Genomic DNA, 112,293 nt, shown 5'->3' on the forward strand with positions numbered 1-112,293 from the left:
GGGCGTAGAGGTCGTCGGCGCGTGTGGCCGCGGCGAAGGCCGGGTCGCGCGAGACCGCGGCGAGCACCCGCGGCTCGACCTGGCCCAGGTCCGCCCGCACGAGGACGTGGCCCTCGTGGGCAGCCACCGCGGGGCGCAGCTCCGCCGGCAGGTTGTGCAGCCCCGCCTGCGCGGTCATCCGGCCGGCCGCCCCGTCGCACGCCGCCCACGCGCCGCGCAGCCGGTCGTCGGGCCCGACGTGCTCGCGCAGCCACCGCCAGCCGTAGGTCGTCGCGATCCGCTCGCGCTTGCGCCACTCCAGCAGGGCCGGGACGACCGGGTGGGCGCTCGCGTGCGCCTCGAGGACCCACTTGCGCGTGGAGGGGACGTCGATGCCGGCCCGAGCGAGCAGCGCCCTGACCTGGGCCGGGTTGCGCAGGTCGACGTGGCCGGTGCCGGGGACCGCGGCGAGCACCGGCGCGTCGCGGGCCGCGCGAGCCGCGAGCTCCTCGTCGAAGGTGCTCGGCTCGGGGCCGGCCGCGTCGGTGATGAGCCGGCGGATCGTCTCGCGGTCGATCGGCAGCCCGGTGCGGGCCAGCTCGACGCACAGCACCGCCGTCGCGGACTCGGCGTGCGCGGCGGCGACCGCACGAGGACCGCGGGCGGTCATCCCTTCGTGCTGGCGGGCGGCGACCTGCCGGGCCGCCTCCGCATAGGCGGCGCACCGCTGCGGCGTCGTCAGCCAGGCACCCGTCACGGCGTCGGCGCGCAGGTGCCCGTCGTCGCGCACCAGCTGCTCGGGGGGCACCTCGTCGGCCAGCAGGTCGAAGAGGTCACCCGTCGGGGCCGTCGGGGCGGTCGTCGGGTCGAGCCCGTGGGCGGCAGCCCAGGCCAGCTCGGGCCCAGCCGGCCAGCCGCCGTGCGCGAGTCGGTGCACCTCCGCGACGTCCCACGTCCGGTCGAGGGTCGCGCCGGCCGCGACGAGCGGTGCGACGGAGGCCGCGGACCAGGTCACCCAGCGCACGCCGGGGGAGAGGGCGGCGACGAGCGAAGGGAGGTCCCTCCCGAGCACCGCCGGCCCGTCCGGAGGCAGCACGGCGCCGACGCCGTCGACCCCGACGACGACGGCTCCCGGCTGCTGTCCACCCACGCTGCGTGAGGCTACCCGGGCCCTGCGACCACGCCCCGGAGCACGCACGTCGTGAGCACGCGGGGCGGGCGGGCTGCGTGGCAGGATGCCGACATGGGATTCATCTCCGACCGACTCGGCTTCGGCCGCAAGCAGCAGGTGCAGGACACCCGGACCGCGCTCGAGCAGGCGCGTGAGCCCGAGCGGCAGGGCGCCCTGGCGAGCTCCTCGATCAAGCTCGTCGAAAACCTCCTCGACACCGGCATCGACGGGCGCGGTCCCTTCGACTCGGCGGCCACGATGGCCGACAAGGCCCTGGCCAAGCACGGCGGCAACGCCGACAAGGCGGTCGACGAGATCATCGCCGACACCCTCAAGCTCGCCGGCGCCTCCGGCTTCGTCACCAACCTCGGCGGCTTCGCGACGATGGTCGTCGCGCTGCCGGCCAACGTCCTCGGCTTCTACGTCCTCGCCACCCGCATGGCGGCCTCCGTCGCGCGGGCCCGCGGCTACGACCTGAGCCAGCCCGAGATCCGCTCGGCGGTCCTGCTCAGCCTCGTCGGCGCCGACGCCCAGGATCTCCTCGCCAAGGCCGGCGTGGTCGCGCCCACCGGCCGGCTCGCCAGCATGGCCGCGCAGCGTCTCCCCGCCCCCGCGCTCATGGTCGTCAACAAGGCGGTCGGCTTCCGCATCCTCTCGTCCGCGGGCAAGGGCGTCTTCGCCCGCTTCGGCAAGGCGGTGCCCGTCGTCGGTGGCGCCGTGGGCGCCGGCATGGACCTGTGGCTGATGAAGCAGCTCGCCGACCACGTGCGCAAGGAGTTCCCGCCCGCCTCCTGATCGTCGCGACGCGCCGGTGTCACCCGTCAGGTGGCACCGGCGTCGTGGCGCTGGTAACTTCCGCCGGGCCCACGCCCGCTCAACGGAGAGTTGCCCATGTCCTTCGCCGAACTCGTGGAAGCCGCCAACGGCGTCGTCTGGTCGATCCCGCTCGTCGGGCTCTGCCTGCTCGCCGGCCTCTACTTCACGGTCCGCACCCGTCTCGTCCAGGTCCTCGGGATCCCGGACATGATCAAGCAGCTGCGCGAGGGGGAGTCCTCCGTCGACGGCACCTCCTCCTTCCAGTCCCTGATGATGTCGCTGGCCAACCGCGTCGGCATGGGCAACATCGGTGGTGTGGCCACGGCCATCGCCTTCGGTGGCCCCGGCGCCGTCTTCTGGATGTGGACCGTCGCCTTCCTCGGTGCGGCGACCTCCTTCATCGAGTGCACGCTCGGCCAGATCTACAAGGAAAAGGACCCGGACACCGGTGAGTACCGCGGTGGCCCGGCGTACTACTTCGAAAAGGCCTACGCCCACAAGGCGCGCACCCTCTCGCTCGCCTACGCGGTGACCTTCGCGATCTTCACCGTCTTCGCGATGAGCTTCTTCCTGCCGGGTGTCCAGGCCAACGGCATGTCCTCGGCCCTGAACTCCGCGTGGGGTGTCCCGACCTGGGCCACGGCCATCGGCGTCGTCATCGCGCTCGCCTTCATCGTCATCGGTGGCGTCAAGCGCATCGCGACCTTCGCCGCCTTCGTCGTGCCGCCGATGGCGATCCTCTACATCCTCGTCGCGCTCGTCGTCTTCTTCGTCAACGTCGACCAGATCGGGCACGTCTTCAGCGAGATCTTCTCCGGCGCCTTCGGTGCCCACGCGGTCTACGGTGCGATCATCGGCCAGGCCGTCAAGTGGGGTGTCCAGCGCGGCATCTACTCCAACGAGGCCGGTCAGGGCACGGGCCCGCACCACGCCGCGGCCGCCGAGGTCTCGCACCCGGCGAAGCAGGGCTTCGTCCAGGCCTTCGCCGTCTACATCGACACCCTCTTCGTCTGCACCGCGACGGCCTTCATCATCATCTCGACGGACATGTACTCCGTCTTCGAGGGCGAGACCTACCCGGGCCCGACCCTCTACGAGGGCTCGGTCGGCACCGACGTCGAGCCCGGGCCGGGCTTCGTCCAGGCCGGCCTCGACAGCTTCGTCCCCGGTGCCGGGTCGGGCTTCGTCGCCCTGGCTCTCGTCTTCTTCGCCTTCACGACGATGGTCGCCTACTACTACATGGCCGAGGTCAACCTCGCCTACCTCACCCGCAAGATCCGCAACGGCGTCGTGCGTCGCGGTCTCATCCGGGCCCTGCAGGCGCTGATCCTCGTCTCCGTGGCGTACGGCGCCACGACGACGGCCGGGTCCGCCTGGGGCCTGGGCGACATCGGCGTCGGCACGATGGCCTGGCTCAACATCCTGGGCATCCTCCTGCTGCAGATCCCGGCGCTCAAGGCGCTCAAGGACTACCGCGCGCAGAAGGAGCAAGGCCTGGACCCGCAGTTCGACCCGCGGGAGCTCGGGATCGAGGGCGCGGACTTCTGGGTCGAGCGGGCCGAGGGGCGCGTCGCGCAGGGCACCCCGGCCGGGGCCGAGCGCGACTGACGCGGCCCGGCGCCGCCATGGCGCTGCTCACCTGACGGAATCCCGGCCGGGCGCGCTACGTTGGATCCAGCGGAGCGTGCCCGGACCGGGGACGCCCGAGCAGAGGAGACCGCCATGGCCACCCACCGCGTCCGCAACGCCGCCCACCTTGCCTCCGCCGTCCGCAGCGCGACCCGTCCCGGCGGGCCGACCCTGTGGCAGCGACTGCGCGCCGTGCCGCGGATGATCCGCGCCGTGCGCTCGGGCCAGTACACCGGGCTGAGCTCGACCCGCCTGCTCATGATGCTCGCCGGTGTCGGCTACGTCGTCTCGCCCGTCGACATCGTGCCCGAGGGCCTGCTGCTCGCCTTCGGCCTCGTCGACGACGTGCTCGTCATCGGGTGGCTGGCGACGACCCTCGTGCGTGAGACCGAGGACTTCATCGCGTGGGAGCAGGGCGCCACCGCGGCCGCGGCCGGTGCGCACCACGGCGCCCCGCAGTGGGAGCAGCCGATCCCGTCGTACGTCGTCCCCGACTGATCCACAGGTCCGGAGGCGTCCGAGCGGCCCTCCACAGCCACGACTGGCCCCTGCCGGCGCGCGTCGGCAGGGGCCAGATTCGGTGCATGACACAGATCGTGAGACCCCGCGACGCCGCCGAGCTCGCCGTCCTGATGCCCTACCAGCTCGGGTTCCACCCCGGGCCCTCCGTTTGCCTGACGCTCATGCGCGAGCGGCGCCTCGGTCTGCTCCAGCGGCACGACCTCGTCGCCGAGCCGGACGTGGCTCGGCGTGTGGCCGCGGAGGCCGTCGCCATCGCGCTCCGGGAGGGGGCGAGCAGCGTGCTGCTCATGGCCTTCGAGGACGACGAAGGGCAGTCCCTTGCCCTGCGAGCGGCGATGACCGCGGCGGCTCTCGAGGCCGGGCTGCCGGTGCACCAGCACCTCGTCGTCCGCGACGGCCACTGCCACACCGTCGACGGCCCTGGGGCGGGCCGTGCCCTGCGGCTCCCGCGACCCGAGGACGTGCCGGCGGTCGCTCCCTTCGTCGAGGCGGGGGTCTGCCCGGTACCCAGTCGGGATCACCTCGTGCGGGGGGTCCTCGCGGAGCGGGACGAGACGAGGGCGGCCGCCGTGGCCGTGGCGGCCAGCCCGCTGGGCGTGCGTCCCCGGGTCCCGGAGATCGCCACGGCCTGGACCCGGCTGCTCGACCCCGACGCCGGGGCCCGGCCCGTGGGAGACCTGGCCGACCGCGACCTGCTGGTGATCGCGAGGTCACTGCAGCTCGTCCCCTGGCGCGATGCCCTCCTCGCCGTGCTCTGTCCCGGGACCATGCCCCTGAGGGGGGTCGACGAGCACTGGATCTCGCTCGCGCTCGAGGTCACGAGGTGGTGCCCGTGGGTCCTCGGGGACGACGAGCTCGTGCCGGAGGTGGGGGAGCACCACGACGGGGTGCTCGCCGTCCGCACCCGGCTGCTCGAGCTGGCGCGTCTCGTCCCGGCCGAGCTCACCCCACCCCTGCTGACCTGCGCGGCGCACCTCGCGTGGTGGACGGGCGACGGCACGGTCACGGGGGTGTGCCTCGAGCGGGCTCTGCAGGTCGACCCCGACTACCGGCTCGCGGGGCTCATGCTCGAGCTGCTCTCCCACGGGGTCCGGCCGTGGGAGACGCCCAGGGTCGCCTGACCGGAGCAGGCCCCGTCCGCGCTGCGGACCCGGCTCGATCCGGCCGCCCGGGTGAGGTTAGAGTTGGCGCCAGGTCATGAGTGTCAGCGTCAAGCCCCGGCTAGCTGGCCGGCAACCCTCCTCGCGACGGGGTGCCCCGGGTGATGACCCGGCCGCATCGGAGTGATGTGGCAAGGCGAGACCCGGGAGCCCTCTCATGAGCGTATCCACCACACGGCCCACCACCTCTGCCCTCTGGCGTGACGACCACCCGTCCGGCGACCGCCTCTTCCAGCCCATCGGTGACCTCGTCGTCGAGTCGGGCGAGGTGCTGCCCGACGTCGTCCTGGCCTACGAGACGTGGGGACGGCTCTCGCCCTCCCGCGACAACGCGGTGCTCGTCGAGCACGCGCTCACCGGTGACAGCCATGTGGTCGGTCCTGCGGGCGAAGGTCACCCGACACCGGGATGGTGGCCCGGGCTCGTCGGGCCCGGCGCCCTCCTCGACACCGACGACTTCTTCGTCATCGCGATCAACGTGCTCGGTGGGTGCCAGGGCAGCACCGGCCCCGCGTCCCCCGGACCAGACGGCCGTCCGTGGGGCAGTCGCTTCCCGCGGCTGACCATCCGCGACCAGGTGACGGCCGAGGCGCGCCTTGCCGACGCCCTCGACATCCCGAGCTGGCACACCGTCATCGGTGGCTCGATGGGCGGCATGCGCACGCTCGAGTGGGTCGCCTCCTACCCGGACCGGGTCGGTACCGCGGTGGCCCTCGCATCGACCGCCTACGCCACCGCCGAGCAGATCGGCTGGAGCCAGACGCAGATCCACGCCATCCGCAACGACCCGTGGTTCGCCGGCGGCGACTACTACGGGCACCCGCAGGGCCCGGAGGTCGGCCTGGGCATCGCGCGGCGGATCGCACACATCACCTACCGCAGCGAGATCGAGCTGCACGACCGCTTCGGTCGTGATGTCCAGGACGAGGCGCCGGGGGAGAGCGGCCGGCCGCGCTACGCGGTCGAGAGCTACCTCGACCACCACGGGGGCAAGCTGGCGGCGCGCTTCGACGCCAACTCGTACATCGTGCTGTCCGAGGCGATGAACTCCCACGACATCGGACGCGACCGGGGTGGCATGGCGGCGGCGCTGGCCCCCTTCGCCGGCCGGCTCGTCGTCGTCCCGGTGGACTCCGACCGGCTCTACCCGCCCCGGCTCTCGGACGAGATCGCGCGGGCCCGACCGGGCACGGAGCAGGCGATGATCCGCTCCGTCGTCGGCCACGACGGCTTCCTCACCGAGGTCGACCAGGTGGCCGCGCTCCTGGGCCAGGTCGTCGCAGGACGGCCCCTCGTCGACACGAGGAGCCGGAGTGAGACAGGTCACGGCGGTGCGGTGTAGCGTCTGGCCAAGACCCGTCCAGCAGCACTAGCCAGTCGAGGAGCAACGATGACCATCGTCGTGGGGTACGTGTCCACCAAGGAGGGCGAAGCCGCCCTGGAGCGAGCCTTCGAGGAGTGCCGTCTGCGCAAGGACAAGCTCGTCGTCATCCACTCCGACCGCGGTGGCGCCGGACTGAGCGGCGACAGCGCCCGCAAGAACGAAGAGGACCTCAAGCAGGTCCGCAGCCGCCTCGACGAGGCCGGTGTCGAGGGCGAGGTGCGGGGGCTCGTCCGCGGCAAGGAGCCGGCCGAGGACCTCATCGTCGTCGCCGAGGAGACCGGCGCCAGCCTGATCATCATCGGACTGCGCAAGCGTACGCCGGTCGGCAAGCTCATCCTCGGCTCCAACGCGCAGCGAGTGCTGCTCGACGCGCCCTGCGACGTGCTCGCCGTCAAGGCGCGCTGAGACACGGACACCGATCAGCGGGCACCCCGACGGGGTGCCCGCTGACGCGTTGACGCAGACCTCGTTTTATAATGGTGATGAGCCCAGCGCACAGCGACCGGGCGAGTCGGGTCGACGGGGTCACACGCCACCCCCCTTCGATGCCGGCGGAATCCCCCGTGACGAAAGGTTGTTGGTGACTGCTGTGTCCCCACGGTCGGACGAGGCGCAGGACTCCCTCCCCAAGGAGTTTTCGCACCCATCGCTCCAGGAACTGGTCCGTGTGGGCCACACGACCGGATCCATCACCAGCGACCAGCTCCAGGCCGCTTTCACCGACGCGAAGGTCAGCCCGAGCCGGGGCAGGGTCGTGCTGCGCGCGCTCGGTGACCAAGGAATCGAGGTTCAGGTGCCACCGTCCACCCCCGCCAAGAAGACTGCGGCGAAGAAGACCACCGCGAAGAAGGCCGCGACCAAGAAGGCCGCCGCCCCCGCGAAGAAGGCTGCCGCCACCAAGACCGCTGCTGCCACGAAGAAGGCTGCGGCGCCGGCGAAGAAGACCGCCGCCAAGAAGGCGACCGCCACCAAGGCTGCTGCCGCTGCTGCGGCCGAGCCGGTCAAGAAGGCTGCGCCGGCCAAGACGGCCGCCGCGAAGAAGGCCGCCGCCAAGAAGGCCGCGGCCAACCCGACGACGACGACCGCCGAAGAGCCGGAGCCCGGTGAGGACGACGTCCTCCACGAGGACCCCAAGGCGGCGAAGAAGCCCGAGCAGGAGCCGGACGAGAAGTCGGGCTTCACGATCAGCAACGACGACGAGGACGACGCGCCCGCGCAGCAGGTCGTGACGGCCGGCGCCACCGCCGACCCGGTCAAGGACTACCTCAAGCAGATCGGCAAGGTCGCGCTCCTCAACGCCGAGCAGGAGGTCGAGCTCGCCAAGCGCATCGAGGCCGGTCTCTTCGCCGAGGAAAAGCTCGCCTCGGGCGAGAAGATCGAGATGAAGTTCAAGCGTGAGCTGTGGTGGATCGCGCAGGACGGCAAGAACGCCAAGAACCACCTGCTCGAGGCCAACCTGCGCCTCGTCGTCTCGCTCGCCAAGCGCTACACCGGTCGCGGCATGCTCTTCCTCGACCTCATCCAGGAGGGCAACCTCGGTCTGATCCGTGCGGTCGAGAAGTTCGACTACACCAAGGGCTACAAGTTCTCGACCTACGCCACGTGGTGGATCCGCCAGGCGATCACCCGCGCCATGGCCGACCAGGCCCGCACCATCCGCATCCCGGTGCACATGGTCGAGGTCATCAACAAGCTCGCTCGTGTGCAGCGGCAGATGCTCCAGGACCTGGGCCGCGAGCCCACGCCGGAGGAGCTGGCCAAGGAGCTGGACATGACGCCCGAAAAGGTCGTCGAGGTCCAGAAGTACGGTCGCGAGCCGATTTCCCTGCACACCCCGCTCGGCGAGGACGGCGACTCCGAGTTCGGTGACCTCATCGAGGACTCCGAGGCGGTCGTGCCGGCGGACGCCGTGAGCTTCACGCTCCTGCAGGAGCAGCTGCACTCCGTGCTCGACACGCTCAGCGAGCGCGAGGCGGGCGTGGTCTCGATGCGCTTCGGCCTGACCGACGGCCAGCCGAAGACGCTCGACGAGATCGGCAAGGTGTACGGCGTGACGCGCGAGCGCATCCGTCAGATCGAGTCCAAGACGATGAGCAAGCTGCGTCACCCGAGCCGCTCGCAGGTCCTGCGCGACTACCTCGACTGAGATTCACAGTCAGTCGGTGGCTGAGGCCCGGTTTCATGGGCTTTTCGTGCCTGACGGGAGACACGCTAGCACCGCATAGCGCATGTAGTCGAGATATCGACCTAGAATGGCTGCATGAGCGTGTCCCCGTCGGTCACCGAGCTGCAGGCCCTGGCGCAGTCCTGGGCACTGTCGCTGCGCGCTGACCGCAAGAGCCCGCAGACCCTCAAGGCGTACGGCGACGGGGTGCGGTTCTACCTCGCGTGGTGCCTCGAACAGGACGCCGAGCCGCTGCAACGCGCCTCGATCCGCGCGTGGGTCACCGACCTGCTCGACTCCGGCGCGGCCGCCTCGACGGCACGCAGCCGACAACTGGCGGTGCGCCGGTTCACCGCGTGGCTCGAGGACGAAGGGGAGATCGACACCGACCCCTTCCTGGGAGTCAAGGCACCCAAACTCGACCAGACCGTCGTCGAGCCGCTGACCGAGGACGAGCTGCGCGCGCTGCTCAAGGCGTGCATCCCGGCGAAGGGGGCCACCCGTGCCGAGGCGATGCGCGACCGGCGCGACGAGGCAATCATCCGCCTGATGCTCGAGACCGGGGCGCGGGCCGGCGAAGTCGTCGCCATGTCGCTGGCCGACGTAGACCCGCAGACCTCGACCGCGATCATCCGGCGCGGCAAGGGCGGCAAGGGCCGCGTGATCCCGCTGAGCGCCAACGCGGTCATGGCGATCGACCGCTACCTGCGCCACCGACGAGAGCACCGCCTGGCCGAGTCCGAGCACCTGTGGCTGGGGGACCGGGGCAAGCAATTCCGCTACGACGGGCTGCACAAGTCCCTCAAGATGCGGGCCGAGCGGGCCGGGATCGACCGCTTCCACCCGCACATGCTGCGCCACACCGCCGCGCACCGCTGGCTCGCCGCCGGCGGGTCAGAGTCCGGTCTCATGGCTGTGGCCGGCTGGACGCGCCCGGACATGCTCATGCGCTACACGAAGGCGCAGGCGTCTGCCCGAGCAGCCGACGAAGCCAAGCGGCTGAACCTGGGGGAGTTGTGACGACGGTGTGCGCCCGCGTTGCGCACACCGTCGATGTCCCGTAGAGTGTGACACGTTGGGTGTTTCGCACACCCAAAATCTAGGGCCCCTTGAGGGTCCTTTTTCATGCCCAATTCTGGGCCGCACGACAACTTCACAGACTGATTCCCGCGAGGGGAGGTGGCCATGCCTCCCTAAGCACAGCTCCGTCATTTTCCACGGCATCACGTAGGCGACCAGATCGCTACCACAACCACACAGACCCACCAGAAGGCCCGCCACCGTGCGGGCCTTTTGCATGCCCGGATACGGAGTTATCACCATGGCTGAGACGAACGCAGAGCGCCGCCTGGCCGCGCAGATTGCTGCACATGAGTCCTGGGCGCAGACGCCCGACAGGTCGGCGAGAACGGCGGCTGCCCGCCGTGCACTCGATCAGAAGTTCCTGCGAGAGGCCGGGGGTGACCCCCAGCGCGCCGAGTCGCTGCGTAGGGCCCACTTCAAGCGGCTGGCGCTGAAGTCCGCGCAGTCCCGCCGTCGTGCGCGGGAGGCCGCCGAGGCTGCCCGCGCTGCCGAGGCTGAGCTCGAGGCCCTGGGCGGTGCCCATGCCTGAGCGGACAGAAGTGCGCCCCCCGGTCGGCGAAACCGAGGGGCAGAAGATCACACGGGCGACGCGCTCTCTCGACGTCAAGATTACCGCTGACCTGGCCGCCCGCGCACGCAGGCACGACCACGGTGTGCTCGTGCTGGCCGAGCGTCGGGACGGCATCGTCACCTCGCAGGTGTTCGCGGACCTGGCCGCTGCTGAGCGCAAGGTCTGGCGCACGCGTGAGCGCGGGCTGTCGGCGTCGCTGCAGCTCGTGCGACTGCTGCCCGTGGGTCACGTCGACCTCGAGAGCATCGGGGGTGAGCGTCGATGAGTGCTCACCAGCGTCTGGTCGACGCCCTGGCCGGAGCCGGGTGCAAGGTCAGCAACGGCGGCCGGGCATCGACCTGCCCCGCGCATGACGACCACGCCCCGAGCCTGTCCATCGGTCCACGAGATGACCGGGCCGGGGTCGTGGTCAACTGTCACGCCGGGTGCAGTGCTGAGGCCGTCACCGCTGCGGTAGGGCTGACCCCGGCCGACCTGTTCGACGCCCCGAGCAAGCCCAACGGCAAGCCCGTGCAGGTAGCCACCTACGCCTACGTGGACGAGCAGGGAACCGTGCTGTTCGAGAAGCTGCGGTTTGAGCCCAAGACGTTTCGCCAGAGGGCTGCTGACGGCTCGTGGAGCCTCTCCGGGGTACGTCGGGTGCTCTACCGCCTGCCCGAGGTTCTGGAGGCCGTGCAGGACGGCCGGACGGTATACGTCGCCGAGGGCGAGAAGGACGCCGACGCGCTGGCCGCTGCTCGGGTGACCGCGACGTGCTGGACCGAGGGGGCATGGCGGCCGGGCACCACGGCGAAGTGGCGACCCGAGTACACCGCCACACTGGCCGGAGCTCACGTGGTCATCGTCCGCGACCGGGACGAAGCGGGGCAGCACACGGCCGCGACCATCGCGCAGGCCCTCGAGCCGGTGGCCGCATCGGTGTCCGTGGTGGAGCCGACCAGCGGCAAGGACGCGAGCGACCATCTGGCGGCCGGCCGCACGGTGGCCGACCTCGAGCCCGTACATGCCTCCAACGAGCCCGTGGAGGCTGCCGGGGAGGCCGGAGACGAGCCAGGCGCGTCGTGGGCTGCCCTCGACCTGTCTGCGACGGTGGCCGGAGTCCTGGCGGGGACCATCGAGCGTCCTGCGCCGACCATCGGGCGACGTGCGGACGGGCAAGCCCTGTTCTACCGCGGGCGCGTCAACGGCGTAGCCGGAGCGTCCAACGCCGGCAAGTCATGGACCGGGTTCTACACGTGCGCGCAGGAGATCGCCGCGGGCGAGCACGTCGTGTACGTGGACCTCGAGGACGACGACCAGGGAGCGGTCACCCGGCTGCTCGACCTGGGTGTCGACCCCGAGGTCATCCCGACGCGGTTCCACTACGTGCGCCCCGCCGAGGCGTTCGGCCTGCTGAGCGCGGAGAGGTTCGGGCAGCTGCTGGACCAGGTGAGCCCGAGTGTGGTCGTCATCGACAGCACGGGCGAGTCACTGGCGCTCGAGGGTGCCAAGCCCAACGACGACGACGACGTGGCCCGGTGGTTCCGACGGATGCCGACGGCCATTGCCCGGCGCTGCGGTGCCGCTGTGGTCGTGCTCGACCATGTGACCAAGGCCGAGGACGGCGGGCTGTGGCCCATCGGGTCGCAGCGCAAGCGGGCCGCGATCACCGGGGCGCAGTACATGCAGGTCAACGTCAAGGCGTTCGACCGGACGACCACGGGCTACAGCAAGCTCGTGTGCGCGAAGGACCGGCACGGCAACTACCACCAGTCGCAGACCGTGGCGCTGCTCCACGTCGCCCCCGGAGCGGACGGGGTGCGCCTCGAGCTGCGAGCACCCGCCGAGACGGGCACGAGCGGTGTCGGCACATGGAAGCCGACCGCGATCATGGAGAACATCTCCCGCACGCTCGAGGACGCCGGAGAGGCCCTGTCCTTCCGTGGCATCGATGAGCGGGTCAGCGGCAAGGCCGACCACAAGCGGGCCGCGCTGCGAGCACTGGCCGAGGCCGGGCACATCGTCGTCACGGACGGGGCGCGCAACGCGAAGTTGCACAGCTTCGTCACGCGCTACACCCAGCGCGACGACCCCGGCAGCGACCTCTACGAAGAGCGGGACACACTCAACCCCCCGAATGCGTGCATTGACCGTGGTGAGTGTGTCCGTGTCTTAGGACGGGACACGGGACACACACACTCAGACCGTGTCCCGGACACGGTGGGGACACAGTCGGGACACGGTGGGGATGAGCCCCCTTCGCTGACCTGTGGACACCACGACTGCACCGAAGAGCCACGCCCCGGCAAGGTCATGTGCGCGCGGCACTTCACCCGAGAGCCGGTGACCCGATGAGCGCCGGCGACACCCTCGAGCAGATGACCGGGCAGCGCATCCCCGGAGGGTGCGACCAGTGCGACGCCTACCAGACCGTGGATGCCGACCAGGCACCCATCTACCGGGTGACCGTGCACCACGACGACTGGTGCCCCACCCGCACCGCGACGAGAGGAAGCACCCGATGAGCGCCCGTGAAGTCCGAGAGCAGATCGACAAGCTAATGACCGAGTACGGGGCGCGCCGGATCACCCACGGCTCCCGACGCACCTACGTAGTGCCCATCACAGGCCGCAGCCACCTGAAGGTCGAGACACACGTGCGCGGGTCGGTCACGACCGATCTAGCGATGGAGCGGTGGAACTGCCTCGACGCCCCGAGCGAGATCGCAGACCCGTGGCTTGAGGCCAATGTGTGGCCGTCGACGCGCCGATGGATCGAGCGGACCAAAGCCTGGTCGGCGTTCTTGCCCACGGGCGGCTCCTACTCGGGTAGTCGCGTCCTCACTGCCGAGGCCGTTGAAGTCCTGGCCGCCTGGCTGCCCAAGGAAGTCGAGTGGCAGCACATCGCCGCGAGCCGAGAGTGGGCCGCGTCATGACCGCGCGCGAGGCCCTCGACAGGGCACTGCTCGACCTCGCTGCCGACGGCCGTCGACCGCGCTGCGGTGAACCGGCAGACCACGACCTGTGGACGTCGGAGGACCGGGACGAGCGTCGACGTGCCGCACAGCTGTGTGCTCGGTGTCCGCTGCTCCACCCGTGCGCCGAAGCCGCCGAGGAGATGGAAGAGCGGTGGCACGTCTTCGGGGGCGTCGACCGCACCCGGACCCGACCCAACAACAGGAGGACCACATGAGCACTGACCCCGACGCCCACGCGCTCGTCGTCGACCTTGCCCAGCACGCCGGCGACCACGGGGCGTGTCTCGACCTGCTGGCCGATTACCGCGACGACCACGGGCTAGCCCAGGCGCTGCTCGTGTTCGAGCTGGCGCTGGCCCAGACCTTCGGCGCCCACATGAGCCGAACCGACAACACCGGGGCGCCCGTCCCGGTGACCATCGAAAGAGAGAAGGACTGACCATGTTCGACCGCACCCCCAACGAAGTGACCCGAGCCGCCCGGCAGGTCATCACCGACATGACCCGGATCGGGGCCACCCTCCCACCCGAGATCGCCGCAGCCGTCGAAGCCAAGGACCGTGAGCAGACCGGGCTGCGGACCCTCCTCGAGCACGGCACCGACGCCAAGCTGACCGATCTCGCCGCCGCGCGGGTCAAGGGCCAGAAGGTCAACCAGAGCGAGCTGACCGACGTGCTGCTCGGTGCCGCGCTGGCTGCCCGCCCGCAGGCACAGGACGGCATCACCAGGGCCGCTGACAGCGTGATCGGTCACGCGCTCAGGGACAACGCGGACGCTGTGGTCGACGCGCTGCGGCCGACGTTCGACCAGGCTGCCGCCGCCATCGGCGCCGCCCGCGACGTGCTCGGAGACGTCGACCTCGACGACCTCGAGGCCGTCACCGCGAAGGGAGGCAACGCCGCCCAGCACTGGCAGGACGCCAAGGCAGCTACCGAGCGCATCCACCAGGTGAAGACGGTCATTGAACGGCTGGCCGCTGCCGGTGGGTATCCCAAGACCGCAGACCCCCGCGAGAAGTGGCTGCCCCTGCTCGACGTGGACCTGCCCGGGTACAAGACCCTCACGCGGGACGCCAACGCGTGGGACGCCGCCCGGGCCGGCACGCTCTCCCTCGCCGGCCCCACCGAGTACCAGGCCCGCCTGGCTGCCCTGGACCAGGCGTGGGGGCGGGACCCGAAGAACCCCGCCACCCGTCTGGGCCCCGGGGTTGGGCAGCATCCCACCGACCGGGCGCCCGCCGACGTGATCGGGGGGGCCCTGTGAGCAGCGACGACATGACCCCCGAGGAGTTCGCCCGCCGGCTGTTCGCACCGAGCAAGACGACACAGCACCTGGCACAAGAGTTCCCGCCGTCGCGTGAAGGTGTCACCGACGAGGAAGCGCGCGCGTTCTTCGGGATGCCAACCGACGACGAGCAGGACTGACCGACACGAATGAAGCGCTGGCCGCGAGGCGAACCGCGACACCACGACCGAGAGGAATACAACGATGCCGTTCGCATCGACAGCCAAACGCGATCGAGCACGACGACGCATCGCGCAACAGGTCAAGGCTGGCGCTCCGTGCGCGCTGTGCGGTCGACCGATCGACCTCGAGCTCGCGTATCCACATCCTGACTCGTTCACCGTCGACCACATCACGCCAACCAGCCACGGCGGCACCGACCACTACGAGCAGCTACGTCCCGCGCACTTCCGGTGCAACCGAACGCGCTCCAACGGGCCCGACGGCACCGTGCGCCGCAACTCCGGCGCCCTCGAGGCGTGACCCGACCCGGGAGGACCACGGCGGCGAGAGAGACCCACCCACTATCCCCGACCCCGGCCTCTCTCGCCGCCCCTCGTCGGCATTGGCATCTATCTGGACCCCTGAGAACCCCAAGGAGACCCCATGACCACCAAACCCGCTGAGACGTCCGATCTGGACCGCCTGCAGGCCGCTCGTGACCGCCTCGAGGCCGTCCTGCACAACCCCGAGACCAGTCCGCGCGATCTGGCGACCGTCTCGCGTGAGTACCGCCTGCTGGTGGAGAAGATCGCGGCGATGGCCCCCGCTGCTACGTCGTCCAAGCTCGACGAGATCGCGGCCAAGCGCGCCAAGAGGAAGGGGGCGTGATGGCGACGACTGATCCGACGTTCTCCCGCGTGCCCGAGGGCGACGAGACGACCGGGCAGGAGTGCGTCGACCTGGCCCGCGCCTACGGCATCGGTCTGGACGCGTGGCAGGAGGACGTCGTGCGGGGCATCCTGCGTGAGTCTGGGGGCTCGTGGTCAGCGACCCAGGCGGGGCTCGTGGTGGCGAGGCAGTCCGGCAAGGGGCAAATCCTTGTCGCGCTGGAGCTGTACGGGCTGACCGTGCTGGGAGAGACGATCTTGCACACCGCCCACGCGGTGAAGACCTCCAGTGATGCGTTCCGGCGACTGTGGGCCGTCATCCAGCAGCACGACGATCTCGCGTCGAGGGTGCGCCGCCACAGCCAGATGATCGGCGCCGAGTACGTCGAGTGGGACTCCGGTGCTCGCATCGCTTTCACGACGCGCAGCGCGTCGGCTGGCCGTGGCCTGTCCGTGGATCGCCTCGTGGTGGACGAGGCCGAGGACTTGCCCGCAGCCGAGGTCGGTGCGCTGGCTCCCACGGTCTTCTCGAGGCACCACGCTCAGTCACTGTACTTCGGGACAGCACCCGGGGTGATGCACGACTCCGAGGCGTTCGAGGGCATGCGTCGTGCGGCCCATGACGGGCTGAACCCGCGCTTGGCGTGGTGGGAGTGGGCTGCCGAGTACGGGCACGATATCGACGACCGCGAAATGTGGGTGCGGGTCAACCCGGCCGTGGCGTCTGGCCGTGTCGCGCTCCAGGCCATCGAAGACGACCGTTCGGTGCTGCCCGTCGACCAGTTCCGCGCCGAACGGTTGAGCATGTGGATACCCAGGGGGCAGGCAGGGCAGGTGTTCGACGCGGGCACGTGGGCTGGGCTGCTGGACGAGGACAGCATGGCGGTGGAGTCCTTCGCCATCGGCATCGACGTCCCGCTCTCGCGTGAGGTGGCCACGGTAGCGGTGGCTGGACGGCGTGCTGACGGTCTGCTTCATGTGGAGTGGTACGAGACCCAGGACGGCACCGCGTGGCTCCCGGAGTGGGTCCGCCCGCGCATCGGCAAGGCGGTGCGGGCCGTGGTCGTCGACCAGCGCAACGCTGCCGCTGAACTGGACTGGCGAGCGGCGGGTGTCCGGCCCACGGTGGCGACCTCGAGGGACGTCCCGGCCGCTGCCGGCGGCTTGTTCGAGGCGGTCACGTCCGGCACGGTTCGCCACCGAGGGCAGACAGAGCTCACGCGGGCGGTTCTGGGTGCGCGGCAACGGCCGATGATGGGAGGCCACGTGTTCGGGTGGGATCGAAAGGCACCCGGCTCGAGCGTCCTGTTGGCCGCGTCGCTGGCGTTGTGGGGCGTCGAGGCTCAGACCGTCGAGCGGCCGCTGCGGGCACTGCCCGGGAAGGCTGGTGGCGGCATCGCGGTCCTCTAGCGTGACCACATGCAGCGGATCGACGCTGGCGAGAGGGTCCTGCGGGGGCCCGCCCCTGGGGCAGGTTGCCGTTAGTTACACCTATCTGTAACGTTACGGGTATGAGCATCTCCACCCCCGGCGTCCGGCCAGACATCCCCTTCCAGGTCATCACCCCCGCTGACGTTCGAGCGTCCATCGCTCGCGCTCGTCGCCACCTCGAGCAGGCCGCCGCAGAGATCGCCTGGCAACACGAGATGGAATCTCACCGCACCCTCGCGTATCGGTCATGGGGCGCGATGCGGGATGCCGAGTACGAGGGAGTCGCGTTCATGGTCCCGAGCAAGTCAAACCCCGGCTGGCAAGGCATTGACGTTGGCGAGCCCGAGGTGACGCGCTCGTGCCCACGGTGCGGCCGTGGCATGTTCGGGAGGGTGGATCGCCGGTATTGCTCATCGGCGTGCCGCCAGGGCGCATACAGGGACCGGAAAGGCTGACTGCGGACCCGCAAGCGGGGCAGAGTTCTGGCATCCCCCACCAGGGTTACCCCCGATCCAGCCACCCCATTCGGAAGGGGCCAGCACGCATGGCCCACCCTCGAAACGAGAGCGGGCTGTACTGGAATCGCGGGGCGTTGATCAAGCGCTGATCCGCGACCTGCCGCACCCCTGCAATACGGCCGATGGGACTTGGTGCAGGGCGGTCTCTGGTTTGCGTCTAGGACCGTGAGGGAGGACGACGGGGCCGGGTGGCCCTGGCAGGCACACGGGCCCGTGAGAGACCGTGTGCGAGCCGCGGTGACCCGACGGGGCGCTACCTCAGCGCGCGTCCTCGATGATCCGGGCAGCCTCGACGAGCGCGGCACCGAGGCCGCTGGCTTGGGCAGGCGTGAGACCCGCCTCGACGGGATCGGGCAGGTGCACGGTGACGTCCTCACCCGGCTCGAGGCACAGGCCGAGCACGACGTCGCCCACCGTGACCTCACCGACGTGTGTCCCCGGCTCGAGGGCTGGGTGGCTGCTGCACCACGTCGGGCAGGTGAGCGCCTCGATCTGGGTCACGAAGTTCGAAACCCGCACGCCGAGCAGGTCGCACGCGTCGTGGAGCTCGTCGACCGTGGGGTTATCCGAGACACTGACGTCATGGCCGGCACGTCGCAGGGACGCGCGCAGGTGGCCGGTGATGCGCTGAGTGAAGGCGACTGCCTGCGTGACGCGCTGCCCTGCCTCGAAGGCGGCAAGCGCGGTCTGACAGTCCACGCAGCCGTCGAAGTGGGCACGCGCAGTCTCGTCGGTCCACGGGCCCTCAGCGCCGCACCACATGCCGGCGAAGGAAGGCCACACGTCCTGGGCGCTCATCGGGTGGCCTCGAGGATGCAGGCGACCGTCACGACGACGAGCGAGCCGAACAGGCCGATGGTCTGGGCTGCCGCCGTGGCCGCGGGTAGGGTGAAGTCCACGTTCAGCACCTCCATGCTGTCCGTCTGGCCCTCGGTAGTTTCCGCTACGCGGGGGCCGCCCCGTTAGTCGGGGATATTTCGCACTACAGCGCTTGAAACCGAGTGGCGATCTGCCGCCAAACCCGCCGTGTCGCACAGTGCTGAGGTCGTCCCTAGTGCGCGACTACCTCGACTGATCGACGTCGACGCGCCCACGTGGCGCGTGACACCTCGAGCCCCGGCTCCGCACGAGTGCGACACTCCTGCGGAGCCGGGGCTGATGTGCGTCACCCCATCGCGTGGCGGGTGGGCCGGAGTCGGACGACGGGGGAGTCAGCGCCGGGAGAGTTGGGGGAAGGGGGAGTCAGCGCCGGGGGAGGCGGCGCAGGATCGCCCGGCCCAGGGACCGCCAGGCGTCGACCCCCTCCTGGGGCCACAGCAGCGAGCGTGCCCGGGGCAGACCCTGACGGGTCGAGCGCACCCGGTGCACGACGGCCCCGACCTGGGCGCTGATGTCCGGCAGGTCGGCGCCGGGCGCGCCGTAGCGGGCGCGCTCGAGCGTCGCGACGACCTCGTCGAGCTGTCCCTGCAGCGGCGCGTCCAGGTGCATGCGATGACCGATCCACGCGCCGGCCTGGCGCGGGGTGGAGCCGACGGGCGGCCGGATGCCGAGGTCGTCGAGCTGGGCGACGAGCTCATGCCACTCACGCTCGACCCGCTGGGCGTCGTCGGTCGCCGTGCGGCGGCGGCGTCGTCGGGCCAGGACCGCGGTCACCGGCATGATCGCCGCGAGGGCCAGCACGGCGACGAGGCCGACGAGCCACCACAGCCACCGAGGGGTGCCCGTGTCCGCACCGGCCTGGGGGTCGACGGCGGTGGCATCCTCCACCTCGGAGCTCGTCGTGGAGGTCGACGTCGACGAGTCGGAGGTGCTCGTCCCGGTCTCGTCGGTGTCCGTCGAGTCGGAGCTGGCGATGCTGTAGCCCGGGACGCTGGCCGCCCGCTGGCCCGGCGTCGGCTCGAAGCGCATCCAGCCGACGCCTTCGAAGTACAGCTCGGGCCAGGCGTGGGCGTCGCTGGCGCGGACCACGCGCGCGCGGCCGTCCGGGCTCGACCCGGGCAGGAAGCCGACGACCACCCGCGCGGGGATCCCGCGGGCCCGGGCCAGCAGGGTCATCGTCGCCGCGAACTGCTGGCAGTAGCCGACTCCGGTCTCGAGGAAGTGCACGATCGGGTCGCGACCCTCGGGCATCGCCGGCAGGTCGAGGCTGTAGCTGTAGGAGGCACTGCGCAGGTGCTCCTGGATCGCCTGTGCCGCCTCGAGGGGCGTGGCGTCGACCGGGGCGAGCGACTCGGCCAGCTCGGTGATCTCGACGGCCGACCCGGGGTCGAGGGAGACGTAGGCGTCCCGGTAGGCGGTGGTGTCGACGACCTCGGTCTGGCCGTCGTCGCGCAGCACCGAGCCGGCGAGGTCCTCCTCCTGGGGGTCGAGCTCGATGAAGGAGGCGGAGTAGGTCCCGGGGGTGCGCTGCACCCGAGCCGTCCCGTCAGCGCCGACCGACCAGGCGATGCCCCCGAGGTCGGCCGAACGGGTGAGCCACGGCAGCGGCAGCTGCGGCGCCGCGACGCCGTTGTCCTCGACGAGGATCGTCCGCGGCTCCCGGTCGACCGACTCGGGGACGGTGCGCAGCGGGTCCCTCGGGGTGAAGCCCTCGCGGGGCTCGAGAGCCCGCGAGCGCATCTGGCCGAAGCCGTCGGTGAAGTCCTCGACGACCGCGACGCGCAGCGGCTGCGGGGTCGGGTCGTCGGTCGTGTAGCGCATGACCGGGGTCTGGCTCGGCGACTCGAGACTGCGTCGCAGGTCGAGCTCGGTCGAGAGCCGGATGCCCGTGCCCGCTCCCGCTCCGTCTCCTCGGCCGAGACCGTCGAGCACGTAGCGGGTCGGCAGGTGCGGGACGAAGCCCGCGGCCACCATCGCCGCGACGACCGCCACGGCACCCACCCCGGCTGCCTGCCTGCGGTGTGAGCGGGCGGCGACCCCGTCACCGTCGCCATCGGCCATCAGGGGGATCGACGTGGTCCACCCACGCAGGTCGACGTCGGACTGGTGCGCGACCATCGCCAGCCACAGCGCGGCGGCGACGACGAACCACACCCAGTGGAGGGACCCGCCGGAGTTGGCCGCCGAGACGAGGAAGAGCGAGAGCAGGGGCAGCCCGGCCACAGCCGGGCTGGCGGCAGCCGTGCTCGCGAGGTCGACGGCGAGGGCGACGACGACGACGATGATGACGAGGCAGACGACGATGCCGGGGGTGGCCGGCGCCGGTGCAGCGTAGGTCGTGATCGTGTGGTGCGCCTGCTCGAGGTGCCCCACGAGCGCGGTCCACGTCTGCGGGGTCGGGACGACGACGAAGCGGGTGGTGTCGCCGAGCTGGGAGACGAGCACGTACAGCCCGGCGACGAGGGTCTGGCCGAGGACGATGACGCCCGAGCTCATGGTGAGGCTGCGCAGGAGCATGCCGGCGGCCGCGACGACGATGACGCCGAGCACCGCGGGCACGACCCAGGGCGGGGTGTCGAAGAGCCGCACGAGGGGCAGGGTGACGGCGGTGGTCGCCGCGGCGGAGAGCAGACCGGCGACGATCCGCGCCTCGCCCCTCACCGGATCGCTCCCATGCCGACCGTGGCGCGTGCCCACACCTCGGGCAGCGAGGCCCCCGGCGAGACGACGTGGGCCCGCCACCCGCCGAGGGCGAGCTGCTGGGCGGTGGCCCCGGCGGGCCCCCCTTCGTCCTGACCCTGGGCGAAGCCCCCGCGATCGATGACCAGGGCGATCCCGTGCCGGGAGCGGCCCGTGCACATCGCGGCGACGTCGTCGTCGAGGGCGCCCACGACGCCGACGACGAGGCCGCCACCGTGGTGGGCGAAGTCGTCGAGGGCCTCGACGATCCCGCTCGGAGAGGTCGTCTCGCGGGGCTGGACCGCGGCGAGCTCGTCGAGGGCGTGGTCGATGCCCTGCACGGGTAGCACCGTGCCGGAGGTGTCGGAGGCGAGGCACAGGTGCACCTCGAAGCGCTCTCGCAGGAGCAGGGTGGCGACGGACGCCACCGCGGTCACCGACCACTCGAATGAACCGCCGTCTCCCGTGCCGGCGTGCACGGCGGCCCGGTCGTCGAGGAGCACGAGCGCTCGCCGCCTCGTGGGCTGCTCGTCCTGGCGGACCATCGTCTCGCCGGTGCGCGCCGTCGAGCGCCAGTGGATGCGGCGCAGGTCGTCGCCCATGCGGTACTCGCGCACGGCGACGTCGTCCTCACCGTGCAGGGCGATCCTCGGGGAGGTCGTCGTCTCGCCACCGCTGCCCGCGGCGACACCGCGCACGGGGGAGAGGGGCACGACGCGGGGCAGCACGACGAGGGTCGCCTCGCCGGGGATCGTCACCCCCCGCGTCGCCAGGCCGAAGGGGTCGTCCACCCGCAGCGTGAGCGGTCCGATGCGGTGGTGGCCGCGCACGTGCGACCGCACGCGGTAGGTCAGCTGGCGGGACTCGCCGCCGTCGAGCCGCGGGACGAGCAGGTGTGGCCGGTCACCGAGCGCGTAGGCGAGCCCCTCCTCGCCGCGCAGCAGCGGGGTCGGCAGCCGGCCGTCGTTGCGCACCCGCACGGTCACGTCGGCGTGGGCGTCCGCCGTCACCCGGGTGGGGTGGACGACTCGGGTGATGTCGAGGTCGAGCTCGCGGCGCGCGAGGAGCACGGCGAGCCCCGGGAGGAGCACGAGCAGCAGCCCGATCTTCGTCAGGTCGTGCAGACCCAGGACGAGACCGGTGGCGACGACGAGAGCCCCCGCGCCGACGAAGAGGCGCCCCCGGAGCGTCACCTGCGTTTCCTCACCGGGAGGCGGGCACGCGCGTGCGGCGCACGAGCTCGGTGACGATGTCGAGGGGCTCGCGGCGGGCGAGCTGGGCCTCGCTGCTCAGGAGCAGACGGTGGGCCAGGACGACCGGCGCAATCGCCTGGATGTCGTCGGGCAGCACGTGGTCGCGGCCCTCGAGGGCGGCTCGGGAGCGGCCGGCGCGCAGCAGGTGGAGGGTGGCGCGCGGGGAGGCGCCGAGCCGGATGAGGGAGCTGGTGCGGGTCGCGGCGGCGATGTCGACGACGTACTGCCGCACGGCGCTCGAGGCGTGGACGGTGCGCACCGCGCGGATGAGCCGCGCGATGCCGTCGGCGTCGGTGACCGGCTGGAGCTGGTCGAGCGGTGAGCTCGCACCGTGGTGGTCGAGCATGGCGACCTCGGCCGCGCTCGTGGGGTAGCCCATCGACAGCCGGGCCATGAAGCGGTCGCGCTGGGCCTCGGGCAGGGGATAGGTGCCTTCCATCTCCACCGGGTTCTGCGTCGCCATGATGATGAAGGGCCGCGGCAGCTCGTAGGTCGTGCCGTCGACGGTCACCTGGGCCTCCTCCATGCACTCGAGGAGGGCGGACTGCGCCTTGGGCGAGGCGCGGTTGATCTCGTCGCCGATGACGACGTTGGCAAACACCGCGCCGGGGCGGAACTCGAAGTCGTGCTGGTCCTGGTTGTAGATGCTTACGCCGGTGATGTCGCTCGGCAGCAGGTCGGGGGTGAACTGCACCCGACGGACCGAGGCGTCGATGCTGCGCGCCAACGTCTTGGCGAGCATCGTCTTGCCGACGCCCGGGACGTCCTCGACGAGTAGGTGCCCCTCGGCGAGGAGCACGGTGACGGCGGTGCGCACGACGTCGGGCTTGCCCTCGATGACGGCGTTCATGGCGTCGGTGAGCGCGCCACCCACCCGCACCACGTGCTCGAGGTCCGCGCTGGGGACGGCCATCGTCGGGGTGCTCTCCCTGCTGAGGGTCACGTGGTCTCCGATCCGGACGAACGATGCCGCCCCACTTCGCTCCGCTGTGCACCCGACCCTACGTGGCCCGGCGCGCCTCGCCCCCGAATACCGGCGACCGAGCCACTGACGGCAGGACGCGGGTGCGCCGAGGCCCCCGCGGAGGAGTCGGCGACGGATATTTCGCCCCACTTTGCACCACCCTTGATTTATCAGGGAAAACTCAGCATCTGATCGGCGAAAACCTGCCTGAGTGGGTGTCTTTTGTCTCATGGGTGGAGTAAAGTGGGGCAACAAGGAAGAGCAGGGAGCCATGCGGGTCGAGACGAAGGGGAGGTGGCCGCGATGTTCCTCGGTACCCACACCCCGAAGCTCGACGACAAGGGCCGGCTCTTCCTCCCCGCCAAGTTCCGCGACAAGCTCGCCGGCGGCCTCGTCATGACCCGCGGGCAGGAGCGCTGCCTCTACGTCTTCCCCATGGACGAGTTCGCCAAGATCACGCAGAAGTTCCAGGAAGCCCCGACGTCGAGCAAGGCGGCCCGCGACTACATGCGCGTCTTCCTCTCCGGCGCGAGCGACGAGATCCCCGACAAGCAGGGCCGGGTCACCGTGCCGGCCGCGCTGCGCCAGTACGCCGGCCTCGACCGTGACTGCACGGTCATCGGGACCGGCTCGCGCGTCGAGGTCTGGGACACCGCCGCGTGGGAGGAGTACCTGGCGAGCACCGAGCAGGCCTTCGCCGACCAGTCCGAGGAGGTGATCCCCGGACTCATGTGACAGCTGCTGCCATCCGGCCTCCAGCCGTGACGGCGCCGACCCGACTTCCCCCGGGCCGGATCGTCCCGGATGGGGACCAGGTGGCAGCAGCGAGCACCAGCCGGAGATCACCACCCCGCACCGCACCACCACCCGACACCACCGACGAGCACGAAAGGAGCACCGTGGAGCACGACGCCGACCGTGACCTGACGACCGACGACCGCGACGCGGCCTCCCGCCACGTCCCCGTCATGCTCGACGAAGTCCTCGAGCTCCTCGCGCCCGCGCTCTCCACGCCGGGCGCGATCCACGTCGACGGGACCCTCGGCATGGGCGGCCACGCGCAGGCCGTGCTCGAGTCCGACCCGCAGGTCCGCCTCATCGGCATCGACCGCGACCCGCAGGCGCTGCGCCTCGCGGGGGAGCGGCTCGCTCCCTTCGGCGACCGGGTCACCCTCGTGCACGCGGTCAACGACGAGATCGGCGAGGTCCTCGACGACCTCGGCATCGACACGGTGACCTCCGCCTTCTTCGACCTCGGCGTCTCCTCGCTGCAGCTGGACGAGACCGAGCGCGGCTTCGCCTACGCGCACGACGCGCCCCTCGACATGCGGATGGACCCCACGACGGGCGTCACGGCCGCCGAGGTGCTCAACACCTACGACGCCCGGGACCTGGCCCGGGTGCTGTCGGAGTTCGGCGAGGAGCGCTTCGCCCGCAAGATCGCCGGCGCGATCGTCCGCGAGCGGGAGGTCTCTCCCTTCGACCGCTCGGGGCGGCTCGTCGAGCTGCTCCGCTCGACCATCCCCATGGCCTCGCAGCGCGGGGGTGGGCACCCGGCCAAGCGGACCTTCCAGGCCCTGCGCATCGAGGTCAACGAGGAGCTCGCCGGGTGGTCCCGGGCGCTCCCGGTGGCGCTGCGGCGGCTCGCTGTCGGTGGGCGCATCGCCGTCCTGTCCTTCCACTCGCTCGAGGACCGCATCACCAAGAAGGCGCTCGCCCGCGGCGCGACGTCGACCTCGCCGGCCGACCTGCCCGTCGAGCTGCCCGAGCACGCGGCCGAGCTGCGGCTGACCACCCGGGGTGCCCTCACCCCGAGCGAGCACGAGCTCGCCACCAACTCCCGATCCGCCTCGGTCCGACTGCGTGGGGCCGAACGCATCCGTCCACCGAGAGAAGGCGCGTAAGAGATGAGCCAGTCGACCGTCGCCACCACCGTCGCCCGCCGAACCCCGGCCCGTCGGGAGCGCGCCTCGCTGCAGGTCGTCACGCCCGCCGACCGGTCCGGGTCGCCGTGGTTTGCCGTCCTGTGCGTCGCCCTCCTGCTCGCCGGTCTTGCCGCCGTGCTCGGGCTCAACACCTCGATGGCCCAGGACTCCTTCAAGGTCTCCGCGCTCGAGGCCCGCTCGGCGAGCCTCGCGGACACCGAGGACTCCCTCGCCCAGTCGATCAACGCCAAGTCCGCGCCGCAGAACCTGGCGACCCGCGCGGACGAGCTCGGCATGGTGCCGGCCCAGTCAGCGGCCTTCATCGACGTCGACCAGGGCAAGGTGCTCGGCGTGGCGACGGTGGCCGAGAAGCCCGACGGATTTACGGTGGGAGCAGCGGCCACGAGCACCGCGGACGAGGCGGACAAGAGCTCGACGAGCACGAAGAAGACCGCCGACGAGAGCATGAAGAAGCAGAGCAGCACCAAGAGCAGCAGCTCGACCAAGGACTGAGAGGGGGAGCGCGGTGAGCCAGCGCCGACCCGAGGACCCCCGGAGCACGGGCCGGCCCACGCGCTCGGCCCGCCCCGGGCCGGCCGCGAAGAAGACGGCCGCCCCGAAGGGTGCGGCCAAGACATCGGCGGCCAAGACGTCGGCGGCGAAGAAGGCCTCCGCGAAGAAGACCTCGGCACCCCCACCCGCGAAGAAGGCGGCCGCGAAGAAGACCGCGCGCACGACCGCCTCGCGCACCGCGGCGTCCCGCCCGGCCACCCGACCGACGCGCGGACCACGCCCTTCGTCGACCCGGCCGGCCACGCGACCGGCGACGGCCACCCCAGCCGTCGGCAGCCCGCGCGCCCGCATGCGCGCCCTCATGGTCGTCTCGCTCATCGTGCTCAGCCTCTTCGCCGCGCAGCTGCTGCGCATCCAGGGCTTCGACTCCGACGCGGTCGCCGCCGACGCCCTGCGTCAGCGGACGCAGACCGAGGCGATCCCGGCGCACCGCGGCACGATCTACGACGTCAACAACACCGTCCTCGCGCAGAGCCAGGAGCGGCGCACCGTCATCGTCGACCAGACCGCGGTGCCCGAGTACAAGAAGACGGTCGACGGCGAGCGCACCACCGTCGGCGTCGAGGGCGCGGCCGAGGACCTGGCCGAGATCCTCGGCGACCCGGCCTCCGAGATCGAGCCCAAGCTCACCGGCGACCTGCGCTACCGGCCGCTGGCCAAGAACATCTCGCCGCTCACCTGGCGCAAGATCAACGCCCTGGGCATCCCCGGCATCTACTCCGAGCGCTCCTCGCAGCGCACCTACCCGCAGTCGACGACCGTCGCCTCGCTCGTCGGCTTCGTCCAGCCGCAGGACCAGAGCGCCGGCGGTGGCCTCGAGCTCCAGCTCGACGACGTGCTCAAGGGCACGCCCGGACAGGCCACGTACGAGATCGCGCAGGACGGCTCGCGCCTGCCCAATGCCTCCGACGACGTCACCTCCGGCACGGCCGGCAAGGACGTGCGCCTGACGATCGACAACGACATCCAGTGGTACGCGCAAAATGCCCTGGCCGACAAGGTCAAGGAGACCGACGCGCTCTCGGGCACGATCGTCGTCCAGCGGGTCACCGGTGAGCTCGTCGCCCTGGCGTCCTACCCGACCTTCGACCCCAACAACCTCGGGGACGGCAAGGGCGTCTACAGCAACCTGGCCTTCAGCGACGTCTTCGAGCCCGGCTCGACGTCGAAGATCATGACCGTCGCGGCGGGGCTCGAGGAGGACACGATCACCCCGGAGACGCCGATGATCCTCCCGGGGTCGGTCAACCGCGGCAACCGCACGCTCAACGACTCGCACCCCCACCCCGACGAGTACCGGACGGTCGCCGGGGCCCTGGCGCAGTCGAGCAACACCGGCACGATCCTCATCGGCGAGACGATGGAGCCCAAGACCCTCGAGGAGTACCTGCGCAAGTTCGGCTTCGGGTCGACGAGCGGGTCAGGATTCCCGGGGGAGTCGGCGGGTCTGCTGCCCAAGGCGGAGACGTGGAACGGCTCCCAGCGGGCGACGATCACCTACGGCCAGGGTGTGTCCACGACCGCGATCCAGGTGACCAACGTCTTCCAGGCCATCGCCAACGACGGCGTGCGGATCAGCCCGACCTTCGTCAAGGAGGTGAGTGACGGCCAGGGCGGGTGGGACCCCGCGCCGGCCGGCACGCGCACCCAGGCGGTCTCCAAGGCGACGGCCAACGAGGTCTCCCGGATGCTCGAAGGCGTCGTCTCCGAGGAGGGCACCGCGCCGCAGGCCCGCATCGAGGGCTACCGGGTCGCCGGCAAGACCGGCACCGCCGACCGGTACGACTCGCGCACGGGCGGGTACTCGGGCAAGACGGCGAGCTTCATCGGCTTCGCGCCGGCTGACGACCCGCAGCTCGTCGTCTCGGTGATCCTTCAGCGCCCGATCAAGGGCTACTACGGCGGCACCGTCGCCGCCCCGGTCTTCAAGGACGTCATGACCTACGCCCTCCAGCACGAAAAGGTCCCGCCGACACCGCAGGACGAGAAGGCGCCCAAGGTGCGCACCAAGCTGTCCAAGCGACCGGCCGACGACACCCCGGGTCTGCTGAAGGACCGGGGTACGCCCGGCGACGGGTAGGGTCGGCTGACGTGTCTTTTCCTCGCCCAGAGCGGGTCCGCCCGCTGACCCTGCACACCGTCGCCGACCTCCTCGGCGACGGTGCCCGGCTCACCCACGGTGACCCGGCCACCGAGGTCCCCGGCGTCTCGCTCGACACCAAGACCCTGCAGCCCGGCGACCTGTGGGCCGCCCTCCCCGGGGCCCGCGCCCACGGCGCCGACTTCGTCGACCAGGCCCTCGCGGCCGGTGCCGTCGCCGTCCTCACCGATGCCGACGGGGTCTCCCGCCTCCGGGCGAAGGGGGTCGAGCTGCCCCTCGTCGAGGTGGAGCGGCCCCGCACCGTGCTCGGCCGGGTCGCGGCCGCGGTCTACGACAGCGCCGCCCGACGGCCCAAGATGTTTGGCATCACCGGCACCAACGGCAAGACGACGACGGCCTACCTCATGGTCTCGGCGCTCGAGGCGCTCGGCCGCACGACGGGGCTCATCGGGACGATCGAGACCCGCATCGGCAGCGAGCGGATCAAGTCGGTGCGCACGACCCCGGAGACGACCGACCTGCACGCGCTGCTGGCGACCATGGGGGAGCGCGGCGTCGACGCCTGCGTCATGGAGGTCTCCAGCCACGCGCTCACGCTGCACCGCGTCGACGAGGTCGTCTACGACGTGGCCCTCTTCGCCAACCTCAGCCAGGACCACCTCGACTTCCACGGCACCATGGAGGAGTACTTCCGGGCCAAGGCCAGCCTCTTCACCCCCGAGCGCTCCCGCCGCGGCGTCGTCTGCATCGACGACGAGTGGGGCCAGCGCCTGTCCCGCGAGGCGAGCGTCCCCGTGACGACCGTGACCTCGCGCCTGGACGCCGAGGCCGACTGGGTCATCGGGGGAGACCCCCGGCAGCCGCTCGTGCGCCTCACCCGACGCGACGAGACCGTGCGGCTCGAGTCGGCCCTGCCCGGCGACTTCAACCGGGTCAACACCGCGATGGCCGCCGTCGCGCTCATCGAGTCGGGTGTGCCCGCCGACCAGGTCGCCGAGGCCGTGCTCACCCGCCCGGAGGTGCCCGGCCGGATGGAGATCGTCGCTCCGAGCACCCCCTCCGACGAGCTGCCCCTGGCGATCGTCGACTTCGCGCACACCCCGGATGCCGTCGGCGCGGCCCTGGCCGCGCTGCGCCCGCAGACCAACGGACTGCTCGTCGTCGTCCTCGGTGCCGGCGGTAGCCGGGACCCGGGCAAGCGCCCCGGCATGGGGGCGGCCGCGGCGGCGCACGCCGACGTCGTCGTCGTCACCGACGACAACCCGCGTGACGAGGACCCCGAGGTGATCCGTGCCGCCGTCGCCGACGGCGTGTGGCCCCGCTCGCGGGCTCGGCTCGAGATCGTCGCCGGGCGGGTGGACGCCATCGAGCGCGCCGTCGCCATCGCCCACGAGTCCGGCCCCGGCGCGACCGTGGCCGTCCTCGGCAAGGGCCACGAGCAAGGACAGGAAGTACGCGGCGAGGTCCGCGACCACGACGACCGGACGGTCCTGCGGGCCGCCCTCGACCGCCGGAGTGCCACCGGATGATCCCCATGACCTTGGGTGCCGTCGCCGACCTCACCGGCGGGCGCCTCCACGGATGCACCGCGGCCGAGGCCGACGCGCTGCTCGTCGACGGCCCCGTCGTCACCGACTCGCGCGAGGCCGGCCCCGGCAGCCTCTACGTCGCCCGCGTCGGCGAGAGCGCCGACGGGCACGACTTCGTGCCCGGTGCCGCCTCGGCCGGCGCCGTCGCCGGGCTGACGACCCGCGAGGTCGACGGGCTGCCCTGCGTCGTCGTGGACGACGAGCAGGCCGCCTTCGTCGCCCTGGCACGACACCTCGTCGACTCCCGACCCGACCTGACGGTCATCGGGATCACCGGCTCCTCCGGCAAGACGAGCACCAAGGACCTGCTCGGCGCCGTGCTGGCCACCGACGGCGAGACCGTCGCTCCGGTCGGCTCGTACAACTCCGAGGTCGGCGTGCCGCTCACGGTCTGCCGGATCACGCCCCGGACCGCGCACCTCGTCGTCGAGATGGGTGCCCGCGGCATCGGGCACGTCGAGTACCTCACGCGCATCGCCCCGCCCCGCATCGGCATCGTGCTCAACGTGGGGCACGCCCACGTCGGCGAGTTCGGCTCCGTCGACGCGATCGCGCAGGCGAAGGGGGAGCTGCCGGCCGCCCTGCCCGCCGACGGTGTCGCCGTGCTCAACGCCGACGACGAGCTCGTCGCCGCGATGGCCGACCGTACCTCGGCCCGGGTCGTGCTCGTCGGCGAGGCGGAGGGCGCGCACGTGCGCGCCACCGAGGTCACCGTCGACGAGACGGGACGCCCCTCCTTCACCGTCGTCGCCCCCTTCGGCACGGCCCGCGTCGATCTCGGCCTCGTCGGCCGCCACCACGTCGGCAACGCCCTGGCCGTCATCGCCGCTGCCCAGGCCGCCGGCATGACGCTCGAGCAGATCGTGCCGGCCTTGGCCGCGGCCCGTCCCGCCAGCCGCTGGCGGATGGAGGTCACCCGCCGCGACGACGGCGTCTTCGTCGTCAACGACGCCTACAACGCCAACCCCGACTCGATGTCCGCGGCCCTGCGCAGCGTCGCCGGCATGGCGACGACCGGGCGCCGCTGGGCCGTCCTCGGCGCGATGCTCGAGCTGGGGGAGACCTCCGACGAGCTGCACGCCGCCGTCGGGCGCGAGGCGGCCGACCTCGGCTTCGACGAGATCCTCGTCGTGGGCGCGTCCGCGTCGCCGATCGCCACCGGGGCGAAGGACAATGGCCCGCGGGACGACGTGCGGGTCCGGGTCGTGGACGACGCCGAAGCCGCCGAGGCCGTGCTCGCCGACGAGCTCGCCGCGCCGGACGTCGCCTTGTTCAAGTCGAGTCGGGACGCCGGGCTACGGTGGCTCGGAGACCGCATCATCCAGAGGGAGGCCCGCTCGTGAAGGCAGTGGTCATCGCGTCCGTCCTGTCCCTCGTCGTCGCCCTGCTGGGGACGCCGATGTTCATCCGCTACCTCGTCAAGCAGGGGTACGGGCAGTTCATCCGGGACGACGGCCCCACCTCGCACCACACGAAGCGCGGCACCCCGACGATGGGCGGCGCCGTCATCATCCTCGCGACGGTCATCGCCTATGCGCTCGCGCACGTCGTGACCTGGCACCCGCCGACCGTCAGCGGCCTGCTCGTGCTCTTCCTCATGGTCGGCCTCGGCGCCGTCGGTTTCGCCGACGACTACATCAAGATCAGCCGGCAGCGCAGCCTCGGGCTGCGGTCGGGGCAGAAGCTCATCGGTCAGACCGCCGTCGGCGTGATCTTCGCGATCCTCGCGCTGCAGTTCCCCAATGAGGCCCTGCGGCGACCGGCGTCGACGAGCATCTCCTTCGTCCGCGACACCGCGATCGACCTCGCCTTCGCCGGGCCGATCATCGGCACGATCCTCTTCATCCTGTGGGCCAACCTCATGATCGCCGGCACGTCCAACGGCGTGAACCTCACTGACGGTCTCGACGGGCTCGCCACGGGGTCCTCCGTCATGGTCTTCGGCGCCTACGTCGTCATCTCGATCTGGCAGTTCAACCAGAACTGCCAGATCAGCCCCGTGGCCAACTGCTACGACGTGCGTGACCCGCTCGACCTCGCGGTCGTCGCCGCCTCCGCGACCGGTGCCTGCTTCGGCTTCCTCTGGTGGAATGCCTCCCCGGCCAAGATCTTCATGGGCGACACCGGCTCGCTCGCGCTCGGCGGTGGTCTTGCCGGCCTGGCGATCCTCTCGCGCACGGAGCTGCTCATCGTCATCCTCGGCGGGCTCTTCGTGACGATCACCCTCTCGGTGATCATCCAGGTCGCCTCCTTCAAGTCGACCGGCAAACGGGTCTTCCGGATGGCGCCGCTGCAGCACCACTTCGAGCTGCTCGGGTGGCAGGAGGTGACGATCGTCATCCGCTTCTGGATCATCGCGGGGCTCTTCGTCGCCGGCGGCCTGGCGATCTTCTACGCCGAATGGGTCGTGGGGACGCCGTGACGCAGGCCCGCTCCCGCGACGAGCGGCTGGCGGGGCTGACCTCCCACGAGGCGGACTGGGCCGGCCTGCGGGTCGTCGTCACCGGCCTCGGGGTCTCCGGCTTCGCCGCTGCCGACGCCCTGATCCAGCACGGCGCCCACGTGCGCGTCGTCGACGCGCAGACCCCGGTGGAGGGCACCCCGATGGGCCAGCGTGCCCAGATCCTCGAGGTCCTCGACGCCGAGCTGCACCTCGGCGACGGAGCCGAGACCGCGCTGCCCGTGCCGGCCGACGAGATCGACCTCGTCGTCACCTCGCCCGGATGGCCGCCGCACCAGCCGCTGCTCGCCGCGGCCGCCGCCGCGGGCATCCCGATCTGGGGCGACGTCGAGCTCGCCTGGCGCATGCGGCCGCGCGAAGGGGGAGCCCCCTGGCTCCTCGTCACCGGCACCAACGGCAAGACGACGACCGTGCAGATGCTCACCTCCATGCTGCGGGCCGCCGGCCTGCGGGCAGCGAGCGCTGGCAATGTCGGCACGCCGGTGCTCGACCTCGTCCAGGACCCCCAGCCCTACGACGTCATCGCCGTCGAGCTCTCGAGCTTCCAGCTGCACTGGAGCCACTCCCTCCGCCCGCGTGCCGCGGCCTGCCTCAACATCGCACCGGACCACATCGACTGGCACGGCTCGCTCGAGGAGTACGCCGCCGCCAAGGGCAAGGTCTACGCCAACACCGAGATCGCCTGCGTCTACAACGAGCAGGACCCCGCGACCCGGCGCCTCGTCGAGGAGGCCGACGTCGTCGAGGGGTGCCGGGCGGTGAGCTTCACCCTCGGCAGCCCCGGGCCCTCGATGCTCGGGCTCGTCGAGGACGTGCTCGCCGACCGGGCCTTCGTCGAGGACCGCGCCACGACGGCGGCCGAGCTCGGCAGCCTCGCCGACCTGCAGGGCGAGGCCCCCAGCGTGGCCCCGCACCTCGTCGCCAACGCCCTCGCCGCCGCGGCGCTCGCCCGCGCCCACGGCGTCCCGCCCGTCGCCGTCCGGGACGGGCTGCGGGCCTGGCAGCCAGAGCCCCACCGCATCGCGCACGTCGCCACTGCCGGCGAGGTGCACTGGGTCGACGACTCCAAGGCGACCAACCCGCACGCCGCGCAGGCCAGCCTCACCGCCTACCCCAAGGTCGTCTGGGTCGCCGGGGGGCTGCTCAAGGGGGCCGACGTCGACGAGCTCGTCGCCGCCGCGGCCGACCGACTGCGGGGGGCCGTGCTCATCGGGCGCGACCGCGAGCAGATCGCCGCCGCCATCGCCCGACACGCGCCGGATGTCCCCGTCATCGACGTCGCCGCCACGGACACTGGAGCCATGGACCTCGTCGTCCGGCACGCGGGGGCACTCGCCCAGCCGGGAGACGTGGTGCTGCTCGCCCCGGCGGCGGCGTCCATGGACATGTTCGACAACTACGGAGCCCGCGGAGACGCCTTCGCCGACGCGGTGGATCGGTACCTGCAGGAGGGGTGAGTGTGAGCAGCAGCGCAGCAACCGGTCGCGGCACCGGCGCGCGATCGGCTCGCACCCGGCTCGAGCAGTGGGCGGCGCGCTTCGAGTCGCCGATGACGACCTACTACCTCCTGCTCGGGGTCGTCGGCCTGCTCGTCGGCATCGGCCTGGTCATGGTGCTCTCGGCCTCGATGATCGTCTCGCTGAGAGAAAACGACAGCTCCTTCACGATCTTCCTCAAGCAGTTCGTCTTCGCGGTCGCGGGCGGGCTGGCGCTGTGGTGGGCCTCACGGCGGAGCGTCGCCTTCTGGAAGCGCTTCGCCCTGCCCGCGGTCCTCGCCTCCATCGTCCTGCTCGGACTCGTCCTCACCCCCCTCGGCTTCGGCTTCCAGGGCAACCGCAACTGGATCGGGGTGGGCTCGCTGTCCATCCAGCCGAGCGAGATCGCCAAGATCGGCCTCGTGCTCGGTGGTGCGCTCGTCCTCGAGCGCAAGCAGGCGCTGCTCGGCTCGATCAAGCACGCGCTCATCCCCTTCGTCGTCCCCGGGGCGCTGGTCATCGTCGGGCTCGTCATGCTCGGCCACGACCTCGGCACCGCCATGGTCATCGTCGCGATCGTCGTCGGCATGCTCTTCGCCGCGGGAGTGCCGCTGCGCTGGTTCGGCGCCGGGCTCGGGGTGCTCGCCGTGCTCGGCTACGCCGCGCTGACCCTCGGCAACAGCCGCATGGAGCGGATCAACGTCTGGCTCAACCCCGAGCAGTGCGCCCCCGGCACCGAGCTCTTCTACGGCATCTGCCGCCAGTCGGTCCACGGCCGCTACGCCCTCGCCGACGGGGGCTGGCTCGGCGTCGGCCTCGGGGCCAGCCGCGAGAAGTGGGGCTGGCTCTCCGAGCCGTACAACGACTTCATCTTCGCGATCATCGGTGAGGAGCTCGGCCTGCTCGGCACGCTGGCGATCCTCCTGCTCTTCGCCAGCTTCGCCCTCGCCGGGCTGCGGCTGGTCACCCGCACCGACGACTACTTCGTGCGGCTGGCCACCGCGGGCATCTGCACCTGGGTGCTCATCCAGGCGATCATCAACATCGGCGCCGTCATCGGGATGCTCCCCGTCATCGGCGTGCCGCTGCCCTTCGTCTCCTCCGGCGGGTCCTCGCTCGTCACCTCGATGCTCGCCGTCGGCATCCTGCTGAGTTTCGCTCGTGCCGAGCCGGGCTGCTCTGAGATGATCGCGGCCAAGCCCTCCCGGGCGCGCGCCCTGCTCGCCCGGTTCCCCAGCAGGAGGACATCCACGCGATGACGCCCGACCGCCCCTCACGCATCCTGCTGGCGGGAGGTGGCACCGCGGGACACGTCTCGCCGCTGCTCGCCCTCGCCGACTGCCTCCGTCGCCGTGACCCCGGCGTCGAGATCCTGGCCCTCGGCACGAGCGAGGGCCTCGAGGCACGGCTGGTGCCCGAGCGCGGGTACGACTTCGCGACGATCCCCAAGGTGCCCCTGCCGCGCAAGCCCTCCGGTGACCTCGTCCGGCTGCCGGTCAACCTGCGGCGTGCGGTGGCGGCCGCTGGTCGGGCCATCGAGCAGGTCGACGCCCAGGTCGTCGTCGGCTTCGGTGGCTACGTCTCCACGCCGGCCTACCTCGCGGCGCGCAAGGGCGGGGTGCCGATCGTCATCCACGAGCAGAATGCGCGGGCAGGGATCGCCAACAAGGTGGGGGCCCGCTTCACCGACCACGTCGGCGTGACCTTCCCCGGGACCAAGCTCACCGGTGCCCGGGTCATCGGGATGCCGCTGCGCCCGGAGATCGTCGCCCTCGACCGCGAGGCCACCCGGGCCGAGGCACGCGCGGGGCTCGGCCTGCGCGACGACCTGCCGGTCCTGCTCGTCACCGGTGGCTCGCTCGGCGCCAAGCGGCTCAACGACGCCTTCGCCGCGAGCGTCGCGATGCTCCGCGATGCCGGTATCCAGGTCCTCCACGCGACCGGCGCCGGCAAGGACTTCGTCGCCCTCGGCGGCGACGAGTCGGTGCCCTACGTCGTCATGCCCTACGTGGACCGGATGGACCTGGCCTACGCGGCCGCCGACGCCGTCGTCTGCCGTTCGGGCGCCAACACCGTGTGCGAGCTGACGGCCGTCGGCCTGCCCGCCGTCTACGTGCCCCTGCCGATCGGCAACGGCGAGCAGCGGCTCAACGCCGCCGGCGTCGTCGCCGCCGGTGGTGGACTGCTCGTCGAGGACGCCGACGTCGACCCCGGCTGGGTCGCGCGGGAGGTCGTCCCACTGCTGCAGGACGCGGAGCGGATCCGCGAGATGTCCCGCGCCGCGGCGTCGGTCGGCCACCGGGATGCCGACGAGACCCTGGCCGACATGGTGACCACTGCGTGGGTCGACGGGGGCCGGCATGAGTGAGTCCGTGCTGCCGCCCGTGCCGCGCAACGAGCGTTTCGACGTCCTCGCCCCCCGTGTGCCCCTCGCCGACCTCGGCTCCGTGCACGTGCTCGCCGCCGGCGGCGCCGGGATGTCGGCCATCGTCCGGCTGCTCGTCGACGCCGGCGTGCCGGTCAGCGGGAGCGATGCCCACGACTCGCCGCTGCTGCGTCGTCTCGGTGAGCTCGGTGCCCGGGTCCACGTCGGCCACGACGTCGCCCACCTCGAGGGCGCCGACACCGTCGTCGTCTCGTCGGCGATCCGCGAGGACAACCCCGAGCTCGCCGCTGCGCGCAGCCGGGGCATGCGGGTGCTGCACCGCAGCCAGGCCCTCGCCTCCGTCATCGGGGAGCAGACCGGCGTGGCCGTCGCCGGGGCCAACGGCAAGACGACGACGAGCTCGATGCTCACGGTGGCCCTGCTCGAGAGCGGGCAGCGTCCTTCCTTCGCGCTCGGCGGGGAGCTGTCGACGCACGGGGTCAACGCGGCGCTGGGGGAGGGGACTCCCTTCGTCATCGAGGCCGACGAGTCCGACGGCTCCTTCCTCGCCTACCGGCCCGAGGTCGCCATCGTCACCAACGTCCAGCCCGACCACCTCGACTTCTACGGCAGCTTCGCCGCGGTCGAGGCGGCCTACCTCGAGTTCGCGCAGAGCATCGCCCCGGGCGGGCTGCTTGTCGCCTGCGCCGACGACGCCGGGTCCGTCCGGCTCGCCGAGCGGGCGGCAGCCGCCGGGGTGCGGGTGCTGCGCTACGGCTTCGCCGAGGAGGCCGAGGTGCGCCTCGTCGACCCCGTGCTCGACGGCACCCGGGCCGGCGTGACCCTCGTCGAGGGCGGGCAGCGGCGCGAGCTCGAGATCGCCGTGCCCGGCCGGCACAACCTACTCAACGTGGCCGCGGCCTACGCCGCCGCGGTCCACGGACTCGGTCTCGAGCCGCAGCCCGTGCTCGATGGGCTGGCGGCCTACGGCGGCACCCGCCGGCGCTTCGAGACGAAGGGGGAGGCCCGGGGCGTCAGCGTCGTCGACGACTACGCGCACAACCCCGGCAAGGTCGAGGCGGTCGTGCGCACCGCGAAGGAGATCGCGGGTGAGCACCGGCTCTTCGTCGTCTTCCAGCCGCACCTGTACTCGCGCACGCGCGACTTCGCGGAGGGCTTCGCGGCCGGTCTCGAGCCGGCGGACGAGGTGCTGCTGCTCGACGTCTACGGAGCGCGCGAGGACCCGGTGCCCGGAGTCAGCTCCCAGCTCATCGCGGCTCCCCTCGAGGCAGCAGGCCGCTCCGTCCGCGTCGTCGGGACCGATGAGGCCGTGGCGGCCGTCGCCGCGCAGGCGCGTGCCGGCGACCTCGTCCTGACGGTGGGGGCCGGCGACGTCACCCACCTCGGCCCGAGGCTGCTCGAGGCACTGCGTCGATGAGTCGGGGGAGCGGGACGCGGGAGGCGACCGAGGAGCGGTTTGCCGAGCGAGCGGCGCACGCGCGCACCCAGCGGGTCCGGCGGTGGCTGCTCGTCGTGGTCGCGGTGGTCGTCACCATCGCCCTGGCGTGGGCGGTCGGGTTTTCCTCGCTGCTCGACACCCGGGAGGTGAGCGTCACCGGGGCCGACCCTGCGGACGCGGCGAGCATCGAGCGGATCGCCGACGAGCAGGTGGGCCGACCGCTCGTGCGGGTCGACGGTGACGACCTCGCCCGACGGATCACCGACGAGGTCCCCGGGGCCGCGCACGTGACGGTCGAGAGGAGCTGGCCGCACACCCTCAACCTCAAGGTGACGTCGAGGGTCCCGGCGCTCGCCGTCGAGCGCGGGGAGCGGGACTTCGAGCTGCTGGACCTCGACGGGGTCGTCATCCGCCACGTCACCTCGGCCCCCGAGGACGTGCCCACCGTGACGGCCGAGGACAACGCCGAGGTGTCCGGCCACGGGGTCAAGGCGGCGCAGGGGATGCTCGCCGCGCTGCCCGCGGAGATGCGCTCCAAGGTCAAGGACGTCCGGGTCGACTCCGCGGACCAGATCAGCTTCCGCCTGGGCTCGACCCGGATCATCTGGGGCGACGGGTCGAAGCCGGAGGTCAAGGTCGAGGTCATCCGGATCCTCCAGGCCAAGAAGGCCAAGACCATCGACGTCTCGGCCCCCGACACGCCCGTCACGAGCGGGTAGTGTGGCGACACGCGGGTGCAGCGTTTGCCCATGCGGCTCGGGCCGCATAACGTCACCCGCACACCGAGCGTGACCAAACTGTAACCCTGAAGTTCACCTTGAGCTTTCGGGGTGAGGCACCACCGAGCAGCAGCAACAGGAGTCCCCGTGGCATCAGCCCAGAACTATCTGGCCGTTATCAAGGTCGTCGGCATCGGCGGCGGTGGCGTCAACGCCGTCAACCGGATGATCGAGGTCGGCCTCAAGGGTGTCGAGTTCATCGCGATCAACACCGACGCCCAGGCGCTCCTGATGTCAGACGCCGACGTCAAGCTCGACGTCGGTCGCGAGCTGACGCGCGGTCTCGGTGCCGGTGCCGACCCCGAGGTGGGCAAGAAGGCTGCGGAGGACCACGCGGAGGAGATCGAGGAGGTCCTCAAGGGGGCCGACATGGTCTTCGTCACCGCGGGCGAAGGGGGCGGCACCGGCACCGGTGGCGCGCCGGTCGTCGCGAAGATCGCCAAGAGCCTCGGTGCCCTGACCATCGGTGTCGTCACGCGCCCGTTCACCTTCGAGGGGCGTCGTCGCGCCAACCAGGCCGAGTCCGGCATCGGTGCGCTGCGCGACGAGGTCGACACCCTCATCGTCATCCCCAACGACCGGCTGCTGTCGATCAGCGACCGCGCGGTGAGCATGCTCGACGCCTTCCGCAGTGCCGACCAGGTGCTGCTCTCCGGTGTCCAGGGCATCACCGACCTCATCACCACGCCCGGCCTGATCAACCTCGACTTCGCCGACGTCAAGTCGGTCATGCAAGGGGCTGGCTCGGCCCTCATGGGCATCGGCTCGGCGAGAGGTGAGGACCGCGCCGTCCAGGCCGCCGAGCTCGCGATCTCCTCGCCGCTGCTCGAGGCCAGCGTCGACGGTGCCCACGGCGTGCTGCTGTCGATCCAGGGCGGCAGTGACCTGGGCCTCTTCGAGATCAACGAGGCAGCGCGCTTGGTGCAGGAGGCCGCTCACCCCGAGGCCAACATCATCTTCGGTGCGGTCATCGACGACGCGCTCGGCGACGAGGTGCGCGTGACCGTCATCGCCGCCGGCTTCGACGGGGGCGTCCCGCAGCAGCGGCCCGACGACCGGGCGCTCGGTCAGGTCCAGTCCGGTGGGCAGTCGCGTCAGGCACCCACCCAGCAGCGCCCGGCCCAGCAGGCCCCCGCGCAGCCGCAGCAGCAGGCGGTCCCGGCCCAGCAGCGCCCGGCCCAGGCCCAGCCGCAGCAGCAGGCCGCCCCGGCCCAGCAGGCCCCGGCCCAGCAGGCCCCCGCGCAGCCGCAGCAGCAGGCGGCCCCGGCCCAGCAGGCCCCCGCGCAGCCGCAGCAGCAGGCGGCCCCGGCCCAGCAGGCTCCGGCCCAGCCGAAGCAGGCCACCCCGCCGCGCCAGGTGACCTTCGACGACGGCGACGACCTGGACGTCCCGGACTTCCTCAAGTGACCTCGGGCCGCTGAGCGGCCCGGGCATCGCCCGCAGGGCCCCGACCACCACGGTCCGGGCCCTGCGTCGTCCCGGTGACATGTGCCGGAGCTCGGCGGCGAGAGGTAGGTTGCAGACGTGTTCGGCTGGAGAGATGACGACGCAGGACTGGTGCGGGCCTTCACGGACCGCCGCGACGGGGTGAGTGCGGCCCCCTTCGCCGGGCTCAACCTCGGGGCCCACGTCGGCGACGACCCGACCGCCGTCGCCCGCAACCGCGCCGCCCTCGAGGCCGCGCTCGGGCTGCCCACGGTGTGGGCCGACCAGGTCCACGGCAGCGAGGTCATCCACGTGACCCCCGACGTGCTCACGGCGCCCCGCACGGAGACCGGTGCCGTGGGTACCGGAGACGCCATGGTCACCGCCGAGCCGGGCATCGCCCTCGGCGTGCTCGTCGCCGACTGCACCCCGGTCCTCGTCCACGACACCGGCAGCTGCCTCGTCGGGGTGGCCCACGCGGGGCGACCCGGCATGGTGGCGGGGGTCGCGCTGCGGCTCGTCGAGGCGATGCGTGACCTCGGCGCTGTCGACCTGCGGGCCACGGTCGGGCCTTCCGTCTGCGGCCGCTGCTACGAGGTGCCCGACGAGATGCGCTCGGCCGCAGCCGCCGTCGCGCCCGTCTCCGCGGCCGTCACCTGGTCGGGCACGCCGGCCATCGACGTGGCGAGCGGGGTCGTCGACCAGCTGACCGGTGCGGGAGTGCCCGTCGAGTGGATCGCCGGGTGCGCCCGTGAGGAGGCCGACCTCTACTCCTACCGTCGCGACGGTAGGACCGGTCGCTTTGCCGGCGTCATCGGGAGGGCGGCATGACCGGGCCACGTCGGCAGGAGCTGGCCACCAACCTCGCGCAGGTCGAGGAGCGGATCGCGGCGGCCTGCGCCTCCAGCGGCCGCGAGCGAGACGACGTCCACCTCGTCGTCGTCACGAAGCACTTCCCCCGCAGCGACCTCGACCTGCTCGCCGACCTCGGCGTCACCGACATCGGGGAGAACCGCGAGCAGGAGGCCTCAGCCAAGCTCGACGACGGGGGAGTGCCCCCCGGGGTGCGGACCCACTTCATCGGTCAGCTGCAGTCGAAGAAGGCCAATGCCGTCACGCGGTGGGCCGACGTCGTCCAGTCCGTCGACCGGCTCAAGCTCGTCGGGGCGCTCGCCCGCGGCGCCGAGACCGCCGGCCGCGAGGTCACCGCCCTCATCCAGGTCAACCTCGACCCCGACGCCGATGCCCACCGGGGCGGAGCGGACCCGGCCGACGTGCCCGCCCTCGCCGACGCGATCGCGGGGTCCTCCCTTCGTCTCGGAGGGCTCATGGCCGTCGCTCCGCTCGGTGGTGACCCGGACGCGGCCTTCGCGCTGCTCGCCCGCACCCACGAGGCGCTCGTCGCCGACCACCCGTCGGCCGGGATGCTCTCGGCGGGGATGAGCGGCGACCTCGAGTCCGCAGTCCGGCACGGTGCGACACACCTGCGTGTCGGGACGGCAATCCTCGGAACTCGTGCGTCACACCGGTAACTTCGGTGACACCGACGAGGCCCCCGGTAAGACGTAAGGACTTGAGAGACATGACGGCACTGCGCAACGCGATGGTCTACCTCGGACTCGCCGAGGACGACAAGCGCTACGACGACTACGACGACCAGTACGTCGACGACTACGAGAGCGGCCACGAGGTCCTCGAGGAGGAGCGACCCGCAGAGGTCACGCCGCTGCGCCGCGTCCCCACCGCTCCTGCCGTGCACGAGGTGGAGGTCACCCAGATGAACCGCATCACGACGATCCACCCGAGCACGTACAACGACGCGCGCGCCATCGGCGAGAGCTTCCGCAGCAACACGCCGGTCATCATGAACCTCACCGACATGGACGACTCCGACGCCAAGCGTCTCGTCGACTTCGCCGCCGGCCTCGTCTTCGGCCTGCACGGCTCCATCGAGCGCGTCACCAACAAGGTCTTCCTGCTCTCGCCCGAGCACATCGAGGTCGACGCCGAGGGCGGCGAGGCGCAGCAGCCGCGCGCCCTCTTCAACCAGAGCTGACCCTCCCAGCGGGGCCACAGGCCCCGGACCTAGGCTGAATCCATGTCGATCGTCCGCGATGTGCTGCACCTCGTGCTGTACATCTACTTCCTCGTCCTCATCGGTCGTCTCGTCCTCGACTGGATCCAGGTCTTCGCCCGGCAGTGGCGCCCCAAGGGCGTCATCCTCGTCGTCGCCGAGGCGATCTACACCCTCACCGACCCGCCGCTCAACGCGATCCGCAGGGTGGTCAAACCGATCCGCTTCGGCGGGGTCGCGATCGATGTCGCCTTCCTGCTGCTCATCCTCGCGGTCTCGGTGCTGCTGAGCATCGTCTAGGCTGAGGGTGATGCCCGTGCGCGCTCTGCGTGGCACTGGCGTGCAATCTGTCCGAACGCATACGGAGGAACAATGGCGCTCACGCCCGAGGACGTCCTCAACAAGACCTTCACCCAGACCCAGTTCCGTCGTGGGTACGACGAGCGCGAGGTCGACGACTTCCTCGACGAGGTCGTGGCCGAGATGCGCCGCATGGTCAAGGACTCGGAGGACCTGCGGGCCCGTGCCGCCGACGGGTCCGGCGCCCCGGCTCCGGCCGCGGCCGCCGCTGGTGGATCCGGTCAGGCCGACGAGGCGCTGACCCGCGAGAACCGCGACCTGCGTGCCCGGCTCGACGACCTGCGCACCCGCTTCGAGAAGGAGACGGCTGCGCGCGCCGCGGCCGAGAAGCGCGCCGGCGAGCTCGAGCGCTCCGCCCGGGCCAGCGACGAGCAGGCCAAGGGCGACAACGCCAAGGTCGACAAGGCCCAGCTGGGTGCCGACGAGCGCATCGCGACCGTCAATGCCCGCGCCCAGGAGGCAGAGGAGCGCGCCCAGCAGCGCATCCAGGCCGCCAACGCGGCCGCCGAGAAGGCCGAGGCCGAGGCCAAGCAGCGTCAGGAGGCTGCCGCCGCGCAGCCCGCGGCCCCCGCCGCGGCCGCGACCGATGGTGGCGCCGGCCAGATGGCCGCTGCCGCCGGTGGTGGCGCCGGCGCGTCGGGCCTCATCGCCCTCGCCCAGCGCCTGCACGACGAGCACGTCGCCGAGGGCCAGAGCCAGCGCGACAAGCTCATCGCCGAGGCCCAGCGCAAGCACGACGAGCTCGTGTCGACGGGTCAGGGCAAGCACGACGAGTTCGTCAAGACCGGTCAGGGCAAGCGCGACCAGTTCATCGGCGAGGGCACGACGCAGCGCGACAAGCTCATCTCGGACGCCCAGACCAAGAGTGCGACGATGGTCAGCGAGGCCGAGGCGCAGCGCAAGAAGATCCTCGACGACCTCAACGCGCAGAAGACGAAGATCGAGACGCAGATCGCCGAGCTGACGACCTACGAGCGCGACTACCGTCGCAAGCTCAAGGACTTCATCAGCACGCAGCTCAAGGGCCTGGAGTCCACTCCGGCTCTCGCGCCGGAGACCACCTCCAGCAAGAGCTGAGCGGATCAGCACGACCCGCAGAGGCGGCGGTCTCCCCACTCGGGGAGGCCGCCGCCTCTAGCAGCTACGAGACGCCGGCAGATGGCCTCTCGGAGAACGACGCGCGCTGATCCCGCGATCTGCGCCAAAACGTCGTACCCTTCGTTGACTCTGGTCCGTGCAGGGGTACGGGCCAACCCGATCTGAGGACGGTCATGGCGACGAAGAAGACGGCCACGGGAGCAGCGGAGCGTGTGAAGAGCGCGGCCCGGGCCACGGTGAAGAGGGTCTCGTCGAAGAAGGAGCCCGAGGCGAAGGGGACCACCGCGAAGAAGTCCACGGCCGCGAGCGCGAACGGCAGCACGACGTCGAAGGGCGCCACGAAGAAGGCGACCACGAAGAAGACGAGCGCCCCGAAGAAGACGAGCGCCACGAAGGCCGCCGCGAAGAAGATAGCCGCGAAGAAGACGGCCGCCACGAGCAAGGCCGCTCCTCAGAAGGCGGCCACGACGAAGGCCGCGCCGAAGAAGGCGTCCACCTCGAAGAGCACGACGAAGAAGGCTGCGGCGCAGAAGACCGCAGCGAAGAAGGCTCCCACCAAGAAGACCGCGGCGCAGCTCGTCGTCCGGGAGGACGAGAGCCCGTGGACCGCCAAGGAGCTCAAGGAGGTGCGGGCCGAGCTCGACACCGAGATCCAGCGCCTCACGGCGGAGATCAGCTCCGCGGAGACCGACCTCAACGAGTTCCTCAAGGAGCCGATCGACGGGGCCGGCGACGACCAGGCGGATGCCGGGGCCAAGTCCTTCGAGCGCGAGCACGAGCTGAGCCTCGTCGCCGGGGCCCGCACGGGCCTGGAGCAGAACCTCCACGCACTCGCCCGACTCGAGGACGGGACCTACGGGATCTGCGAAAACTGCGGCAACCCGATCGGCAAGCTTCGACTCCAGGCCTATCCTCGTGCGACCCTGTGCATGACATGCAAGAGTCGACAGGAGCGGCGCTGAGCGCCCCACACACCCCAGACGACGACACCCCGGCGCCCGCCTCGCGCTCCGGGGTGCTTCGTTGGTACGTCCTCGCCGCCGTCGCGGTGCTCATCCTCGACCAGGCGAGCAAGGTCTGGGCGCTCGGGGCACTCACCGACGGGAGGTCCCTGCCGCTCATCGGTGACGTCCTCTCCCTTCGTCTGATCCGCAACTCCGGCGCCGCCTTCTCCATTGGTGACGGCACGACGTGGCTCATGACGCTCGTGGCGGTGGCCGTGACGGCCGCCATCCTGTGGGCGACCCCACGGATCGGCTCCTCCCGGTGGGCCCTGTCGCTCGGGCTCGTCCTCGGCGGCTCCCTCGGTAACCTCTACGACAGGTTCTTCCGCGAGCCGGGGCCGCTGCGCGGACACGTCATCGATTTCATCGACTACGGCGGGCTCTTCGTCGGCAACGTGGCCGACATCGCGATCGTCGCCGGAGCGGTGCTGCTCATCTGGCTGGTCTTCGCCAACATCGGCATCGACGGCACCCGCCCGCAGCACGCGGCCGGAGCGCACGAGGATGCTGCCGACGACCGCAACGACCAGGAGGAGACACCGTGACCGATGTGCGCAACGTCCTCGTCCCCGACGGTCTCGAGGGGGAGCGCATCGACGCCGCGGTGGCGCGCCTCTTCGGCCTCTCCCGCACCCGCGCGGCCGAGCTGGCCGCCGACGGCAAGGTCCTCGTCGAGGGGAGCGCCGTCGCCAAGTCCGCCCGCGTCAGCGCCGGTGAGCACATCGAGGTCACCCTGCCCTCCGTCGACGACAGCCCGACGCTCGCCGTCGTCGCCGAGCCGGTGCCCGGCATGCGGATCATCCACGACGACGAGGACATCGTCGTCGTCGACAAGCCCATCGGCGTCGCGGCGCACCCGAGCGTCGGCTGGTCCGGCCCGGACGTCCTGGGCGGTCTCGCCGCCGCCGGGTACCGCATCACGACGAGTGGCGCGAGCGAGCGACAGGGCATCGTCTCGCGGCTGGACGTCGGAACCTCCGGCCTCATGGTCGTGTGCAAGAGCGAGCACGCGTACTCGGTGCTCAAGCGGGCCTTCAAGGAACGCACGGTCGACAAGACCTACCACGCGCTCGTCCAGGGCCTGCCCGACCCGCACGTCGGCACCATCGACGCGCCGATCGGGCGCCACCCGAGTGGCGACTACAAGTTCGCCGTCATGGACTCCGGCAAGCACGCGATCACCCACTACGAGCTCCTCGAGGCCTTCCGCCACGCCTCCCTGCTCGAGATCAAGCTCGAGACCGGGCGCACCCACCAGATCCGCGTGCACATGGCCGCCCTGCGCCACCCGTGCGTCGGTGACCCGACCTACGGCGCCGACCCGACGTTGGGCGCCCGACTCGGTCTCGAGAGGCAGTGGCTGCACGCCATGGGTCTGGGGTTCGTCCACCCCGGCAGTGGCGACTACGTGCACTTCGAGAGCACCTACCCGGCCGACCTGCAGCACGCGCTCGACGTGATCGACGAGATGAGCTGACGCCCTCAGCGCCCCACGGAGAACAACTCTCCCGGCGTGCACTCCAGCGCGTCGCAGAGTGCGGTGAGGGTGGAGAAGCGGATCGCCCGGCCACGGTTGTTCTTTAGCGCCGAGAGATTGGCATGGGTGATGCCGATCCGCTTGCTCAGCTCGGTGATGGTCATCCCGCGCGTCGCGAGCAGGTCGTCGAGATGACAGACGATGCGGTGGTCCTCGGGCGGCATCAGATGAGTCCGTCCTGGTCGGCCTGCAGCTGGCTGCCCCGGCGCAGCACCAGCGCGAGGAAGGACAGCGTCATCATCCCGATGTAGAGGTACCACCAGCCCTCGTCGAGCAGCCGCGCGTCCCAGTCGTCCGGGGCGCTCTGCAGGGCCATGTTGGTCGCCGGGAGTCGCAGGAGGAAGGGCAGGAGCAGCAGGCTGACGGCCCCCCACGAGCTTGCCGTCGCCCACCGTGCGGTCCGGCGAGTGAAGACGTCACCCCGCACCATGCCCAGCACGCACGCGGAGAGGCAGATCAGCACGGAGGCGGCGGCGAGCCACTCCACGACATCGGCCACGCGAAAGACCGTGGTCACCCACCCGGGGACCTCGCTCACGGGGACGAGCACGGTGCGCTGCCCCTTGCCGTTGGAGGCCAGGAGCTCGAGCTCGTCGCTCCACCAGCGGTCGGCGAGTGAGTTGAAGACGTGGACGAGCAGCGCGACCCCGGCGATCGCGTAGGCAAAGATCGAGGCGCCCGCATCGCGGCGGGACTTGGTGGTGGATGTGCTGGCCATGGTTCCCCCTGCCATCTGTGCATCGCTTATCGATGCATCGATAAACAATGTAGCAGAGGTGGGCGAAGGGGGTGTGAACTCCCGCGTCAGTTGACCCGACGGTCGCGGCCCTCCCAGTAGGGAGCGCGCAGCTTGAACTTCTGCAGCTTGCCGGTGGCCGTGCGGGCCAGCTCGTCGCGGAACTCGATGGTCGTCGGCGCCTTGTAGCCGGCCGCCTTGGACTTGCACCACGCGATGAGGTCGGCCTCGGTCGCCTCCGACCCCTCCGCGACGACGACGAGGGCCTTGATCGTCTCGCCCCACTTGTCGTCAGGGATGCCGATGACCGCGACTTCGGTGACGTCCGGGTGGGAGAAGAGCACGTCCTCCACCTCGATCGACGAGACGTTTTCACCACCGGTGATGATGACGTCCTTCTTGCGGTCGCTGATCGTCACGTAGCCGTCGTCGCCGATCGTGCCGCCGTCACCGGTGTGGAACCAGCCGCCCGCGAAGGTGCGCTCCGTCTCCTCGGGCAGGTCGTGGTAGCCCTCCATGACGACGTTGGAGCGGGCCAGGAGCTCGCCGCTCTCCTCGTCGAGCTTCATCCGGCAGCCGATGGCAGGAGAACCCGCCCGCACGAGCTTGCCGGCACGCTCCTCGGGAGTCAGCTCGTCCCACTCGGCACGGGTCCGGTTGATCGTCAGCAGCGGAGAGGTCTCGGTCAGGCCGTAGATCTGGATGAACTCCCAGCCCAGCTCCGTCTCGACGCGGGCGATCGTCTGCGTGGGCGGGGGAGCGCCGGCGACGATGATGCGCACCCGGTCGCGGCCGGGGATCTCGCCCTCCCACTCCTGCGCCGCGGCGAGCACGGAGTTGACCACGGCAGGCGCGGCACACATGACGGTCACGCCGTGGCGCTCGACCCGGCGCAGGATCTCGGCACCGTCGATCTTGCGGATGACGACGTGCTGCGCCCCCACACCGGTCATGGCGAAGGGCATGCCCCACCCGTTGGCGTGGAACATCGGCAGGGTGTGCAGGTAGACGTCACGGTCGCTGATGCCGGCGTGCAGGCCGAAGGTCACCGCATTGGTCCAGATGTTGCGGTGGGTGATCCGCACCCCCTTGGGGCGCGCGGTCGTGCCGGAGGTGTAGTTGATCGTCGCCGTGGCCGCCTCGTCCGGCTCCCACTCCCGCGGCTGCGCGGTGGCCGGGTCGATCCCGCCGAAGAGGTGCTCGTCCTCGCCCAGGACGAAGGTGTGCTCGGCCTGCACCTCGTCGATCAGTGAGGTCAGCTCGGGGTCGATGTAGAGCACGCGCGCGCCGGAGTGCTCGACGATGAACTTCACCTCCTCGGGAGCGAGGCGGAAGTTGATCGGGACGAGGACCCGACCCGAGCCGGCGACGCCGAAGAAGCTCGTGAGCAGCCGCGCCGAGTTGTGCGAGACGACGGCGACGCGGTCGCCGACGTCGATGCCCAAGGAGTCGAGGTGGGCCGCCTGCGCGTTGGCGAGCTGCCGCATGCGGGCATAGGTCACGCCCTCGAGCGGGGGCGCCGGCTGGTCCGGCTCGTCGACGACTGCCAGGCGCTCGCCGTAGACGGCGGCCGCGCGGTCGATGAAGTCGTTGACGGACATGGGCACGAACATCCGGTGGAACCTCCATGCGGTGTGGACGACTCTGTCGAGGCGACGTTAACCCCTTCGTCCGCGGTGACCGCACGTCTCGGGCGGCGGCGCGCCGAGCGGTGCGCGGGAGGCGGCCGGCGGCGTGCCGGGGTGTCGGTGGGGCGATCTAGACTCGGGTCGATGTCCGAGCTGCCGCGTTCCGAGAACTTCGTCCACCTGCACAACCACACCGAGTACTCGATGCTCGACGGGGCCGCGCGGATCAAGGACATGTTTTCCACCGCCCAGGAGATGGGCATGCCGGCGATCGCGATGACCGACCACGGCTACCTCTTCGGCGCGCACGAGTTCTGGAAGACGGCGCAGTCCTACGACGTCAAGCCGATCATCGGGCTCGAGGCCTACGTGGCGCCGGGCACCCACCGCACGGACAAGAACCGCGTCAAGTGGGGCGACGAGCGCACGCGGCCGGGCGACGACGTCTCCGGTGGTGGCGCGTACACCCACATGACGCTGCTGGCGCGCAACAACACCGGCATGCACAACCTCTTCACCATGGGGTCGCGGGCCTCCCTGGACTCGGTCTTCGCCAAGTGGCCGCGGCTGGACCGCGAGCTGCTCTCCCAGTACGGCGAAGGGCTCGTCGCGACGACCGGCTGCCCGTCGGGGGAGATCCAGACGCGGCTGCGGCTGGGGCAGTACGACAAGGCGATCGAGGCGGCCTCGGAGTTCCGCGACATCTTCGGCCGCGAGCACTACTTCCTCGAGCTCATGGACCACGGCAACCAGATCGAGCGGCGCGTCCGCGACGACCTCATGCGCCTGGCCAAGGACCTGCAGCTGCCGCTCCTCGCGACCAACGACCTGCACTACGTCAAGCCTGAGGACGCGATCGCCCAGGACGCGCTCCTGTGCATCAACTCCGGCTCCAAGCTCCACGACCCCGACCGCTTCAAGTTCGACGGCGAGGGCTACTACCTCAAGTCGCCGGCCGAGATGCGCCACCTGTGGCGCGAGCTGCCCGAGGCGTGCGACAACACCCTGCTCGTCGCCGACATGTGCGAGGTCTCCTTCGTCGAGGGCGAAGGGCGGTACATGCCGCGCTTCGACTGCCCGCCGGGCGAGGACGAGGAGTCGTGGTTCGTCAAGGAGGTGCAGACGGGCCTGCACAAGCGCTTCCCTGACGGCATCCCCGAGTACGCGCAGCGGCAGGCTGACTACGAGATCGACGTCATCGTCGGCAAGGGCTACCCGGGCTACTTCCTCGTCGTCGCCGACTTCATCAACTGGGCCAAGGACAACGGGATCCGCGTCGGCCCCGGCCGAGGGTCCGGTGCCGGCTCCATGTGCGCCTACGCCATGGGCATCACCGACCTCGACCCGATCCCGCACGGCCTGATCTTCGAGCGCTTCCTCAACCCCGAGCGCAAGTCGATGCCCGACTTCGACGTCGACTTCGACGAGCGTCGGCGCTCCGAGGTCATCCGCTACGTCTCCGACAAGTACGGCGACGAGCGGGTCGCGATGATCGCGACCTACGGCACGATCAAGGCCAAGCAGGCCGTCAAGGACGCCGCCCGGGTCATGGGCCACCCCTTCAACGTCGGCGAGCAGCTGACCAAGGCGATGCCCGCCGACGTCATGGGCAAGGGCGTGCCGCTGGCGAAGATGTGGGACTCGGAGCACGACCGCTTCGGGGAGGGGCAGGAGTTCCGCCAGCTCGTCGAGTCCGAGAAGCACCTCGGTGAGGTCGTCGACCTCGCGAAGGGCCTCGAGGGCCTCAAGCGCCAGTGGGGCGTGCACGCCGCCGGCGTCATCATGAGCAGCGAGCCGCTCATCGATGTCATCCCGATCATGCGGCGGCTCCAGGATGGCCAGGTCCTGACGCAGTTCGACTACCCGACGTGCGAGACGCTCGGGCTGGTCAAGATGGACTTCCTCGGCCTGCGCAACCTGACGATCCTCGACGACGCCCTGATCAACATCAAGGACAACCGGGGCGAGGAGATCGACCTCGACGCCCTGAGCAAGGACATGACCGACAAGGCGACGTACCGCCTGCTGTCGCGGGGTGACACCCTCGGCGTGTTCCAGCTCGACGGCGGGGGCATGCGCACCCTGCTGCGCCTGATGCAGCCGGACAACTTCGAGGACATCTCCGCCGCCCTCGCGCTCTACCGACCCGGCCCGATGGGCGTCAACGCCCACACCAACTTCGCCCTGCGCAAGAACGGCCGCCAGGAGGTCGTGCCGCTCGACCCCCAGCTCAAGGGCAAGCTCCAGCCGCAGATGGAGGAGGCCCTCGGCCCGATCCTCGGCACGACCTACGGCCTGTGCATCTACCAGGAGCAGGTCATGGAGATCGCGCAGAAGCTCGCGGGGTACACCCTCGGCAACGCCGACCTGCTGCGGCGAGCCATGGGCAAGAAGAAGAAGGAGGTGCTCGACGCCGAGTACATCCCCTTCTCCGAGGGCATGAAGGCCAATGGCTACAACGAGGCCTCGATCGCCGCGCTGTGGGGCGTCCTCGTCCCCTTCTCCGACTACGCCTTCAACAAGGCGCACACCGCCGCCTACGGCCTCGTGTCCTACTGGACCGCCTACCTCAAGGCCAACTACCCGGCCGAGTACATGGCCGCACTGCTCACCTCCGTCGGCGACGACAAGGACAAGTCGGCGCTCTACCTCAACGAGTGCCGTCGCATGGGCATCAAGGTCCTGCCGCCGTCGGTCAACGAGTCCCAGGGACGCTTCTCGGCCGTCGGCTCCGACATCCGCTTCGGTCTCAACGCCATCCGCAACGTCGGGCGCAACGTCGTCGACGGGATCATCGCGGCCCGCGAGGAGAAGGGGGCCTTCACCTCCTTCGACGACTTCCTCGCCAAGTGCCCGGCCGTCGTCTGCAACAAGCGGACCGTCGAGTCGCTCATCATGGGCGGAGCCTTCGACGACCTGGTCCACCCGCGTCAGGGCCTGGTCATGGTCCACGAGGAGTACGTCGACGCCTTCGTCGGGGTCAAGCGGCAGGAGGCCGTCGGCCAGGACTCCCTGTGGGACATGTTCGGCGGTGACGACGAGGCCGAGGCCGGCCCCGCGGGCATCGAGGGCATGGGCTTGCGCCCCGTGCCCCAGGTGGAGTGGGACAAGCGGACCAAGCTGGCCAACGAGCGCGAGATGCTCGGTCTCTACGTCTCCGACCACCCCCTCTTCGGCGTCGAGCACGTGCTGCAGCGGGCCGCCGACACCTCGATCGCGGCGCTGACCCAGCCCGACTCCGGCATCAAGGAGGGCAGCCACGTGACCATCGCGGGGCTCGTCACCGGGCTGAGCGTCAAGCGGACCAAGAAGGGCGACCTCTGGGCCATCGCCACCGTCGAGGACCTCGAGGGCGCCATCGAGTGCCTCTTCTTCCCCAAGACCTACCTCACCGTCCAGACGATGCTCACCCAGGACATCGTCGCGGTGGTGCGCGGCCGGGTGAATGCCCGCGACGACTCCGTCTCGCTCTACGCCGAGGACCTGACGATCCCCGAGATCACCGACGGGCCGCGGGGTCCGGTCGTCCTCACCCTCGACTACGCGCGCGCGACCACCGGTCGGATCGAGGAGGTCAAGCAGGTGCTCGCCCAGCACCCCGGCAGCACCGACGTGCAGATCAAGCTCGTCCAGCCCGGCCGGTCGGTGACGATGTCGGTCGACGCCGCCTACCGCGTCGAGCCGACCGAGGCCCTCATCGGGGACCTCAAGGTGATCCTCGGCGCCCGGGCGGTGAGCGCATGAGCGAAAGAATGAGCGGCAGCACGACGCCGCCGGTCGCCGCGCAGAAGCCGTGGACCCGCACCCACCACGGCGAGGAGGTCGACGACCCCTACGAGTGGCTCCGAGACGGTGACGATCCGCAGGTGCTGTCGTACCTCGAGGCGGAAAACGCCTACGCGGAGGCGCTCACCTCCCACCTCGCGCCGCTGCGCCAGCAGCTCTTCGACGAGATCAAGGAGCGCACCCTCGAGACCGACCTCAGCGTCCCGGTGGCCTCCGGGGACTGGTGGTACTACTCGCGCACCGCCGAGGGCAGCCAGTACGCCATCCAGTGCCGGGCGCCTCTCGTCGACCGGGCCGCCGTGCCCGAGCTGGACCCGACCCGGCCGCTGCCGGGCGAAGAGGTCCTGCTCGACGGCAACGAGCTCGCTGCCGGGCACGAGTTCTTTTCCCTCGGGGGCTTCGAGGTCAGCGCCGACCACTCCCGCATGGCCTACGCCATCGACGTCACGGGCGACGAACGCTTCGACGTCGTCGTCATGGACATCGCCAGCCGCGAGGTCATCGACCGCGCCGTGGTCGGCGCCGGATACGGGCTGGCCTTCTCGCACGACGCCCGGTACCTCTTCCACGTCGCCGTCGACGAGGCCTGGCGCCCGCACGAGGTGTGGCGCCACGAGGTCGGCACCGACCGTGGTGACGACGTGCTCGTCCACCGCGAGGACGACGAGCGATTTTGGATGGGGCTGGGCACCAGCCGCGACGAGCGCTGGGTGGTGCTCGGCCTCGGCAGCAAGACGACCTCCGAGGTCCACCTCATCGACGCGCACGACCCCACGGGGCCGATGCGCTGCGTGGCCGCCCGTCGTGAGGGCGTCGAGTACGACGTCGAGCCGGCCGGCGACCACCTGCTCGTCATCCACAACGAGCGGCAGCCCGAGGGCGACCTCGCGTGGGCCCCGCTCGACGCGACGACCCACGAGCAGTGGCAGCCCCTGCTCGAGCGCGCCGACGGCGAGCGCTTCGTCGGCATCGACGCCTTCGACGACTTCGCCGTCCTCTCCCTCCGCGTGGACGGACTGCCGGCCCTGCGCGTCCTGCCCCGACAGGCGCGGTCCACTCCCTTCGCCGTGGGTGACTACGGTCCGGCGACGGACGTGACCTTCGACGACGAGCTCCACTCCGTGCACCTCGGCCCCGTCGCCGACCCGGACGCAGACCGCATCCGGGTGGTCCACGAGTCCTGGGTGTCGCCCCGGTCGGTGCTCGACGTCCACGTGGCCACGGGGGAGCGGGTCGTCCTCAAGCGGCAGCAGGTGCTCGGTGGCGTCGACCTCGACGACTACGAGCAGCAGCGCGTCTGGGCCGTCGCGCCGGACGGCACGCACGTGCCGGTCTCCCTCGTGAGGCGACGCGGTGTCGTGGCCGACGGCAGCAACCCCGGTCTGCTCTACGGGTACGGCAGCTACGAGATGAGCTTCGACCCGTACTTCTCCATCGCCCGGCTCTCCCTGCTCGACCGCGGCGTCGTGTGGGCCGTGGCCCACGTCCGGGGCGGTGGCGAGCTGGGGCGCCAGTGGTACGACGACGGCAAGATGCTGCTCAAGCGCAACACCTTCACCGACTTCGTCGCTGCTGCCGAGTACCTCCACGACAGCGGGTGGGTGGCCCGCGACCGCCTCGCCATCGAAGGGGGCTCCGCCGGCGGCCTACTCGTCGGCGCGGCGACCAATCTCGCCCCGGACCGCTTCGCCGCGGTGCTGGCGGCGGTGCCCTTCGTCGACGCGCTGACGACGATCCTGCGGCCCGATCTCCCGCTCACCGTCGGCGAGTGGGAGGAGTGGGGCAACCCGCTCGAGGACCCCGAGGTCTACCGGTACATGCGCGGGTACAGCCCGTACGAAAACATCGCGCCGGTCGAGTACCCCCCGATCCTCGCGACGACATCGCTGCACGACACCCGGGTCTACTTCACGGAGCCCGCCAAGTGGGTGGCTCGCCTGCGTGAGGTGACGCGTCACGACGACGAGCGTCCGATCCTGCTGCGCACCGAGATGAGCGCCGGGCACGGTGGGCGCTCCGGCCGCTACGACGCGTGGGAGCAGACGGCCTGGGAGTGGGCCTGGGTCCTCGACCAGATCGGGGCGACCGAGCGGCGCTGACCGCCGGGCGGTCCGTCACTCGAGGTCGAGGGTGATGAACTTCGGCCGGTAGAGGGTCGGGTCGCGCTGCAGCTCGCCGAAGTCGAAGGTGTTGACGTTGTACGAGATGAGCAGCTCGCCGTCTCGCGAGATCTCCGGGTGCCCGTGCGCGTTGTACGTGAAGTGCTGGCCGACGCCGGACTCAGGGGTCTCGTAGATCGTCTGCGGGTCCTGCCACGGACCCTCGGGCGCACACGCCGTCCAGGCCTGGATCTTCGGGCTGAAGGGGGCCGAGGTGTCCGACGAGATCATCAGGTACCCGTCGCGGTAGCGCGTCACGCTCAGCTCGTTGGCCACGCCGTCGGTGAGGCGGGCGCTCTGGGTGACGTCGCTGCTCCACCCGTCTTGCGTCCGGTACTCCCAGCGGGACCGGTCCGTGAGGTTGCCGGCCGGGACCCGCGCCAGATGCAGGTGCTTGGTGGCCTCCAGGTCCTCGACCCCGTAGACGTAGGTGTGGGTTGGCGTCGACATGACGCCGGCGCCCCACGCGACGCGGTCCGAGGCGTCGCCCGGGTCGATGATCTCGGTGACCTTGAGATCGGGCAGGGACACGCGCGCCATCGCATTGCGCTCCCACGCAAAGCCCTGCCCCCCGGCCTGCCCGCTCACCTGGCGCGTCAGCGAGAGGAAGACGACGAGCTCGTCGCCCTGCACGACGGCATCCTGGACCCAGTAGTAGCTGTCGTCGCTCGGGTCGGGGAAGAAGGACTCCGGACCGGCGGAGGTGCGGGTGCTCAGCCGGCCGGACTCGCTCTCCGCCACGAGCGCGTTGTGGACCATCGCCATGCCCGGCGCCGGTCGGCCCGACGACGACACCTCACCGATGAAGGAGTCGCTGAAGAGCCACAGGGTCCGGTCGTCGGGCAGCCGCACGGAGTACGTCGAGTCACCGCCGATCCACCCGGGGCCGGTGAGGTCGAAGCGCGCATCCTCCGTCGGGGCGGGCGTCGCCCAGGCGAACCGCGCCGACGTGGCTTCGCAGGACCCGTCACGCTCGTCGGTGCAGCCGGCCAGCAGGCCACCACCGAGCACGAGCACGGCGACGAGCGCAGTCCAGCGTGTTCGGCGCATCAGGCTCCTCGGGGTGGTCGGCTCACAACGTACTGCAGCCTGCTGGGCAGGCAGACCACCTGGCGAGGGTTCCGCGCCTCGGCCGCTGGCGGTCCCGCGGCAGCACGCCAGGCGTCACAGCCAGCCGAGGTCCTGGGCGCGCCGGGCCGCCTCGACCCGGTTGCTCGTGCCGGTCTTGCCGATCGCGGAGGACAGGTGGTTGCGCACGGTGCCGGGGGAGAGGTGCACCCGGGCAGCGATGGCGGGGGCGGACAGCCCGTCGAGCGCCACGGCAAGGACTTCGCGCTCGCGCTCGCTCAGCGGGTTGGGGCCGCCGATGACGACCTCGGTGGCGAGGGAGGGGTCGACGACCCGGCCGCCGCGTGCGACCGTGCGCACGGCCTCCGCCAGCTCGTCCGAGGGAGTGTCCTTGACGACGAAACCGCTCGCCCCGGCGTCCAGGGCCCGGCGCAGGTATCCGGGGCGACCAAACGTCGTGACGATGAGCACCTTGGTCCCGGGGACCTCCTCGCGCAGGAGACCGGCGGCAGCGATCCCGTCCAGCCCGGGCATCTCGACGTCGAGCACGGCGACGTCCGGCCGGGTGCGTCGGGCGGCCTCGACCACCTCGTCCCCGGACCCGACCTCGGCGACGACCTCGAGGTCCTCCTCGAGCCCGAGCAGCGCAGCCATGGCTCCGCGGACGAGGGCCTGGTCGTCGGCCAGCAGCAGGGTGATCACGGCAGCTCCACTCTCACTCTCGTGCCCGGGCCGTGCGGGCCCGGGATGCCTTCGGTGACGTCGAGGGTCCCCCCGACGCGGGCGAGCCGCTCGCGCAGCCCGGTCAGTCCGTTGCCCTCGCGGCGCCCTCGTAGACCGCGCCCGTCGTCGACGACCTCGAGCCAGGTCGGCCCCCACGCGATGTCGGCGCGCCGGGCCCCGCTGTGGCGGATGACATTGGTCGTGGTCTCCCGCAGGGCCCACGCCACCGTGATGCGGTGGGCCGGGTCGACGACGTCCACGTCGGCCGGGACGGAGGCCTCGATCCCCGCGTCGCGCAGGGCCTCGACGGCGGTGTCGCGCTCGTCCGCCAGACGGGTCACCCGCAGACCGGCGACGGTCGCGCGGATCTCGGCGAGGGACTGCCGGGTCAGGGAGCGGATAGCTGCGATCTCGGCCTTGGCGCGCTCGGGGTCACGGTCGACGAGTCGCTCGGCCAGGTCCGCTTTGAGCGAGACGACGGTCAGCGAGTGGCCGAGGACGTCGTGGACGTCGCGGGCCACCCGGTCGCGCTCGGCAGCGACCGCCAGGGTCCGCTGCACCTCCTCCCTGCGCTCGTCGCCCTCCATCATCCGCCGCAGGAGCAGCCCGAACCCGCCGATGAGCAGCGGGATGAGGAGGAGGGGCCACAGCTCGCGCAGGTCGTTGGTGAAGAGCAGGACGAGGATCGTCCCCAGCCCGACGGCGAGCACCCCGGGCGCCGCCCATCGCCGCGGCCAGCCGAAGGCGGCGAGGCTCGCGAGGAAGGCGCTCATCCCGACGACCTCGAGCCCGATGATCAGGGACAGCAGGCCCATGCACGCCACCATCGCGGCGAAGCCCCCGAAGGCCCACCAGCGCCGGACCCGGGTCCAGCAGCCGTGCACGCCCATCTGGGAGTGGATGAAGGCCGTGATGTAGACCGCGGCGAAGAGGACGAGCAGGCCCCAGCCGACCACCCGCAGGAGCGGGCGGTCGGCGGTCACCTGCGCGACCTCGTTGGCCGGGAAGCCCAGGAAGACCAGCCACACGGCCGCCAGCAGCCACCCGTGGCGGGCCCACGGGTCGACCACCTCGGCGGACAGGTCGTCCGCGAGGTGGCCGGCGTCGGAGGTGTCGGTCACTGCCGGTCCCGACCTCGGCGCACGAGGTAGACCGTCAGGAGAGCGAGGATCAGCGTCCACACACCCACGTTAACCAGCGGCACCCAGAGGGCCTCGTGGGACAGGTTGCCGTCCATGTCGACCGAGTACCCCTCGGTCAGCGGGTACCGGGCCAACGAGACGATGCCGTAGAGCGGGGTGAACTTCGCGATGGTCAGCATGACCCCCGACAGCGGGATGAAGATGTTGCCGAGGAAGGCGAAGATCACCAGCGACCCGCTCGCCGCACCGACGGCCGACTCCGACGTGAAGGCGAGCCCGAAGACCAGCCCGTAGAGCGCGAAGAGGCAAGCGCCGAAGAGCGTGATGCCGGCGGTCGCCAACCAGACCCAGGCATCTCCCTCCGCGCCGGTGGCGGAGCCGATGGCGTAGATCAGGCCGATCGGGATGCACGCGACGACCATGGCGACGAGCGCCTTGGCCCCGACGTACGACGCATCGCGAAGGGGGGTCAGCCCCAGCTGTCGTCCCCAGCCCTGCATGCGCTCGACCGCCGAGGAGCCGCCGACGGAGACCGTCGCGGTGACGGCGCCGTAGACCGCCATCGAGATCATGACGTACAGCGCCACGTTGCCGCGCCCGATGTCCTCCTGGGCGAAGGTCTGGGCCGCGCCGAAGACGACGTACATGAAGGCCGGCAGGACCGCGATGAAGAACAGTCCGACGTAGTCGCGCGCCAGGCGCTTGAGCTCCAGGCTGATGATCGTGGGGTTCATCGGGTCTCCTCGGTGTCGTCCTGGGTGTCGGTGGTCTCGTCGAAGGCATCACGCGTGATCGCGAGGAAGGCCGCGTCGAGCGAGGCGGTCGTGACCTCGAGGTTGCTGCCCCCGAGATCCGTCAGCAGCAGTCGAGCCAGCGCGTCGGAGTCCTCGCCGACCGCCGTGATGCGGGCTCCCGATGTGGTGACCGAGCTGACCCCCGGCAGCCCGCGCAAGCGATCGACGGTGGCGTCGACGTCACCCCTGCGGACGTCGGCACTCACCGTACGACCGCTCGCGCGGGCCCGGATCTCCTCGGTGGTGCCGTCGGCGACCACCCGTCCGCCGGCCATCATCACGATGCGGTCGGCGAAGTTGTCGGCCTCCTCGAGGTAGTGCGTGGCGAAGAGGACCGTGCGCCCGTGCCCGGCGTCCTCGTGCATGGTGCGCCAGAAGTCCCGTCGGGCACCGACGTCCATCCCTGCCGTGGGCTCGTCGAGGATCAGCAGGTCGGGGTCGGGCAGCAGGGCCAGGGCAAAGCGCAGCCGCTGCTGCTCGCCGCCGGACAGCTTCGAGACCCGTCGGTTCGCCTTGTCCGCCAGCCCAGCTCGCTCGAGGACCTCCTCGATCGGCTCGTGCCGGGCGAAGGTCGAGGCAACGTAGCGCACCGTCTCGCGGGCGGTGAGGTCGCGCAGCAGGCCGCCGGTCTGCAGCACGGCCGAGACCCTCCCTTCGTGCACGGCGCGGCGCGGGGAGGATCCGAAGGAGGTGATCCGCCCGGTCGTCGGCTCGGTCAGCCCGAGTACCATATCGAGGGTCGTCGTCTTGCCGGCCCCGTTGGGCCCCAGCACGGCGACGACCTCACCGGGCGAGACCGTCAGGTCGACACCGGCCACGGCGCGCACGGTCTCGCCGCGGGAGCGGAAGCTCTTGGTCACGCCCTCGAGGAGGATGCCGTCGGCCGCGGGGCGGGTCGCGGCCGGTGGGCTCGTCGTCTGCTGCGTCGTCGTCATGGGGGCAAGCCTCGCGGCGAAGGGGGTATCCCAGCCATGCCCCGATGTCACGACTGCGCAATGACAGGTGTCATGGTGCAGACACCTCTCAGGCTGACGGAGCATCATGGGGGGCAGGGCCCGGTTGCCCGACCGGGCGTACCGACACGAGGAGGCCTTCGATGGGCGCAGCAGTGGAGATCAGCACCGGGACGATCGCTCCGGAGCACCTCGCGGGCAAGCACGTGATGCTCGGGACGCGTGACCTGGGCGTCTTCGACGGGTCGAGCGGCACGCTCCACTTCGAGATCCCGTCGGGCAAGCACGTGCTCTTCCTCAAGGACGGACTGACGACGTCGGGGGCAGTCGCCTTCCGGGTCCAGGCAGGGCACTGCGCACAGATCGTGGTCAAGGACAGCGAGGCGGGCATCTTCAGCGCCTTCTTCGGCGGGTGGTTCGCGCTCGAGCGGTCCGGCGACCACCTCGAGGCGCAGCAACACCTCGAGGACGGCGTCCCCGGGGCGGAGGAGATCTCGCCGGACGAGGTGCCTGTCAGCGCTTGACCGCATGGCCCGGTTGAGCTGCCCGTCCTGCCCTGCCCTCCTCCGGCCGGCGGGTGCCGCCGCGTCGAGGGGCCGGGTCGTGCGGCACGATGTCGCCCATGAGTGACGAGGACCTGACGTCGGCGACCGGCGAGGTGGAGCTGCGCGCGGCCCGAGTGGGCATGGTCTTCGTGCTCCTGGTGTGCGCCGGCTTCGCGGTCATCGGCCTGTGCCTGCTCGCCGGTGACGGGCTCGTCCAGATGTTGGGTATCGCGCTCCTCGTCTTCTTCGGTGCGGTCGGCATCCCCACGGCGCTGTGGCGGCTCATCCGCCCCTCGGTCGAGGTGCGCGTCGACCCGACGCTCGGGGTGTGGATCCGTGAGCTCGGCGGGTGGACCCCGTGGTCGGACATCGTCTCGGTCGGTCGCGGGCAGGTCGAGTCCAGACCGGTCGTCGAGCTGCACCTGACCGAAGGGAGCACGGTGCGTGTCCCGCCCACGGTGGCCCGTCGTCCGCAGGAGGTCTTCGCGATCCTGTCGCGCGAGCACTCCCGGGCTCGCGCGCGCTGAGCACGGAGGGCGGCCTCGCCTACGATCGCCTCATGCATGTCACCGGCCTGTGGATCCACCCCGTCAAGTCCCTCGGCGGCCAGGCGATCGACTCCGCACGCGTGGAGCCGTGGGGGCTCGAGGGCGACCGTCGCTGGGGTCTGGTCGACCCGAGCGGCGAAAAGGTCACCGCCCGCGACCTGCACGCCCTCCTGCGGCTGCACGCGGAGCAGGTCGACGACGAGACGATCCGCATCCACGACGGGGGCGAGAGCATCCTCGTCGACATCCCCCTCGGTCTCCCGCCGATCCCGGTGAGCCATGCGCGGCAGGGGTTCGCCCCGCCGGCCGACCAGGACGTCAGCGAGTGGATCAGCGAGCGGGTGGGGCGCCCCCTTCGCCTCGTGTGGCAGGAGGAGCCGACTCAGCGACGGATGTCCGGTGCGCACGGTGGCCTGGTTGGAGACACGCTGTCCCTCGCCGACGCGGGCCCCGTGCTCCTCACGTCGGAGGCCTCGCTGGCCCAGCTGCAGGAATGGGTCGACGCTCGCGCTGCAGAGGACGACCCGGGCGCAGGTGCGGCCTTGCCGCTGAGCATGGTCCGCTTCCGGCCGAATGTCGTCATCGACGGCGGTGAGCCCTTCGACGAGGACGGGTGGGGGACGCTGCGGATCGGGGAGGTCAGGTTTCGCACGGCCGAGGTCTGCGACCGTTGCGTCATGACGACGATCGACCCCGAGACGATCGTCGCCGGCAAGGAGCCCATCCGGACTCTGGCACGCCACCGGACATGGGATGGCAAGACGTGGTTCGGCACCCGGTTGGTGCCCCTGGACGAAGGGCGCATCGCTCTCGGCGACGAGGTCCTCCCCGGCGACTGAGGTCTCCTACGTCCGCCGGTGGAAGGACAGGGCGACCGTCCGCTGGTCTCGCCGGGTGATCGAGTGCGACCACATCCCGCTGTCGATCATGTGGTGGTGGCGCCCGCAGAGCGGGACGGCGTTGTCGAGATCGGTGAGGCCGCCGGCTTCCCACGGTCTGAGGTGGTGGGTCTCGGTCCAGGCGAAGGGCCGATCGCACCCTTCGGCAGCGCACTCGTCGTAGCGTCCGGCGAGCGCCATCCGCTGGTTGTCGCTGAAGAGGCGCCGCTGTCGCCCGAGGTCGAGGGGGACGGAGTCGCCGTCGAGGACAGCGGGGAGGATGCCCGCGCCGCAGGCGAGGCGGCGGGCGGTCCCGGCGCTCACGACGTCATGGACGTCCGTGCCGGCGGCCCGGGTGCCGAGGTCGCCGAGCAGGTCGCTCAGGCGGGTCGTCACGAGCATCGTCGCCGAGACCTTGGTGTGCAGGTGGTCGGTCGGGATGCGGGTCAGTAGGTCGGCCAGCGCCAGCCCGCGGCGGTGCGCCCAGTCGAGGTGGCGATCGGCATGGCTCGTCACGAGTGACCGGTCGCCGTCGGTGGGGGCCGAGCCAGCGGCGGTTGCGTCCTCGGACCGGCGTCGAGGCGCGGTCATGGCGTCGATGACCTTCTTGAGCATCATCCCCGAGACCCAGGGGACGGTGAACTGCCCGGTCATCGTCCCGTCGCGGTTGTCCTTGATCCAGAAGGATGCCTTGTCCCGCGCAGCCTCCTCCTCGTCGGCGACGAGGTCGTCCTCGTGCTGGTCGACGGTCTCGACCCGCGACTCGAAGACCTCGATGATGCGTCGCGCTGCCCGGCGCACCTGGCTGGGGGAGCGGTTGGTGCAGAGCTCGAGCAGGGCCAGCTCGCACTGTCGCCGCTGCTCGTCGGTCGTCGCGTCGGGGAGGGTGTCGAGCGTCCGCATGATGACCTTGGCGTGGGCCGCGCTGATGCGGCCCTCGTCGAGTGCCGCGCCGGTCGCGGTGAGGTGAGGTGTCCGTCGCCCTCCGTCTCCGTCGCTCGCGCCACCGGCCCCACCGGCCGCGTCACCGCCCGGGTCATGGTCACCGCCCGCGCCGGCCGAGGTGCCCTCGTCGCGGGACTCGCCGTCCCCCTTCGGCCGCCCACCCAGAGCATCGGCCAGGGCCGCATGACCCGCAGCGTCCGCACGGTCGGTCCGGGTGGTGCGGGCGAACCAGCTGGGGGTGTCGAGCTGCCCGGACCCTTCGTGCGCTCGCCGCTGCGAGGCCTGTGCCGTCAGCCGCAGTTGCACGGCCTCGACGCGGCGCTTGAGCCGCTCGACCTCGGCGATCTGGGCGCGCAGCTCGGCCGGGCCGAGAGCGTTGTCGGTGAGGCGGTCCATCATCGAGTCCACCTCGCGGTGGGCTGCCCGCAGGAGCGAGTCGAGGCTCGGGGTCAAGTCGATGGGGTGCCGCGCAGCGGCCAGGTCGATGAGGCTCAATGACCGCCCCATCGCCTCTTCGACCGCCCCTGTCAGCTCCATGCGGAGACACTAGTCGAACACATGTTCGAGAGCAAGACCCTGTGGGGATTCCTTCTTCAGCGACCTCCGGCGCCCCAAGCCACCGCTGGCTCAGGCCATCTGCGGCACGACGACGAGGGCCAGCCACATGCCGATGCAGCAGCCGAGGGTCGTCAGGCCGAGCCCGATCATCTGCGCCGTGCGCACCCCGGGAGTCCGACCGAAGCGGACCGCGGAGTAGGCGACCATCGTCACGAAGCTCCCGATGAGCAGGCCCGCGATGACCGCGACGAAGGCGGCCGCTGCGGCGGCGAACGGCGCCGCCGGACGGGTCGAGATGTCGGCGTCGGCGGCCTGGAAGGTCGTCACGAGCACGACGAGCGGGTACATGCCGCAGAGGACGAGGAGCGCGACCGACGGCACGACGTGGATCCACCCGCGGTCGGCGTGGACGGGTGCGGTGGGTGCGGATCGAAGGGGGAGCGCGGCCATGTCTGCGACGCTACGAGGCGCACCTCGCCCGGGTCACTGGGTAACGGTGCTCATTCCCGGGGCGACACCGGCACAGTGGGAGGCTGATGGCATGACCACCGAGGACGACGCGCTGGACCGCCTGCTCGCTGCGGGTGCCCGTATCGACGCCCCGAGCACGCCCTACGGGCCCGGGCCCGACCACGTCCACGAGACATACGGCCCGGCCGCGGCACGCACCCTCGTCGTCGCGCACGGCGGCTACTTCCGGCCGTCGGTCGACCGGACCCACGCGAGACCGATGGCGCGCGCGCTCGCAGATCTCGGGTGGCGGGTCGTCCTCGCCGAGTACCGCCGCGTGCCGGGCGATCCCGACGCGACGCTCGAGGACCTGCAGCGCCTCGACGAGCACCTGCGGCGGACCGGCCACGACGTCGCCGCATGGGTGGGCCACAGCGCCGGAGGCGCCCTCGTGATGTGGCGCGCACTGCACCCCGACCTGCCGCCGGTGCGTGTGCTCGCGTTGGCCCCGGTCGCGGACTTCGACACTGCCGTCACCGATCGCCTCGGTGGCGACGCCGTCCGCGACTGGGTGAGGGCCACCCCGGACCGGGCGCCTGACGTCTACGCCCGGCTCGACCCGAGCCGCCTGCGCTCGGCCGACCCTGATGCGGCGGGCCGCGTCGCGGTGCTGCACGGCGACGAGGACGCGAGCGTCCCCCTTCGTCAGAGCGACGGATGGGCACGCACGGTGCTCACCGGAGCCCACCACTTCGACGTCGTCGACCCGGCGTCGCCGCACTGGCCGGCCGTCGTGGCCGCGTTGCCCGGCTGACCCTCAGCGGGTGAGTGCCGCCTCGATCCGCAGCAGCGCCTCGGCCACCTCGCCGTACGACGTGCTGAGGGGCGAGAGCCCGAGCCGGATCCCGTCGGGCTCGCGGAAGTCGGGGACGACGTCGTCGTCCCACAGCGCCCGGTAGACCTCGCGGAAGTCCTCGTGCGCGATGGTCACGTGGCCCCCTCGCGTGGCGTCTTCGCGGGGAGAGACGAGCCGCACCCCCAGCCGGGCCAGTCGCTCGTCGACGGCCGCGATGACGAAGCGACCGAGGCCAGCAGCCTTGTCCCGCACCGCTCCCAGACCCACCGACTCGATGAGGTCGACGGTGTCCTCGATGCCGACCATGCCGAGCACCGGGGGAGTGCCGGAGATGAAGCCGCGCATCCCCGCGCCCGCCTCGTAGCCGGGCCCCATGACGAAGGGAGCGGCGTGCCCCATCCAGCCCTGGATGGGCTGCCGCAGCCGGTCCTGGTGGCGCGCAGCCACGTAGCCGAAGGCGGGCGCACCCGGCCCGCCACCGAGGAACTTGTAGGTGCACCCGACCGCGAGGTCGACGCCGTGCGCGTCGAGGTCGCTGGCGACGACGCCGACGGAGTGGCACAGGTCCCACAGCACGAGGGCGCCAGCCTCGTGCGCGAGCCGGGTGATCTCGGGCAGGTCGGCGATCCATGCCGACTTGTACGCGACGTGGGAGAGCAGGACGACACCGGTGCGGTCGGTCAGGACGGCGGCGAGGAGGTCGGGGGTGACCCCCTTCGCCGGGTCCGGCTCGAGCCACACGAGCTCGGCACCGGTCTCGGCCGCGATGCCCTCGGCGACGTAGCGGTCGGTGGGGAAGTTTTCGGTGTCGAGGACGATCTCGGGGCGCTGCGGGCCGGCGGCGGCGACCGCCGCTCGCAGCAGCTTGTAGAGCATGACGGTCGTCGAGTCGCCGACGACGGTCTGGCCTGGGGCGGCGCCGAGGCAGACCTCACCGATGCGGTCACCGAGGCGCAGCGGCAGCTGCATCCACTGCTCGTCCCACGAGCGGATCAGGCGGTCGGCCCAGTCGTGCTCGACGAGCCGGGTGATCCGCTCGGCGGTGGCCCGCAGCGGCCGTCCGAGGGAGTTGCCGTCGAGGTAGGCCACGAGGCCCGCCGACGGCAGGTAGAGGTCACGTGTGTGACGAAGGGGGTCACTCGCGTCGAGCTCGGCGGCACGGGTCCGCAGGTCGGTGGTCATGCGCCGATCTCCGTCCGCACGGCGAAGAGCTCGGGGAAGAAGGTGAGGTCGAGCGCTCGCTGGAGGAATCCGACGCCGGAGCTGCCGCCGGTGCCGGTCTTCATGCCGATGGTGCGCTGCACCGTCTTGAGGTGGCGGAAGCGCCACAGCTGGAAGTTGTCCTCGAGGTCGACGAGCTCTTCGCAGGCCTCGTAGACGTCCCAGTGCTGCTCGGCGTCGCGGTAGATGTCGGTGAGGACGGCGACGAGCTCCGTGTCGAGCTCGTGCGCGGTCGTGACGTCGCGCTCGAGGACCCGGGTGGGGATCGGGTAGCCGCGGCGGGACAGGTAGCGGAGGAACTCGTCGTAGAGGCTCGGCGCCTCGAGCAGCTCGCTGAGCACCGCGTGGGCCTCGGGGTCGGCGGCGTGGACGGGCAGCATGCCGGCGTGCTTGTTGCCGAGGGCGAACTCGACGGCGCGGTACTGCCAGGACTGGAAGCCCGAGGCGTGGCCGAGGTAGGGGCGAAACTCCTGGTACTCCGTCGGGGTCAGCGTCGCGAGCACGGACCACTGGTCGGTCAGGGTGCGCTGGATGTGCTTGACGCGGGCGATGCGCTTGAGGGCGATGCGCATCTCGTCGGCCGCGAGCAGCTCCATGGCCGAGCGGGTCTCGTGGAGCACGAGCTTGAGCCAGAGCTCGGAGGTCTGGTGCTGGACGATGAAGAGCATCTCGTCGTGGTGCTCGCTCATGGGGTGCTGCGCGTCGAGGAGCGTGTCGAGGGCCAGGTAGGACCCGTAGGACATCTCCTCACGGAAATCGCGGTGAACGCCTGCCTCGATGTCTCGTGTGTTGCCGGTCACCGCCTCAGACTAGGCGCTGCGGCCCGCGGTCAGGTCAGGCCTGCTCGACGTCGGGGAGGCGTCGGGACGAGATGACCCCGAGCACGCCGAGGGCGGCGAGGAAGAGCAGCGTCCCGATGATGCTCCAGCCGGCGATCGCGGAGCTGACGGCACCGACGACGAGGAGCACCAGGCCCATCGCCGAGTTGGAGACGGCGACGTAGGTGGTGCGCTGGTCGCCCTCGGCCATGTCGACGACATAGGTCTTGCGCCCGACACGCACGCCGGTGTGGAGCAGTGTCACGAGGAAGTAGGCGGTGACGAAGACGGCGTAGGTGAGCAGGCTGCCGCCGTCGAGGTCGAGCGTGGTGTCGAGGAGGACGAGCGTGACGAGCACCAGCGAGGCGAGGGCGGCGCCGAAGGTCATGAGCCGCTTGCTCGAGCGGTCGGCCATGCGCCCGAAGGTGCGACCGCCGAGCAGCGAGGCCAGCCCCGACGCGATGATGAAGCCGCCGAGGCCGGTGAGCGCCGGCGCGCCGGCCTGCACGGCGAGGGTGACGATGAAGGGCGGGCTGAGCGAGGAGACGAGCAGGAAGCTGCGGACGGTGACGAAGTTGCGGAAGGTCGCGTCCTCCCGCAGCAGCGTGATCGTCTCGGCGAACCAGCTCTGCCCGTCGTCTGCCCCGTCGCTGTCCGGTCCCTGAGGAGGCGCGCCAGCGCCGTCTCGAAGGGTCACCGGCTCCCGCACGCTCGCCCATACACCGGCGACGAGCACCCAGAGCACGGCGCCGGCCCCGAGGATCGCGGCGAGCGTCTGCGCGTCGAGGTCCTCGCCGAGGGCGCGGACGGCGAGGCCGAGCGTGATGGCCACGAGCCCGGATGCGGTCGTGGCGAGGCCGTTGATCTGGCCGCGCTCTCCCTTCGGCACGACCCTGGCCTGCACGTCCTTCGAGGCGATCGACGTCAGGCACCGGCCGAGGGAAAAGACGGTGAGCGCGACGAGGATCGTGAGTCCGGCGGCCAGCCCGCTGCCGAGCGCGGCGGTCGCGGCCATGACGGCGACGGCCGCGGCCTGGACGAGTGCGCCGGTAACGGTGACGAGCTTGCGACTGCGGACCCGCACGACGAAGGGGGTGAGCAGCGCCTGGGGGAGCATCGACCCCGACTCGCGGATGGGGACGAGTGCACCGGTGAGCGCGGCGGGCACGCCGATGGCGTGGAAGAGCCACGGGAGGACCGTCGAGGCGCTGACCGCTTGGTCGCCCGAGGACTGGAGCGCGTTGGCTCCGACGAGACGAAGGGAGTTGCCCGGCACGTCCCGCCGCACGTCGTCGGGGAGCTCGGCCTCCGCGTCGAGGTCACGTGTGATGAGCAGTGCGTGGAGGCGTTGGGTCGTCGTCACCGCGTCAATGTAGACCGAGGTGCCGACGGTGGGGCTGGCGGTGGATGGTGGGTGGCTCCGCCCTGTGGACAACTCGAGGTGCGAACCTCGGCATTTTCTCTAGTGTGGATCGTCGAGAGGGCCCGGGTGACGGGCCCGGGGAAGGATCCACGTGCGCGCTGTCCGACGTCCTGCTGTCCTGCTGAGTGCCCTGGCATTGGCCGTGGGTGGGCTGTCCGGTTGCGGGGATGACGAGCCCGATGGCTCCGACACGATGACCATCGAGCCGCGGGACCCGTCGAGCTCGACGGGTTCGTCGGGGGCGTCGAGTGCGAGCTCGTCGTCGAGCTCTGGGAGCAGTTCGTCGTCGACCAGTGCGAAGGGTGATGCCCCCGAGATCCCGGCGGAGGCGAAGAAGCACACGGATGAGGGTGCGGTCGCGTTTGCTGAGTACTACTGGACCACAGTGGGAGAGGCGTGGAAGACATCCGACTCGCGCGTCCTGACCGAGATCACCGATAAGGAGTGCGGCGCGTGCCTAGAGCTGATTGACGATGTCGACGCCAACAAGGCGAAGGGCATCAAGGCCGATCGGAACCCAACGTCGGTAACTGGGTCGACGCTTGCAGAGTCCGCGGAAGGAAAAGCGGACGAAGCTGTTCGCGTCGAAATCACGGATCGTGAGCATGAGTATCTCGAGGACGGAAAGTCCATCGGCACGGTCAAGAAGGTCTCGTATCGCAGCATCGTCTACGTCGACTGGAAGGACGGGGCATGGACTGTCGTAGACAGCTACGTGATCGTCTGACGCTGGCCCTCTTGATTCTTCTTGCGGCATGTACCGCCCCCACTGCAGGGGCTGAACCGACCAACCCTGAATCAGAACCTCCGCAGCCCGTCTTGGGTAACGGATCGATTCAGTCACACGTCAAGGGCGGCTACGCGATCAAGGGCGAACAGGTAGAGCAGCGCCAAGCAGCCCGTAGGCAAGGAAAGAGCGCGCTCGGCGTGAGGAAGGAGCCCGCTCACAGCGTCAAGTGGGAGACCAAGTCCGTCAACTGCTCCGGGGGCAGCACGGCCGCGGGCTGTTCCGAGACCATCATCGACTGCCGGATGCAAGGTGGCGGCACACCGCGTCTGGTGTGGCAGCGGCCGGTCGGTACCGACGAGTGGTTCGGTCCTCAGCAGACCTGCCTGCCGGGGGCACCCCCTCCACCCGACATCAACGACCCGACCATCCCGCGCACTCCACCACCTCCGCCCACGCCGACGATCACGCAGATCCGTGAGGCCTTCCTCGAGTTGCCCTTCGCCAAGCCGAAGACCTCGATGCAGCCCGTCGGCAACAAGACCCTCGTCGGGCTGCCGACCTACTACCGCGCCACCTGGCCGAGCACGGGCGGCCTCAAACCCGGCGACGTGAGCAAGCCGGTCAAGCTCCTCTCGTGGTCGATCGAGTTCGAGATCGCGTCCAAGGACTACCGCTACGACTACGGCGACGGCAGCACGTCCTCGTGGACGAGCAGCGCGGGCGGGCGGTACCCCGACGGCGACATCACGCACACCTACGACAGCACCGGGACGCGCGAGGTCAAGGTGGACGCCCGCCTCGTCGGGCAGTACCGCGTCAACGGCGGCGCCTGGCAGGACCTGGGCGCGGTCGCGGACCTCCAGGACGAACCCGTCACCGAGTTGGAGGTCGTCGGGACCCGGACCCGTCTCGTCAGCTGAAGCCGACGCTGATCCCGCACCATCGAAGGGAGCGACGCTCACCTAGCCGGCAGGATCGTCCCCACGCACTCACCGAAGTCGATGACCGACCCGTCAGCGCCCGGCGCGCGCCCCCGCAGCACGACCGTCTGACCGTCCTCGAGGAAGCGCTGCTCGCGCCCGTCGGCGAGCACGAGCGGCTCCTTGCCACCCCACGACAGCTCCATGAAGGAGCCGCGCTGGTCCCTCCCTTCGCCTGAGACCGTGCCGGAGCCGAAGAAGTCACCGGGCCGCAGGGAGGCGCCGCCCACGCTCATGTGCGCGACCATCTGCGGCGCGGTCCAGTACATCGTCCGGTAGGGCGGGTGCGAGACGACCTCGCCGTCGAGCTCGACCTCCATCGTGATGTCGAGGGCCCAGGGCTCGCCCCCTTCGTCGAGGTAGTCGGCGAGGGCGTGCTCTCGCTCGGGCGGAGCCACCCGCGCGGCGGCCAACGCCTCCCACGGCACGACCCAGAGCGAGATCGACGAGGCGAAGGACTTGCCGAGGTAGGGCCCGAGCGGCACGTACTCGAAGGCTTGGATGTCGCGGGCCGACCAGTCGTTGAAGAGCACCGCACCGAAGAGGTGCTCCGCAGCGGCCTGGGCCACCGACACCTCACCCTCGGGAGCGGACCCACCCACGACGAAGCCCACCTCGGCCTCGATGTCGAGGCGGCGCGACGGGCCGAAGCTCGGGGTCCCGCCCTCCTCCGGCCGCAGCCCCTTGGGCCGCGGCACGTCGGTCCCCGACGGCACGACGGTCCCGGCGCGGCCGTGGTAGCCGACGGGCAGGTGCTTCCAGTTGGGCAGCAGCGGCGCCTGGTCCGGACGAAACATGCGCCCGATGTTGGTCGCGTGCTGCTCCGATGCGTAGTAGTCGACGTAGTCGGCGACGGTGAAGGGCATGTGCATCGTCACCTCGTCGACGGGCGTCGCCGCAGCCGCGACGACGCCGTCGAGTCCGTCGGTCGTCACGACCTCCTGCAGCCACGTCCGCAGTGGCTGCCACACGGTGTGACCGGCCGCGAGCAGGGCGTCGAGATTGCTCCCGGACGCCGCGTCACCCACCTCGACGGGCAGTGCGGGACCGCCGGCAGTGGCCACGGCCGGCACGAGGTCGCGCAGCGAGATCGCCGCGTCGCCGAGGCGCACGCCCAGTCGCGGGTCACCACCGGCGGGGGAGAAGGAGCCGTAGGGCAGGTTGTCGGGCCCGAAGCCCTCGGTCGACAGTCGTTGTGCCGCAGTCGTCATGGAGTCGTGCGTCTCGTCAGGTCGCGGGAAGAGATCAAGTCGGTGCAGGCTGTCGGCAGGTTCGCCGACGCTGCAGGTGCCGAAGCTGGTGAAGGAGGCGCGCCACGCCCCGTCCGAGGCGGCCGCGGCCGCGCCGAGCCGCGCCGGGTCGGTCTCGGCGAGCCAGCCGGCGACGACCTCCCGGCCCTCGCCGGCGCGCGCAGCCTGCGTGGCGAGCGCGATGTTGAGGAAGCCGTGGTGGGTGAAGCCCGTCTCGGCGTTGGTGTGGCGCACCGCTTCGTGCAGCCCGGCCGTGAGCTTGAAGGGCAGCCCGGCGGCCACCGCAGCGACGAGGACGTCGCCGAGCTCCTGCGGGGTGGGGAAGAGGTGCGCCTCGATGCCACCCGTCCGGTACTTCAGCCGAAGGGGGGTCCCCGCCAGCAGGTCGAGGGCGCCCTGCGTGACCTGGGCTGCCGTCAGCTCCACGTAGACCGGCAGGGCGGTCACCGCCGCGACCTCGCGGATCTGGGCCTCCCACACCGACCGGTCGTCGGGGGCCGTCTTGAGCTCCACGGCCACGACCTGCAGCTCGGGTGCCACCCCCTTCGCCATCTCGAGGGCCTCGCCGAGCCGGCCCGCGGGCGTGACGACGGAGACCTCGACCGGACCACCGGAGAGGTCGAGGCCGGCCGCGACCCCGCGTGCCTCCGGCAGGTCCGCCAGCGACAGCACGGCCGGGCCCACGGCGCCCTCGAGGAGCGTCGAGCGGCGCGCGACGTGGTCGGTCACGGCCTGCGCGACGGGCGCCAGCCCGGGCGGGAAGGTCGCCGCGTCGTCGAAGAACTCGACGAACTGCTCGGGCACGGCGCTCATGCGTCACCCAGCCAGCGGCCGCCGGTCCACGACCGCGCGTAGACACCGTCGTCGACGGCCAGGCCCCCTTCGCCGAGGTCGAGCGGACGGAAAGTGTCGACCATGACGGCCGTCTCGTCGAAGTACTCCGCACCGAGCGAGGCCTCGACGGCGCCGGGCTGCGGGCCGTGCGCGTGCCCACCGGGGTGGACCGAGATCGACCCCTTGCCGATGCCCGAGCCCTTGCGCGCCTCGTAGTCACCGTCGACGTAGAACATGATCTCGTCGCTGTCGACGTTGGAGTGGTAGTACGGCACCGGCACGGCGAGCTCGTGGTAGTCGACCTTGCGCGGCACGAAGTTGCAGATGACGAAGTTGTGACCCTCGAAGACCTGGTGGACCGGCGGCGGCTGGTGCACCTTGCCCGTGATCGGCATGTAGTCGCGGATGTTGAAGACGTAGGGGTAGAGGCAGCCGTCCCAGCCCACGACGTCGAAGGGGTGTTCGGGCACCGTGTGGATCGTGCCGGTGATGCCGCTCGGGCCGCGCCCGCGGTGCTTGATGTGCACGTCGACGTCCTGCTCGTCGACGAGCAGCGGCTGTGTCGGCCCGCGCAGGTCGCGCTCGCAGTAGGGCGCGTGCTCGAGCAGCTGGCCGTAGCGGGAGAGGTAGCGCTTCGGCGGGGCGATGTGGCTGCTCGCCTCGATCGCGTAGAGACGCGCGGCCTCGCCCTCGCGCAGCACCCACCGGTGGATCGTCGCGCGGGGGATGATCGCGTAGTCGCCCTCGGCGACCTCGAGCGCGCCGAACTGCGTCTCGAGCAGCGCGGATCCGCGCTCGACGTAGACGCACTCGTCACCGATGGCGTTCTTGTACAGCGGGGACGTGAGCCCGACGTGGGCGTAGGAGATGCGCACGTCACCGTTGCCGAGGACGAGCCGACGACCGGTCACCGCGTCCGTCCCGGCAGCCTGCTCGTCGGTGAAGAGGTCGTGGAGCCTGAGGTGCCGGGGGAGCAACGGCTCGTTGGGCGTGAGCGTCTGGTCGGGCAGCTCCCACGGTCGCGCCCCGACGATGCTCGACGGGATGTGCCGGTGGTAGAGCAGCGAGCTGTCGGAGCTGAAGCCCTCTTCGCCCATGAGCTCCTCGGAGAGGATGCGCCCGTCGGCGTCCTTGAAGAGGGTGTGCCGCTTGCCCGGCACGGGTCCGACCTGGCGGTAGTGGGCCATGGGCTGTCCTTCACGTCGTTGTGCGGAGAGCGGATCAGGATGTGCGCTCAGCGCACATCCTAGCGCGCGTGGGTACCGCGTGACCATGGCCCGATCGGGGCCTCAGAGGTGGGTGACGGCCTCGCGGGCGTGCTGGACGAAGGGGAGCAGGGTCGCCACGTCGAGGTCGCCGGGACGGCCCAGGCGGATGACGCCGATGGCGCCCTCCACGTCGTCGGCGATGCTGCCGGTGCCGATGGCCAGGCCGAGCGCGCCGGGCTGGATCTGTCCGTCCGACAGGGCGTGGCCGTCGGCGCGAGCGGTCTGCACGGCCTCGGGGTCGTCGGGTTGCGGGGGTCGCTGGGCCAGGATCGCGATGCCGTCCGCACCCGAGCTCAAGGGGTGGCGGGTCCCGATCTGGTAGCTGATGCCGATGGCCCCGCGGACGCTCGGCTCGGCCACGGCGATGGCGACCGACTCGTCGCCGTCGGCGATGGAGACGAAGGCGGTGCACCCGCTGTGGTCGGCGAGCTCCTGCACGATCGGCTGGGCGGCGAGGCGGTACTGGCTCATGAACCGGCCCGCGTAGGCGAGGGCGCCGCTGCCGAGGCGGTAGCGGCCGTCGGCCCCCTTCGTCACGAGGTGACGCTGCTCAAGGGTCGCGAGGATGCGGTAGGCGCCAGCGCGGTGCACCCCGAGCTCGTCGGCGAGCACGGCCGGGGAGATGCCGTCCGTGCGCCGGGCGACGACGTCCATCGCCTCGAGGCCGCGGTCGAGCGTCTGCAAGGTGCTCATGATGTCGGGCAGTGTACGCAGGGGCCGCCGGCGCGCGCCCTCAGAGCAGACCGGCCACCTGCGCCGCGGCGGGCCCCACCGCGTGACCGAGCCGGGTGGCCGCCTCGACGTCGTCCTGGTGGCTGCCGCCCACGCAGACGGTCACCCCGTGGTGGTCGGCCAGGGCCTTGGCGAGCGTGCTGGCCGTGCGAGCGTCCGGGCGCCGCGGCACGCCGATGACCACGCACCGCGCGGTGTGGGCCGTCACAGCCGCGGTCCAAGCGTCGGTCGGCAGGTCGGCTCCCAGGTAGACGACGTCGACGCCCAGCCGACGCAGGGCCACGGCGAAGGCGAAGACGCCCAGCTCGTGGTACGCCCCGGCGGGCAGGCCGACAATCACCCGTGGCCCGCCGACCCTGCTGGCGGCGGCGTCGAAGGCGGCAGCGAGCCGCCGCAGCACCGCGTGCGCGACGAGGTGCTCCCCGGCGACCGTGACCCGGCTGTCGGCCCACGCCTCCCCGAGCTCGACGAGCGCGGGCATCAGCCAGTCGTCGACGACCGCCTCGAAGGAGCCTGTCGCGAAGCGCTCGTCGAGGACCGCGACGACCCCGGCCGGGTCCATCGCGGCGGCCGCCTCGATGAGTCGTCGGGTCGCGTCGGCGCCGGACGAAGGCGGTGTGCTGAGGTGCGACGGAGGAGCCTCGAAGTGGGCCTCACCCGCCGGTGTGGTCGCGGCGGCCGGTGGGGGTGTCGGGTCAGGCCGACCAGGTGCTGCCTCCGTACCGCTGTGGCGTCGGCCCGCCTCTGCCGCAGCATGGCTCGCCGTCCAACCGTCGGCGACGAGCTCGGCCATCGTGCGCAACCGCGCCAGCGTCTCTTCGTCGTAGAGGCGGTAACCGGCGTCGGTGCGCTGCGGCTCGACGACGTCGTAGCGGCGCTCCCAGGCCCGCAGGGTGGCGGCGGAGACGCCGGTCAGCTCGGCGGCGCGTTTGATCGTGTACATCGACGGCGGTCCTCTGGCTCCTTCACAGCCGCGGTAGCACCCGGGCGAGCGCCTGCTCGGCTTCGTCACCCAGGCGCGTCAGCGGGCGGTGCAGCAGCGGCGTGGCCAGCCGGGCGAGTCCCTTGAAGCGGAAGTCGGCCTCGTAGACGAGCACGCTACCCCTCCCGCCGACACCCGGTCGGATCGACATCCGGTCGTGCACGACGACGCTCGAGTTCTCCCCGCGCATGACGACGAGCCGGTCCGGCTGCAGGTCGACGGTGACGTAGGTCAGCTCTGTCTCGCGTCCGCGGAAGACCGACCGGTTGCGGTAGCGGCTGCCGACGCCACCGTCACCCTCCACGAGGGTCGTCTCGAGCGTGCCGGGATCCCACTCCTCGCTCGTGGTGAAGTCGCTGAGGTAGGCGAAGACGGCACTCGGGGGAGTGTCGGGGGCAGTGATCGTGCGGGTGATCTTCACGGCGAACCATCCTTGGACAAAGGTTTGACATGTGGGCTGCCGCCAGCCTACCTTTTGGACAAAGGTTGAACAATCCTTGTGGCCCCTCGGCGACGAACCCGAGAGGTCCCCCCCCCCTTCGTCCCCGGTTGGAGCGCACGACGTGACCGAGCCCCGAGATCGAGCCTCTCGACCCACCGCAGCCATCATCGGCGGCGGGGTCTCCGGCCTGACCGCCGCCCACGTCCTCTCCCGGTCCTACGACGTCACCCTCTTCGAGGCCGACGAGCGCCTCGGCGGACACGCCCACACGCACACCGTGGACACCGCCGCCGGCCAGGTCCGGGTCGACTCGGGCTTCATCGTCCACAACGAGCGCACCTACCCCCACCTGCTGCGGCTCTTCCGAGAGCTCGGCATCGCGACTCGGCCGACCGAGATGAGCATGTCGATCACCTGCGACGGGTGCGGCCTGTCGTGGGCCGGGGGACGCGGCCCAGCAGCGGTGCTCGCGCAGCCACGACGGGCGGCCGACCCCCGCTTCGTGCGGATGCTCTGGGAGATCCCGCGCTTCCACCGGGCCGCACGAGCCCTCCTGCACGGACCAGCGGAAGGGAGGTCCCCGCACGACCCGACGTGGGGCGAGTTCCTCGAGGAGGGCGGCTTCTCGTCGTACTTCGTGGCGCACTTCGCGCTCCCGCTCGTCTCCTGCGTCTGGTCGTCCGGGGACGATGACTCGCTCGACTACCCCGCCCGGCACCTCTTCGCCTTCCTCGAGCACCACGGCATGCTCAGCGTCTCCGGCTCGCCCACGTGGCGCACCGTCGTCGGCGGATCCGCCACCTATGTCGACGCTCTCGCCGCGCGACTGGGCGAGGTGCGCACCAGTGCTCCGGTCACCTCCGTGACGCGACACGACGACGGCGTCGACGTGCGCACCGCCGCCGGGGTCACGTCCTTTGACCGGGCGGTCGTCGCGACCCACGCGGACCAGGCGCTCGCGCTGCTCGCCGATGCGACACCGCAGGAAGAGGAGGACCTCGCCGCCATCCGGTACTCCCGCAACGCGACCGTGCTGCACCGCGATGCCAGCCTGCTCCCGACGGCACCGCGGGCCCGGGCCTCGTGGAACTACCGCAGCGCCACGTGCGGCGGCGCAGACCGCCCCCGGGTCACCTACTGGATGAACCGGCTGCAGGGCTTCGACGAGACCGGTGACCAGCTGCTCGTGTCGCTCAACTCCGCTGACGACTTCGCCGAAGGGAGTGTCGTCGCCCGGATGGACTACGCCCACCCGGTCTTCACCCGCGAAGCGGTTGCTGCCGCGGCCCGGCTGCGCACCGCCGGCGGCGACCGGCTCGCCTTCGCCGGCGCGCACCTGGGCTGGGGATTCCACGAGGACGGGTGCCGGTCGGGGGTCGAGGCCGCGCAGCGTCTGGGGGTGTCGTGGTGACGACCGCGCCCACGCTCACCACGCTGCCGACCCTGCCGAGCCTCGTCGTCGGGACGGTGAGCCACCGACGACGGACCCCGATGGAGCACGCCTTCACCCACCGCCACTACCAGTGGCTCGTCGACGTCGACGACCTGCCGCGGCACCGGTGGCCGCTCTCGCTCCTCACCCGCATCACCGCCGATGGCCACCTCGACGACGGCCGGCTCGGCGGGGGCATCCGCGGCGACCTCGAGCGCTTCCTCGCCCGCCGCGGCACGACCCTCGCGGCGGACGACCGGATCGTCATGCTCACCCACGCCCGTGTCCTCGGACACGTCTTCGACCCGCTCACCGTCTACTGGTGCCTCGCGCCCGACGGCGGGCTGCGCGCCACGGTCCTCGAGGTGCACAACACCTACGGCGAGCGGCACGCCTACCTGCTCGAGCCCGACGACCGAGGGCGTACGCGCACCGACAAGCAGTTCTACGTCTCGCCCTTCAACGACACCCGCGGCACCTACGATGTGCGCATGCACCTCGACTCCGACCAGGTCGCGGTCACCGTCGCCCTCGACCGCGACGGCGAGCGGGTGCTCACGGCGACGACCACCGGGGCGATCCAGCAGGCGTCTCGAGCTGCGGTGGTGCGCACCGCCCTTCGCCACCTGCCCATGACCTGGCGGGTCACCGCCCTGATCCGACTCCACGGCGTCTGGCTGTGGGCCAGGCGCCTGCCCATCCAGCCCCGCAGCCCCCACCACCAGGAGGACCTGAGATGACTGCCCCCGCCCTCGACCGACCGCTGTGCCTGCGGCGGCCCTCCCTCCGAACGTGGTGTGTGCGCGCGCACCTGGCCCGCCCGATCCTCACCACCGTGCTCGGCCGGGTCCCGGTGCGGGTCACCCTGCCGGACGGAAGCGCTCTCGGCGGTGCGGCGGACGACCCGACCGCGCCGACCCTGCGGATGCTGCGCCCCACCGCGCTCTACGAGCGGATGGCGCACCACCCCAAGATCGGTCTGGGCGAGGGCTACATGGCCGGCGACTGGGACGCCGCGCCGGGCACCGACCTCGCCGACGCGCTCGTGCCCTTCGCCGAGCGGCTGCCGACCCTGGTGCCGCCGGTGCTGGCTCGGATGCGCCGGGTCGTCGACCGGCGCATCCCGGCCGCCACCCGCAACACGCTGACGGGGTCGCGCGCCAACATCGAGGCGCACTACGACCTGAGCAACGAGCTCTTCGCCGCCCTCCTCGACGAGACGCTCAGCTACAGCTCGGCCATCTTCGACGAACGCCGACCGGTGGCCGAGCAGACCCTTGCCGACGCGCAGCGCGCCAAGATCGAGGCGGTGCTCGACGCCGCAGACGTGCGGGCCGGCGCCCGGGTCCTCGAGATCGGGACCGGGTGGGGGTCACTCGCGATCGCCGCCGCCCGGCGGGGGGCCCACGTCACGACGATCACGCTGTCGGGCGAGCAGGCCGAGCTTGCCCGCGAGCGCATCGCGGCTGCCGGGCTCGCCGACCGGGTCGAGGTCCGGCTGCAGGACTACCGCGAGGTGACCGGGCAGTTCGACGCGATCGTCAGCGTCGAGATGATCGAGGCGGTCGGCGAGGAGTACTGGCCGACCTACTTCCGCGCGATCGACGACCTGCTCGCCCCCGGAGGGGTGGCCGCGATCCAGTCAATCCTCATGCCGCACGAGCGCTACCTCGCGACCCGGCGGTCCTTCGGCTGGATCCAGAAGCACATCTTCCCCGGCGGTCTGATCCCCTCGACCCGGGCGATCGAGGAGACGACCGAGCGGCACACCTCGCTGCGGGTGACGAGCGCGCGCCACTTCGGTCAGGACTACGCGGTGACGCTGCGCCGGTGGCGCGAGCGCTTCCTGGAGCAGTGGCCGACGATCTCCGCGGCGGGCTTCGACGAGACCTTCCGGCGCACGTGGGAGTTCTACCTCGCCTACTGCGAGGCCGGCTTCGCCGCCGGCTACCTCGACGTGGCACAGATCCGCCTCGAGCGCGAGGTGCTGTTGTGAGCAGCCTGGTGGGGCAGCGGGTCTGGCTCGTCGGGGCGTCGAGCGGCATCGGCGCGGCTCTCGCCGAGGAGCTGCACGAGCGCGGCGCGATCGTCGCCGTGAGCGCGCGCCGGGCGGATCGGCTCGACGAGCTGTCCCGCGGGCGCTTCGCCACGGTGCCGGTGGACGTGACCGACCACGCCGCGGTGCTCGAGGGGGCACGGCAGGTGGGCGAGACCATCGGGCCCATCGACACCGTCGTGTGGTGTGCCGGCTACTGGCACACCTTCGACGCGACCGACTGGCAGGCCGAGGAGTTCGCCCGGCACGTCGAGGTCAACCTCCTCGGGCTCGGGCACGTCGTCGACGCGACCGTGCCAGAGATGGTCGCCCGCGGCCGTGGTCACCTCGTGGGCGTCGCCTCGGTCGCCGGATACCGCGGCCTCTCCGGGGCCGAGGCCTACGCCGCGACGAAGTCGGCCCAGATCACCCTCTTGGAGTCCATGCGAGCGTCCTTGTCCGCGAAGAGAGTTCGCGTCACGACCGTCTGCCCCGGCTTCGTCCGGACGGAGATGACGGAGAGCAACTCCTTCCCCATGCCCTTCATCATCGACGCCGACGAGGCGGCGCGCGAGATCGCCGACGGCCTCGAGTCGGGCCGACCCGAGATCGTCTTCCCGTGGCCCATGGCGGTGACGATGAAGCTCGCCCGCCTCCTGCCCGTCCGGGCTTGGACGGTGCTGTCGTCGCGCCTGGCGGGCCGAGCATGACGAGCGTGCTGTGGTTTCGCCGGGACCTGCGCCTCACCGACCACCCGGCGCTCCTCGCCGCCCACGACGAAGGGGAGGTCCTGCCCCTCGTCGTGCTCGAGCCGGGCCAGGTGGCCGACGAGCGCCCGCCGGCGCGGCGGCTGCGGCGCTCGCTCGCCGCACTGCACGGGGCGACCGGGGGTGCGCTCGTGGTCCGGGTCGGCGACCCCGTCCACCTCGTGCCACGAGTCGCCGAGGCGGTGGGTGCGGAGCGGGTCCACATCACCCGGGACACGACCCCGCAGGGGCGCGAACGTGACGCCGCAGCCGCCGACGAGCTCAGCGCTTCGGATCGCGAGCTGGTGACGACCGGCAGCCCCTACGCCATCGGGCCGGGCCTGGTCCGCACGAGTGAGGACACGCCCTACAAGGTCTTCACCCCCTTCGCCCGGGCCTGGCGGGACCACGGCTGGCCTGAGCCCGCGGGGCGGCCCGACGTCGAGTGGAGGCGCGAGGCCGACCTGCTCGAGGGTCTCGGCGACGACGCACTCCCGGCGGTGCTGGCCGCGGCCGACGAGGAGGCGGTCGACGGACGGGCCGGGGAGGAGGCCGCCCTGGAGCGGTGGCGTACCTTCCTCGACGACGACCTCGCCGACTACGGCACCGCACGGGACCGACCCGACCTCGACGCGACGAGCCGGATGTCGGTGCACCTCGCCCACGGCGAGATCCACCCGCGCACGATGCTCGCTGACCTCGCCGCCCACCCGGACGGCGGCTCCGAAGGCGCGCAGCGCTTCGTCACCGAGCTCGCCTGGCGCGAGTTCTACGCCGACGTCCTCTGGCACCGACCGGACTCGGCCTGGCGCGACCTGCGGGGTGCGCTCGCCGACCTGCCCTACGACGAGGGCCCGGAGACCGACCGGCTCGTCACGGCGTGGCGCGAAGGGCGCACCGGGTACCCCTTCGTCGACGCCGGGATGCGCCAGCTCGCGGCGCAGGGGTGGATGCACAACCGGGTGCGGATGGTCGCCGCGAGCTTCCTCACCAAGGACCTGCACGTGTGGTGGCCGGTCGGGGCCCGCCACTTCCTCGACCACCTGCTCGACGGCGACCTCGCCTCCAACAGCCACGGCTGGCAGTGGGTCGCCGGCACCGGGACGGACGCGGCGCCGTACTTCCGCGTCTTCAACCCCGTGCGGCAGGGGGAGCGCTTCGACCCCGACGGTGCCTACGTGCGCCGCTGGGTGCCGGAGCTCGCGCACCTGCCCGGCGCGACGGCGCACTCCCCGTGGGACCACGACGAGGGCCATGCGCACGGCTACCCGCAGCGCGTCGTCGACCACGCGGAGGAGCGACGTGAGGCGCTGGACCGGTACGAGCGGACTCGGGCATGATCCACCCCGTGGTGGAGCTGCGGGCATTCATCTCAGCAGCGGTTGTCGCGCCGGTGCCGCGTGATCACCGGGAGCCCGACGCGCTGGTGCGCCGACGCCGGGTGGTCAGCGCGCTGACCCTGATCGTCGGGGCGGTCGTCCTCGCGGTCACCCTGCGCATCCCGCCGGGTGACGAGTCCTTCTACGTCGGCGGGCTGGCGCTCGCCGCGGTGTGGGCGGTCGGGGGCCTGGCGGCCGGGAGGTTGCACCTCGGGTGGGCGCACACGCGCGATTCCGGACTGGCACGACCGGTGGTGCAGCCCGTGGCACTGGCGCTGCTCTCCGTCGGGGTCTTCGTCGCCGGCGCCGTCGTCGTCGGCCCGGTGCCGTGGCTGGCCGACCGGGTCTACGCGGTGCTCGACCACGCCCGCTACGGCTCGCTGCCGATTGTCTGGCTCATCACCGTCGTGACGGGGGTCGGCGAGGAGCTCTTCTTCCGCGGGGCCCTCTTCGCCGCGGTCGGTAGTCGGCACGCGCTCGCCGTGACGACCCTCATCTACACACTCGTCACCGCCGCCACCGGTAACGTCATGCTCACCTTCGCCGCCCTACTGCTGGGGTTGCTCACCGGGGCCCAGCGTCGGGTCACCGGAGGAGTGCTCGCCCCGGTCATCACCCACGTCATCTGGTCCAGCTCGATGCTCGTGCTCCTTCCACCCGCCCTCGACCTCCTGAGGTGAGCCACCCATGACCGAAAACTCCACGCCCTCCGCCGCGGCGGAAGAGCCCGGCACCGCACTCGTCACCGGCGCAACCGGCTACATCGGCGGGCTGCTCGTGCCTCGGCTGCTCGACGACGGCTGGACGGTGCGGGTCCTCACGCGATCGAGCGAGCGGCTGCGCGGCCGCGACTGGATCGACCGCGTCGAGGTCGTCGAAGGCGACGCGACATCAGGCGACGACCTGCGCCGGGCCCTCGCGGGCACCGACGTCGCCTACTACCTGCTGCACTCGATGGACGGGCACGGTGACCTCGCCCGGCGGGACCGCCAGCTCGCGGAGGGCTTCGTCGCGGCGGCGAGCGAGGCCGGGGTGGGGCGCATCGTCTACCTCGGCGGGCTGCATCCCGAGGGCGCGGACCTGTCGGTGCACCTCGCCTCGCGCGTCGAGGTCGGTCAGGTGTTGCTCGACGGGCCCGTGCCTGCCGCGGTGCTCCAGGCAGCGGTCGTCCTCGGTGACGGGTCGGTGTCCTTCGACATGCTGCGGTACCTCACCGAGCGGCTGCCCGTCATGGTGGCACCGCGATGGTTGCGCAATCGCATCCAGCCGATCGCGGTCGACGACGCGCTGCACTACCTCGTGGGTGCGGCGAGTCTGCCGGCCGAGGTCAACCGGACCTTCGACATCGCCGGGCCCGAGGTGCTCACCTACGAGCAGATGATCCAGCGCTTCGCCGCGGTCACCGGACTGCGTCGTCGACTGGTCCTCCGTGTGCCCGTCCTCACACCGTGGCTCGCCAGCCACTGGGTCGGCCTCATCACCCCGGTCGATGCCGGCGTGGCCAAGCCGCTCGTCGGCAGCCTCGTGCACGAGGTGGTCCGCCGCGAGGAGGACCTCGACGACCTCGTGGGGGTGCCCGAAGGGGGTCTGCTCGGCTTCGACGACGCCGTCCGCCGGGCGATGAGCTGAGCGTGACGCGACAGGGGGGCCTCGCGCGTCAGCTCGTCAGTCGGGTGCGGGTGCCGACGACCTCGAGGGTGTCGACGGGCTCGTCCTGGAGGTCGGCGGTGGTGGCGATGTCCTGCCAAGCGCCGCCGTTGACGCGGTACTGGCCGGTGAGGCGGGCGTCGACCTTGACGTCCATGTCACCGGTGTCCGTGTAGGTGTGGGTGACGTCGCCGTCCGGGTAGGTGCCGCCGGCGCTGCTCGTCCACCGGGATGTCGTGTCGTCGCCGAAGTCGTAGCGGTAGTCGCGCGCTGAGATCTTGAACTCGACGGTCCACGACAGCAGCCTGACCGGCTTGCTGACCTCGCCCGGCTCGAGTCCTGCGTCGTCGGGCCACGAGGCCTCGTAGTACGTCGGCAGGTTGATGAGGGTGCGCATGCCCTTGGGCTGGACCGAGACGCTGGGTTGGCTGAAGGGCAGCTCCTTGAAGGCGGTCTGGATCTGGGCGAAGGTTGGTACGGGCGGCGGCTCCACGGCGACGGTCACCGGCGGCTCGCTGGGGGCTCCCGGGATGGTCACGGAGTCGGGGACGCCGCACGAGACGCGCACCGCGTCCCAGGGTCCGTTGTTGACCCGGACGTAGGTGACGGTGGGTGGGTCGAAGTAGTTGGGGTCGCCGGACTGCGTGATGCACCCGGTCCGCGCGCCGTCGCAGTTGGCGGTGCCGGGCGTGCAGGGGCCGTACTTGACCTCGATCTTGTCTATCTGCGCTGCTCCTCGGACGTGGGTCTTGGCGATGTTGGCTGACAGGGGTGTGCCTTGGGGGCGGATGGGAGTTCCGCCTGCGTCGGCGCCCTTGGCGGTGCCAGGGGATATCCCGTGTCGAGATGCCGAGTAGGACGCGCCGAGGTCCGTGATCTTGCCGCCCGGCTTGGTAGCCCAGACCGGCGATGCGAGACCCACCCCGCTGGTCATGAACAGCAGGGCGAGCGCCCAGCGAGCAGCGGCGGTCACGTGACGACCCAGTCGAGCATCTGCCAGCGACCGTCCCGCCACACCACGTGCTCAGTAAGCGTGTACTCAGTCGCATCGACAGTGGCGTTGGCCTGACCGTTTGAGTCCAGACGTTCGTGTGCCTTGACCTTGACGGCCATGGAGACCTTGTACCCCTCGTCAGGTCGCTTCTTCGCTTCGACGTTGCTCATCGAGTACGGGTTGATGCTTCGGCGCCAACCCTTGCCCTCGTCCTCCTTGATGCCGGCCACGACGTCGGAGCAAACGAGGCACTCACTGGCGTCCATGAGTTCAAGCGTTGCCGGGTCACCCGTGTGCCCCGCATCTCCGAGCGCCTTGTAGTAGTACTCCCCGAAGGCTGCCGCGCCCTCCTTCGTCTCCTCCCGAGCGGCCTCGGGCAGGTCAGCAGGCAGGTCATCACTGCTCGTCCCACCGCTCGAGCTCGACCCGCTGCTCGAGGACCCGGACCCCGACGAGCTCGACCCCGACGCCCGGGAGCTCGAGCTCTGCGAGGTCGGCTCCTTCGTCTCGAAGGGCTCGGTCGGCTCCTCGTCACCGCATGCGGCGAGCCCGCTGACCATGACCAGAGCGACTGCGCAGGCGGCGGTGCCTCGGTGAAAACGCACGGGGATTCCCCTTCGTCGACGGCGGGGCGCGCCGTCGCGGGCCCCCTGAAACTGTCATCAACGGTAGCCATTTGTCGGCCTTTCGCATCTCGACGATCCACAGGCACACCCCGTCGCGGTGCTTGCGTCATCCGGCCACATTCGGTCTGCTGGAGGTGGGCCGCGACAGGGGGTTGCGGCCGAAGGGGAAGTAGTCATGCGACGCAACATCACCTGGTGGGCCGTCCCGGTGGCCGCCCTGGCCCTGACCGCCTGCGGGTCCGACACGCCGACCCGGACTACCGAGACGAGCACCGCGAGCTCACGGACGACGACCTCGTCGACGACCACGACCGCTGAGCCGAGCTCGTCCAGCAGCACCTCGGCGAACGCGACCACGTCGACGGCATCGGCGATGTCGTCGTCGACGACGAGCCCGCCACCGACCTCCTCGAGCACCGGAGGCGCTGCCACGACGATCTCCACGGTCTGGGTCGACGACTCGTGGACCGTGGAGCAGCTCACGGACGACCTGTGCGCCCAGGGCGGCCTCACCGAGTCGACATTTTCGAAGCAGGACGAGATCTTCACCTGCGGCCCGACCGCGGCGAGCGCCAAGGCCTGCACCTTCGCCGACGGGGGCAAGACGACGTGCATCACCGACCCCTTGGGGCGCAAGGCGATCCGCTTCACCTCGCCGACCGTCGACAACTGGGACGGGCAGATGCACCCGCGCGGCCAGGAGGTCATCCCGATGTACGTCGTCCTCGACGACGACACGACGTGCGCGGTCGCCAGCCACGACCACGGTCAGCACTGGCAGGGGAGGTTCAGCTGGTACCCGTGCAGCGACGGCTCCGAGCTGCTGGCGGACGAAATGATCGAGGACACCTTCGACAGCGATGCCGCCGCGTGGACCGTCGATCGCTCCGTCGACCAGGGCAAGCCGACGTCGACGCGGGTCAAGACCGCGGTCTACGCGGGCACGCGCTGACGGGTCAGCTGACGGTCCAGGCCTTCATCTCCCAGCCGTCCGACCATTCGAGCTGAGCGGTCACGGTCTGGCTCTCCGCGTCGACGGACTCCACGGTCTTGCCGGAGGAGTCGACCCGCTCGTGCGCCTTGACCTTCACGTCGAGCGTGACCTCCACGCTCGCCCTCGGGTCGCCCGTGGCCTTGACCTCGGTGATGGTGTAGGGGTTGGTGCTGAGGGTCTGCCCCTTGCTGTGATCGGCATCGATCTGGGCCACGGCGTCGTCGCAGGCCGTGCAGTCGCTCGCGCCCAGGGACTCCAGCGTCGTCGTGTCTCCGGACTCGCCCGCCCGGCCGAGGACGTCGACGTAGTGATGTGCGAAGCTCTCGGCGCCCGAGCGCGTCTTGTGCCCGGCGACCGGGGGCAGCATGTTGCCCGTGTCGATCACGATGGCGTCCGACGTGCTCGACCCGCTCGCGGAGGGCGAGCTCGATGTGCTGCCGGACTCGCTGGATACGGCCGTGGACGTCGGGTCCGAGCCGCCTGCGGTGCTCGTGTCCTCGCCGCACGCAGTAAGCGCGACGGCCACGGTCATGGCAGCCGCGCTGGCGGCAGCCCCCCGATGAAAACGCACGTGTCATCCCCTTCGTCGACGGACAGGGCACGTCCACTGCCCTGCACAACTGCCGTCAACGGTACCGATCGGTCAGGGTCCTCCCATGTCGGGGGTGTGACGACCGATCGCCCCGCCGGTCGGCCGGCGGAGTGTGGCGCGCGGCGGGTCAGCGGGGCGGCTGCTCGACGTGGGTCGGGCCCGTCATCAGGGTCCGCTCCACCCAGGCCATCGCAAAGGGGAGCCCCGCGATGGACAGCAGTCCGGTCGCCGAGAGGGCGACCCAGGTGAGATCCATACCTCCACGGTGGCACCACCCGGCCCGCGGGGCGTGCCGAACCGCCAGCCCGCGCCAGTCGAGACCGGATCTTGACCCTCCTGCCCGGGTGCGTGCTCCTTGCGATGATGGCGCCATGTCTCTGCAGCCCGGCCACCATGAGGGCCGTCGAGTCCTGCCCGGAGGGGTGAGCCCGGCCTCCTTCGTCGTCATGACCGGGGTCGGGGTGTTCTTCGCGATCCTGCCCGTCGTCGTCAAGGCTCCGTGGTGGCAGGGGATCCTGGCCGCCCTGCTCGTGGTCGGCCTCTTCACCGTCGTCACGGCCCGGGAGACTCAGCGGACCGTGGAGATCACGCCCACTGAGGTGCGCGAGCGAGGCCTGGTGGGCACCCGGGTCATCCCGCGCTCGGCCATCGCCGAAGTCGTCGTCGTGCGCGAGCTGCAGCTGAGCGGCGTCGGTGGCCTCATCGGCCTGCTGGGCGACGACGGCCGCTGCCTGCGCCGGTGGCAGACCAGCCTGTGGCCGCCGGAGACGATCGACGCCCTCGTCATGGCCGGCCGCAGCCACAACGTCGTCGCCGGGCAGAGCGTGGAGGACGTGCGCCGGCGGTGGCCGCGACTGCTGCGGTGGCAGTGGGTGCACCGACCGCTCGCCATCACGCTCGCCGTCGTGGTCGGCGTGGCCGTCATGGCAGCCGTCCTGGTGGTGATCACCCGGCTTACCACCTGAGCCGGACCCGACCGTGGGGCACCGTCAGGTGATCAGCAGGGCAGGGGCGACCGGCGAGCCGCCGGTACGTCGCGGGTCGAGCTGAGCCATCTCCTCCTGCGGGGTGCGTCGCGTCCACCTGCCCCGGGTGTCGCTCGACGCCCGAGGCGGCTAGGCGATGCGGTAGAGCGTCGCCGGGCGGCCTCGCTGGGCGGCCGACCGGACGACCTCGCCGCCTCGGGTCACGGGCGTGAGCTGGGGCTTCATCCGACGGGCGAAGTTGTCCTTGTGCAGCTCTTCGCCGATGACGGCCTCGTGCACCTTGCGCAGCTGGTGGAGCGTGAAGGGCTGCGGGAGGAAGCCGTCGGGGTCCGGCGGGGGGCTGTCGTTGCGGTAGCGGAACTCGTAGCGCTCGCGCAGCGATTCGACTGCGGCAGAGACGATCTCGTCGTGGTCCCAGAGCATGTCCCGGCCGGTCGCGGCGGCCACCTCGTCGACGGGGAGGAGCTCTCCCTTCGCTCCCGTCAGCTCGAGCTCGGGCATGGAGACGGAGTAGGCGACCGAGATCGCCCACGTGCGGTCGTCGCGGTCGGGTGCGTCGAAGAGGCGCAGCAGGCGTGGGGGAGTGACCTCGGTCGGGCGCACGCCGACCTTGTGCTCGAAGACCTCGCGCACGGTCTCGTCGATGGTGTGCCGCTCGCGGAGGAATCGGCCGGGCAGCACCCGGCCGTCCGGGTCGGTGCGCTCCTGGACCAGGACCCGCAGGGCCGCGTCGTCGGTGCCCGGGTCGGTGACCGTGAGGATCGCGAGGTCCACGGTGACGCCGGGGCGGGGGTAGCTGTCGAGGGTGCGGCGAGCCATGTCTTGCACTTTAGCGCGGTTGAGGTGTTATAGTTAGCGCATTCAAGGGGTTAAATGAATGGGAGGGGATGTGATGACCATGACCGAGCAGGAGATGGCGGCGGGCGTCGAGGAGATCCACGCCGCGTGGAAGGCCTTCGAGCGCAAGCTGCTGACGCTCGTCGAGGCGATGGCGCACCCGCAGGACCGGCTGGTCCTCGAGGTGGGGGAGCAGGTGGAGGTCCCGATGGTGGCCTTCCGCATGCAGAGCGGCGCGCTCTGCGCGACCGTCGGTGACGACGAGTACACCGAAAACCACGCGATCGGGCGGGAGCCGCTCGTCCACCGGGCGATCATGGTGCTGCGCAACATCGTCGGCGTCCCGCACCCGCAGCTGCTGACGCACCGGGCGGAGGGTCCGGTCGCCCAGCTCGCGCCGGTCCTCGGGCTGGCCTGGACGGGGGGCCTGCGCACCGCTCCCGACGTGTACGTCGAGACCGACCGGGAGGCGCTGGTCGACATCGTCGAGGACGCTCTCAATGGCGTCTACGACGTCGGCCGCGACGAGGACGACGACCTCTATCTCGAGCACCTCGGCCAGCGGGTCTGGGTGCAGGTGCTGCCGGATGCGCCGGCCACCGTGATCAGCACCCGCGTGGCCCACGGGGCGCGCTCGCGCCGGCAGGCCGCGGTCGAGGTCGGGATCCTCAACCGCTCCAACCCGTGGATCTGGTGGCAGGTCATCGGTCGTGACATCGTCCAGACGGCGACAGTCGAGACCATGCCCTTCGCCCCGCACCACCTGATGACGACCATGGCGGTCTTCCTCGACGCCATGACGACCCGAGACGACCTGGCGCTGCGCGTCGGGGGAGAGGTGGCCTGATGCGGCTCACCAGTGCACAGATGGACCGCGCCTGCGGTGCCCCTCTCGGCTCCGCGGTGGGCGATGCCCTTGGCGCCGGCTACGAGTTCGGTTGCGCCGCAGTCGGACCCGACGGTCCCGCCATGATCGGCGGCGGCCTCGGCAACTTCGCCCCGGGCGAGTGGACCGACGACACGGCCATGACCTGGCCGGTCCTGGCAGCCGCAGCGAAGGGGGTGGACCTCGCCTCCCCGGAGGCGCTGGACGAGGTCGCCCAGGGTTTCCTCGACTGGTACGCCTCCGGCCCGGCCGACATCGGTACCCAGACCCGCCAGGTCCTCTCCTCGCTCCGCCACACCTCGCTCCGCCACACCTTGCTCCGCCACACCTCGCCCCGTCACGCATCGCCCCGTCACACCTCGCTCCCTGAGGAGCTTGCTCTGCAAGCGTCTCGAAGGGAGTCCCTTCGAGACGGCGCTGGCGCGCCTCCTCAGGGACCGGATGAGCCCCTCGCCACCCGCATGACCCAGGCCGCCGCGGACCTCCACGCTCGGACTGGCCGCACGGGCGGCAACGGCTCGCTCATGCGCACGTCGCCGGTCGCGCTGGCGCACCTCGACGACCCGCAGCGGCTCACGGCTGCGGCGGAGGCGGTCTCGGCGCTGACGCACACGGACGAGCGGGCCGGGCAGGCGTGCGCCCTGTGGTCGCACGCGATCCGGCACGCGGTGCTCGAGGGGGCGCTCGACGTGCGGGTCGGGCTGCCGTACCTGTCGGAAGGGGCGCAGGCCTTCTGGACCGAGCGCATCGAGGAGGCCGAGGCACAGGAGCCGGCGACCTTCACGCCCAACGGCTATGTCGTCACGGCGTTCCAGGCTGCGTGGTCGGCGATCCACCACACGCCGGTGCCCGACGAGATGCCCTGCCGGCACCTGCAGGACTCGCTCGACACCGCGATCCGGATCGGCAACGACACCGACACGGTCGCGGCGATCGCCGGTGGCCTGCTCGGCGCCCGGTGGGGTGCCTCGGCCGTGCCCGCTGCGTGGCGTCGGATCGTCCACGGCTACCCGGGCCGCACGGCCGAGGACCTCGTCAAGGCGGCCACCCTGGCCGTGCGGGGTGGCCGCCCCAATGCCTACGGCTGGCCCGGGGTGGAGCGCATCGACTACCACCAGGCCCGCCGCTCGGTCCTCGTGCGGCACCCCTTCGACGACGGGGTGTGGCTCGGCAACGTGCTGGCCCTCGACGAGCTGCCCGAGGAGATCACCGCGGTGGTGAGCCTCTGCCTCACCGGCTCGCGGCAGGTGCCGGCGGGCGTGGTGCACGTGCCCTTCCGCCTCATCGACGAGCCAGGGGCCGAGGCGAACCCCAACCTCGACGTCGTCCTCGCCGATGCGGCCCGGACGGTCGCCTCCCTTCGGGCCGAAGGCCACCGGGTGCTCGTCCACTGCGTCGCGGCCCAGTCCCGCACGCCCACCGTGGGCATCGCCCACGCGCTGGAGCTCGGGGTCGACCTCGAGACGGCGACGCGGGAGGTCGCCGCCGCCCTGCCCGAGGCGTCGCCCAATCGGGGATTCCGGGCGGCACTGGGCCGCTACGCGCAGGGGCTCAGTGGGCGACGGTGAACCGCTGCCGGCGGTGCTTGCCCTGCTCGATCTCGTCGACGAAGGCGAGGGCGAAGTCCGTGCCGGAGATCTCCGAGTTGCCCTCGGCGTCGGTGACGAGCTCGTCGCCGCCGAGCCGGTAGCTGCCAGTCGTCTCGCCGGGGGCGAAGGAGCCGAAGAGCGCGGCGGGGGAGACGTAGAACCAGTCGAGCTCCTGCGGGCCGGCGCGCAGGGCGTCGAGCACCTTGGCGTGGGAGAGGGCCTCGGGCTTCCAGTCGTCGTGGAAGTCCGGGGTGTCGACGAGGCGGGGACCGCCCTTCGTCACGTGGAGTGAGCCGGCACCGCCGACGAAGGAGAGGCGGGCACCGTGCTCGATGGCGGCAGCGGTGAGCCGGGCGACGTGGTCGACGAGCGGGGAGCCGCCGACGTCGGCGCCGTGCGTGGCGACGACGAGGTCGTCGGCGTCGGTGGCGGCCTGCGCGAGGACGGCGTCGTCGGTCAGGGAGCCGGTGCGGTACTCGACGCCTTCGGCCTGCTCGGCCGGGGCGGTGCGGCTGTAGGAGATGACCTGGTGGCCGCGGGAGGCGGCTTCGCGGGCGATGTTGCCGCCGGCGTAGCCGGTGCCGCCGAAGATGACGATGGTGCTCATGGTGTTCCTATCGGTTGGGGTTGGTCAGGCGGGGAGGGGCTCGACGGGGCCGTCGCTGTTGCGGCGCCACCCGAGCTCGGGGGCGACGTGCTGGGCGAAGGAGTCGAGGATGTGCAGGTTGTAGTCGACGCCGAGCTGGCTCGGGATGGTGAGCATGACGGTGTCGGCGGCCGCGATGGCCGCGTCGGCATTGAGCTGCTCGACGAGCTGGTCGGGCTCGGCGGCGTAGGTCTTGCCGAAGGTCGAGCGGAAGCCGTCGATCATGCCGACCTGGTCGCTGCTGCCCTGGCCCTGCAGGCCGAAGAAGTGCCGGTCGAGGTCGCTGACGATCGGGAAGATGCTGCGGGAGACCGACACCCGCGGCGCCCAGTCGTGGCCGGCCTCGCGCCATGCGGCCTGGTAGAGCGCGATCTGCTCGGCCTGCAGATCGGCGAAGGAGGCTCCGGTCGCCTCGGTGAGCAGCGTCGAGCTCATGAGGTTGAGCCTCTGGCGGGCGGCCCACTCGGCGGTCTCGCGGCTGCCGGCCCCCCACCAGATGCGGCGGTCGAGGCCGGGGGAGTGCGGCTCGACCCGCAGCCGGCCGGCGGGGCCCTGCGTCGGGTCGGCGTCGACGACCTGGTCGCCGCGGATCGCGGACATGAAGGTCTCGAAGTGCTCGCGGGCGAGGTCGGCGCCGCGCGGATCGCGAGCACCGGTGTGGCCGAAGGCTTCCCACCCGCGCAGGGCGGGCTCCGGTGACCCCCGACTCACGCCGAGCGCGACCCGGCCTCCGGAGATCAGGTCGAGGGCGGCGGCCTCCTCGGCCAGCTGCAGTGGGGTCTCGTAGCGCATGTCGATGACGCCGGTGCCGACCTCGATGCGCCGGGTGCGGGCGGCGATGGCCGAGAGGACCGGCATGGGCGCCGCGCCCTGCCGCGCGAAGTGGTGGACACGGAAGTAGGCGCCGTTGACGCCGATCTCGTCGGCACCGACTCCGATCTCGACGGCGTCGCGCAGGGCCTGACCGGCGTCGGGGTCACCCGGCCCCCTGCCGTGCCCGTAGTGCCCGAAGCTCAAGAATCCGAAGGCATGCATGACCGGTGTAACTAGTTGTCTCGGCAACTAATTCCCGGGGTGGCCGGGGAGTATCCGCGGAGGCGAGTGGCGTGGACTCGGCACCCTGCAGGCACCCCGCGTGGCTCGGGTCCGGAGGCCGCCACCAGATCTCGACCTTCGTGGAGCGGTGCGACGGCGGCTTGCGAGGATGGCGCCATGACCCTCCACGACCGCCTCGACCTGGCCCACGGCCCCGCCTGGGCCAACCGGCTCGCCCTCGCCCCTCTCACCAACACCCAGAGCCACGCGGACGGCACGCTGTCGCAGGACGAGTACCGCTGGCTCGTCGCCCGGGCCGAAGGAGGATTCGGCCTGACGATGACCTGCGCGACCTACGTGGCGCCCGCGGGGCAGGCCTGGGCGGGTCAGCTCGGGATCAGCGACGAGAGGCACCTGGAGGGCCTGACCCGCCTGGCCGACGGCATCCGGGCCGCCGGCAGCGTCTCCTCGGTGCAGCTGCACCACGGCGGTCGACGCTCCGACCCGGCCGTCACCGGTGTGCCGAACGTCGCTCCGTGGGACGACCCGGACAAGGGCATCCGTGCCCTGTCGACCGGGGAGGTGCAGCAGGCGGTCGAGGACTTCGTCCTCGGGGTGCAGCGAGCCGAGCGCGCCGGCTTCGACGGCGTCGAGGTCCATGGTGCCCACGGCTACCTCATCTGCCAGTTCCTCGACGGACGCCACAACCATCGCACCGACGGCTACGGCGGGTCGCTCGAGGACCGCTCGCGGATGCTCTTCGAGGTCCTCCGCGGGATCCGCGAGCGCACGCGCCCCGACTTCCAGGTCGGGCTGCGGCTCACCCCACAGGGCAACGGCATCGTCCTCGACGAAGGTGTCGCCGTCGCCCAGCAGGTCCTCGACTCCGGGCTCGTCGACTACCTCGACATGTCGCTGTGGGACGCCTTCCTGACCGTCGACGACGAGGGTGACCTGCTCATCGACGCCTTCACCGGCCTCGAGCGCGGCGAGACCCGGCTCGGCGTGGCGGGCAAGATCCGCTCCGCGCAGCAGGCGCGCTGGTGCCTGTCGAAGGGGGCCGACTTCGTCGACATCGGCCGGGCGGCGATCGTGCACCACGACTTCCCGAAGCGCTCCGCCGACGACGACGCCTTCACCATGGCGGCGCTGCCGGTGACCCGCGAGCACCTGCACCGCGAGCGGGTCAGCGAGACCTTCGTGGAGTACCTCGATGCGGGGTGGCCGGACTTCGTGGCCGGCTGAGCGGCGACCGCCCCATGGTGGCGTGGTACGGGCGGCACCAGGGTGCGCGAGAGGGCCGACGTCGACAGGTTGCACCACACCGCACCCGCGGCGAGACTCGGGGTCGACACCCCCGCCAACCCGTAGGAGCTGGGTATGAGTGAGAACACCACGGTCATCAACGCTTCGATCGACGACGTCTGGTCGGTGCTGAGTGACGGCTGGCTCTACCCGCTGTGGGTCGTCGGCGCCTCGCGCATGCGCGACGTCGACCCGGACTGGCCCGCTGTCGGCAGCCGCATCCACCACTCGGTGGGCGCGTGGCCCGCATTGATCCACGACCACACACGCGTGCTGGCCCAGCAGCCGCACGAGTCCATCACCCTGCGTGCTCGCGCCTGGCCGATGGGTGAGGCCAAGGTGCACATCACAGTGACCCCGGTCGACGACCGGACCGAGGTGACGATGGTCGAGGACGTGGTCTCCGGGCCGGGTCTCCTCGTGCCCGGGATCGCGCGACAGCCCGGCCTGAAGTGGCGCAACTCCGAGACCCTGCGCCGGCTGCGCCTGCTCGTGGAGGGGCGCGCCGGCAGGACGCAGACGCGCTGACGAGAGTCCTCGCCCGCGGTGTGCCCGTCGAGGGGAGCCGAGCGACCTTCGTGTCGCGCCGGCCCCCTGGGGCTCAGCCGGCGTCGACGGGCTCGACGGGCCCTCGCGGAGAGCGCCTGAGCGGCGGTGCGCCTACCGCGCCACGCTCTGCGGGTCGCCCCTGAGGAAGAGGTCGGGCGTCAGCGGAAGTTCGCGCACCCGGATACCGGTGGCGTGATAGGTCGCGTTGGCCACCGCTGCCGAGGCACCCACGATGCCGATCTCGCCGACGCCGCGCGAGCCCATCGGGTTGATGTGCTCGTCGGTCTCGTCCAGCCACACCGCCTCGATGTCGGCGACGTCCGCGTGCGCGGCGACGTGATAGCCGGCGAGGTCGTGGTTGACGACGTGAGCCCAGCGTTCGTCGAGCACGCTGTGCTCGTGCAGGGCCATCGACAGGCCCATGACCATCGCGCCGGTCAGCTGGGAGCGCGCGGTGCGCGGGTTGATGACCCGCCCGACGGAAAAGACGCCGAGCATGCGCGGCACCCGCACCTCGCCGGTGTCGGCGTGCACCCGCACCTCGGCGAACTGCGCCCCGAAGGAGTGCGGCGCGAAGCGCTCGGTGAGATCGCTCTCCGGCTGCTCCGCCTGCGTCGTCGCCCCCGCGGCGGGCGTGCGCCCGTGCTCCTCGCGGAAGGCACGCGCCGCGGTGACGACGGTCGTGCCCCAGGAGGAGATACCTGTCGAGCCACCCGCGAGGCTGCCCGTCGGCAGGTCGCTGTCGCCGATCCGCAGATCGACGTCTTCGACCGGGCACTCGAGCGCGTCGGCGGCGATCTGCGCGAGGGCGGTCCACGTCCCGGTGCCGATGTCCGTCGCCCCGATCTCCACGCGGTATCGATCGCCGTCGTACGTCACGCGGGCCACGTTGCCCGACATCATCAGTGCCGGGTAGGTCGACGCGGCGACGCCCGTCCCGACGAACCAGTCGCCCTCCAGTCGTCCCGGTCGCGGGTCGCGGTCGGCCCAGCCGAACCGCCGCGCTCCCTCGCGCAGGCACCCGACGAGGTCGCGGTGGGTGAAGGGCAGGCCGGTGTCCGGGTCGATCGCGGTATCGTTGCGCACGCGCAGCTCGATCGGGTCGAGCTCGCAGGCGATCGCCAGCTCATCCATCGCGACCTCGAGAGCGTGCATGCCCGGGCACTCACCGGGTGCGCGCATCCAGAAGGGGACCGGCACGTCGAGCGTCGCGAGCCGGTGGGTCGTGCGGCGGTGCGGCGCTGCATACATCGTGCGCGTGGGTGCGGCCGTCTGCTCGGCGAACTCGTACAGTCGCGCGCTCTGCTCGACGACGTCGTGGGAGATCGCCGACAGCCGCCCCTGCCGGTCGCTGCCGAGGCGCACCCGGGAGATCGTCGGGGTCCGGTAGCCCGCGAGGGTGAACATCTGCTGGCGGGTCACGCAGAAGGAGACCGACAGGCCGGGCAGCCGCATGGCGGCCATCGCGGCGAGCACCTCGTGGGAGTGCGGCTTGCCCTTGGAGCCGAAGCCACCACCGACGAAGGGGGCGAGCACCCGCAGCTGCTCCGGCTCGAGTCCGAGCAGGGGGGCGAGGGCGGATTGCGCGGTGTGGGCGCCCTGGATGGAGTCCCACAGCGTGAGGTGCTCCTCCTGCCACAGGGCCACCGTCGTGTGCGGCTCCATGGGGTTGTTGTGCTCCATCGGCGTCGTGTACGTCTGCTCGAGCCGTACCTCGGCCGCCTCGAAGGCAGCGTCCACGTCACCGCTCGCGGTGTCCGTCTCGTGGCCGGCGTTGACCTCGTCGGGTGCGTAGAGGTCGTCGCGCTCGGCCGACAGGGTGGCGTCGACGGGTTGCTCCTCGTAGGAGACCTTCACGAGGGAGGCGGCCTCGCGGGCCGTCTCGCTGGTGCGCGCCACGACGGCACCGATGAGCTGACCGCGGAAGGCGACCTCGTCACTCTGCAGGATGAGCATCTCGGTGTCGTCGGAGCTCGCGAGCCGCGGGGCGTTGAGGTGCGTCAGGGTGAGGAGCACCCCGTCCAGCGCCTCGGCGGCGCTGGTGTCGATGTCGGCGATGCGGCCGCGGGCGATGGTGGCCTGCACCGGGTGCAGGTGCACCCGCTCGGCCTGCTCGTGGTCGGCGGCGTAGGGCGCGGTGCCGGTGACCTTGGCGACGGCGTCGTGGCGGGCCCGGTCGGTGCCCATCGCGCGGGGCGTGATCATGTCGGTCATCGGACCTCCTCGGTGAGGTCGCGCAGGACCGAGACCATGGTCCGGCGCAGCATCGGGATCTTGAACCCGTTGTCGGGCAGCGGGCTCGCGTCGGTGAGCTCCGCCTCGGCCGCCTCGGCGAAGGCCGCCGCGTCTGGAGCCCGGCCGCGCAGCACCTCCTCAGCGGCGCGGGCTCGCCACGGCTTGTGGGCGATGCCGCCGCAGGCGATGCGCAGGTCGGCGATCCTCCCTTCGTCCACGTGGACGGCCGCGGCGACCGAGACGAGGGCGAAGGCGTAGGAGGCCCTGTCGCGCACCTTGCGGTACTCCGAGCGCCGGGCGAAGGGGGTGGCCGGCACGTCGACGCCGGTGATGAGCTCACCGTCGGCGAGGACCGTGTCCCGCTCAGGGTGTTCGCCGGGCAGGCGGTGGAAGTCGTCGAGAGGGATCTCGCGAGGCCCGTCCGGTCCTTCGACGCGCACGATGGCGTCGAGCGCGAGCATTGCGACGGCCATGTCGGAGGGGTGGACGGCGACGCAGGCGTCGGAGGCGCCGACGACGGCGTGGTCACGGGTGTAGCCACCGATCGCGGAGCAGCCGGTGCCCGGCTCCCGCTTGTTGCACGGCGTCGTCACGTCCTGGAAGTACGGGCAGCGGGTGCGCTGGAGCAGGTTGCCGCCCGTGGTGGCGAGGTTGCGCAGCTGTCCCGAGGCCCCGGCGAGCAGGGCACGAGAGAGGACGGGGTATCGCTCACGGACGCGGGGGTCGGCCGCGAGGTCGCTGTTGCGCACCGTGGCGCCGATGCGCAGGCCACCGTCGGGGAGGTCCTCGATGCCGTCGAGCGGCAGCCGGCTGACGTCGACGAGCAGTTGCGGTGACTCCAGTCCCAGGCGCATGTGGTCGACGAGGTTGGTCCCGCCGGCGAGATAGCGCGCCTGCGGGCCGGACGTCGCGAGGGCGATCGCGCCCGCGACGTCCTCGGAGCGGCGGTAGTCGAAGGGCTTCACGACGAGACCTCCCGGATGGCCGAGCGGATGCCGCCATAGGCCCCGCAGCGGCAGAGGTTGCCGCTCATGCGCTCGCGGATCTCGTCGTCGTCCGCGGAGGCGGTGCTCGTGAGGTCCTCGGTGACATAGCTGGGGCTGCCCTGCTCGAGCTCCTCGAGCATCCCGACCGCGGAGCACACCTGGCCGGGTGTGCAGAAGCCGCACTGGAAGGCGTCGTTGTCGACGAAGGCCTGCTGCACCGGATGGAGCCCGTCCTGGGCGAGGCCGGCGGCAGTGACCACCTCCGCGCCGTCCTGGGCGACGGCGAAGGTCAGGCAGGACGTCGCCCGGCGACCGTCGAGCAAGACGGTGCAGGCGCCGCACTGGCCGTGGTCGCAGCCCTTCTTGGGCGAGGTGACGCCGAGATGCTCACGCAGCGCGTCGAGCAGGCTCGTGCGGGTGTCGAGCGTGAGCGAGCGACGTTCGCCGTCGACCACGAGGGTGATGTCGGTCTCCATGGCAGTCCTTGGCGTCGGGGTTGGGGCGATACCTCATCGTACGGCTGGAGGGCACATCCTGCGTCCTGGAAAGGGCGGTAGCACCGCCGCCGTCGTCACCCTGCGGCGTAGCCGAAGAGCCCTACGGCGGCCGCGCGCATATCCTCTCGTCGTGTCCTCAGCTCCGTTGCCCAGGCCGTCGAGGTGGCGTCGGCTGCTCGCTTGGTCCATCGACCAGCTCCTGCTCGTCGTCGTGTACGTCGGTCTTGTCGGGGCGATCGCGTCCAGCGTCGAGGTGAGCGATGGGCAGGCCGTCTTCGTGCTGCTCGGGTTGGCCTTCGCCGTCCCGCTCCTCTACGGCGCGGCGTGCCGAAGGGGGCGCACCCTGGGATGTCTCGTGGCGGGCACCGCCTTCGTGCACGTCGGTAGCCAGCGGCGGGCCACATGGGGTGGGACGGTGCGTACGGTGCTCCTGCGGTGGTGGTTGCCGCTGCTCGGGATCTTCGTCGTGCTGTCGCTCTTGTCGCTGGACTCCGGGGGCGGCGACGTCTGGGAGTCGGCCCACGAGTCGCGCCGCGTGCGTTGACCCCACGTTCGCCTGAGGGGCGGCGTGGTCGTCAGGCGGACCTGTCGGTCGACGCCGTTGCTGCCTGCCCGCTCCGCACGACGTCCACCAGACGAGCGACCGCGGTCAGCAGGGCCAGGGCAGCGAGCACGACGAGCGGGGCGGACGGGCCGATGGGGTCCTCATAGGTGTTGAGCACGAAGGGCAGGGCGAACCCGGAGTAGGAGACGACGTAGAAGAGCCCCGTCACCAGACCGCGGGCGTCGCGCGGCGCGAGCCGCTCGACGTCCTGCAGTCCCTGCCCGAGGCACAGCCCGTAGGCGCAGCCGAGGATGACTGCCGTGAGCGCGAAGGTCACCGGGCTCATCCGGCCGCCCGCGGCGGCGCCGATGGCGAACCCGAGCGCTGCGAGCCCTGCGCCGATGACGCCCAGCGCACGCCAGTGCCCCCAGCGACGCGTGCCGATCTGGGTCAGCAGTCCGGTGCCGAGCGCCAGGATGCACGCCACCGCGATGAGCAGCGGGCCGCTGAAGCGGTCACCGATCCGCCCGGTGAAGACCATGACGGCGGAGATGACGCATGCAAAGACCCACAGCCCCATCGGCAGCGCCGCGATGAGGGCTGGGCCGATGCGTCGTCCAACGACGAAGGGAGCGCCCCGCACCTCGTCGTCGTACACCGCGACGTCCTCGGTCTCGGTGCCCGTCCGCAGCACGATGAGCACGAAGCAGCCGGCGGTGAGCAGGACGGGGATCGCGTAGGCCGCGACGATCCCGGCGCGACCCGGTAGTGCGCTGGTCAGGAGTGCGGTGACCACGGGACCGATCGCGAATCCACCGGTGAGGACGACGCCGGCGCGGGCGGCCCCCTTCGCCGCGTCCTGGTCGGCAGCCCACGCGGTGCCGGCACTCGCGACCATGCCCACGCCGAGGCCGACGACGAGCCGGCCGATGACGACGCCGACGAGCGTCGGCCAGATGAGCATGACGAGGTTGCCGGCGCACGCCAGGGCGAGCCCGGCCAGCACGACCGGGCGGCGACCGACGCGGTCGGAGACGCCACCCCCGAGCAGCAGGCTGGGCAGCAGACCGAGGGCGTAGAGGCCGAAGGCCGCGTCGAGACCGGGCCGGGGGATGTGCGCGAAGTCCTCGAGGACGGGCACCAGTGCAGCGAAGTGGTTGGTCGCCCACCCCGCCGACAGCAGGGCGGCCAGGGTGATGAGACCGGTGCGACGGTGCGCGGAGGTCGTGAGGTCTGCCGGCGGGTCCGCGGGGCGGGTGTCGGTCATCGGGTCCTCCTGGAGGGGCGCTTCGGCGACGCCCGCGGGGAGCCTAGCCCGCACGTCCCGGGGAGGGTCCGCCGGCTACCGCGGCCGACAGGCGACGTCGAGCCGGTGCCCGCCGGCGAACGTGCGCGCCAGCTCGTCCGGCACGAGCAGCCGCGCGCCGTGAGTGCCAGGTGAGCCGGCGGTCACCGTGGTCAGCACGTCCTGCAATGTCGCGTCGCCGGCGAGCTCGGCCTGCCGGTGCAGGTCGAGCAGATCGCCCGGGTGGGCGTCGACTCGCTGGGCGTCGACGAGCAGACCAGCGGGGTCGCGGGGCTCGAGCAGGGGGCCGACGATGGTCCAGCGGTCCGCGTCGGGCGCGCGGCGCGCGGCCTCCTCGCGAGAGATGACAGCTGGCCGGGTCGCCGGCTGCATGTCCCACCAGGCGTCGCACCGGCTGCAGTGACGGATCTGCACCCCCTCGGCGGTCGCGACCTGCCGAACGCTCGTGTGCCGTACGCCGCGGGTGCACGCGTCGACGCAGACTTCGCACGCGCCCTCGTACCAGGAGATCCGTCCCCTCTCTCCCCGCACGTCGCTAGCCCGCCATCTCCCACACGGAGGACATCTGCCAAGCGGGGTCGGCCCCCTCGATCGCCGGCGGGTTGACGAAGCCCGCGGTGCTCTCGTCGAAGGTGACGTCGACGCTGCCCGTCGCGCCGTAGCGGTGCTTCGCGACGTGGACGGTCGCGTCGAGCGGGTCGAACTCGAGCTCGGGGCGCTCGATGAGCAGCACGTTGTCGACCACGTCGATGACCTCGTCGTAGTCCCGCAGGTCGCTCAGCTGCGGGGTCCTGCGCTGGTCGCCGGCGCGCGGGTTGTGCAGGCTCGAGACGAGGACGAGGGCGAAGTGCTCGCGACGTGCCCAGTCGGCCATGTAGGTCACGTCGTGGCGCACGGTCTCACCGAGCATGGCGATGCCGTCGGCGACCACGAGCTCCACGTCGTCCTCGTGGGTGACCATGCCCACGGAGTCGGGGAGCGTGCCGGCCGGTGGGCAGTCGGCGTAGATCGACAGCGGCGCGTCGGCGAGACGCTGCTGGCGCTCGCTCAGGCGCTCGCGGCGCCGGTCGGACAGGTCGCCGGAGCGCAGGTGGCGCAGCGGGATGCGCGTCTCTGCGGCGATTATGCGCAGCGCGACCTCGATCTCGGGGGCGTCGGGGGCGAGGATCACGGTCTGCTTGCCGTGGTGCAGCGCCGCTGAGCGGGCCAGCCCGGTGGCGAAGCGAGAGGCCCCCTCGCCCGAGCGTGACGCGACGATCGTCGTCTGCCCGGGGTGCAGACCTCCGGCGAGGAGTTGGTCGAGCTTGACGAGGCTCGTGGGGACCTTGCGGCTGCCGAGCGGCCAGGTCGAGCCGATCAGGCGGGCGATCGTCAGGCCGAGGGTGTCATCTCCGAGGGCGTCCGCTCCTGTGTCCATCCCACAGAGGCTAGGTCCAGCCACCGACACGCCGGAAGGGCTATGCCAGCCCAGCTCTCCCGTACAGCACCGCGGGCCGCCCGCGCCCGACGACCGCCCGCACGACCTCGCCCCCTTCTGTGACAGGGGCCAGTTGGTCCTTCATCCGGCGAGCGAAGTTGTCCTTGTGCAGCGCTTCGCCGACGACCGCCTGCAGTGTGAAAGGCTCGGTGAGGAAGCCGTCCGCGTCAGGCAGCGGGTCCTCGTAGCGGTGGCGGAACTCGTGCCGCTCGCGCAGGGAGATGACGGCTTCGCGGACGGTCTTGCTGTGGTCCGCTTGTGGACGATCGGTGTCGTGCCCATCGGAGTCACCGCATCCCAGTGAGGCTCAACCGTGACGTTGGCGTCGGTCTGGATGATCGCGATGTCGTGCGTGAGGTGCTCGATCCTGCCGTGCACGACGAAGAGGTCGCTTGGATGCCGCCAGTGCTGTTGGCGAGCCCGCTCGTGCTTGTTGAGCAGCTGTTTCGCCTTGGCCGCCTCCGTCCTTGCCAGAACCGCACTGGGTCTGACGGAGGCTCTGGTCATTTGATTTCAACCAGCGCCTGGTCCACCCGCTGGGTCGCGTAGGGCTTCCCTTCGAACTCGGCCGGCGGCAGGTCGACGAGGAAGCCGCTCGTGGTTGTGTCAGTGCACCCAGCCGCGGGTCGCGAGCTCCACATCGTCGACGGTGCGCTAAGGGCCGGGCGTGCGGGTTCGCGGATGAGCTCGGCCTTGTAGTAGCCGTTCACGGTCTCGGCCAGGGCGTTGTCGCAGCTCTTACCGACGGTCCCGATCGAAGGGACGGCGCCGATCTCGGCAGACGTTCGCCGTCGCGCAGACTCGTGAACTGGCCCTTCGATCCTCCCTGCGTGTGGTGGCATCGGTGGGGGCGGAGGTTGCGCGATCTCCGCCGTTGGCGTGGGCGAGTACGGACAAAAACTGATGAGCTGTCTGGCCATCGAACCAAGTGGGCAGCAGAGACGGCCGAGTGGGGGCGCCGCCCGAATGAATTATCGAGGCGCCGATGCCCTAGATGCTGATCTGCATAATCGAACCGTCTATCCCTACCGCGCTGCTCGAATCTGCTTCTGAAACACCAGGTGGGGAATGTCCACTCGTGGGGTGAGTTTCTTTGAGCTCATCCTGCGCATCGAGAAGGGCGTCGAGAGACCCCGATTCCATCGCGGCGTCGATTCTAGAATCGACGCCGAGAAACACCTGGATAGACGGCCCCTCTGTGGTCGGGAACGAGTGTGCAACCCCCCGGAAAAGTCCATGTTCGTTCTCGAGGGTCACGCGGTTTCGGGGAAATGCGCTGGCCACCTCCAGGAGATCGAGTGGGAGGAGTTCTCTTGCCGCCGCAAGATTGCCAGAAAAGATGGCTAGCCTGCCGGTCCCCGCTCTGATTCCACGCGCCATCGTCGATGCTCCAATTGCGACAGCCTCCTCGTTGCGCAAGAACGAAGAGCGAGGCGTTGTCCGTGCGATTTCCCAGTCTTCATTCTCGATGGTGATGTGCGTGTCGTCAGAAGGGGGATCCACGGCACGGTAGCGTATCGCGTTTCCGTTGCTGACGGTAGCGACCACGATTCCCTGCGGGGTTGTCCCGTTGAGCGATAGGGACGAGAGCTGCGTCACCCCTCTGGCGAGTTGACCGATTGTTGTGCTGGTCTCGGCCGATCCTTTGCATTCGAGGCTCAGGACGCGAAACGTGTGCGAACCTGTGTTCCTGTCGGTCAGGAGGTAGTCGGGCTGTCGCCCATCGGTGACGATGGTGGGCCCATTCTGGCGGTTGAACCAGTGGAGAGGGTCTCCGAGAGTCAAGTCCAGATCTATCACATGAGGGGGCGGACCCCCGGCGATGGTGTTGTGCCACGCTAGGGCGACCTGTATGCCGAATCCGACTCCAAGTTCCTCGGACAGAACCCGACGTTGGTTGGCGCGCACGCGAGCGGCCTGTTGGCTGAGTGCGAGTGATCCTCCGGTGGGCTGGAAGGCGCCGATGTAGCGTAAGCAGGCCCAGTGTTGGTACCAGTCGAAAATCTGTGCATTCGGCGCAATCGCAGTGGCCTTCGCCAGATTCAGTAGAGCTTGCATTGGGGAGGCTTGGATGGAGCCATCCACGCCCGTTGCAACAGTTGCGCGCTTCACGGCAAGAGTGCTCCCGGGTGGCATCTGCGCGTGCGGGTGGGCATTCACTCTGGCAGCCAGATTGGTATTGCTGATCCCGTCTATGCGGTAATGTCCGTTCAGGATTGCCAAGCATTGTCGAATTGACTGCGGCACGACGCGTGCTCCCTGGAGGTTGTTTGACGGGCGTTCCCTTTCGAGCGGTTCACCTAGGGTTATCGGACATCCTTGTTTCGCCACCGGCGGAGGGTGGAGGTTTGCTCGTCTGGGTCGAGGGGAGGGGTTGGCTCGACAAGCGGCATCAATTCCTGCTCTTGCGGCACGTGAAGCTTACCTTTTTCGGGGAAGTAGGCGTCCAGTCGGAGCAGCCGTACTTGAGCTCGTTCCGCCGTCGCGCCGAGCGAGAAGCCGGCCTTCCTCAGCAGGGTTGCAATGTCTGAGTCCACTCGGAAGGCGGACTGGCTTTCGATGTTGATCGCAACGTGTCGAGCGCCGTTGAGCAGAACTGCGCGTCGTGCCGCCTCAAACCCAGCCTCGTGAGGGTAGACGCTGTCGCCCGGATCCATCGGAGCTCCACCGGTGCCGAGTTGTTCGAAGGCGATCTCTTCCCGGGTCGACTTAGAGAACTCCGTTGATGCTGAGCCTTGTGGCAGCTTGCCCTTCAGCGCCAAGCGGGACAGGTCCCCGCGGAAGCTTCGGGTGACCACAGTGTGTGCACCTAGCGTCTGGACGATCCGCAGGGCCTCGTTGAACTTGTCCGTCATCACGAGGCTGTCGTATTGCCCGTAGGGCACGACTCGTGACTCGATCCGTGGGTGTCGGACGTAGACGACTTTGGCGATCGTCGGTTCGTTGCCAAACGTGAACTCGTCTGCGCGCTCCAGTGGCAGTTGCACCACGGACGCGCCCTTGGCCTTGATCGGGTCGGAGTCATAGAAGGAAATCAGTTGCATGTCATCGCAATCTACGAAGTTCGTTGGTCAGGGGGCTTGCGCTTCGCGCGTCCAGGTCAGAGCTGTTCGAAGTAGGTCCTCATGCGACGTGCCATGAGCAACCGTCGCTCAGCGAGGAACTCGCGGTAGTTACCGCTCGACACCTCGGAGAGCCACTCAGGCGCGGCGTTCTCGACCAGGTTCGCAGCGAGGTCCTTCCCGTCGGTGATCTCGCCGAGTGACAGCCGACCACTCCCGATCTGCTCGGCCATCACCGCCATGTACTCCGACGGAGGCTTGTTCGACACGCTGATGTTGATCGAGGTCTCCGTCAGCGCGAAGTTTGCGACCTGGTTGTAGTCACCCCGGTCGGGGAAACCGTTCTTCTGGAGGTAGTCCTTGGGGACGATGTGGTGGATGTCGCCCGACTGCTGGTGCATCGCCGCCACAGTGATGGCCTTGGACAGGAACCCGCGCGACCCTGCCTGCACCTGGGAGGCGAGGAAGGTCTGGAAGTAGGGGCTGGACGTACTGGTTGTCTCGAGACTGGCCGGGAGCGCAACGTTCCAGAACCCATCGGTGAGCTCGGACTCCTCGATCTGCTTCAGGTACGCGGCAGCTCCGAGCGTGCCGATGCGACGGATGTCCTGCTCCCACGTGGATTCGAAGCTCCCGGAGTGGCGTGCAGTCAGCATCGACATGACAAACCAGCGGCGCACGATGCGCTTCCGCTCGCCTTCGCTCATCTCCGAGTCGCCGCGCAGACGGAGGTACAGCGCGTAGGCGAAGTTCAGAGCATTCTTCGACCCGATCATGTCCGGGGTGATGAAACCCGCTGACTTGATGGTCATGATGAAGTTCTCGTAGTGGAACTTCTTGACCATCATGTCCAAGGCTGCTTCGAGCTTCTCGTAGGCGACAGGGATCCTGGACTCGTCCACCTTGCGGGTCTCCGGATCGCGGCCGGACAGCTCGGAGACGATGCTGGAGGCCTTGCCCCGGCTGAAGCCGACCAGTCCGGCGACGCGGATCATGTCGCTGTAGGTGGGGTCGTACAGGTCCTCTGAGTCGTCCTTCAGCCAGGCGATCTTGGCCAGATGTCCGCTGCTCTGGAACTCGGTGTCGTTGGTCTGGATGTCGTCGTAGGCGTGAGGCGCGATGGCCAAGTGGCAGAAGTAGTCGATGAGCTTGCGGAGGTTGCGGCCGCGGTCTCCGTACGTGGCGATCTTGCTCATCGCGAAGTCGGCGCTCGAGAGCGGCACGCCCTTCGAGTTGATCCGGATGAAGATCTCGGAGACGGTCTCGACATCTAGGTCGTCGCTGAGCTGGATGATCCCGATCTGGGCGTTCTTCAGTTGTTCCAGCCGGCCAAGATTGCCCTCGACCACCTCTGCGTCGACGTCCGGGTTGGCCTCGAAGTACTTCTTGTAGAAGCCGAATGTTGACGCGCTGGTGAAGAGGGCGCTTATGTCCGAGATCCACTCGGGATTCTTGTCGATGACCGGTGTCAGGGTCGCGAAGGTCTCGGTCATGGGGTTGAAGGCGATCTTGATGCGCTTCGTGCGGTACCGCTTGTCGATCACGTCGAGGCCTGCCACCGCTGCTCGAAGAGCCGTGATCCGCTGCTGCCCATCGATCAGGATCTGCTGGTGGGCGGCGACCTGGCCGCCCTTCAGATGGGCGCCGATGGACTGCCACGTGATGAGGTATCCGACCGGGTACCCCTTGTAGAGGGAGTCCATCAGGTCGCGGACCTTCACGGTGTCCCAGACAAAGGGCCGTTGGAGCTCAGGGATCGCGATTTCTTCACGGCGAACGTCGGCCAGCAACTGACTCACGGCCGACTGGGTGACCTTGTACTTCGACACTCCTGCTCCCTCCTTGCGGCTGGCCTGACCATATCCAGCGAAGGGGGCCGGCCGCCGAACGACGACCGGCCGACTTTCACCGCTTGGTCCAGTCGTCGCAGCCGCTCGACTCGAAGAACTTGTCGGTGGCCGCGATCGTCACGAGCGACTGACCGCTCGAGTTGTTGTTGGCGATGATGTCGTCGAAGGAGTCGCTGCCGCTGAGGCGCGCCCAGTAGCAGTTGCCGCTGGCGGCAGCCGGAGACATGTAGGTCCCAGGCTCGATGTCGACTCCGACCTCGAAGGTGCCGTCGCCAGGGATCGAGCTCTCGGGTGCCGGCGGCTTCGCGGTGACCGTCTCGGTCGAGGTGCGCGTGGTCGTCGTGGGCGCAGCGGTCGTGGTGGTCGTCTCGCCCGGGTCCGTCACTGTTGCCGTGGACGTGACGGTCGATGTGCTGGGACGTGACGTGGCCGTGGAGTCGCCTCCGGTGCCGATGAGCATGACGAGTGCTCCGAACACGAAGGCCGCGAGGGCCGTTGTGCCGTAGCCGATCAGGTGCAGTGTGGTCTTCATGACTTCCTCCGTGCGTAGTGGTGGACTGCTGGGCCGTGCCCTCCCCTCCGGGGCACGACCCAGCAGGTGGACCAGCGTCAGGCGACGCCGGTGGTCTGCTCGCCGTCGATCGGCGTGAGCTTGGTGCCGGCAAGGGCGGTCTGCGCCTGCAGCAGCAGCCGGTTGAGCGTCGTCTGGAGTCCGTCCGCCTGGGTGGCGACCCTGTCGCCGTACTTCCTGATCTGTCCTGCGGTCTTCTGGATCTCGTCGAGACGGCTGAGGGCCTCCAGCGCCTCGCTGATCCGCTCGCGCGCCGTCTCGACCTCTCCGTTGTCGTCGCGCGTCGACGCTGCCAGCGACGCGGCCCGGAGCAGGCAGATCACCGTGTGCAGCAGCGCCTGGTCGTCGGTCGCCGGGTCGAAGGCCATGACGATCCGGCGGCTGCCGATCGTGCGGACCCGATGCCCCTCGTTCTCCTCGACCGTCGGCACGAGTCCGAGCGATGCGGCCGCGCCGCGGTTGCGCTCGGCCTCGTCGAGGTAGTCGCCCCACCCGCGCTTCTGACCCGAGTTGGTCATCTCGAAGACGACCTTCGCGCCGGAGTCGGCGATGCTGAGGACGCCGTCTCCCTTCTTGCAGCGGGGGAGTGCGCCCGTCGTGGTTCCGGTGGCGACGTATTCGTCACCGAACCCCGCGGCCAGAGCCGCGAGCACGGCGCCCGCGTTGTCCTCGTAGCTCGCACCCTTGATGGGCGTGACGTTCGCGGCGGCCTTGGTGGCGGCGCTGGCTGCACGCTGGACCTCGATGGCCTTGGTGAGCTCCGTGACCTTCGTCTTGAGCTCATCGTTCTGCTTGGCCGAGAGCGTGACGAGCTCAGCGTGCTTCTTGTCGAAGGCCGCCATCTGCTTGGCGATGGGCGAGGTGGGGTCGTCAGGGTTGAGTGCCTTGGTCGCCTTGTCGAACATCGAGGACGTGTGCTCGTCCGTGCGCTTGGTGAGCTTGGTCGTGAAGTCGTCGAGCACGGGCTGCAGGCGTGCGATGAACTCCGGGTCGTCCCCGCCGAAGAGGCGAGTCAGCTCGTCGCGCAGGTCCTTGCGTGCCGACGTCACGGTGTCGCTGATGGCCTTCTTCGAGGCATCGCTCGACTCTGCGAGGGACTTGCGGACGGTCATCGTCGCCTTGTCCATCGCTTCGGCAGCGGCGGTCGTCACCTTGGCGGTCGAGTCAGCCGCACGCTGAGAGGCCTCCGTGGTCCGCTGGCCGACGTCCTGGATCAGCTGCTCGAGGTTGTAGGTGTCCTGCGCACCGCCGGCGGCATTGATGGCCGTTGCGCCGACGGTGAGTGCCTGGATGACGAAGGGAGCCAAGTCGCACCCCTCGAGGTCGCGGGCTGCGACCGCTGCGCCGCGGGTCCCGGTGGACCACCGAAGGGCCTCCTGCGTGACCGCAGGCTGATTCAGCTGCAGGTCGGAGACGATGATGGTCGAGGTCGCTGCGTCGTACGAGGCCTGGTGGCTGGAGTCGTTGCTCATGTCGCTGCCTTTCGCTCGGTTGGTGTCGCAACCATCGGGGACTCGAACGAAGAAGGGCTAGCAAGAGAACTGATAAGGGGGCTTATCAGTGAGTCCCATAGTCGGCATGCACATTGCCGTCTACCTTGGGCCTATCCGAATGAGGGCAGGCCGACGGGTGAGGAGGGCAGCTCATGTCTGACGCGCATGGCACCGAAGTCATGTCGCTCTCCGACATCGCGGCGTTGGCCCACGTCAAGCGGTCGGTTGTCTCGATGTGGCGCCAACGCACCACGGTCCGTGGCGAGCACATCCCCTTCCCGGCTCCCGTGCAGACGAGCGGTGGGGAGCTCTTCGCGCTGGCCGACGTCGTTGCATGGCTCGAGGCGTCCGGTCGTGGCAACAACGCCGACTTCCGCAGAGACGCCCTCGCGCATGCCCGCCCTCTGGTCGATCTCGACGAGGACACGAGCCGCGCGGCACTCGAGGCGCTGTTGTGCCTCAAGGCCCGCACCGGGCTGACCCTCTCGGATCTACTGGCCGACGCGATCGTGGACGAAGCTGATGCGCTCGACCCCGACGACAACCACCTCGTGAGCGAGCTGATCGCGGCGGGCGACGCGCTGACCGATCTGGCCAGCTACGCCGAGCGACTGTCAGACGCGTTGTGGGATGCCGCCAGCGCCTATGTGCGAGTGCGAGCGGCGGTCCGAGAGACGCGGCCCGCGCTGGGGCGCGAGGCGTTGAGGCTCCTCGGGCTCATCGGTGCGGCCGTCGCCCTCGAGAGTGAAGGTGATGTCGTCATCGCCGACCCAAATGCATCGGATGTTGACTTGCTCGACGCGATCTTGGCGGCGCTCGGAGAAGACGTCGACGCCCACGTTCTCGTCGTGGGTGACTCGGCTCGCCATCGGGCAGCCCGTCGGCTGCACTGGGTGCGAGGCCGGAGAGTCGTCGGCGTCGCCCTCGACGGGGTACTGCCGCTCGTCGTCACACGGATCCCCGGCTCGCGACAGTCCCTCGACCCTTCAGTCCTGCTGACCGAGGCCGACGACATCCAACTTGATCTTCACGAGCAGCAGCGAGCGCTCATCGTCGGACCTGCCGCGGTGTTGTGCGACGGTCTGAGCCGACGAGACCTCGACCAGCAGAGGGACCACTTTGTCCGGCTGGGTCGACTGCGCTGCGCCCTGAGGCTCCCCGGCGGCCTGCTCGACGACGGTTCCCGGATGGCCCTGGGGCTCTGGGTCCTGGGCGGCGAGCCCGCCTCCGTGCGCGTTGAGTCCAGACGGTTGGCCACAGCAGATCTGAGCAACGAGGCGCTGACTCCCGACGCGATCGACGACATCGTGACGGACGTTGTGGCCTCGTTGACCGACTCGGCGAGAGATACCCACGCCTTCCGGTACGCACGGCTGCACGCCACCGCAGCACTCCTGGCCGGGAGCGGACCCATCGTCGTGCCGGGTACGGGGCCCGCGCCGATCAAGATCACCCCTCCTGCAGAGAGCGTCGTCTCCGTCCGACGGATCTTGAGTGAGCTGCAGGATGCTTCTTTGAGATCGGCGCTGCTCGACGATCTCGAAGTTGGCCCCGGGACCGATGCATCCCCGACCTCGCAGGTCTCGATCGACGCGGCCATCCGGGACGGTCTGCTCCGCGTTCTCCCGGGCTCGCGCATCGAGCCCGCCCCCTCGGCGTCGACCGGCGTACGCGTCGTCGAACCCGACCACGTGCGCGACACCGCTCAACCACCACGCCTGGTCGACCCTCTCGATCTCGAGGAGCTGGCCCCGCGTGCCCGGCGCACCGAGGCTGACGACGTGGTCTTCTGCGTCTCACCCCGACCTGCAGCGATCGTCGACAAGGACGGTTTGTCCGTCGTGGCCAGCCCTGCTCGTGTCCTGCGGTGTGCGCCCGGCAGTGGGCTGGTGCCGGAGGCTGTGGCCCAAGCCATCAACGCACTCCCACCTCGCTCGCCGAGATGGCGGGCCTGGCGCATGCCCAGAGTGCCGGTCACCCAGGCAGACACGCTCGCAGCGGTCTTGCGGGAGGTCGCAGTTGAGGAAGCGAGGACCAGGGACCGAGGGGACAGGCTCGCCCTGCTCGCACACGAACTTGCCCGTGGAGTCTCCACGGGTGCACTCACCATCACTGACCACTCCGAGGAAGAACCCTGACATGCCGCCCAGGACGAAGAAAGAACCGTCGGCTCCGTCGACGATGAAGGAGCTCAAGGACACCCTGTGGAAGGCCGCCGACAAGCTGCGCGGCTCCATGGACGCCTCACAGTACAAGGACGTGATCCTCGGGCTGATCTTCCTCAAGTACGTCTCCGACGCGTACGAGGAGCGGCGTGAGGCGATCCGGGCGGAGCTGGCCGAGCAGGGCATGGACGACGACCAGATCGACATGTTGATCGACGACCCCGAGGAGTACCTCGGCTACGGCGTCTTCGTCGTGCCTCCCCGGGCACGGTGGTCCTACCTCGCGCAGAACGCGAAGGGCCTACCCGCCGTGGGGAGTGAGCCGCCGAAGAACATCGGACAGCTCGTCGACGAGGCGATGGACTACATCATGGGCACCAACCCGCCCCTGGCCGGTACTTTGCCGCGGATCTTCAACCGGGACAACGTCGACCAGCGCCGCTTGGGTGAGCTCTTGGATCTCTTCAACAGCGCCCGCTTCTCGAGGCAGGGCGAAGGGAGGGCCCGTGACCTCCTCGGCGAGGTCTACGAGTACTTCCTCGAGAAGTTCGCGCGCGCCGAGGGTAAGCGAGGTGGCGAGTTCTACACGCCCGCCAGCGTGGTCAAGGTCCTCGTCGAGGTGCTCGAGCCGGCGTCGGGCCGCGTCTACGACCCGTGCTGTGGGTCGGGCGGCATGTTTGTCCAGACGGAGAAGTTCATCCACGACCACGAGGGTGACCCGAAGGACGTGTCCATCTACGGCCAGGAAAACAACGAGCGCACCTGGCGGATGGCGAAGATGAACCTTGCAATCCACGGCATCGGCAACAAGGGGCTGGCCAACCGGTGGGGCGACACCTTCGTGCGGGACTACCACGCGGAGCTGTCCATGGACTACGTCCTGGCCAATCCGCCGTTCAACATCAAGGACTGGCATCGCGCCGAGGAAGACCCTCGTTGGGTTTACGGCGTGCCGCCGAAGAACAACGCGAACTACGCGTGGATCCAGCACATCCTGTCCAAGCTCGCGCCCGGTGGTCAGGCTGGCGTGGTCATGGCCAACGGGTCGATGTCGAGCAACAGCAGCGGCGAGGGGGAGATCCGTGCCCGCATCGTCGAGGCGGACATGGTCTCCTGCATGGTCGCCCTGCCAACCCAGCTCTTCCGATCCACCGGGATCCCGGTGTGTCTGTGGTTCTTTGCCAAGGACAAGAGCGCCGGAGCGAAGGGGGCAACGGACCGCACCGGCGAGGTGCTCTTCATCGACGCCCGGGAGTTCGGGTACATGGTCGACCGTGCGGAGCGTGCGCTCGCGGCAGAGGACATCGCGAAGATTGCGGACACGTTCCACGCCTGGCGAGGATCGCCGTCGGCGGTGTCGAAGGGGGTCGAGTACGAGGACGTCCCCGGGTTCTGCGCGACGAAGACGTTGGCGGAGATCAAGGCCTCGGAGTATGCGCTCACGCCTGGGCGGTACGTCGGGACGCCGGAGGCCGAAAACGACGACGAGCCGCTCGAGGGGAAGATCGAGCGACTGACGACGGAACTGTTTGCGCAGTTCGACGAGACGGCGCGGCTGGAGCAGGTTGTGCGTGAGCAGTTGGGGAGGGTTCGATGAGATTGTTGAGCCTCGGCGAGTCCTTGGACGCCTTGATTGACCATCGTGGCAAGACGCCAAAGAAGCTCGGGTCGGAGTTCACGGACAGTGGGATACCCGTGGCATCTGCGATGCTCGTAACCAACGGCGTTCTAGACCTTTCAGGGGCGCGGCACGTCTCTACTGAGACCTACAGGAAGTGGATGCCTGTTCCGTTGAAGCGCGGCGACGTGTTGCTGACAAGTGAGGCACCTTTGGGCCGCGTGGCGCGGCTCCGCACGGATGCACCCCTTGTTTTGGGTCAACGTCTATACGGGCTTCGGGGTCGCGAAGGGGTCTTGGACACGCACTTCCTCTACTACGCGTTGCAGTCCGAGCAAGTTCAAGCCGATCTGCAGGGGCGATCTACGGGATCCACTGTTTTTGGCATTCGGCAGTCTGCGCTCAGGAAGGTGGCGATCCCAGCGCCCAGTTTCCCTGAGCAGCGGGCTATCGCGGAGGTGCTGGGGGCGCTCGACGAGAAGATCGCCGTCAACGCTCGCCTTTCAGCATGTGCGGAGGAGCTGGTCATAGCACTTGCAGGTCAAGGGAAAGCACAGTGCAAGTTGGCGGACGTCGCCACTCGCACCACACGAACCGTGAAGCCCGAGGCGCTAAGCGAGGCCGAGGTTGACCACTTCAGCTTGCCTGCCTACGACGAGTCCCGAACTCCAGAAGCCACACTGGCGCCTTTGATCAAGAGCGCCAAGTTCGCGATCGAATCGCCTTGTGTCCTGCTGTCCAAGCTCAATCCGAGGATTCCTCGTGTCTGGGACGTGGTTGAGCTGAGTGGACGACCGAGCCTGGCCTCGACAGAGTTCATCGTCCTGCAGCCCGAGCTGGTGTGCTCGTCGGTGCTGTGGGCCGTTCTGTCACAGCAGAACTTCATGGTGGAGCTCAAAAGCATGGTTGCTGGGACGTCCGGCAGCCACCAAAGGGTTCGGCCAGACGACGTGATGACCCTGGAGATCACCGACCCCCGGTCTCTTTCAAAGGCGACACAAGAAGCCATCACGGCGCTGGGACGAACCGTCGTTCATGCTCGCTTGGAAAACGAGAAGTTGGCTCGGACGCGTGATGCGTTGCTTCCGCTGCTGATGTCGGGCAAGGTCACCGTCAAGGACGCTGAGGCGATGGTTGGAGAGGTCGTGTAATGGTCGATCTGGGGGACTTCACCGAGGAAGCGTGGGAGCAGCTGACGCTCGAGGCGCTGGCCGAGCATGAGTGGCCGACCAACCCCGGGGCGTCGATCGCCCCGGGCTCAGGGGAGCGGGCGACATGGGATGACCTGATCATCCCCTCGCGTCTGCTCGGGGCCATGGCCCGGCTCAACCCGACGGTGCCGACGGATTATCTGCAGCAGGCCATGGCGGACATCGTCGCTCCGAAGTCGCAGGATGCGATCACCGAAAACTTCCGTTTCCACCGGTACCTCGTCGACGGCTACCGCGGCGTGAATTTCGTCGACGCCGACGGGCGCGAGCACAACCCGACGATCCGTCTGGTCGGAGCGAGCGTGGAGGAGAATGACTACCTCGCCGTCAACCAGGTGACGGTCCGGGTGGGAGAGGTCGAGCGTCGTTTCGACATTGTGCTCTACCTCAACGGACTCCCCGTCGCGATCATCGAGTTGAAGCAAGCAGGTGCCGCCAACCTCGACCTCACCGCCGCGCATGCCCAGCTGACGACGTATGTCCGCGAACTCCCGATGGTCTTCCGCTCGGTCGTGATGACGGTCGCCAGCGACGGGCTCGAGGCGAAGTACGGCACGCCTTTCACGCCGCTCAACCACTTCTCGCCGTGGAACGTCGACGACGACGGCAAGCCCATCACCATTGGCGTCCAGCACGAGGACAGCCACTACGGCTCGGGAATCGAGCATCTCGTCGACGGGGTCTTCAACCCCCTACGCTTCCTCCAGCTCATACGCGACTTCACCGCCTTCGACTCCGACCCTGATGCTGGGCTCCTCAAGCGCATCGCCAAGCCGCACCAGTACTTCGCGGTGACCAAGGCTGTGGGGACCACGGTCCAGGCGGTGAAGACCAACGGCAAGGCCGGGGTCGTCTGGCACACCCAGGGCTCCGGCAAGTCGATGGAGATGGAGCTTTATGCCAACAAGGTGATGAACCACCCGGACCTGCTGAACCCGACGATCGTCGTCGTTACCGACAGGACCGAGCTCGACGGCCAGCTTTACGAGACCTTCCAGCGCAGCCAGCTGCTTCCCGAGGCTCCCGTCCGGGTGACGCGACGAGCGCAGCTTC

109 protein-coding genes, 1 pseudogene and 1 riboswitch (2 of these 111 running past the window's edge) are annotated in these 112,293 nt (G+C 70.5%); of the genes and pseudogenes, 68 read left to right on the plus strand and 42 right to left on the minus strand.

Annotated elements, in window-relative coordinates; translation table 11 throughout:
* A protein-coding gene (locus AB4Y78_RS01320; protein ID WP_441713760.1) for a DNA polymerase crosses the window boundary here: on the minus strand, positions 1-1,129 show its 5' portion. 545 nt of this gene lie to the left of the window's left edge; 1,129 of the gene's 1,674 nt are visible here — the first part of the coding sequence; its start codon is at positions 1,127-1,129; the stop codon falls past the left edge of the window.
* A 93-nt stretch (positions 1,130-1,222) separates the two neighbouring features.
* Here AB4Y78_RS01320 and AB4Y78_RS01325 point away from each other — a divergent pair, with 93 nt between their 5' ends.
* From AB4Y78_RS01325 to AB4Y78_RS01420, 20 genes are all read left to right on the plus strand, one after another.
* Positions 1,223-1,945: an EcsC family protein gene (locus tag AB4Y78_RS01325; RefSeq protein ID WP_441713759.1), complete on the plus strand. Its 723-nt coding sequence runs from the start codon at positions 1,223-1,225 to the stop codon at positions 1,943-1,945.
* A gap of 96 nt (positions 1,946-2,041) precedes the next feature.
* The gene (locus AB4Y78_RS01330) at positions 2,042-3,574 is read left to right on the plus strand and encodes an alanine/glycine:cation symporter family protein (protein WP_441713758.1); all 1,533 of its coding nucleotides are present in this window, start codon (positions 2,042-2,044) and stop codon (positions 3,572-3,574) included.
* Positions 3,575-3,688: 114 nt separating this feature from the next.
* Positions 3,689-4,093 carry a YkvA family protein gene (locus AB4Y78_RS01335; protein ID WP_441713757.1) on the plus strand — a complete coding sequence of 135 codons (405 nt, stop codon included), beginning with the start codon at positions 3,689-3,691 and terminating at the stop codon, positions 4,091-4,093.
* A gap of 86 nt (positions 4,094-4,179) precedes the next feature.
* The gene (locus AB4Y78_RS01340; RefSeq protein WP_441713756.1) at positions 4,180-5,238 is read left to right on the plus strand and encodes a DUF4192 domain-containing protein; all 1,059 of its coding nucleotides are present in this window, start codon (positions 4,180-4,182) and stop codon (positions 5,236-5,238) included.
* Between the two features lie 72 nt (positions 5,239-5,310).
* Positions 5,311-5,421, plus strand: a riboswitch (SAM riboswitch).
* Positions 5,422-5,434: 13 nt separating this feature from the next.
* On the plus strand, positions 5,435-6,619 hold the full coding sequence (gene metX, locus AB4Y78_RS01345) for a homoserine O-acetyltransferase MetX (RefSeq protein WP_259909274.1): 1,185 nt from the start codon (positions 5,435-5,437) through the stop codon (positions 6,617-6,619).
* Positions 6,620-6,667: 48 nt separating this feature from the next.
* On the plus strand, positions 6,668-7,066 hold the full coding sequence (locus AB4Y78_RS01350) for a universal stress protein (RefSeq protein ID WP_007925340.1): 399 nt from the start codon (positions 6,668-6,670) through the stop codon (positions 7,064-7,066).
* 175 nt (positions 7,067-7,241) lie between these two features.
* Entirely contained in the window at positions 7,242-8,807 is a 1,566-nt protein-coding gene (locus tag AB4Y78_RS01355; protein ID WP_083853624.1) for an RNA polymerase sigma factor, read from the plus strand.
* Between the two features lie 114 nt (positions 8,808-8,921).
* Positions 8,922-9,845 carry a tyrosine-type recombinase/integrase gene (locus AB4Y78_RS01360; protein ID WP_441713755.1) on the plus strand — a complete coding sequence of 308 codons (924 nt, stop codon included), beginning with the start codon at positions 8,922-8,924 and terminating at the stop codon, positions 9,843-9,845.
* Between the two features lie 301 nt (positions 9,846-10,146).
* Entirely contained in the window at positions 10,147-10,437 is a 291-nt protein-coding gene (locus tag AB4Y78_RS01365; RefSeq protein WP_441713754.1) for a hypothetical protein, read from the plus strand.
* Complete coding sequence (locus tag AB4Y78_RS01370) at positions 10,430-10,744, plus strand: hypothetical protein (protein ID WP_441713753.1); 315 nt, start codon at positions 10,430-10,432, stop codon at positions 10,742-10,744. The genes AB4Y78_RS01365 and AB4Y78_RS01370 overlap by 8 nt, the downstream gene beginning before the upstream one ends.
* Entirely contained in the window at positions 10,741-12,813 is a 2,073-nt protein-coding gene (locus AB4Y78_RS01375) for an AAA family ATPase (RefSeq protein WP_441713752.1), read from the plus strand. Before AB4Y78_RS01370 ends, AB4Y78_RS01375 begins: the two co-directional genes overlap by 4 nt.
* Complete coding sequence (locus AB4Y78_RS01380) at positions 12,810-12,983, plus strand: hypothetical protein (RefSeq protein WP_441713751.1); 174 nt, start codon at positions 12,810-12,812, stop codon at positions 12,981-12,983. Before AB4Y78_RS01375 ends, AB4Y78_RS01380 begins: the two co-directional genes overlap by 4 nt.
* The gene (locus AB4Y78_RS01385) at positions 12,980-13,393 is read left to right on the plus strand and encodes a hypothetical protein (protein ID WP_441713750.1); all 414 of its coding nucleotides are present in this window, start codon (positions 12,980-12,982) and stop codon (positions 13,391-13,393) included. Before AB4Y78_RS01380 ends, AB4Y78_RS01385 begins: the two co-directional genes overlap by 4 nt.
* The gene (locus tag AB4Y78_RS01390) at positions 13,390-13,650 is read left to right on the plus strand and encodes a WhiB family transcriptional regulator (protein ID WP_441713749.1); all 261 of its coding nucleotides are present in this window, start codon (positions 13,390-13,392) and stop codon (positions 13,648-13,650) included. The genes AB4Y78_RS01385 and AB4Y78_RS01390 overlap by 4 nt, the downstream gene beginning before the upstream one ends.
* Positions 13,647-13,874, plus strand: a complete 228-nt coding sequence (locus AB4Y78_RS01395; RefSeq protein WP_441713748.1) for a hypothetical protein — start codon at positions 13,647-13,649, stop codon at positions 13,872-13,874. Before AB4Y78_RS01390 ends, AB4Y78_RS01395 begins: the two co-directional genes overlap by 4 nt.
* 2 nt (positions 13,875-13,876) lie before the next feature.
* Complete coding sequence (locus tag AB4Y78_RS01400; protein WP_441713747.1) at positions 13,877-14,698, plus strand: hypothetical protein; 822 nt, start codon at positions 13,877-13,879, stop codon at positions 14,696-14,698.
* The gene (locus AB4Y78_RS01405; protein ID WP_441713746.1) at positions 14,695-14,859 is read left to right on the plus strand and encodes a hypothetical protein; all 165 of its coding nucleotides are present in this window, start codon (positions 14,695-14,697) and stop codon (positions 14,857-14,859) included. The genes AB4Y78_RS01400 and AB4Y78_RS01405 overlap by 4 nt, the downstream gene beginning before the upstream one ends.
* 64 nt (positions 14,860-14,923) lie before the next feature.
* A complete protein-coding gene (locus tag AB4Y78_RS01410; protein WP_441713745.1) occupies positions 14,924-15,202 on the plus strand; it encodes an HNH endonuclease in 279 nt (92 codons plus the stop codon).
* Between the two features lie 123 nt (positions 15,203-15,325).
* Entirely contained in the window at positions 15,326-15,550 is a 225-nt protein-coding gene (locus AB4Y78_RS01415) for a hypothetical protein (protein WP_441713744.1), read from the plus strand.
* Positions 15,550-16,959, plus strand: coding sequence for a hypothetical protein (locus AB4Y78_RS01420; RefSeq protein WP_441713743.1), 1,410 nt, complete (start codon positions 15,550-15,552; stop codon positions 16,957-16,959). Before AB4Y78_RS01415 ends, AB4Y78_RS01420 begins: the two co-directional genes overlap by 1 nt.
* Before the next feature lie 797 nt (positions 16,960-17,756).
* Here AB4Y78_RS01420 and AB4Y78_RS01425 read toward each other — a convergent pair.
* The 4 genes from AB4Y78_RS01425 to AB4Y78_RS01440 form a co-directional block, all read right to left on the minus strand.
* Positions 17,757-18,296: a hypothetical protein gene (locus AB4Y78_RS01425; protein WP_441713742.1), complete on the minus strand. Its 540-nt coding sequence runs from the start codon at positions 18,294-18,296 to the stop codon at positions 17,757-17,759.
* A gap of 444 nt (positions 18,297-18,740) precedes the next feature.
* Positions 18,741-21,038: a transglutaminase family protein gene (locus AB4Y78_RS01430; protein ID WP_441713741.1), complete on the minus strand. Its 2,298-nt coding sequence runs from the start codon at positions 21,036-21,038 to the stop codon at positions 18,741-18,743.
* A complete protein-coding gene (locus AB4Y78_RS01435) occupies positions 21,035-22,249 on the minus strand; it encodes a DUF58 domain-containing protein (protein WP_441713740.1) in 1,215 nt (404 codons plus the stop codon). The genes AB4Y78_RS01430 and AB4Y78_RS01435 overlap by 4 nt, the downstream gene beginning before the upstream one ends.
* A gap of 10 nt (positions 22,250-22,259) precedes the next feature.
* Positions 22,260-23,222: an AAA family ATPase gene (locus AB4Y78_RS01440; RefSeq protein ID WP_259909283.1), complete on the minus strand. Its 963-nt coding sequence runs from the start codon at positions 23,220-23,222 to the stop codon at positions 22,260-22,262.
* A 354-nt stretch (positions 23,223-23,576) separates the two neighbouring features.
* Between AB4Y78_RS01440 and mraZ the strand changes: the two genes are divergently transcribed.
* From mraZ to AB4Y78_RS01545, 21 genes are all read left to right on the plus strand, one after another.
* Positions 23,577-24,008: a division/cell wall cluster transcriptional repressor MraZ gene (gene mraZ, locus AB4Y78_RS01445; RefSeq protein WP_007925298.1), complete on the plus strand. Its 432-nt coding sequence runs from the start codon at positions 23,577-23,579 to the stop codon at positions 24,006-24,008.
* Positions 24,009-24,172: 164 nt separating this feature from the next.
* A complete protein-coding gene (gene rsmH, locus AB4Y78_RS01450; protein WP_441713739.1) occupies positions 24,173-25,177 on the plus strand; it encodes a 16S rRNA (cytosine(1402)-N(4))-methyltransferase RsmH in 1,005 nt (334 codons plus the stop codon).
* Between the two features lie 3 nt (positions 25,178-25,180).
* On the plus strand, positions 25,181-25,711 hold the full coding sequence (locus tag AB4Y78_RS01455; RefSeq protein ID WP_007925296.1) for a hypothetical protein: 531 nt from the start codon (positions 25,181-25,183) through the stop codon (positions 25,709-25,711).
* 13 nt (positions 25,712-25,724) lie between these two features.
* Positions 25,725-27,851: a peptidoglycan D,D-transpeptidase FtsI family protein gene (locus AB4Y78_RS01460; protein WP_441713738.1), complete on the plus strand. Its 2,127-nt coding sequence runs from the start codon at positions 25,725-25,727 to the stop codon at positions 27,849-27,851.
* 11 nt (positions 27,852-27,862) lie between these two features.
* Positions 27,863-29,401: a UDP-N-acetylmuramoyl-L-alanyl-D-glutamate--2,6-diaminopimelate ligase gene (locus AB4Y78_RS01465; protein ID WP_441713737.1), complete on the plus strand. Its 1,539-nt coding sequence runs from the start codon at positions 27,863-27,865 to the stop codon at positions 29,399-29,401.
* Complete coding sequence (locus AB4Y78_RS01470) at positions 29,398-30,804, plus strand: UDP-N-acetylmuramoyl-tripeptide--D-alanyl-D-alanine ligase (protein WP_441713736.1); 1,407 nt, start codon at positions 29,398-29,400, stop codon at positions 30,802-30,804. Before AB4Y78_RS01465 ends, AB4Y78_RS01470 begins: the two co-directional genes overlap by 4 nt.
* Positions 30,801-31,883, plus strand: coding sequence for a phospho-N-acetylmuramoyl-pentapeptide-transferase (gene mraY / locus AB4Y78_RS01475; RefSeq protein ID WP_259909267.1), 1,083 nt, complete (start codon positions 30,801-30,803; stop codon positions 31,881-31,883). The genes AB4Y78_RS01470 and mraY overlap by 4 nt, the downstream gene beginning before the upstream one ends.
* A complete protein-coding gene (gene murD, locus AB4Y78_RS01480) occupies positions 31,862-33,379 on the plus strand; it encodes a UDP-N-acetylmuramoyl-L-alanine--D-glutamate ligase (RefSeq protein WP_259909266.1) in 1,518 nt (505 codons plus the stop codon). Before mraY ends, murD begins: the two co-directional genes overlap by 22 nt.
* Positions 33,380-33,381: 2 nt before the next feature.
* Positions 33,382-34,656 (plus strand): putative lipid II flippase FtsW, encoded by a 1,275-nt coding sequence (gene ftsW / locus AB4Y78_RS01485; RefSeq protein WP_282070029.1) that lies wholly within the window; start codon positions 33,382-33,384, stop codon positions 34,654-34,656.
* Entirely contained in the window at positions 34,653-35,765 is a 1,113-nt protein-coding gene (murG, locus tag AB4Y78_RS01490) for an undecaprenyldiphospho-muramoylpentapeptide beta-N-acetylglucosaminyltransferase (RefSeq protein ID WP_441713735.1), read from the plus strand. Before ftsW ends, murG begins: the two co-directional genes overlap by 4 nt.
* Positions 35,758-37,200, plus strand: coding sequence for a UDP-N-acetylmuramate--L-alanine ligase (murC, locus tag AB4Y78_RS01495; protein ID WP_441713734.1), 1,443 nt, complete (start codon positions 35,758-35,760; stop codon positions 37,198-37,200). The genes murG and murC overlap by 8 nt, the downstream gene beginning before the upstream one ends.
* On the plus strand, positions 37,197-37,940 hold the full coding sequence (locus tag AB4Y78_RS01500; RefSeq protein ID WP_441713733.1) for a cell division protein FtsQ/DivIB: 744 nt from the start codon (positions 37,197-37,199) through the stop codon (positions 37,938-37,940). The genes murC and AB4Y78_RS01500 overlap by 4 nt, the downstream gene beginning before the upstream one ends.
* A gap of 147 nt (positions 37,941-38,087) precedes the next feature.
* A complete protein-coding gene (gene ftsZ / locus AB4Y78_RS01505) occupies positions 38,088-39,407 on the plus strand; it encodes a cell division protein FtsZ (RefSeq protein WP_441736827.1) in 1,320 nt (439 codons plus the stop codon).
* 117 nt (positions 39,408-39,524) lie between these two features.
* On the plus strand, positions 39,525-40,256 hold the full coding sequence (locus AB4Y78_RS01510) for a polyphenol oxidase family protein (protein WP_259909259.1): 732 nt from the start codon (positions 39,525-39,527) through the stop codon (positions 40,254-40,256).
* Positions 40,253-40,957 carry a YggS family pyridoxal phosphate-dependent enzyme gene (locus AB4Y78_RS01515; RefSeq protein ID WP_441713731.1) on the plus strand — a complete coding sequence of 235 codons (705 nt, stop codon included), beginning with the start codon at positions 40,253-40,255 and terminating at the stop codon, positions 40,955-40,957. Before AB4Y78_RS01510 ends, AB4Y78_RS01515 begins: the two co-directional genes overlap by 4 nt.
* Positions 40,958-41,007: 50 nt before the next feature.
* On the plus strand, positions 41,008-41,481 hold the full coding sequence (locus AB4Y78_RS01520) for a cell division protein SepF (RefSeq protein WP_007925271.1): 474 nt from the start codon (positions 41,008-41,010) through the stop codon (positions 41,479-41,481).
* A 42-nt stretch (positions 41,482-41,523) separates the two neighbouring features.
* Entirely contained in the window at positions 41,524-41,799 is a 276-nt protein-coding gene (locus tag AB4Y78_RS01525) for a YggT family protein (protein ID WP_007925270.1), read from the plus strand.
* 72 nt (positions 41,800-41,871) lie between these two features.
* Positions 41,872-42,936, plus strand: coding sequence for a DivIVA domain-containing protein (locus AB4Y78_RS01530; RefSeq protein WP_282070043.1), 1,065 nt, complete (start codon positions 41,872-41,874; stop codon positions 42,934-42,936).
* Between the two features lie 194 nt (positions 42,937-43,130).
* Positions 43,131-43,919: a TraR/DksA C4-type zinc finger protein gene (locus AB4Y78_RS01535; RefSeq protein WP_441713730.1), complete on the plus strand. Its 789-nt coding sequence runs from the start codon at positions 43,131-43,133 to the stop codon at positions 43,917-43,919.
* Complete coding sequence (lspA, locus tag AB4Y78_RS01540) at positions 43,892-44,506, plus strand: signal peptidase II (RefSeq protein ID WP_387355323.1); 615 nt, start codon at positions 43,892-43,894, stop codon at positions 44,504-44,506. Before AB4Y78_RS01535 ends, lspA begins: the two co-directional genes overlap by 28 nt.
* Positions 44,503-45,438 (plus strand): RluA family pseudouridine synthase, encoded by a 936-nt coding sequence (locus tag AB4Y78_RS01545; protein ID WP_441713729.1) that lies wholly within the window; start codon positions 44,503-44,505, stop codon positions 45,436-45,438. The genes lspA and AB4Y78_RS01545 overlap by 4 nt, the downstream gene beginning before the upstream one ends.
* A gap of 5 nt (positions 45,439-45,443) precedes the next feature.
* Here AB4Y78_RS01545 and AB4Y78_RS01550 read toward each other — a convergent pair whose 3' ends face one another.
* The 3 genes from AB4Y78_RS01550 to AB4Y78_RS01560 all read right to left on the minus strand — a co-directional run bounded on the left by AB4Y78_RS01550 (position 45,444) and on the right by AB4Y78_RS01560 (position 47,835).
* Positions 45,444-45,662, minus strand: a complete 219-nt coding sequence (locus tag AB4Y78_RS01550; RefSeq protein WP_265231641.1) for a helix-turn-helix domain-containing protein — start codon at positions 45,660-45,662, stop codon at positions 45,444-45,446.
* Complete coding sequence (locus AB4Y78_RS01555; protein WP_441713728.1) at positions 45,662-46,216, minus strand: hypothetical protein; 555 nt, start codon at positions 46,214-46,216, stop codon at positions 45,662-45,664. Before AB4Y78_RS01555 ends, AB4Y78_RS01550 begins: the two co-directional genes overlap by 1 nt.
* A gap of 86 nt (positions 46,217-46,302) precedes the next feature.
* Positions 46,303-47,835 (minus strand): AMP-binding protein, encoded by a 1,533-nt coding sequence (locus AB4Y78_RS01560; protein ID WP_441713727.1) that lies wholly within the window; start codon positions 47,833-47,835, stop codon positions 46,303-46,305.
* A 171-nt stretch (positions 47,836-48,006) separates the two neighbouring features.
* On the opposite strand from AB4Y78_RS01560, the gene dnaE reads away from it, so the two are divergent.
* Both dnaE and AB4Y78_RS01570 read left to right on the plus strand, forming a co-directional pair.
* Positions 48,007-51,606: a DNA polymerase III subunit alpha gene (gene dnaE / locus AB4Y78_RS01565; protein WP_441713726.1), complete on the plus strand. Its 3,600-nt coding sequence runs from the start codon at positions 48,007-48,009 to the stop codon at positions 51,604-51,606.
* Positions 51,607-51,614: 8 nt separating this feature from the next.
* On the plus strand, positions 51,615-53,747 hold the full coding sequence (locus AB4Y78_RS01570) for a S9 family peptidase (protein ID WP_441713725.1): 2,133 nt from the start codon (positions 51,615-51,617) through the stop codon (positions 53,745-53,747).
* A gap of 15 nt (positions 53,748-53,762) precedes the next feature.
* On the opposite strand, the gene AB4Y78_RS01575 is transcribed toward AB4Y78_RS01570, so the two are convergent.
* The 5 genes from AB4Y78_RS01575 to AB4Y78_RS01595 form a co-directional block, all read right to left on the minus strand.
* Positions 53,763-54,857: a DUF4185 domain-containing protein gene (locus AB4Y78_RS01575; protein ID WP_306513588.1), complete on the minus strand. Its 1,095-nt coding sequence runs from the start codon at positions 54,855-54,857 to the stop codon at positions 53,763-53,765.
* Between the two features lie 114 nt (positions 54,858-54,971).
* Complete coding sequence (locus AB4Y78_RS01580; protein WP_007925256.1) at positions 54,972-55,577, minus strand: response regulator; 606 nt, start codon at positions 55,575-55,577, stop codon at positions 54,972-54,974.
* Positions 55,574-56,719: a sensor histidine kinase gene (locus tag AB4Y78_RS01585; RefSeq protein WP_282070053.1), complete on the minus strand. Its 1,146-nt coding sequence runs from the start codon at positions 56,717-56,719 to the stop codon at positions 55,574-55,576. Before AB4Y78_RS01585 ends, AB4Y78_RS01580 begins: the two co-directional genes overlap by 4 nt.
* Positions 56,716-57,474, minus strand: coding sequence for an ABC transporter permease (locus AB4Y78_RS01590; RefSeq protein WP_282070054.1), 759 nt, complete (start codon positions 57,472-57,474; stop codon positions 56,716-56,718). Before AB4Y78_RS01590 ends, AB4Y78_RS01585 begins: the two co-directional genes overlap by 4 nt.
* The gene (locus AB4Y78_RS01595; RefSeq protein ID WP_282070055.1) at positions 57,471-58,469 is read right to left on the minus strand and encodes an ABC transporter ATP-binding protein; all 999 of its coding nucleotides are present in this window, start codon (positions 58,467-58,469) and stop codon (positions 57,471-57,473) included. Before AB4Y78_RS01595 ends, AB4Y78_RS01590 begins: the two co-directional genes overlap by 4 nt.
* A 161-nt stretch (positions 58,470-58,630) precedes the next feature.
* Here AB4Y78_RS01595 and AB4Y78_RS01600 point away from each other — a divergent pair, with 161 nt between their 5' ends.
* From AB4Y78_RS01600 to AB4Y78_RS01610, 3 genes are all read left to right on the plus strand, one after another.
* Positions 58,631-59,011 carry a hypothetical protein gene (locus tag AB4Y78_RS01600; protein ID WP_441713724.1) on the plus strand — a complete coding sequence of 127 codons (381 nt, stop codon included), beginning with the start codon at positions 58,631-58,633 and terminating at the stop codon, positions 59,009-59,011.
* Positions 59,012-59,109: 98 nt separating this feature from the next.
* A complete protein-coding gene (locus tag AB4Y78_RS01605) occupies positions 59,110-59,559 on the plus strand; it encodes a hypothetical protein (RefSeq protein ID WP_441713723.1) in 450 nt (149 codons plus the stop codon).
* Positions 59,560-59,591: 32 nt separating this feature from the next.
* Positions 59,592-60,419, plus strand: coding sequence for an MOSC domain-containing protein (locus AB4Y78_RS01610; protein WP_441713722.1), 828 nt, complete (start codon positions 59,592-59,594; stop codon positions 60,417-60,419).
* Positions 60,420-60,425: 6 nt separating this feature from the next.
* Here the strand turns inward: AB4Y78_RS01610 and AB4Y78_RS01615 are convergent, their stop codons facing one another.
* Complete coding sequence (locus AB4Y78_RS01615; protein ID WP_441713721.1) at positions 60,426-61,940, minus strand: DUF222 domain-containing protein; 1,515 nt, start codon at positions 61,938-61,940, stop codon at positions 60,426-60,428.
* 90 nt (positions 61,941-62,030) lie between these two features.
* Positions 62,031-62,411 (minus strand): hypothetical protein, encoded by a 381-nt coding sequence (locus AB4Y78_RS01620; RefSeq protein WP_259909243.1) that lies wholly within the window; start codon positions 62,409-62,411, stop codon positions 62,031-62,033.
* 91 nt (positions 62,412-62,502) lie between these two features.
* Between AB4Y78_RS01620 and AB4Y78_RS01625 the strand changes: the two genes are divergently transcribed.
* Positions 62,503-63,225: an alpha/beta hydrolase gene (locus AB4Y78_RS01625; protein WP_282070063.1), complete on the plus strand. Its 723-nt coding sequence runs from the start codon at positions 62,503-62,505 to the stop codon at positions 63,223-63,225.
* Positions 63,226-63,228: 3 nt separating this feature from the next.
* On the opposite strand, the gene AB4Y78_RS01630 is transcribed toward AB4Y78_RS01625, so the two are convergent.
* The 3 genes from AB4Y78_RS01630 to AB4Y78_RS01640 form a co-directional block, all read right to left on the minus strand.
* On the minus strand, positions 63,229-64,449 hold the full coding sequence (locus AB4Y78_RS01630) for a kynureninase (RefSeq protein WP_441713720.1): 1,221 nt from the start codon (positions 64,447-64,449) through the stop codon (positions 63,229-63,231).
* The gene (gene kynA / locus AB4Y78_RS01635; protein WP_441713794.1) at positions 64,446-65,231 is read right to left on the minus strand and encodes a tryptophan 2,3-dioxygenase; all 786 of its coding nucleotides are present in this window, start codon (positions 65,229-65,231) and stop codon (positions 64,446-64,448) included. Before kynA ends, AB4Y78_RS01630 begins: the two co-directional genes overlap by 4 nt.
* A gap of 91 nt (positions 65,232-65,322) precedes the next feature.
* On the minus strand, positions 65,323-66,669 hold the full coding sequence (locus AB4Y78_RS01640; protein WP_441713719.1) for an MFS transporter: 1,347 nt from the start codon (positions 66,667-66,669) through the stop codon (positions 65,323-65,325).
* Between the two features lie 253 nt (positions 66,670-66,922).
* Here AB4Y78_RS01640 and AB4Y78_RS01645 point away from each other — a divergent pair, with 253 nt between their 5' ends.
* Together AB4Y78_RS01645 and AB4Y78_RS01650 are read left to right on the plus strand one after the other, a co-directional pair.
* Complete coding sequence (locus AB4Y78_RS01645) at positions 66,923-67,456, plus strand: DUF6318 family protein (protein WP_259909238.1); 534 nt, start codon at positions 66,923-66,925, stop codon at positions 67,454-67,456.
* Between the two features lie 200 nt (positions 67,457-67,656).
* Entirely contained in the window at positions 67,657-68,379 is a 723-nt protein-coding gene (locus AB4Y78_RS01650) for a hypothetical protein (RefSeq protein WP_441713718.1), read from the plus strand.
* 38 nt (positions 68,380-68,417) lie between these two features.
* Here AB4Y78_RS01650 and fahA read toward each other — a convergent pair whose 3' ends face one another.
* The 5 genes from fahA to AB4Y78_RS01675 form a co-directional block, all read right to left on the minus strand.
* The gene (gene fahA / locus AB4Y78_RS01655) at positions 68,418-69,650 is read right to left on the minus strand and encodes a fumarylacetoacetase (protein WP_441713793.1); all 1,233 of its coding nucleotides are present in this window, start codon (positions 69,648-69,650) and stop codon (positions 68,418-68,420) included.
* Between the two features lie 848 nt (positions 69,651-70,498).
* A complete protein-coding gene (locus AB4Y78_RS01660; protein WP_441713717.1) occupies positions 70,499-71,710 on the minus strand; it encodes a homogentisate 1,2-dioxygenase in 1,212 nt (403 codons plus the stop codon).
* A 102-nt stretch (positions 71,711-71,812) separates the two neighbouring features.
* Positions 71,813-72,484 (minus strand): IclR family transcriptional regulator, encoded by a 672-nt coding sequence (locus AB4Y78_RS01665; RefSeq protein WP_441713716.1) that lies wholly within the window; start codon positions 72,482-72,484, stop codon positions 71,813-71,815.
* Between the two features lie 40 nt (positions 72,485-72,524).
* A complete protein-coding gene (locus AB4Y78_RS01670) occupies positions 72,525-73,466 on the minus strand; it encodes a MerR family transcriptional regulator (protein ID WP_441713715.1) in 942 nt (313 codons plus the stop codon).
* 22 nt (positions 73,467-73,488) lie between these two features.
* Entirely contained in the window at positions 73,489-73,926 is a 438-nt protein-coding gene (locus AB4Y78_RS01675) for an SRPBCC family protein (RefSeq protein WP_441713714.1), read from the minus strand.
* Between the two features lie 142 nt (positions 73,927-74,068).
* On the opposite strand from AB4Y78_RS01675, the gene AB4Y78_RS01680 reads away from it, so the two are divergent.
* Genes AB4Y78_RS01680 through AB4Y78_RS01710 form a run of 7 tightly spaced genes read left to right on the plus strand, consistent with a single transcriptional unit; the run spans position 74,069 to position 81,168 of the window.
* Positions 74,069-75,358: an NAD(P)/FAD-dependent oxidoreductase gene (locus AB4Y78_RS01680; protein WP_441713713.1), complete on the plus strand. Its 1,290-nt coding sequence runs from the start codon at positions 74,069-74,071 to the stop codon at positions 75,356-75,358.
* A complete protein-coding gene (locus AB4Y78_RS01685; protein WP_441713712.1) occupies positions 75,355-76,119 on the plus strand; it encodes a DUF1365 domain-containing protein in 765 nt (254 codons plus the stop codon). The genes AB4Y78_RS01680 and AB4Y78_RS01685 overlap by 4 nt, the downstream gene beginning before the upstream one ends.
* A gap of 59 nt (positions 76,120-76,178) precedes the next feature.
* Entirely contained in the window at positions 76,179-77,375 is a 1,197-nt protein-coding gene (locus AB4Y78_RS01690) for a class I SAM-dependent methyltransferase (protein WP_441713711.1), read from the plus strand.
* Entirely contained in the window at positions 77,372-78,124 is a 753-nt protein-coding gene (locus tag AB4Y78_RS01695; RefSeq protein WP_441713710.1) for an SDR family NAD(P)-dependent oxidoreductase, read from the plus strand. The genes AB4Y78_RS01690 and AB4Y78_RS01695 overlap by 4 nt, the downstream gene beginning before the upstream one ends.
* Complete coding sequence (locus AB4Y78_RS01700) at positions 78,121-79,500, plus strand: cryptochrome/photolyase family protein (RefSeq protein WP_441713709.1); 1,380 nt, start codon at positions 78,121-78,123, stop codon at positions 79,498-79,500. The genes AB4Y78_RS01695 and AB4Y78_RS01700 overlap by 4 nt, the downstream gene beginning before the upstream one ends.
* The gene (locus tag AB4Y78_RS01705; protein ID WP_441713708.1) at positions 79,497-80,219 is read left to right on the plus strand and encodes a CPBP family intramembrane glutamic endopeptidase; all 723 of its coding nucleotides are present in this window, start codon (positions 79,497-79,499) and stop codon (positions 80,217-80,219) included. The genes AB4Y78_RS01700 and AB4Y78_RS01705 overlap by 4 nt, the downstream gene beginning before the upstream one ends.
* A gap of 7 nt (positions 80,220-80,226) precedes the next feature.
* Positions 80,227-81,168: an NAD(P)H-binding protein gene (locus AB4Y78_RS01710; RefSeq protein ID WP_441713707.1), complete on the plus strand. Its 942-nt coding sequence runs from the start codon at positions 80,227-80,229 to the stop codon at positions 81,166-81,168.
* Positions 81,169-81,196: 28 nt separating this feature from the next.
* On the opposite strand, the gene AB4Y78_RS01715 is transcribed toward AB4Y78_RS01710, so the two are convergent.
* Together AB4Y78_RS01715 and AB4Y78_RS01720 are read right to left on the minus strand one after the other, a co-directional pair.
* A complete protein-coding gene (locus AB4Y78_RS01715) occupies positions 81,197-82,159 on the minus strand; it encodes a hypothetical protein (RefSeq protein ID WP_441713706.1) in 963 nt (320 codons plus the stop codon).
* Positions 82,156-82,785: a DUF6318 family protein gene (locus AB4Y78_RS01720; RefSeq protein WP_441713705.1), complete on the minus strand. Its 630-nt coding sequence runs from the start codon at positions 82,783-82,785 to the stop codon at positions 82,156-82,158. The genes AB4Y78_RS01715 and AB4Y78_RS01720 overlap by 4 nt, the downstream gene beginning before the upstream one ends.
* 196 nt (positions 82,786-82,981) lie before the next feature.
* Between AB4Y78_RS01720 and AB4Y78_RS01725 the strand changes: the two genes are divergently transcribed.
* Positions 82,982-83,758 carry a hypothetical protein gene (locus AB4Y78_RS01725; RefSeq protein WP_441713704.1) on the plus strand — a complete coding sequence of 259 codons (777 nt, stop codon included), beginning with the start codon at positions 82,982-82,984 and terminating at the stop codon, positions 83,756-83,758.
* 4 nt (positions 83,759-83,762) lie between these two features.
* Here AB4Y78_RS01725 and AB4Y78_RS01730 read toward each other — a convergent pair whose 3' ends face one another.
* Entirely contained in the window at positions 83,763-84,332 is a 570-nt protein-coding gene (locus tag AB4Y78_RS01730; RefSeq protein WP_441713703.1) for a DUF6318 family protein, read from the minus strand.
* Between the two features lie 187 nt (positions 84,333-84,519).
* Entirely contained in the window at positions 84,520-84,648 is a 129-nt protein-coding gene (locus AB4Y78_RS01735) for a hypothetical protein (RefSeq protein WP_272948427.1), read from the minus strand.
* A 115-nt stretch (positions 84,649-84,763) separates the two neighbouring features.
* Between AB4Y78_RS01735 and AB4Y78_RS01740 the strand changes: the two genes are divergently transcribed.
* The gene (locus AB4Y78_RS01740) at positions 84,764-85,357 is read left to right on the plus strand and encodes a hypothetical protein (RefSeq protein WP_282070100.1); all 594 of its coding nucleotides are present in this window, start codon (positions 84,764-84,766) and stop codon (positions 85,355-85,357) included.
* Positions 85,358-85,507: 150 nt separating this feature from the next.
* On the opposite strand, the gene AB4Y78_RS01745 is transcribed toward AB4Y78_RS01740, so the two are convergent.
* A complete protein-coding gene (locus AB4Y78_RS01745) occupies positions 85,508-86,197 on the minus strand; it encodes an NUDIX hydrolase (protein WP_282070102.1) in 690 nt (229 codons plus the stop codon).
* Between the two features lie 79 nt (positions 86,198-86,276).
* On the opposite strand from AB4Y78_RS01745, the gene AB4Y78_RS01750 reads away from it, so the two are divergent.
* Both AB4Y78_RS01750 and AB4Y78_RS01755 read left to right on the plus strand, forming a co-directional pair.
* Positions 86,277-87,062: a T3SS (YopN, CesT) and YbjN peptide-binding chaperone 1 gene (locus tag AB4Y78_RS01750; RefSeq protein WP_282070103.1), complete on the plus strand. Its 786-nt coding sequence runs from the start codon at positions 86,277-86,279 to the stop codon at positions 87,060-87,062.
* Entirely contained in the window at positions 87,062-88,669 is a 1,608-nt protein-coding gene (locus AB4Y78_RS01755) for an ADP-ribosylglycohydrolase family protein (RefSeq protein ID WP_441713702.1), read from the plus strand. Before AB4Y78_RS01750 ends, AB4Y78_RS01755 begins: the two co-directional genes overlap by 1 nt.
* Here the strand turns inward: AB4Y78_RS01755 and AB4Y78_RS01760 are convergent.
* Positions 88,653-89,297: an NAD(P)-dependent oxidoreductase gene (locus AB4Y78_RS01760; protein WP_265231711.1), complete on the minus strand. Its 645-nt coding sequence runs from the start codon at positions 89,295-89,297 to the stop codon at positions 88,653-88,655. The two genes, AB4Y78_RS01755 and AB4Y78_RS01760, sit on opposite strands and share 17 nt — an antisense overlap.
* A 24-nt stretch (positions 89,298-89,321) precedes the next feature.
* A complete protein-coding gene (locus tag AB4Y78_RS01765) occupies positions 89,322-90,371 on the minus strand; it encodes an LLM class flavin-dependent oxidoreductase (RefSeq protein ID WP_441713701.1) in 1,050 nt (349 codons plus the stop codon).
* Between the two features lie 177 nt (positions 90,372-90,548).
* Between AB4Y78_RS01765 and AB4Y78_RS01770 the strand changes: the two genes are divergently transcribed.
* Complete coding sequence (locus AB4Y78_RS01770; protein ID WP_441713700.1) at positions 90,549-91,616, plus strand: NADH:flavin oxidoreductase; 1,068 nt, start codon at positions 90,549-90,551, stop codon at positions 91,614-91,616.
* A gap of 135 nt (positions 91,617-91,751) precedes the next feature.
* On the plus strand, positions 91,752-92,204 hold the full coding sequence (locus tag AB4Y78_RS01775) for an SRPBCC family protein (RefSeq protein ID WP_007925195.1): 453 nt from the start codon (positions 91,752-91,754) through the stop codon (positions 92,202-92,204).
* A gap of 132 nt (positions 92,205-92,336) precedes the next feature.
* Here AB4Y78_RS01775 and AB4Y78_RS01780 read toward each other — a convergent pair whose 3' ends face one another.
* The 3 genes from AB4Y78_RS01780 to AB4Y78_RS01790 are packed head-to-tail and all read right to left on the minus strand — an operon-like array spanning position 92,337 to position 95,922.
* Positions 92,337-94,439: a xanthine dehydrogenase family protein molybdopterin-binding subunit gene (locus tag AB4Y78_RS01780; protein WP_441713699.1), complete on the minus strand. Its 2,103-nt coding sequence runs from the start codon at positions 94,437-94,439 to the stop codon at positions 92,337-92,339.
* Positions 94,436-95,425, minus strand: a complete 990-nt coding sequence (locus AB4Y78_RS01785; protein ID WP_441713698.1) for an FAD binding domain-containing protein — start codon at positions 95,423-95,425, stop codon at positions 94,436-94,438. The genes AB4Y78_RS01780 and AB4Y78_RS01785 overlap by 4 nt, the downstream gene beginning before the upstream one ends.
* Positions 95,422-95,922 carry a 2Fe-2S iron-sulfur cluster-binding protein gene (locus tag AB4Y78_RS01790; RefSeq protein ID WP_072624334.1) on the minus strand — a complete coding sequence of 167 codons (501 nt, stop codon included), beginning with the start codon at positions 95,920-95,922 and terminating at the stop codon, positions 95,422-95,424. The genes AB4Y78_RS01785 and AB4Y78_RS01790 overlap by 4 nt, the downstream gene beginning before the upstream one ends.
* 151 nt (positions 95,923-96,073) lie before the next feature.
* On the opposite strand from AB4Y78_RS01790, the gene AB4Y78_RS01795 reads away from it, so the two are divergent.
* Positions 96,074-96,487, plus strand: a complete 414-nt coding sequence (locus AB4Y78_RS01795; RefSeq protein WP_441713697.1) for an RDD family protein — start codon at positions 96,074-96,076, stop codon at positions 96,485-96,487.
* A 31-nt stretch (positions 96,488-96,518) separates the two neighbouring features.
* Here the strand turns inward: AB4Y78_RS01795 and AB4Y78_RS01800 are convergent, their stop codons facing one another.
* The 3 genes from AB4Y78_RS01800 to AB4Y78_RS01810 form a co-directional block, all read right to left on the minus strand.
* Positions 96,519-97,754, minus strand: a complete 1,236-nt coding sequence (locus AB4Y78_RS01800) for an MFS transporter (RefSeq protein WP_441713696.1) — start codon at positions 97,752-97,754, stop codon at positions 96,519-96,521.
* Positions 97,755-97,829: 75 nt separating this feature from the next.
* On the minus strand, positions 97,830-98,165 hold the full coding sequence (locus AB4Y78_RS01805; RefSeq protein ID WP_441713695.1) for a hypothetical protein: 336 nt from the start codon (positions 98,163-98,165) through the stop codon (positions 97,830-97,832).
* Between the two features lie 163 nt (positions 98,166-98,328).
* The gene (locus tag AB4Y78_RS01810) at positions 98,329-99,210 is read right to left on the minus strand and encodes a DnaB-like helicase C-terminal domain-containing protein (protein WP_441713694.1); all 882 of its coding nucleotides are present in this window, start codon (positions 99,208-99,210) and stop codon (positions 98,329-98,331) included.
* A 166-nt stretch (positions 99,211-99,376) separates the two neighbouring features.
* Between AB4Y78_RS01810 and AB4Y78_RS01815 the strand changes: the two genes are divergently transcribed.
* Positions 99,377-99,574, plus strand: coding sequence for a hypothetical protein (locus tag AB4Y78_RS01815; protein WP_282070130.1), 198 nt, complete (start codon positions 99,377-99,379; stop codon positions 99,572-99,574).
* Positions 99,575-99,773: 199 nt separating this feature from the next.
* Here AB4Y78_RS01815 and AB4Y78_RS01820 read toward each other — a convergent pair.
* From AB4Y78_RS01820 to AB4Y78_RS01845, 6 genes and pseudogenes are all read right to left on the minus strand, one after another.
* A pseudogene (locus AB4Y78_RS01820) lies at positions 99,774-100,114 on the minus strand (IS3 family transposase); the annotation flags it as partial.
* A gap of 146 nt (positions 100,115-100,260) precedes the next feature.
* Positions 100,261-101,517 (minus strand): hypothetical protein, encoded by a 1,257-nt coding sequence (locus AB4Y78_RS01825; protein ID WP_387356829.1) that lies wholly within the window; start codon positions 101,515-101,517, stop codon positions 100,261-100,263.
* Between the two features lie 59 nt (positions 101,518-101,576).
* Entirely contained in the window at positions 101,577-102,314 is a 738-nt protein-coding gene (locus tag AB4Y78_RS01830; protein WP_282070132.1) for a hypothetical protein, read from the minus strand.
* A gap of 56 nt (positions 102,315-102,370) precedes the next feature.
* Positions 102,371-104,161: a GmrSD restriction endonuclease domain-containing protein gene (locus tag AB4Y78_RS01835; protein ID WP_441714292.1), complete on the minus strand. Its 1,791-nt coding sequence runs from the start codon at positions 104,159-104,161 to the stop codon at positions 102,371-102,373.
* 76 nt (positions 104,162-104,237) lie between these two features.
* Positions 104,238-104,714: a hypothetical protein gene (locus tag AB4Y78_RS01840; protein ID WP_441714294.1), complete on the minus strand. Its 477-nt coding sequence runs from the start codon at positions 104,712-104,714 to the stop codon at positions 104,238-104,240.
* Positions 104,715-104,791: 77 nt separating this feature from the next.
* Entirely contained in the window at positions 104,792-106,225 is a 1,434-nt protein-coding gene (locus AB4Y78_RS01845) for a hypothetical protein (RefSeq protein WP_441714296.1), read from the minus strand.
* 473 nt (positions 106,226-106,698) lie between these two features.
* Between AB4Y78_RS01845 and AB4Y78_RS01850 the strand changes: the two genes are divergently transcribed.
* The 4 genes in view from AB4Y78_RS01850 to AB4Y78_RS01865 are tightly spaced (at most 1 nt apart) and all read left to right on the plus strand, a layout consistent with a single transcriptional unit that may run on beyond the window.
* Complete coding sequence (locus AB4Y78_RS01850) at positions 106,699-108,384, plus strand: hypothetical protein (RefSeq protein ID WP_441714298.1); 1,686 nt, start codon at positions 106,699-106,701, stop codon at positions 108,382-108,384.
* A 1-nt stretch (position 108,385) separates the two neighbouring features.
* Positions 108,386-110,008 carry an N-6 DNA methylase gene (locus AB4Y78_RS01855; RefSeq protein ID WP_441714300.1) on the plus strand — a complete coding sequence of 541 codons (1,623 nt, stop codon included), beginning with the start codon at positions 108,386-108,388 and terminating at the stop codon, positions 110,006-110,008.
* On the plus strand, positions 110,005-111,180 hold the full coding sequence (locus AB4Y78_RS01860; RefSeq protein ID WP_441714301.1) for a restriction endonuclease subunit S: 1,176 nt from the start codon (positions 110,005-110,007) through the stop codon (positions 111,178-111,180). The genes AB4Y78_RS01855 and AB4Y78_RS01860 overlap by 4 nt, the downstream gene beginning before the upstream one ends.
* Positions 111,180-112,293, plus strand: the beginning of a protein-coding gene (locus AB4Y78_RS01865; RefSeq protein ID WP_441714303.1) for a type I restriction endonuclease subunit R. 2,072 nt of this gene lie beyond the right edge of the window; the window shows 1,114 of its 3,186 coding nt (coding positions 1-1,114); the start codon lies at positions 111,180-111,182; the stop codon falls past the right edge of the window. The genes AB4Y78_RS01860 and AB4Y78_RS01865 overlap by 1 nt, the downstream gene beginning before the upstream one ends.

The sequence above is a fragment of the Janibacter sp. RAF52 genome (assembly GCF_052114035.1).
GTDB lineage: Bacteria > Actinomycetota > Actinomycetes > Actinomycetales > Dermatophilaceae > Janibacter > Janibacter hoylei.

Excerpts from the sequence above, each read along its gene's own strand:
- AB4Y78_RS01560 (WP_441713727.1), bottom strand. The coding sequence starts at position 47,835 with ATGTCCGTCAACGACTTCATCGACCGCGCGGCCGCCGTCTACGGCGAG.
- AB4Y78_RS01735 (WP_272948427.1), bottom strand. The coding sequence starts at position 84,648 with ATGGATCTCACCTGGGTCGCCCTCTCGGCGACCGGACTGCTGTCCATC.
- AB4Y78_RS01765 (WP_441713701.1), bottom strand. The coding sequence starts at position 90,371 with ATGCATGCCTTCGGATTCTTGAGCTTCGGGCACTACGGGCACGGCAGG.
- AB4Y78_RS01535 (WP_441713730.1), top strand. The coding sequence starts at position 43,131 with ATGGCGACGAAGAAGACGGCCACGGGAGCAGCGGAGCGTGTGAAGAGC.
- fahA (WP_441713793.1), bottom strand. The coding sequence starts at position 69,650 with ATGACGACTGCGGCACAACGACTGTCGACCGAGGGCTTCGGGCCCGAC.
- AB4Y78_RS01605 (WP_441713723.1), top strand. The coding sequence starts at position 59,110 with ATGAGTGACGAGGACCTGACGTCGGCGACCGGCGAGGTGGAGCTGCGC.
- AB4Y78_RS01610 (WP_441713722.1), top strand. The coding sequence starts at position 59,592 with ATGCATGTCACCGGCCTGTGGATCCACCCCGTCAAGTCCCTCGGCGGC.
- AB4Y78_RS01455 (WP_007925296.1), top strand. The coding sequence starts at position 25,181 with ATGAGCCAGTCGACCGTCGCCACCACCGTCGCCCGCCGAACCCCGGCC.
- AB4Y78_RS01575 (WP_306513588.1), bottom strand. The coding sequence starts at position 54,857 with ATGCGCCGAACACGCTGGACTGCGCTCGTCGCCGTGCTCGTGCTCGGT.
- kynA (WP_441713794.1), bottom strand. The coding sequence starts at position 65,231 with ATGTCCTACGGGTCCTACCTGGCCCTCGACACGCTCCTCGACGCGCAG.
- AB4Y78_RS01400 (WP_441713747.1), top strand. The coding sequence starts at position 13,877 with ATGTTCGACCGCACCCCCAACGAAGTGACCCGAGCCGCCCGGCAGGTC.
- AB4Y78_RS01550 (WP_265231641.1), bottom strand. The coding sequence starts at position 45,662 with ATGCCGCCCGAGGACCACCGCATCGTCTGTCATCTCGACGACCTGCTC.
- AB4Y78_RS01530 (WP_282070043.1), top strand. The coding sequence starts at position 41,872 with ATGGCGCTCACGCCCGAGGACGTCCTCAACAAGACCTTCACCCAGACC.
- dnaE (WP_441713726.1), top strand. The coding sequence starts at position 48,007 with ATGTCCGAGCTGCCGCGTTCCGAGAACTTCGTCCACCTGCACAACCAC.
- AB4Y78_RS01660 (WP_441713717.1), bottom strand. The coding sequence starts at position 71,710 with ATGGCCCACTACCGCCAGGTCGGACCCGTGCCGGGCAAGCGGCACACC.
- AB4Y78_RS01615 (WP_441713721.1), bottom strand. The coding sequence starts at position 61,940 with ATGGAGCTGACAGGGGCGGTCGAAGAGGCGATGGGGCGGTCATTGAGC.
- AB4Y78_RS01370 (WP_441713753.1), top strand. The coding sequence starts at position 10,430 with ATGCCTGAGCGGACAGAAGTGCGCCCCCCGGTCGGCGAAACCGAGGGG.
- AB4Y78_RS01760 (WP_265231711.1), bottom strand. The coding sequence starts at position 89,297 with ATGAGCACCATCGTCATCTTCGGCGGCACCGGCTACGCCGGCGGCAAC.
- murD (WP_259909266.1), top strand. The coding sequence starts at position 31,862 with ATGGGTCGTGGGGACGCCGTGACGCAGGCCCGCTCCCGCGACGAGCGG.
- AB4Y78_RS01470 (WP_441713736.1), top strand. The coding sequence starts at position 29,398 with ATGATCCCCATGACCTTGGGTGCCGTCGCCGACCTCACCGGCGGGCGC.
- AB4Y78_RS01425 (WP_441713742.1), bottom strand. The coding sequence starts at position 18,296 with ATGAGCGCCCAGGACGTGTGGCCTTCCTTCGCCGGCATGTGGTGCGGC.
- AB4Y78_RS01555 (WP_441713728.1), bottom strand. The coding sequence starts at position 46,216 with ATGGCCAGCACATCCACCACCAAGTCCCGCCGCGATGCGGGCGCCTCG.
- AB4Y78_RS01590 (WP_282070054.1), bottom strand. The coding sequence starts at position 57,474 with ATGAACCCCACGATCATCAGCCTGGAGCTCAAGCGCCTGGCGCGCGAC.
- AB4Y78_RS01860 (WP_441714301.1), top strand. The coding sequence starts at position 110,005 with ATGAGATTGTTGAGCCTCGGCGAGTCCTTGGACGCCTTGATTGACCAT.
- AB4Y78_RS01415 (WP_441713744.1), top strand. The coding sequence starts at position 15,326 with ATGACCACCAAACCCGCTGAGACGTCCGATCTGGACCGCCTGCAGGCC.
- AB4Y78_RS01830 (WP_282070132.1), bottom strand. The coding sequence starts at position 102,314 with ATGCAACTGATTTCCTTCTATGACTCCGACCCGATCAAGGCCAAGGGC.
- AB4Y78_RS01340 (WP_441713756.1), top strand. The coding sequence starts at position 4,180 with ATGACACAGATCGTGAGACCCCGCGACGCCGCCGAGCTCGCCGTCCTG.
- lspA (WP_387355323.1), top strand. The coding sequence starts at position 43,892 with ATGCAAGAGTCGACAGGAGCGGCGCTGAGCGCCCCACACACCCCAGAC.
- AB4Y78_RS01520 (WP_007925271.1), top strand. The coding sequence starts at position 41,008 with ATGACGGCACTGCGCAACGCGATGGTCTACCTCGGACTCGCCGAGGAC.
- AB4Y78_RS01645 (WP_259909238.1), top strand. The coding sequence starts at position 66,923 with ATGACCATCGAGCCGCGGGACCCGTCGAGCTCGACGGGTTCGTCGGGG.
- AB4Y78_RS01375 (WP_441713752.1), top strand. The coding sequence starts at position 10,741 with ATGAGTGCTCACCAGCGTCTGGTCGACGCCCTGGCCGGAGCCGGGTGC.
- AB4Y78_RS01740 (WP_282070100.1), top strand. The coding sequence starts at position 84,764 with ATGTCTCTGCAGCCCGGCCACCATGAGGGCCGTCGAGTCCTGCCCGGA.
- murC (WP_441713734.1), top strand. The coding sequence starts at position 35,758 with ATGAGTGAGTCCGTGCTGCCGCCCGTGCCGCGCAACGAGCGTTTCGAC.
- AB4Y78_RS01420 (WP_441713743.1), top strand. The coding sequence starts at position 15,550 with ATGGCGACGACTGATCCGACGTTCTCCCGCGTGCCCGAGGGCGACGAG.
- AB4Y78_RS01805 (WP_441713695.1), bottom strand. The coding sequence starts at position 98,165 with ATGCAGCCGGCGACCCGGCCAGCTGTCATCTCTCGCGAGGAGGCCGCG.
- AB4Y78_RS01855 (WP_441714300.1), top strand. The coding sequence starts at position 108,386 with ATGCCGCCCAGGACGAAGAAAGAACCGTCGGCTCCGTCGACGATGAAG.
- AB4Y78_RS01380 (WP_441713751.1), top strand. The coding sequence starts at position 12,810 with ATGAGCGCCGGCGACACCCTCGAGCAGATGACCGGGCAGCGCATCCCC.
- AB4Y78_RS01780 (WP_441713699.1), bottom strand. The coding sequence starts at position 94,439 with ATGACCGACATGATCACGCCCCGCGCGATGGGCACCGACCGGGCCCGC.
- AB4Y78_RS01670 (WP_441713715.1), bottom strand. The coding sequence starts at position 73,466 with ATGTACACGATCAAACGCGCCGCCGAGCTGACCGGCGTCTCCGCCGCC.
- AB4Y78_RS01755 (WP_441713702.1), top strand. The coding sequence starts at position 87,062 with ATGCGGCTCACCAGTGCACAGATGGACCGCGCCTGCGGTGCCCCTCTC.
- mraZ (WP_007925298.1), top strand. The coding sequence starts at position 23,577 with ATGTTCCTCGGTACCCACACCCCGAAGCTCGACGACAAGGGCCGGCTC.
- AB4Y78_RS01390 (WP_441713749.1), top strand. The coding sequence starts at position 13,390 with ATGACCGCGCGCGAGGCCCTCGACAGGGCACTGCTCGACCTCGCTGCC.
- AB4Y78_RS01595 (WP_282070055.1), bottom strand. The coding sequence starts at position 58,469 with ATGACGACGACGCAGCAGACGACGAGCCCACCGGCCGCGACCCGCCCC.
- AB4Y78_RS01440 (WP_259909283.1), bottom strand. The coding sequence starts at position 23,222 with ATGGCCGTCCCCAGCGCGGACCTCGAGCACGTGGTGCGGGTGGGTGGC.
- AB4Y78_RS01840 (WP_441714294.1), bottom strand. The coding sequence starts at position 104,714 with ATGAAGACCACACTGCACCTGATCGGCTACGGCACAACGGCCCTCGCG.
- AB4Y78_RS01665 (WP_441713716.1), bottom strand. The coding sequence starts at position 72,484 with ATGAGCACCTTGCAGACGCTCGACCGCGGCCTCGAGGCGATGGACGTC.
- AB4Y78_RS01570 (WP_441713725.1), top strand. The coding sequence starts at position 51,615 with ATGAGCGGCAGCACGACGCCGCCGGTCGCCGCGCAGAAGCCGTGGACC.
- AB4Y78_RS01325 (WP_441713759.1), top strand. The coding sequence starts at position 1,223 with ATGGGATTCATCTCCGACCGACTCGGCTTCGGCCGCAAGCAGCAGGTG.
- AB4Y78_RS01750 (WP_282070103.1), top strand. The coding sequence starts at position 86,277 with ATGACCGAGCAGGAGATGGCGGCGGGCGTCGAGGAGATCCACGCCGCG.
- AB4Y78_RS01705 (WP_441713708.1), top strand. The coding sequence starts at position 79,497 with ATGATCCACCCCGTGGTGGAGCTGCGGGCATTCATCTCAGCAGCGGTT.
- murG (WP_441713735.1), top strand. The coding sequence starts at position 34,653 with ATGACGCCCGACCGCCCCTCACGCATCCTGCTGGCGGGAGGTGGCACC.
- AB4Y78_RS01845 (WP_441714296.1), bottom strand. The coding sequence starts at position 106,225 with ATGAGCAACGACTCCAGCCACCAGGCCTCGTACGACGCAGCGACCTCG.
- AB4Y78_RS01700 (WP_441713709.1), top strand. The coding sequence starts at position 78,121 with ATGACGAGCGTGCTGTGGTTTCGCCGGGACCTGCGCCTCACCGACCAC.
- metX (WP_259909274.1), top strand. The coding sequence starts at position 5,435 with ATGAGCGTATCCACCACACGGCCCACCACCTCTGCCCTCTGGCGTGAC.
- AB4Y78_RS01395 (WP_441713748.1), top strand. The coding sequence starts at position 13,647 with ATGAGCACTGACCCCGACGCCCACGCGCTCGTCGTCGACCTTGCCCAG.
- AB4Y78_RS01730 (WP_441713703.1), bottom strand. The coding sequence starts at position 84,332 with ATGACCGTGGCCGTCGCGCTTACTGCGTGCGGCGAGGACACGAGCACC.
- AB4Y78_RS01515 (WP_441713731.1), top strand. The coding sequence starts at position 40,253 with ATGACCGGGCCACGTCGGCAGGAGCTGGCCACCAACCTCGCGCAGGTC.
- AB4Y78_RS01710 (WP_441713707.1), top strand. The coding sequence starts at position 80,227 with ATGACCGAAAACTCCACGCCCTCCGCCGCGGCGGAAGAGCCCGGCACC.
- AB4Y78_RS01365 (WP_441713754.1), top strand. The coding sequence starts at position 10,147 with ATGGCTGAGACGAACGCAGAGCGCCGCCTGGCCGCGCAGATTGCTGCA.
- AB4Y78_RS01790 (WP_072624334.1), bottom strand. The coding sequence starts at position 95,922 with ATGGAGACCGACATCACCCTCGTGGTCGACGGCGAACGTCGCTCGCTC.
- AB4Y78_RS01625 (WP_282070063.1), top strand. The coding sequence starts at position 62,503 with ATGACCACCGAGGACGACGCGCTGGACCGCCTGCTCGCTGCGGGTGCC.
- AB4Y78_RS01360 (WP_441713755.1), top strand. The coding sequence starts at position 8,922 with ATGAGCGTGTCCCCGTCGGTCACCGAGCTGCAGGCCCTGGCGCAGTCC.
- AB4Y78_RS01800 (WP_441713696.1), bottom strand. The coding sequence starts at position 97,754 with ATGACCGACACCCGCCCCGCGGACCCGCCGGCAGACCTCACGACCTCC.
- AB4Y78_RS01500 (WP_441713733.1), top strand. The coding sequence starts at position 37,197 with ATGAGTCGGGGGAGCGGGACGCGGGAGGCGACCGAGGAGCGGTTTGCC.
- AB4Y78_RS01630 (WP_441713720.1), bottom strand. The coding sequence starts at position 64,449 with ATGACCACCGACCTGCGGACCCGTGCCGCCGAGCTCGACGCGAGTGAC.
- AB4Y78_RS01745 (WP_282070102.1), bottom strand. The coding sequence starts at position 86,197 with ATGGCTCGCCGCACCCTCGACAGCTACCCCCGCCCCGGCGTCACCGTG.
- AB4Y78_RS01770 (WP_441713700.1), top strand. The coding sequence starts at position 90,549 with ATGACCCTCCACGACCGCCTCGACCTGGCCCACGGCCCCGCCTGGGCC.
- AB4Y78_RS01385 (WP_441713750.1), top strand. The coding sequence starts at position 12,980 with ATGAGCGCCCGTGAAGTCCGAGAGCAGATCGACAAGCTAATGACCGAG.
- AB4Y78_RS01810 (WP_441713694.1), bottom strand. The coding sequence starts at position 99,210 with ATGGACACAGGAGCGGACGCCCTCGGAGATGACACCCTCGGCCTGACG.
- AB4Y78_RS01410 (WP_441713745.1), top strand. The coding sequence starts at position 14,924 with ATGCCGTTCGCATCGACAGCCAAACGCGATCGAGCACGACGACGCATC.
- AB4Y78_RS01330 (WP_441713758.1), top strand. The coding sequence starts at position 2,042 with ATGTCCTTCGCCGAACTCGTGGAAGCCGCCAACGGCGTCGTCTGGTCG.
- AB4Y78_RS01725 (WP_441713704.1), top strand. The coding sequence starts at position 82,982 with ATGCGACGCAACATCACCTGGTGGGCCGTCCCGGTGGCCGCCCTGGCC.
- AB4Y78_RS01600 (WP_441713724.1), top strand. The coding sequence starts at position 58,631 with ATGGGCGCAGCAGTGGAGATCAGCACCGGGACGATCGCTCCGGAGCAC.
- AB4Y78_RS01620 (WP_259909243.1), bottom strand. The coding sequence starts at position 62,411 with ATGGCCGCGCTCCCCCTTCGATCCGCACCCACCGCACCCGTCCACGCC.
- AB4Y78_RS01350 (WP_007925340.1), top strand. The coding sequence starts at position 6,668 with ATGACCATCGTCGTGGGGTACGTGTCCACCAAGGAGGGCGAAGCCGCC.
- AB4Y78_RS01525 (WP_007925270.1), top strand. The coding sequence starts at position 41,524 with ATGTCGATCGTCCGCGATGTGCTGCACCTCGTGCTGTACATCTACTTC.
- AB4Y78_RS01775 (WP_007925195.1), top strand. The coding sequence starts at position 91,752 with ATGAGTGAGAACACCACGGTCATCAACGCTTCGATCGACGACGTCTGG.
- AB4Y78_RS01335 (WP_441713757.1), top strand. The coding sequence starts at position 3,689 with ATGGCCACCCACCGCGTCCGCAACGCCGCCCACCTTGCCTCCGCCGTC.